Origin of the sequence: Streptomyces roseifaciens (assembly GCF_001445655.1) — a bacterium.
In the GTDB taxonomy this organism is placed as follows: Bacteria; Actinomycetota; Actinomycetes; order Streptomycetales; family Streptomycetaceae; genus Streptomyces; species Streptomyces aureoversilis.
Window position 1 is genome coordinate 3,537,912 of the sequence record NZ_LNBE01000004.1, and the last position, 80,943, is coordinate 3,618,854.

At 70.0% G+C, this 80,943-nt stretch carries 86 protein-coding genes and 1 tRNA gene (1 of these 87 cut by a window edge); 18 read left to right on the top strand and 69 right to left on the bottom strand.

The window, feature by feature from the left end; genetic code table 11:
* The 3 genes from AS857_RS32905 to AS857_RS40160 all read left to right on the top strand — a co-directional run.
* On the top strand, positions 1-1,100 hold the 3' portion of the coding sequence (locus AS857_RS32905) for a class I SAM-dependent methyltransferase (RefSeq protein ID WP_058047221.1). The gene continues 28 nt to the left of window position 1, outside the view; 1,100 of the gene's 1,128 nt are visible here — the last part of the coding sequence; the start codon falls outside the window, past its left edge; its stop codon occupies positions 1,098-1,100.
* A gap of 95 nt (positions 1,101-1,195) precedes the next feature.
* Positions 1,196-1,522, top strand: a complete 327-nt coding sequence (locus AS857_RS32910; protein WP_058046789.1) for a hypothetical protein — start codon at positions 1,196-1,198, stop codon at positions 1,520-1,522.
* Between the two features lie 125 nt (positions 1,523-1,647).
* On the top strand, positions 1,648-2,094 hold the full coding sequence (locus tag AS857_RS40160; RefSeq protein ID WP_058046790.1) for a hypothetical protein: 447 nt from the start codon (positions 1,648-1,650) through the stop codon (positions 2,092-2,094).
* On the opposite strand, the gene AS857_RS32920 is transcribed toward AS857_RS40160, so the two are convergent.
* Both AS857_RS32920 and AS857_RS32925 read right to left on the bottom strand, forming a co-directional pair.
* Positions 2,082-2,669 (bottom strand): Uma2 family endonuclease, encoded by a 588-nt coding sequence (locus tag AS857_RS32920; RefSeq protein WP_058046791.1) that lies wholly within the window; start codon positions 2,667-2,669, stop codon positions 2,082-2,084. The two genes, AS857_RS40160 and AS857_RS32920, sit on opposite strands and share 13 nt — an antisense overlap.
* 56 nt (positions 2,670-2,725) lie before the next feature.
* Positions 2,726-3,643, bottom strand: a complete 918-nt coding sequence (locus tag AS857_RS32925) for a hypothetical protein (protein WP_058046792.1) — start codon at positions 3,641-3,643, stop codon at positions 2,726-2,728.
* 356 nt (positions 3,644-3,999) lie between these two features.
* Here AS857_RS32925 and AS857_RS39700 point away from each other — a divergent pair, with 356 nt between their 5' ends.
* Positions 4,000-4,218, top strand: coding sequence for a hypothetical protein (locus AS857_RS39700; protein WP_079110783.1), 219 nt, complete (start codon positions 4,000-4,002; stop codon positions 4,216-4,218).
* A complete protein-coding gene (locus AS857_RS40165) occupies positions 4,215-4,385 on the top strand; it encodes a hypothetical protein (protein WP_160330284.1) in 171 nt (56 codons plus the stop codon). The genes AS857_RS39700 and AS857_RS40165 overlap by 4 nt, the downstream gene beginning before the upstream one ends.
* Positions 4,386-4,421: 36 nt before the next feature.
* Here the strand turns inward: AS857_RS40165 and tsaD are convergent, their stop codons facing one another.
* From tsaD to tsaB, 3 genes are read right to left on the bottom strand one after another with little or no spacing between them, the layout of a single operon-like run.
* Positions 4,422-5,579, bottom strand: a complete 1,158-nt coding sequence (gene tsaD / locus AS857_RS32930; RefSeq protein WP_058046793.1) for a tRNA (adenosine(37)-N6)-threonylcarbamoyltransferase complex transferase subunit TsaD — start codon at positions 5,577-5,579, stop codon at positions 4,422-4,424.
* The gene (gene rimI / locus AS857_RS32935; RefSeq protein WP_058047222.1) at positions 5,563-6,045 is read right to left on the bottom strand and encodes a ribosomal protein S18-alanine N-acetyltransferase; all 483 of its coding nucleotides are present in this window, start codon (positions 6,043-6,045) and stop codon (positions 5,563-5,565) included. Before rimI ends, tsaD begins: the two co-directional genes overlap by 17 nt.
* A 23-nt stretch (positions 6,046-6,068) precedes the next feature.
* On the bottom strand, positions 6,069-6,737 hold the full coding sequence (tsaB, locus tag AS857_RS32940) for a tRNA (adenosine(37)-N6)-threonylcarbamoyltransferase complex dimerization subunit type 1 TsaB (RefSeq protein WP_058046794.1): 669 nt from the start codon (positions 6,735-6,737) through the stop codon (positions 6,069-6,071).
* A 166-nt stretch (positions 6,738-6,903) separates the two neighbouring features.
* Between tsaB and AS857_RS32945 the strand changes: the two genes are divergently transcribed.
* Entirely contained in the window at positions 6,904-7,515 is a 612-nt protein-coding gene (locus AS857_RS32945; protein WP_058046795.1) for a hypothetical protein, read from the top strand.
* Between the two features lie 5 nt (positions 7,516-7,520).
* Here AS857_RS32945 and AS857_RS40520 read toward each other — a convergent pair whose 3' ends face one another.
* From AS857_RS40520 to alr, 4 genes are all read right to left on the bottom strand, one after another.
* Entirely contained in the window at positions 7,521-7,691 is a 171-nt protein-coding gene (locus AS857_RS40520) for a hypothetical protein (RefSeq protein WP_173864831.1), read from the bottom strand.
* Positions 7,692-7,916: 225 nt separating this feature from the next.
* Positions 7,917-8,474, bottom strand: coding sequence for a tRNA (adenosine(37)-N6)-threonylcarbamoyltransferase complex ATPase subunit type 1 TsaE (gene tsaE, locus AS857_RS32950; RefSeq protein ID WP_058046796.1), 558 nt, complete (start codon positions 8,472-8,474; stop codon positions 7,917-7,919).
* A 39-nt stretch (positions 8,475-8,513) separates the two neighbouring features.
* A complete protein-coding gene (locus AS857_RS32955) occupies positions 8,514-9,713 on the bottom strand; it encodes an alpha/beta fold hydrolase (RefSeq protein WP_058047223.1) in 1,200 nt (399 codons plus the stop codon).
* A 335-nt stretch (positions 9,714-10,048) separates the two neighbouring features.
* On the bottom strand, positions 10,049-11,227 hold the full coding sequence (gene alr, locus AS857_RS32960; protein WP_058046797.1) for an alanine racemase: 1,179 nt from the start codon (positions 11,225-11,227) through the stop codon (positions 10,049-10,051).
* Positions 11,228-11,402: 175 nt separating this feature from the next.
* On the opposite strand from alr, the gene AS857_RS32965 reads away from it, so the two are divergent.
* From AS857_RS32965 to AS857_RS32975, 3 genes are all read left to right on the top strand, one after another.
* Positions 11,403-12,854 (top strand): bifunctional ADP-dependent NAD(P)H-hydrate dehydratase/NAD(P)H-hydrate epimerase, encoded by a 1,452-nt coding sequence (locus AS857_RS32965; RefSeq protein ID WP_058046798.1) that lies wholly within the window; start codon positions 11,403-11,405, stop codon positions 12,852-12,854.
* A 110-nt stretch (positions 12,855-12,964) separates the two neighbouring features.
* Positions 12,965-13,219: a hypothetical protein gene (locus AS857_RS32970; RefSeq protein ID WP_058046799.1), complete on the top strand. Its 255-nt coding sequence runs from the start codon at positions 12,965-12,967 to the stop codon at positions 13,217-13,219.
* Entirely contained in the window at positions 13,216-13,596 is a 381-nt protein-coding gene (locus tag AS857_RS32975) for a PIN domain-containing protein (RefSeq protein ID WP_173864832.1), read from the top strand. The genes AS857_RS32970 and AS857_RS32975 overlap by 4 nt, the downstream gene beginning before the upstream one ends.
* A 28-nt stretch (positions 13,597-13,624) precedes the next feature.
* Here the strand turns inward: AS857_RS32975 and AS857_RS32980 are convergent, their stop codons facing one another.
* Positions 13,625-16,936 carry a serine protease gene (locus AS857_RS32980; RefSeq protein ID WP_144440914.1) on the bottom strand — a complete coding sequence of 1,104 codons (3,312 nt, stop codon included), beginning with the start codon at positions 16,934-16,936 and terminating at the stop codon, positions 13,625-13,627.
* 255 nt (positions 16,937-17,191) lie between these two features.
* A complete protein-coding gene (locus AS857_RS32985) occupies positions 17,192-18,187 on the bottom strand; it encodes a MerR family transcriptional regulator (RefSeq protein ID WP_079110785.1) in 996 nt (331 codons plus the stop codon).
* Between the two features lie 147 nt (positions 18,188-18,334).
* Between AS857_RS32985 and AS857_RS32990 the strand changes: the two genes are divergently transcribed.
* Entirely contained in the window at positions 18,335-18,574 is a 240-nt protein-coding gene (locus tag AS857_RS32990) for a chaplin (protein WP_058046801.1), read from the top strand.
* 192 nt (positions 18,575-18,766) lie between these two features.
* On the opposite strand, the gene AS857_RS42160 is transcribed toward AS857_RS32990, so the two are convergent.
* The 4 genes from AS857_RS42160 to AS857_RS33010 form a co-directional block, all read right to left on the bottom strand.
* The gene (locus AS857_RS42160; protein WP_338058289.1) at positions 18,767-19,264 is read right to left on the bottom strand and encodes a hypothetical protein; all 498 of its coding nucleotides are present in this window, start codon (positions 19,262-19,264) and stop codon (positions 18,767-18,769) included.
* Between the two features lie 144 nt (positions 19,265-19,408).
* Positions 19,409-20,593, bottom strand: coding sequence for a helix-turn-helix domain-containing protein (locus AS857_RS33000; protein WP_058046802.1), 1,185 nt, complete (start codon positions 20,591-20,593; stop codon positions 19,409-19,411).
* A 94-nt stretch (positions 20,594-20,687) separates the two neighbouring features.
* The gene (locus AS857_RS33005) at positions 20,688-20,999 is read right to left on the bottom strand and encodes a hypothetical protein (RefSeq protein ID WP_058046803.1); all 312 of its coding nucleotides are present in this window, start codon (positions 20,997-20,999) and stop codon (positions 20,688-20,690) included.
* Positions 21,000-21,129: 130 nt separating this feature from the next.
* The gene (locus AS857_RS33010) at positions 21,130-22,554 is read right to left on the bottom strand and encodes an MFS transporter (RefSeq protein ID WP_058046804.1); all 1,425 of its coding nucleotides are present in this window, start codon (positions 22,552-22,554) and stop codon (positions 21,130-21,132) included.
* 89 nt (positions 22,555-22,643) lie between these two features.
* On the opposite strand from AS857_RS33010, the gene AS857_RS33015 reads away from it, so the two are divergent.
* On the top strand, positions 22,644-23,447 hold the full coding sequence (locus tag AS857_RS33015; protein ID WP_058046805.1) for a helix-turn-helix transcriptional regulator: 804 nt from the start codon (positions 22,644-22,646) through the stop codon (positions 23,445-23,447).
* Positions 23,448-23,472: 25 nt separating this feature from the next.
* Here the strand turns inward: AS857_RS33015 and AS857_RS33020 are convergent, their stop codons facing one another.
* The 3 genes from AS857_RS33020 to AS857_RS33030 all read right to left on the bottom strand — a co-directional run bounded on the left by AS857_RS33020 (position 23,473) and on the right by AS857_RS33030 (position 26,019).
* Positions 23,473-23,841, bottom strand: a complete 369-nt coding sequence (locus AS857_RS33020) for a holo-ACP synthase (RefSeq protein ID WP_058046806.1) — start codon at positions 23,839-23,841, stop codon at positions 23,473-23,475.
* Entirely contained in the window at positions 23,838-25,685 is a 1,848-nt protein-coding gene (glmS, locus tag AS857_RS33025; protein ID WP_058046807.1) for a glutamine--fructose-6-phosphate transaminase (isomerizing), read from the bottom strand. The genes AS857_RS33020 and glmS overlap by 4 nt, the downstream gene beginning before the upstream one ends.
* A 106-nt stretch (positions 25,686-25,791) precedes the next feature.
* Entirely contained in the window at positions 25,792-26,019 is a 228-nt protein-coding gene (locus AS857_RS33030; RefSeq protein WP_245700596.1) for a hypothetical protein, read from the bottom strand.
* Positions 26,020-26,246: 227 nt separating this feature from the next.
* On the opposite strand from AS857_RS33030, the gene coaA reads away from it, so the two are divergent.
* Positions 26,247-27,239 carry a type I pantothenate kinase gene (gene coaA, locus AS857_RS33035; protein ID WP_058046809.1) on the top strand — a complete coding sequence of 331 codons (993 nt, stop codon included), beginning with the start codon at positions 26,247-26,249 and terminating at the stop codon, positions 27,237-27,239.
* 91 nt (positions 27,240-27,330) lie between these two features.
* Here coaA and glmM read toward each other — a convergent pair whose 3' ends face one another.
* From glmM to AS857_RS33055, 4 genes are all read right to left on the bottom strand, one after another.
* Complete coding sequence (gene glmM, locus AS857_RS33040) at positions 27,331-28,689, bottom strand: phosphoglucosamine mutase (protein WP_058046810.1); 1,359 nt, start codon at positions 28,687-28,689, stop codon at positions 27,331-27,333.
* A gap of 195 nt (positions 28,690-28,884) precedes the next feature.
* Positions 28,885-29,394: a 30S ribosomal protein S9 gene (rpsI, locus tag AS857_RS33045; protein WP_058046811.1), complete on the bottom strand. Its 510-nt coding sequence runs from the start codon at positions 29,392-29,394 to the stop codon at positions 28,885-28,887.
* 46 nt (positions 29,395-29,440) lie between these two features.
* A complete protein-coding gene (gene rplM, locus AS857_RS33050; protein ID WP_030368385.1) occupies positions 29,441-29,887 on the bottom strand; it encodes a 50S ribosomal protein L13 in 447 nt (148 codons plus the stop codon).
* A 284-nt stretch (positions 29,888-30,171) separates the two neighbouring features.
* Positions 30,172-31,791: an ABC-F family ATP-binding cassette domain-containing protein gene (locus tag AS857_RS33055; RefSeq protein ID WP_058046812.1), complete on the bottom strand. Its 1,620-nt coding sequence runs from the start codon at positions 31,789-31,791 to the stop codon at positions 30,172-30,174.
* Positions 31,792-31,856: 65 nt separating this feature from the next.
* Here AS857_RS33055 and AS857_RS33060 point away from each other — a divergent pair, with 65 nt between their 5' ends.
* Positions 31,857-32,939, top strand: coding sequence for a hypothetical protein (locus AS857_RS33060; protein WP_245700598.1), 1,083 nt, complete (start codon positions 31,857-31,859; stop codon positions 32,937-32,939).
* 271 nt (positions 32,940-33,210) lie between these two features.
* Here the strand turns inward: AS857_RS33060 and AS857_RS33065 are convergent, their stop codons facing one another.
* A complete protein-coding gene (locus AS857_RS33065) occupies positions 33,211-34,041 on the bottom strand; it encodes a hypothetical protein (RefSeq protein ID WP_058046813.1) in 831 nt (276 codons plus the stop codon).
* 178 nt (positions 34,042-34,219) lie between these two features.
* Here AS857_RS33065 and AS857_RS33070 point away from each other — a divergent pair, with 178 nt between their 5' ends.
* A complete protein-coding gene (locus AS857_RS33070) occupies positions 34,220-36,415 on the top strand; it encodes a glycosyltransferase family 4 protein (RefSeq protein WP_058046814.1) in 2,196 nt (731 codons plus the stop codon).
* 148 nt (positions 36,416-36,563) lie between these two features.
* Positions 36,564-38,681 carry a glycosyltransferase family 4 protein gene (locus tag AS857_RS33075; RefSeq protein WP_058046815.1) on the top strand — a complete coding sequence of 706 codons (2,118 nt, stop codon included), beginning with the start codon at positions 36,564-36,566 and terminating at the stop codon, positions 38,679-38,681.
* A 52-nt stretch (positions 38,682-38,733) separates the two neighbouring features.
* On the opposite strand, the gene truA is transcribed toward AS857_RS33075, so the two are convergent.
* The 31 genes from truA to rpsJ form a co-directional block, all read right to left on the bottom strand.
* Entirely contained in the window at positions 38,734-39,588 is an 855-nt protein-coding gene (truA, locus tag AS857_RS33080; protein WP_058046816.1) for a tRNA pseudouridine(38-40) synthase TruA, read from the bottom strand.
* Between the two features lie 79 nt (positions 39,589-39,667).
* Positions 39,668-40,132, bottom strand: a complete 465-nt coding sequence (gene rplQ, locus AS857_RS33085) for a 50S ribosomal protein L17 (protein WP_030368392.1) — start codon at positions 40,130-40,132, stop codon at positions 39,668-39,670.
* 162 nt (positions 40,133-40,294) lie between these two features.
* Positions 40,295-41,317: a DNA-directed RNA polymerase subunit alpha gene (locus AS857_RS33090; protein ID WP_004946635.1), complete on the bottom strand. Its 1,023-nt coding sequence runs from the start codon at positions 41,315-41,317 to the stop codon at positions 40,295-40,297.
* A 132-nt stretch (positions 41,318-41,449) separates the two neighbouring features.
* Positions 41,450-41,854: a 30S ribosomal protein S11 gene (rpsK, locus tag AS857_RS33095; protein WP_003948617.1), complete on the bottom strand. Its 405-nt coding sequence runs from the start codon at positions 41,852-41,854 to the stop codon at positions 41,450-41,452.
* Positions 41,855-41,958: 104 nt separating this feature from the next.
* On the bottom strand, positions 41,959-42,339 hold the full coding sequence (gene rpsM / locus AS857_RS33100; protein WP_030368393.1) for a 30S ribosomal protein S13: 381 nt from the start codon (positions 42,337-42,339) through the stop codon (positions 41,959-41,961).
* A gap of 177 nt (positions 42,340-42,516) precedes the next feature.
* Positions 42,517-42,630, bottom strand: coding sequence for a 50S ribosomal protein L36 (gene rpmJ, locus AS857_RS33105; RefSeq protein WP_003956441.1), 114 nt, complete (start codon positions 42,628-42,630; stop codon positions 42,517-42,519).
* Positions 42,631-42,689: 59 nt separating this feature from the next.
* Positions 42,690-42,911, bottom strand: coding sequence for a translation initiation factor IF-1 (gene infA / locus AS857_RS33110; RefSeq protein WP_003956442.1), 222 nt, complete (start codon positions 42,909-42,911; stop codon positions 42,690-42,692).
* Between the two features lie 164 nt (positions 42,912-43,075).
* Complete coding sequence (gene map, locus AS857_RS33115; RefSeq protein ID WP_058046817.1) at positions 43,076-43,912, bottom strand: type I methionyl aminopeptidase; 837 nt, start codon at positions 43,910-43,912, stop codon at positions 43,076-43,078.
* A 93-nt stretch (positions 43,913-44,005) separates the two neighbouring features.
* Positions 44,006-44,662, bottom strand: coding sequence for an adenylate kinase (locus AS857_RS33120; protein WP_058046818.1), 657 nt, complete (start codon positions 44,660-44,662; stop codon positions 44,006-44,008).
* Positions 44,662-45,975, bottom strand: coding sequence for a preprotein translocase subunit SecY (gene secY, locus AS857_RS33125; protein ID WP_058046819.1), 1,314 nt, complete (start codon positions 45,973-45,975; stop codon positions 44,662-44,664). Before secY ends, AS857_RS33120 begins: the two co-directional genes overlap by 1 nt.
* A gap of 202 nt (positions 45,976-46,177) precedes the next feature.
* Entirely contained in the window at positions 46,178-46,633 is a 456-nt protein-coding gene (gene rplO, locus AS857_RS33130; protein ID WP_030368397.1) for a 50S ribosomal protein L15, read from the bottom strand.
* A 1-nt stretch (position 46,634) separates the two neighbouring features.
* Positions 46,635-46,817: a 50S ribosomal protein L30 gene (gene rpmD, locus AS857_RS33135; protein WP_058046820.1), complete on the bottom strand. Its 183-nt coding sequence runs from the start codon at positions 46,815-46,817 to the stop codon at positions 46,635-46,637.
* Entirely contained in the window at positions 46,817-47,419 is a 603-nt protein-coding gene (gene rpsE / locus AS857_RS33140) for a 30S ribosomal protein S5 (RefSeq protein ID WP_030368399.1), read from the bottom strand. The genes rpmD and rpsE overlap by 1 nt, the downstream gene beginning before the upstream one ends.
* Positions 47,420-47,465: 46 nt before the next feature.
* Positions 47,466-47,849 carry a 50S ribosomal protein L18 gene (rplR, locus tag AS857_RS33145; RefSeq protein ID WP_058046821.1) on the bottom strand — a complete coding sequence of 128 codons (384 nt, stop codon included), beginning with the start codon at positions 47,847-47,849 and terminating at the stop codon, positions 47,466-47,468.
* A gap of 3 nt (positions 47,850-47,852) precedes the next feature.
* Positions 47,853-48,392: a 50S ribosomal protein L6 gene (gene rplF, locus AS857_RS33150; protein ID WP_030368401.1), complete on the bottom strand. Its 540-nt coding sequence runs from the start codon at positions 48,390-48,392 to the stop codon at positions 47,853-47,855.
* A gap of 22 nt (positions 48,393-48,414) precedes the next feature.
* Positions 48,415-48,813, bottom strand: a complete 399-nt coding sequence (gene rpsH, locus AS857_RS33155; protein WP_058046822.1) for a 30S ribosomal protein S8 — start codon at positions 48,811-48,813, stop codon at positions 48,415-48,417.
* A gap of 209 nt (positions 48,814-49,022) precedes the next feature.
* On the bottom strand, positions 49,023-49,208 hold the full coding sequence (locus AS857_RS33160) for a type Z 30S ribosomal protein S14 (protein ID WP_030368403.1): 186 nt from the start codon (positions 49,206-49,208) through the stop codon (positions 49,023-49,025).
* Positions 49,209-49,213: 5 nt separating this feature from the next.
* The gene (gene rplE, locus AS857_RS33165) at positions 49,214-49,774 is read right to left on the bottom strand and encodes a 50S ribosomal protein L5 (protein ID WP_030368404.1); all 561 of its coding nucleotides are present in this window, start codon (positions 49,772-49,774) and stop codon (positions 49,214-49,216) included.
* Complete coding sequence (gene rplX, locus AS857_RS33170) at positions 49,774-50,097, bottom strand: 50S ribosomal protein L24 (protein WP_058046823.1); 324 nt, start codon at positions 50,095-50,097, stop codon at positions 49,774-49,776. Before rplX ends, rplE begins: the two co-directional genes overlap by 1 nt.
* Positions 50,098-50,100: 3 nt before the next feature.
* Positions 50,101-50,469 (bottom strand): 50S ribosomal protein L14, encoded by a 369-nt coding sequence (gene rplN, locus AS857_RS33175; RefSeq protein ID WP_030368406.1) that lies wholly within the window; start codon positions 50,467-50,469, stop codon positions 50,101-50,103.
* 103 nt (positions 50,470-50,572) lie between these two features.
* Positions 50,573-50,854 (bottom strand): 30S ribosomal protein S17, encoded by a 282-nt coding sequence (gene rpsQ, locus AS857_RS33180; RefSeq protein WP_058046824.1) that lies wholly within the window; start codon positions 50,852-50,854, stop codon positions 50,573-50,575.
* Positions 50,854-51,078, bottom strand: a complete 225-nt coding sequence (gene rpmC, locus AS857_RS33185) for a 50S ribosomal protein L29 (RefSeq protein ID WP_030368408.1) — start codon at positions 51,076-51,078, stop codon at positions 50,854-50,856. The genes rpsQ and rpmC overlap by 1 nt, the downstream gene beginning before the upstream one ends.
* Positions 51,078-51,497, bottom strand: coding sequence for a 50S ribosomal protein L16 (gene rplP, locus AS857_RS33190; protein WP_030368409.1), 420 nt, complete (start codon positions 51,495-51,497; stop codon positions 51,078-51,080). Before rplP ends, rpmC begins: the two co-directional genes overlap by 1 nt.
* A gap of 5 nt (positions 51,498-51,502) precedes the next feature.
* Entirely contained in the window at positions 51,503-52,330 is an 828-nt protein-coding gene (gene rpsC / locus AS857_RS33195; protein ID WP_058046825.1) for a 30S ribosomal protein S3, read from the bottom strand.
* On the bottom strand, positions 52,330-52,677 hold the full coding sequence (gene rplV, locus AS857_RS33200) for a 50S ribosomal protein L22 (protein WP_031012097.1): 348 nt from the start codon (positions 52,675-52,677) through the stop codon (positions 52,330-52,332). The genes rpsC and rplV overlap by 1 nt, the downstream gene beginning before the upstream one ends.
* 41 nt (positions 52,678-52,718) lie before the next feature.
* Positions 52,719-53,000 (bottom strand): 30S ribosomal protein S19, encoded by a 282-nt coding sequence (rpsS, locus tag AS857_RS33205; RefSeq protein WP_004950443.1) that lies wholly within the window; start codon positions 52,998-53,000, stop codon positions 52,719-52,721.
* Between the two features lie 12 nt (positions 53,001-53,012).
* Positions 53,013-53,849 carry a 50S ribosomal protein L2 gene (gene rplB, locus AS857_RS33210; RefSeq protein ID WP_058046826.1) on the bottom strand — a complete coding sequence of 279 codons (837 nt, stop codon included), beginning with the start codon at positions 53,847-53,849 and terminating at the stop codon, positions 53,013-53,015.
* A gap of 41 nt (positions 53,850-53,890) precedes the next feature.
* A complete protein-coding gene (gene rplW, locus AS857_RS33215) occupies positions 53,891-54,214 on the bottom strand; it encodes a 50S ribosomal protein L23 (protein ID WP_058046827.1) in 324 nt (107 codons plus the stop codon).
* Entirely contained in the window at positions 54,214-54,864 is a 651-nt protein-coding gene (gene rplD, locus AS857_RS33220) for a 50S ribosomal protein L4 (RefSeq protein ID WP_058046828.1), read from the bottom strand. The genes rplW and rplD overlap by 1 nt, the downstream gene beginning before the upstream one ends.
* Positions 54,865-54,871: 7 nt before the next feature.
* Positions 54,872-55,516 carry a 50S ribosomal protein L3 gene (gene rplC, locus AS857_RS33225; protein ID WP_030368416.1) on the bottom strand — a complete coding sequence of 215 codons (645 nt, stop codon included), beginning with the start codon at positions 55,514-55,516 and terminating at the stop codon, positions 54,872-54,874.
* A gap of 13 nt (positions 55,517-55,529) precedes the next feature.
* On the bottom strand, positions 55,530-55,838 hold the full coding sequence (gene rpsJ / locus AS857_RS33230) for a 30S ribosomal protein S10 (RefSeq protein WP_003948644.1): 309 nt from the start codon (positions 55,836-55,838) through the stop codon (positions 55,530-55,532).
* Positions 55,839-56,458: 620 nt separating this feature from the next.
* Here rpsJ and AS857_RS33235 point away from each other — a divergent pair.
* On the top strand, positions 56,459-58,573 hold the full coding sequence (locus AS857_RS33235) for a PIG-L family deacetylase (RefSeq protein WP_245700600.1): 2,115 nt from the start codon (positions 56,459-56,461) through the stop codon (positions 58,571-58,573).
* 114 nt (positions 58,574-58,687) lie between these two features.
* Here AS857_RS33235 and tuf read toward each other — a convergent pair whose 3' ends face one another.
* The 14 genes from tuf to AS857_RS33305 all read right to left on the bottom strand — a co-directional run bounded on the left by tuf (position 58,688) and on the right by AS857_RS33305 (position 76,757).
* Positions 58,688-59,881: an elongation factor Tu gene (tuf, locus tag AS857_RS33240; protein WP_058046830.1), complete on the bottom strand. Its 1,194-nt coding sequence runs from the start codon at positions 59,879-59,881 to the stop codon at positions 58,688-58,690.
* A 165-nt stretch (positions 59,882-60,046) separates the two neighbouring features.
* The gene (gene fusA, locus AS857_RS33245; RefSeq protein ID WP_058046831.1) at positions 60,047-62,170 is read right to left on the bottom strand and encodes an elongation factor G; all 2,124 of its coding nucleotides are present in this window, start codon (positions 62,168-62,170) and stop codon (positions 60,047-60,049) included.
* 39 nt (positions 62,171-62,209) lie between these two features.
* Positions 62,210-62,680, bottom strand: coding sequence for a 30S ribosomal protein S7 (gene rpsG, locus AS857_RS33250; protein WP_004950419.1), 471 nt, complete (start codon positions 62,678-62,680; stop codon positions 62,210-62,212).
* Positions 62,681-62,682: 2 nt separating this feature from the next.
* The gene (gene rpsL / locus AS857_RS33255) at positions 62,683-63,054 is read right to left on the bottom strand and encodes a 30S ribosomal protein S12 (RefSeq protein WP_003948652.1); all 372 of its coding nucleotides are present in this window, start codon (positions 63,052-63,054) and stop codon (positions 62,683-62,685) included.
* Positions 63,055-63,476: 422 nt separating this feature from the next.
* Positions 63,477-67,376: a DNA-directed RNA polymerase subunit beta' gene (locus tag AS857_RS33260; protein WP_058046832.1), complete on the bottom strand. Its 3,900-nt coding sequence runs from the start codon at positions 67,374-67,376 to the stop codon at positions 63,477-63,479.
* A gap of 97 nt (positions 67,377-67,473) precedes the next feature.
* Positions 67,474-70,956, bottom strand: a complete 3,483-nt coding sequence (gene rpoB, locus AS857_RS33265) for a DNA-directed RNA polymerase subunit beta (protein ID WP_058046833.1) — start codon at positions 70,954-70,956, stop codon at positions 67,474-67,476.
* A 543-nt stretch (positions 70,957-71,499) separates the two neighbouring features.
* Positions 71,500-71,886, bottom strand: a complete 387-nt coding sequence (gene rplL / locus AS857_RS33270; protein WP_058046834.1) for a 50S ribosomal protein L7/L12 — start codon at positions 71,884-71,886, stop codon at positions 71,500-71,502.
* A 107-nt stretch (positions 71,887-71,993) separates the two neighbouring features.
* Positions 71,994-72,524: a 50S ribosomal protein L10 gene (gene rplJ / locus AS857_RS33275; RefSeq protein WP_058046835.1), complete on the bottom strand. Its 531-nt coding sequence runs from the start codon at positions 72,522-72,524 to the stop codon at positions 71,994-71,996.
* Between the two features lie 293 nt (positions 72,525-72,817).
* Positions 72,818-73,765 carry an SCO4651 family lipoprotein gene (locus AS857_RS33280; protein WP_058046836.1) on the bottom strand — a complete coding sequence of 316 codons (948 nt, stop codon included), beginning with the start codon at positions 73,763-73,765 and terminating at the stop codon, positions 72,818-72,820.
* Between the two features lie 177 nt (positions 73,766-73,942).
* The gene (gene rplA, locus AS857_RS33285) at positions 73,943-74,659 is read right to left on the bottom strand and encodes a 50S ribosomal protein L1 (RefSeq protein ID WP_058046837.1); all 717 of its coding nucleotides are present in this window, start codon (positions 74,657-74,659) and stop codon (positions 73,943-73,945) included.
* Between the two features lie 80 nt (positions 74,660-74,739).
* Positions 74,740-75,174: a 50S ribosomal protein L11 gene (gene rplK / locus AS857_RS33290; RefSeq protein WP_058046838.1), complete on the bottom strand. Its 435-nt coding sequence runs from the start codon at positions 75,172-75,174 to the stop codon at positions 74,740-74,742.
* Positions 75,175-75,333: 159 nt separating this feature from the next.
* Positions 75,334-76,203, bottom strand: a complete 870-nt coding sequence (gene nusG, locus AS857_RS33295) for a transcription termination/antitermination protein NusG (protein WP_058046839.1) — start codon at positions 76,201-76,203, stop codon at positions 75,334-75,336.
* A gap of 81 nt (positions 76,204-76,284) precedes the next feature.
* On the bottom strand, positions 76,285-76,575 hold the full coding sequence (secE, locus tag AS857_RS33300) for a preprotein translocase subunit SecE (protein ID WP_058046840.1): 291 nt from the start codon (positions 76,573-76,575) through the stop codon (positions 76,285-76,287).
* A gap of 109 nt (positions 76,576-76,684) precedes the next feature.
* Positions 76,685-76,757: transfer RNA gene (locus AS857_RS33305), tRNA-Trp, on the bottom strand.
* A 308-nt stretch (positions 76,758-77,065) separates the two neighbouring features.
* Between AS857_RS33305 and AS857_RS33310 the strand changes: the two genes are divergently transcribed.
* Positions 77,066-78,313, top strand: a complete 1,248-nt coding sequence (locus AS857_RS33310; RefSeq protein ID WP_058046841.1) for a pyridoxal phosphate-dependent aminotransferase — start codon at positions 77,066-77,068, stop codon at positions 78,311-78,313.
* A gap of 139 nt (positions 78,314-78,452) precedes the next feature.
* Positions 78,453-79,487, top strand: a complete 1,035-nt coding sequence (locus AS857_RS33315; protein WP_058046842.1) for an adenosine deaminase — start codon at positions 78,453-78,455, stop codon at positions 79,485-79,487.
* A gap of 3 nt (positions 79,488-79,490) precedes the next feature.
* On the opposite strand, the gene AS857_RS33320 is transcribed toward AS857_RS33315, so the two are convergent.
* Entirely contained in the window at positions 79,491-80,546 is a 1,056-nt protein-coding gene (locus AS857_RS33320) for a UDP-N-acetylmuramate dehydrogenase (RefSeq protein WP_058046843.1), read from the bottom strand.
* Positions 80,547-80,943: the final 397 nt, after the last annotated feature.

An 80,943-nucleotide genomic window follows, 5' to 3' on the forward strand; every position in this document is an offset into this window, starting at 1 on the left:
CCGCCCGGGAACTGGCCACGGCGACCCGGCTGCGCCGCGACCACCCCGCGGAGCTCGTCTCGGCGGCGCTCGGCATGGCCCGGCTGCGGCAGCGGGCGGTGGCGAAGTTCGGGGCGGAGGACGCGTACCGGATGTTCTTCACGCCGAACGGCGTGGAGCAGTCGACGCGACGGTCCGTGGCCGAGTACCGGGCCGGACGGTTCGCCGCGCTCGGCGTCCGCTCCGTGGCCGACCTGTGCTGCGGCATCGGCGGCGACGCGATCGCGCTGGCACGGCTGGGCATCCGCGTCCTCGCCGTCGACCGCGACCCGCTGACCTGCGCGGTCGCCCGCGCGAACGCCGAAGCGCTGGGCCTGTCCGACCTCATCGAGGTGCGCTGCGCCGACGTCGCCGACGTGGACACCTCGGGCTACGACGCGGTGTTCGTCGACCCGGCGCGACGGGGCGGACGCGGCCGCATCTTCGATCCGGAGGCGTACTCGCCGCCGCTGTCGTGGGCGATCGAAGCCGCCCGGAAGGCCCCGCGCGCGGCCCTCAAGATCGCTCCCGGGGTGCCTCACGAGGCCATCCCGGACGACGCCGAGGCCGAGTGGATCTCGGACGGGGGCGACGTGAAGGAGGCCGTCCTGTGGTTCGGCACGGCGCCGGGCGCGCGGCGGGCGACGCTGCTGCCGGGCGGGCACTCGCTGGTGGGCGCCGGGCTGCCGGACCCGTCGGTACGACCGGTGGGGCGGTACGTGTACGAGCCGGACGGCGCCGTGATCCGCGCGCACCTGGTGGCGGACGTGGCGGCCGCGCTGGGCGACGGCGGGCTGATCGACGAGACGATCGCGTACGTGACGAGCGACGAGCTGCGGGCGACGGACTACGCGTCGGCGTACGAGATCACGGACGTCCTCCCGTTCAACCTGAAGAAGCTCAAAGCCGTGGTGCGGGAGCGGGGCATCGGCGTCGCCGTCATCAAGAAGCGGGGCTCGGCGGTGGAGCCGGAGGACCTCCGCAGGAAGCTGAAGCTCGCCGGACCGAACTCCTGCGTGATCGTGCTGACCCGGGCGGCGGGCGCGCCGGTGATGCTGCTGGGGCGGGAGGTCCGCGGGTAAGCGGGCTGCGGGTGAGCGGTCCGCGCGCAAGTGGTCCGCGGGTAACCCGGCATGGGCGACGAGGAAGGAGGGGATGTTCCTCCTACGCTCACCCCATGACCGAGAACCTGAACGAGAACGAGATCAAACTCAAGGCCATCGCGGCGCTCACGGCCCTGCGCGGCGGCGTGGGGACGGACTACGTGTCGTCCCTCCTCGGCGAGGTGATCCCGGACGAGTTCATGGTGCCGGTCGGCGCGGAGGCGCGCGAGGTGGGACTCGCCGTGCTGAACCAGCTCTCCGCGCCCATGAGCGCGCTGATCAGCGGATTGATGCTGGCCTTCGAGGCGGTCGCGGACGCCTACGACGAGACGACGCCCGAGGCGCCGACGGAGGAGATCCTGCAGACCCTGGCACTCGAACTCGCCCGCGACTCCGGCTGACGGCGGCATTCGTTCCGGTCAGTCGTATTTCCCGCCGAACGACCATTGCGACGACGGGTTCGGCGCTAGCGTGCGTCGCGTCCGGCACGGGCACGTGGGCTACGGGGGCGACGGGGGCGAGCGGGATGCTGAGCGAGGCACTGACGGCGGCGGCCGCGGCGGGCGGTACGGCAGTCGTACAGACGGCGGGGACCGACGCGTGGACCGGGCTCCGGGAACGGGTCGCCCGGTGGTTCGGGCGCGGCGACGGGACGCGCGAGCGCGGAGAACTGGAACGGCTCGACCGCACGGCCGGCGCGCTGGAGACCGCGGCCCGGTCCGGGCAGACGGAGCGGACGCGCGACCGCCAGGAAGCCGTCTGGCAGGACCGCTTCGAGACGCTGCTGGAGGGCCTCCCCGCGGAGCAGCGGGAGGCCGCGGCGGAGGAGTTGAAGGCCCTGGTGGAGAAGTACGGGGCGCCTTCGCAGGCGGCGGGGCAGGCGTCCGGGAACGTCTTCCGCGGGCCGACGGCGTTCGAGGCGGGTGACACGAGCGACGGCGTCACCCACCTCGCCCCGGATCAGTCGGCGTAGTCCTTCAGCTTCTCTGTATCCAGAGTGATGCCGACCGGGGCCGGGAGCTTGACGGTGTCGCCGTACGGGTAGACCGTGCACACCTGGTAGGTGCCGTCCTTCGGCTCGCTGTGGACGACGACCGTGTGCGCCTGGCGGTCGACGAGGAGGTAGACCGGGATGTCCGCCTCGGCGTAGCCGTCGCGCTTCTCGTTACGGTCTCGCCGGTCCGTGTCCGAATCGTGGGAGGTGACCTCTACGACCATCAAGGCGCCTGCCGGGTCGGCCCACTCGCCGGAGGCGGCGAAATGATCGATGGGAGCGAGGGTGGCGTCGGTGATGGCCCGACCCTTGCGGTAGCTCTCGGCCTTCAGCTGCTGTTCTGGGATGAGGTCCAGCTCAGGGCGCTGCTGCATGCACTGCCTGAGCATCCACATGATGATCGCCCCATGGGCACCATCCGGCACCGGCTTGACCTCTAGCTTTCCCTTGATGAGTTCGAGCTTCACGCCTTCCGGCGCATTGTGGGCAAGCTGTTCGAAGTCATCTTCGGGCAGCTGATGCCAATCCGGGGCAGCGGGCGTAGCAGGGCTCATGGCGTCGCCTCCTCCCCTCAATGGTGCCCCTATGGCGCGAGGCAGTTCCTGAACACTCACGTGCTGCTCCTTTCGAGGGTGCGGAGGTTTACGCGGATGGCGGCGGCCCGGCGGTGGATTTCCGTCGGGGGGATGGCCTGGGGGGTATCGGGGGCCGGTTGGCCGCGGCAAGGGCGGCAGAGGCCGCCCGGAAGGGCCTCCGGACGGCCCGGGGCGCGGCAGGTCGTGCACTCCAGGATGCGGAGGGCCCGGCCCGGCGGCGGGGGTGCCGGCCGCTCCGGTGGGAGCTTGTCCGTGAGGCGGCGGCGGGCCAGTGCCGCGCCGTGGTGGACCTCCGGCGGCAGGCCGGCGGTGAGTTCACGGGCGATGTCCGCCGGGGTCGACCCCCTGGCCAGCCATTCCTCCGCGAGGGGCTCCAGCGCGGTGCAGTCCGCCGCCGACAGAGTCATGCGCGGGTCCATGCGGCCCGCCATCGCGAGGGCCTCGTACGCCTGCGAGCGGGGCGGCTTGCCTGCCGGTTGCGGCGGCGGCTCCGGTCGGGGCCGGGGCTGCGACTGCGGCCCCGGAACGTTTCCCGCCTGGAAGTCCGCCCACCACGCGTCGCTCCTCGCCGTGCGGGAGAAGTACGTCCGCGTGACCCAGTGCGTGCTGCCGCCGTCACCCTTGATCCGTTCCGTCACCCTGCGCAGGTGACCCTCCAGCGACAGCCGGCGGAGTGCGGTGCGGCAGGCTGCCTGGCCGTAGTTCGGGAGGTGCGCCGCAAGCGTTTTCGCATCCATGGCCGCGCCTTCGGGCAGGCGGTCGATGAACGTGGCGATCGACGCCTCGCGGGGCGGGAGGTGTGCGAAGTCCTTGCCGGTGCGGCGGTGCTGGTCCGGGGCGGATCGCTTGCCGTAGCCCGCCTTGGCTTGGGGGTGGGCCCGATGGTGTACCTGTGCGGGGAGCGCGGCGGCGCTAGAGTTGGCATCAGCCATGGGATCGACTCGCATTCGATCTTGATGGTCAAGCCCCGGTTCGGTGTTGGCGCACCAGCCGGGGCTGATTTGTTGCTGCGAACGCTAGAGGCCTGTGACGGCCCGTCGCAACCCAGTCGCCCAAAGTGAACCCGTGTGGTATGTGCGGTGGTTGGCGGCGCGCCCAAGGGAAATGAGAGGGCGGGTGGGTGGGTTATCACCCCGCCCATTCCACAGAAAGAGCGCTCGGGACCCGGCCCCCGAAGCCCGGAGCGCATGCCCGTCGATTCACGGTCCGCGAAGATCGACGGTACCTGCGCGGCCCGTACCGCGAAGGTTGCTCCCGAGGCTGATGACCAGCCATAACCCTGGGTAGCGTGAGCAACGAAATTCCGCCGCCCGGGGCGTACGTCATCGACACACGGACCGATCGAGTCGGCCAAGTCATCAAATACGCGGGGGATTTGGTGCACCTGCACCCGCCCTGCAGCGGCGACGGGTGGGACTGCCCGGCCTCCGCGATCCAGGCGACCACCCTCCGCGCCTACCTCCGCGCCCGTGTCGCCGAGGTCAACAACCGGCGGAGGCTGGTGTGAGCGCCACCGCCGCGCCCGAGGAACCGTCCGGTCACACGCCGGACGACCTCCGCGCGGCGGTCGCCGCGGCCGAGTCCCCGGACGCGGCCCACGCGGCGATCGCGGAGCTCGGGCGGGTTGCGGGCTCCGGCTCCGCCGCGGACCCGCACCCGCTCAGCCGGGGTTGAGGGAGCGGAACCAGCGCCGGGGTGGTGGCGGCAGCTTCACGACTCGTACAGGTTCTTCTTGCTCAGTTCGTGGACGTGGTCGTGATCATGGGCGTGGGAGTGGGAGTGGGCATGCCCATGGCCGTCACCATGGTCGTGGGCCTCCCCCGGCACGTGCGTCTCCGTCACCGGCAGCGACGAGTCCGCCGACAGATCCCACGACGACGCCGCGCGCCCCCGCGCCACCATCTCCGCGCCCAGCGCCGCGACCATCGCCCCGTTGTCCGTGCACAGCTTCGGCCGCGGCACGCGCAGCGTGATGCCCGCGTCCTCGCAGCGGCGCTGCGCCATCGCGCGCAGCCGCGTGTTCGCCGCGACGCCGCCGCCGATCATCAGGTGGTCGACGCCCTCGTCCTTGCACGCGCGGACGGCCTTGCGCGTGAGGACGTCCACGACGGCCTCCTGGAACGACGCGGCGACGTCCGCGACCGGCACGTCCTCGCCCGCCGCCCGCTTGGCCTCTATCCAGCGGGCCACGGCCGTCTTCAGGCCGGAGAAGGAGAAGTCGTAGATCGGGTCGCGCGAGCCGGTCAGGCCGCGCGGGAAGCGGATCGCGTCGGGGTTGCCCTCGCGGGCGTAGCGGTCGATGACCGGGCCGCCGGGGAAGCCGAGGTTCAGCACCCGGGCGACCTTGTCGAAGGCCTCGCCGGCCGCGTCGTCGATCGTCGAGCCGAGGGGGCGGACGTCCGAGGTGATGTCGGGGGCCAGGAGGAGGGACGAGTGGCCGCCGCTGACCAGCAGCGCCATCGTCGGCTCGGGCAGCGGGCCGTGCTCCAGCTGGTCGACGCAGATGTGGGAGGCGAGGTGGTTGACGCCGTAGAGGGGCTTGCCGAGGGCGTAGGCGTACGCCTTGGCCGCCGAGACGCCGACGAGCAGGGCGCCCGCGAGCCCGGGGCCCGCGGTGACCGCGATGCCGTCGAGGTCCTTCGCGGAGACGCCGGCCTCCTTCAGCGCGCGCTGGATGGTCGGGACCATCGCCTCCAGGTGGGCGCGGCTCGCCACCTCCGGGACGACGCCGCCGAAGCGGGCGTGCTCGTCCACGCTGGAGGCGACGGCGTCGGCGAGCAGCGTGTGCCCGCGGACGATGCCGACGCCGGTCTCGTCGCACGAGGTCTCGATGCCGAGGACGAGGGGTTCGTCAGCCTTGCGAGCCATGGGTCATTCCTTGCACTGCGGAGAGGGGATCGGAGAGGCGCATCACGAGGGCGTCGATGTTGCCGGGCTGGTAGTAGCCGCGGCGCACGCCCACCGCCTCGAAGCCGAAGCGTTCGTACAGGCGCTGCGCCCGGGTGTTGTCGACGCGCACTTCGAGGAGCACCTCGCGGCACTCGAAGTCCGTCGCGGCGGTCAGGAGCTCGCCGAGGAGGCGGGAGCCGAGGCCCGTGCTCCAGTGGTCCTGGGAGACGGCGATGGTCTGGACGTCGCCGGTGCCGTCGATCGCGGCGAGGCCCGCGTAGCCGACGACGCGGCCCTCGTCGTTCTCGGCGACGACGTAGCGGCGGGTGGCGCCCGCGCCGCGCGCGTGCGCCAGCTCGGACCAGAACAGGCCCTTGGACCACGCGTCGTCCGGGAACAGCGCGCGCTCCAGCTCCAGCACCGGCCCGATGTCCCACCAGCGCATCTCGCGGACACGCACGTTCACGGTCACTTGGGGGTGACCACCTTGTAGTTGGCGGGCACCTGGGCGTCGGGGCGGCGCAGGTAGAGCGGCTGGTCCGGCAGGAACTCGCCGCCCGTGCGCAGGCGCTCCGCGGCGAGGGAGGCCAGGGCGCCCGCGGACTGGTGCTCGGGCATGTCGGCCCGCACGTCCGTGAAGGAGTCGGCGTAGAGCACGGCGCCCGCGCCGACGACGGTCAGCCCGGCCAGCTTCTCGGTGAGGTCCGCCGGGCGGTCCACGGCGGGCTCGGTGATACGGGTACGGGCGTCCGCGTACCGCGCCCAGTAGACCTCCTTGCGGCGGGCGTCCGTCGCCACGACGAACTCGCCCTCCAGGCCCGCCTGCCCGGCCGCGTACGCGAGGCCGTCGAGCGAGCACAGGCCGCGGACGGGCACGCCGAGCGCGGCGCCGAAGGTGGCGGCGGTGACGATGCCGACCCGCAGGCCGGTGTACGGGCCGGGGCCGACGCCGACCACGATGTCCGTCACGGCGTCGAGCTTGCGGCCCGCTTCGCCGAGCACCCGGTCGACGGCGGGAAGCAGCAGCTCACCGTGCCGGCGCGCGTCGACCTGACGCGATTCGGCGATGACTTTGTCGCCGTCATGGAGGGCGACGGTGACGGCGGGCGTGGCGGTATCAAGAGCGAGCAGCAGCACACTGACAGACTACGGCTCACCGTGGGGCGGGCGGTGCGCACCTGGGCCGCGCGTGGGCCGGGCCGACGGCGCGGCGGGGGCGCGGGCGGGTGCTACGGTCAGCCGCAACGCCGTATCTATATGTACGTAGGACCAGGACCGGCGGTCCTGAGAAGGGTGCGCAGCCGTGGCACGCAGCAGCTCGGGGATCTTCGTGGCCACGCTCACCGCGGCGGCCCTCGCGGGGGTCGGCTTCCTCGCCGTCCAGGCCGAGGCCGCTCCCGACAAGCCGCAGTCCTCGCACGCCGCGGGCGCGGGCGCCTCCGGCAAGGGCGAGGACAAGGGCAAGGACGGCGCGCCGGCGGACTCCGGCACCGGTTCCGGCAAGGACGAGGGCGCGAAGGCCGCCGTTCCGGACGTGCCCGCGGGCTCCGGCACCGGCAAGCGGGTCGTCTACGCGCTCGGGCAGAAGCGGGTGTGGCTGGTCGGCGCGGACGGCAAGGCGACGCACAGCTTCGAGGTGGCGCCGAGCGCGGTGAACCCGGCTCCGGGGCCCTACGCGGTTACCTCGCGGGACGCCACGGGCACGGGGTCCGACGGCAAGGCCATCGAGCACGTGGTGCGGTTCCACCGCAATCCGGCGGGGGTCGTCTTCGGCTTCAGCGCGGCGGTGGACGGCTCGCTGCCGGATCCGGCGGCGGCCGGGAAGAAGACGGGTGCGGTGCGGGAGATGCCTGCCGACGGGCGGGCCATGTGGGACTTCGCGCTGAACGGCACGAAGGTGGTCGTGGTCGCGTAAGGGGCTTACGCGGCGTCCTGCTCGTCGTCACCGGGCGCCTCCGGCGCCCCGGGCGCCCGCGGCGGTTTCGACACCGCGTCCGCCGCCGCGCAGGAAGCCAGCAGGTCGCGCATCGACGTCGACGGAGGCCGCTCTTCCGAGCGGGTCCCGGACTGCGGCTGCTCTGGGGCCGGCATGGTGCCTCCTGGGGGGCATCTGGGCAAGGTTAGGTAGACCTAACCGTGTCTCTGCCTACCATGTGACCACGCCCGCAGCCGCCGACGCAACATCTTGCCGACGGCTTGTCGGAACGTATAGCGGCGTACGACAGCGCGTGTTTCCCGGCCGGGGCCGGCCTGGGTCGGCGGGCTGCAACCAGGGCCGGCCGGGCTCGGTGGGCTCCAGCAGGACTTCAGCCGGGCTCAGCCCAGCGGCGACAGATCCACGTCCGCCCAGCGCGCCCCCACGCCCGTCACCCGGACGGTCCGCACGTCGTCCGTGTCCTCCGCCGCGTGGGCCACGTCCGCCGCGTCCGCGGCGCTCGCGCCCACGGCGCGGTGGATGACCACGTGCAGCCGGTCCTCCGAGAGCTCCTCGACCTTGCCGTCGCCCCACTCCACGACGATCACGGACTCGGGGAGGGAGACGTCGAGGTCCAGGTCCTCCATCTCGTCCAGGCCGCCGGACAGCCGGTAGGCGTCGACGTGGACGAGCGCCGGGCCGCCGCCGAGGTGGGGGTGGACGCGCGCGATGACGAACGTCGGGGAGGTGACCGCGCCGCGGACGCCGAGGCCCTCGCCGAGCCCGCGGGTCAGCGTCGTCTTGCCCGCGCCGAGCTCGCCGGTGAGCAGCACCAGGTCGCCGGGGCGCAGCAGGCCGGCCAGCCGGCGGCCCACCTCCCGCATGGCGTCGGCGGTCTTGACCGTGAGCTCTGTGCTGGTCGCGGTGGTGGCGGCGGTGATGTCAGGCTGGGCGCTCATACCCGCCGATGGTACGGGGCCGGGCGGTCCCGGCGCGTTTCAGGCGCGGCCGCGCGCCCCCGCCGCCGCGCGCTCCCCGCGCCCCAGGGCTCCGCCGCCGGCCGCCGCGGCGAGCAGCTCGGCCAGCTGGGCGGTGATCACCTCGGGCCGCTCCAGCATCACGAGGTGACCGGTGTCCTCCAGGAGGAGGAGCCGGGCGCCCGGCAGGGCCTCCGCGATGGCCTCGCTGTGCTCGCACGGCGTGAGGAGGTCCTTGTCGCCCGCCGCGACGACCACCGGCAGGCCGTCGAAGGCGCGCAGCGCCTCCCGCTTCTCGTGCTCGGCGAAGACCGGGTAGAACGCGGCGACGACGTCGACCGGCGTGGCCTCGATCAGCCGTTCCGCGAACCGCACGACCGCCGGGTCCACGTCCTTGGATCCGAACGAGTACCACCGGAGGATGCCCGCGAACAGGTCGGACGTGGCCCGGCGACCCTTCTCGACCAGCTCGGGCCGGGCGGCCATCAGCTTGAACGCGCCCGGCAGGACGAGCCGCCGGACCACGGCCATCCCGGCGGCCGGCAGCCCGTACGTGTTCTCGGCGAGCCCGCCCGGGGACGTGCCGAGGAAGGCCGCGCCGACGACGCGCCCGTCGATCAGGCCGGGGTACTGCGCGGCCAGCCCCATCGTCGTCATGCCGCCCATCGAATGCCCCACGAGCACCAGCGACCCCTCGGGGGCCGCGGCGTCGATGACGGCCTTGAGGTCGCGGCCGAAGAGGTCGATGGAGACGGCGGCCGTACGGCTGCGCTCGGAGCGGCCGTGGCTGCGCTGGTCCCAGAAGACCGCGCGGATTCCGGCGGCCCGCAGGGCGGCGCGCTGGAAGTGCCAGGAGTCCTGGCTGAGACAGTAGCCGTGGCTGAAGACGACCGTGAGGGGCGGAGCGGTGGGCGTACGGCGGCCGCCGAACAGCCGCCGGGAGGCGGAGGCGTCCGCTTCCTCGCGCGCCTCGTCCACCTCGTCGACCTCGTAGTACAGCTGCGTGCCGTCCTCCGCGACCGCCGAGCCCGGCGTCCCGCGCAGGGTCCCGTAAGGGCCCGCCGAGTCCAGGGCCAGCCGGGCGTCGCGGCGCATGCCGCGCCCGACCGTCAGCCGCTCGACCGCCACGCCGACCGCGGCTCCCGCGGCCAGGACGCCCAGGGCCGCTCCCGCGACGCCGGCGCCGCGCCGCCATCCGGTGCCCGCTCCCGGCGGCGTCATGCCACCGGCCGCCGCGACGGCCCCGACGGCTTCGAAGGCCCCGACGGCCGCGGCGGCCGTGCCGGCCGCCGTGCCCGCGCCCGTGCTGTCCCTGTTCATCGCGCGCCCCCCGTGTCCCCGCTTTTCGGCATGTCCACGTCCGCGTACTCATCGTGCCCGTGCTCGTGCCCGTGCGGGCCGGGCCCAATCCTGGGGCCTGCCCGCCCGGTCTTTCCACCGGGCCTGTTCGCCGGGTCCTTCCACCGGGCCTGCTCGCCCGGCCTTCCACCGGGCCCGTCCACCGGGTCCATGCGCCCGGACCGTGCGCCCGGACCATGCACCCGGACCGTGCGGTGCTATTCGGTGTACCCGTCCACGTTCTCACCGACATAGACGCGGGGCACGCGGTTGGAGATGCGCGTGACCACCTCGTAAGCGATCGTTCCCGTGGCCCGTGCCCAGTCCTCGGCGGTCGGCTCGCCCCGGTCGCCCGGCCCGAACAGCACCGCTTCCTCGCCCACCTGCGCCGTATCGCCGCCCAGGTCCACCACGAACTGGTCCATGGCCACCCGGCCGGCCACCGTCCGCCACTTGCCGCCCACCAGCACCGGACCGGTGCCGGAGCCCGCGCGCGGGATGCCGTCCGCGTAGCCCACGGGGACGAGCGCGAGGGTCGTGGGGCCCGGGGTGACGTAGTGGTGCCCGTACGAGACGCCGTGGCCGCCCGGCACCCGCTTCACCGACGCCAGGTACGCCGACAGCGTCATCACCGGCTTCAGGCCCAGCTCCTGCGGCGTGCCGACCTCGGGGCTCGGCGAGACCCCGTACATCGCGATGCCCGTCCGCACGAGGTCGAAATGGGTCTCGGGGAGCGTGAGGGTCGCCGGGGAGTTGGCTATGTGCCGCACCTCGGGCTCGACGCCCTGCCGCTCCGCGTACGCCACCGCGTCGCGGAAGACCCTCAGCTGGGCCTGGATGGAGGGGTGGCCCGGCTCGTCGGCGCACGCGAAGTGCGACCAGACGCCGGTCACCTTCAGCAGGCCGGCCTCCTCCGCCTCGCGCGCCGCGGCGATCAGTTCCGGCCAGTCGTCGGGCTGGCAGCCGTTGCGCCCCAGACCGGTGTCGATCTTCAGCTGGACGCGCGCGGGACGCCCCGCGGCCCGTACGGCCTCCGCGACCTCCGCGAGCGCCCACAGCCCGCTGACCGTCACGTCGACGTCCGCCTCCACGGCCTCGCGCCACGGCCCGCCCGGCGTCCACAGCCAGCACATCAGCCGGCCCCGGTCGCCCGCCGCACGCAGCGCCAGCGCCTCGTCCGGCGTGGCCGTGCCCACCCACTCGGCACCGGCCTCGCGGGCCGCCCGGGCACACTGCACCGCGCCGTGGCCGTAGGCGTTCGCCTTGACCACGGCCATCAGCTGCGCCCCGGCCGCGCGGGCCTTGAGCGTGCGTACGTTGGCCCGCAGAGCGGCCAGGTCGACCAGGGCACGGGCGCGCATCGGGGTCTCGCGGACGCGGATCGGAGTCTCGTTCATCCCCGTCAGTCTCTCAGGACGTCCGCGCAGGCGATGAGGGGTGGGGCCTCAGGCTGTCATTTCGGGGGGTCTTTTCCGGAACGTCGGGCCGCATCAGGTCGCACCAGGCCCCATCAGGTCGCACCAGGTCTCCCTATCGGGAGCGTGCAGGGCGCGCGATGGTGAGACTGAGGGCATGAGGACTGCCTACAGCGTCGAGACCGTACGGGCCGCCGAGCGCGCGCTCATGGCACAGCTCCCCCACGGCGCCCTGATGCAGCGCGCCGCCGCGGGGCTCGCCGCCTCCTGCGCCGGGCTGCTCAGGCGGGTGTACGGGGCGCGGATCGCCCTGCTCGTCGGCAGCGGCGACAACGGCGGCGACGCCCTCTACGCCGGGGCCCGGCTCGCCCGGCGCGGCGCCGGAGTGACCGCCGTGCTGGTCGCGCCCGAACGGGCGCACGCCGCCGGACTCGCCGCCCTGCAGGCCGCCGGGGGCCGCGTCGCCTCCGCCGAGGCCGCGGACCGGGCCCTGCGAGGCGCGGACCTCGTCCTCGACGGGATCGTCGGCATCGGCGGCAAGGGCGGCCTGCGCCCCGACGCCGCCCAGCTCGTCCGGGCCGCCGCCGACGGCGGCGCGATCCTCGTCGCCGTCGACCTGCCGAGCGGCGTCGACGCCGACACCGGGGAGGTACGCGGCACCGCCGTACGCGCCGACGCGACGATCACCTTCGGCGCGTACAAGCCCGGCCTCCTCGTCGACCCCGCCCGCGAGCACGCCGGCGCCCTCCGCCTCGTCGACATCGGGCTGCAGCTGCCCGCCCGGCCCGACGTCGAGTCCCTGCAGCACGCCGACGTCGCCGCGCTGCTGCCGCAGCCCGCCGCGGAGAGCGACAAGTACCGGCGCGGCGTCGTCGGCGTCGTCGCCGGCTCGGCCCGCTACCCCGGCGCGGCCGTCCTCGCCGTCGCAGGCGCCCTCCACGGCGGCGCGGGCGCCGTGCGCTACGCCGGGCCGGCCGCGGACGCCGTGATCGCCCGCTTCCCCGAGACCCTCGTCTCCGCCGGCCCCCCGTCGAAGGCGGGCCGCGTCCAGGCCTGGGTCGTCGGCCCCGGCCTCGGCGACGGCGCGGAGGCCCGGCAGGCGCTGGAGGACGTCCTCGCCTCGGACGTACCGGTCCTCGTGGACGCGGACGGGCTGCGGCTGATGACGGCCGACGCGGTACGGGAGCGCGCTGCGGAGACCCTGCTGACCCCGCACGCCGGGGAGGCGGCGGCCTTGCTGGGCGTCTCGCGCGACCGCGTCGAATCCGGCCGCCTGGCGGCCGTCCGCGCCCTCTCCGAACACTACGGCGCCACCGCCCTCCTGAAGGGCTCCACGACGCTGATCGCCTCCACGGGCGGCCCCGGCCACGGCCGCCGCACGGTCCGAGTCAACCCGACGGGGACACCGTGGCTGGCCACGGCAGGGAGCGGCGACGTCCTGTCGGGACTCACGGGGTCACTGCTGGCGGCCGGCCTGCCGGGCTGGGACGCGGCCGCGGTCGGGGCGTACCTCCACGGGCTGGCGGCCCGGGAACGGGGGGCTGCGCCGCTGACCGCTATGGGGGTGGCGGAGGAGTTGCGGGGGGCTTGGAGGGGGGTGGCGGGATGACGTCAGGCACGGCACCGGGGAACCACTCGTTCGAGAGAAATCCAGGAGAATGAAGTATGGGTACGGGTACGTACCCATACTCTTCCTGCGTGCTGAACAGAGGATTACCCATGGCTGACGCGAACATCCGCATTCCCGCCGATGCCCGTGACCGTCTCGCCGAGGTCGCCGCAGCAGAAGGCATGTCCCTGCGCGCCTACCTCTCCCGCCTGGCCGACGAGCTCCTCACCCCCGCCGAGCGCGCCGAGCAAGCCGAGCGAGCCCGCCGGATGCTGCGCGAGTGGAACGGCTACGACCCCAGCCAGGACGAAGAGGAACGGCTCGACGCCGAGTTGGACCGGCGGCTCTCCGAGGCGGCGCGGTGAGCGACCACCTCCACATCGTTCTCGACCACACGGCCATGGTGGCCGCCGGCCGCGGCAACGTCGTCGCCTCCCGGCTCATCCACCGCGCGCACATGGAAGCGGGGTGGCACTTGTACGCACCGACCTGCGCACTGGTCGAGGCCGACCGGGCCCGCCCCGGCACGGCCGAGCATCTCGCCGCACTCCCCGGCGTCACCGTCCTCGACCTGGACCTGCCGGCAGCACTGGCCATCGCAAGCAGCGGCAGCTGGGCCGACGCACACGCCCGGTACGCGGCCGAGCCGAACCCCGAGCGACCCGACGGGGCGTTCGTCGCCACGGCGGAACCCGGACGCTGGGCGGGGGAACTCGTGCGGGTACTCGACATCAGCCCTTGAACTCTCTGCAGTTCCTCCGCCGACGGCGCTAGTAGCTGATCCAAACTTCGGAGCCCTCAGGCAGCGCGTCCTTGTTGATGACCGGGCCCGAGTGCTGGACGTGCACTTCGACCGGGCCCGGATTGCCCAGTAGCGACAGGTCGAGAGTGGCGTCCTGGGTGCCCAGGTCCGGGTCGATGAGATAGATCCTCTTGAGCCGGGGGTAAACACGATGCACCTGGGCCAGTCCGGTGAGGCCGAAAGCCTTGTTCAGCTGGAGTTCTTCCACCTGTGGCACCGGTTCGGCTTCCGCCAGGGCTCTCAGGTCCTCTCCGAAGGCCGTCAGGAACCGGAGCCTCGGCAGTGATTCCAGGGCGACCCGTTGCCTGTAACCGTCGGTGGCATGGACCGCAAGCTGCTCCAGCCCGGGATGACCCTCCAGGCTCGACAGCAGCAAGGAGGCAGAGGCTCCCGCCCCGAGGTGCAGGTAGCGAAGTCCCGGAGGCAGTGACAACTCCGGGGAGCGTGACGCGGCCGCCGTCTGATTCCACTCCAGAGTCAGGTCGTACAGCATCGGCATGCGCTCCAGCGCATCGAGACCATCGGGTCGCTCCCTCAGCCACAGTCTGAGCTGCCGTAGCGCCCTCCCGTCCAGCTCATCCAAATGGACAACGCGTTCGGACTCGACGACGCGCAGAACACGTAGCGAACAGCAATCGCGCAACGTCCGCAGGTCGACCTCGTCCTGGTCCCGGAAAGTCACATCGGCGAGAACCGGCGTGGCCAGATCCATCAGGTCACCGGCAAGCCGACCGCGGACCGCTACGCGAGGCCGTCCGCCGAGCTGCTTCAGCACGGTGAGGTGTTCCCGCGATTTCACTACGAATTCGAGCTCGTCATGGGCATCGCCTTCGTATGCCAACCGGCTGATGACTGCAGCCCCGTAGGACTCGGCCGCGAACCGGTCCCATGCCCACGCAAGCTGCGCCCGTACTCTCAGGGACGGATGGCCCGCGTACAGCGAGAGCAGCGGCACCGCCTTCTCGTCGGCCACCGCCGTCGCCGCGACCACCACCGCATAGGCGACGTCATCCGTCAGCCCCTCGGGACCCGGCAGGAGATCCAGCACTACCCGCCCCGCCGCGGCGAGCTCCTTGGCAGCCGCCAAGTCCCCCGGCGGTACGAGCTCCGCCGCCGCCTTCTCCACGCGGGCGCGGACCTCCCAGTCGACCTCCGTCGCGTGTTCGAGGCACGCCGCGGCGAGGAGGTGGAGGCGGGCGCGGTGGCCCGGTTCCTTGTCGCCGCGTTCCAGCAGCAGGCGCAGAAGCTCCGCGCGGGCGCGCGGCGGGGCGTGGCCGACGGCCATGCGGAGGACGTCCTCCCACTGGTCGTCGTGGGCGTGGTGGACCAGGACGTCGAAGTCCCAGTCGTCCACGGCGGCCTGGGCGCCGAGGTAGTCCTGGAAGGTGCGGTGGATGAAGTCGAGGGTCTCGTTCGTGGGGCGGCGCAGGAGGCCGCTGCGCAGGACGAGGTGGCGCAGTATGTCCTCGGCGCTGCCGCGGGCGGCCACGGCCGGCATGGCGGGCAGGGCCCGGTCGAGGATCTCGACGGCCTTGTGCCACTCGATGACCGTACGGCCGTTGCGGATCAGCCAGTAGGCGATCTTCTGCAGCAGGGCGACCTGCTGACCGTGCTCCAGCTCCGGGCCGTCCTCGCCGACGACCACGCCCCGCTCGCGGTCGCGCCGGACGAGCAGCAGCTCCAGGGCGGCGCGGTAGAGCTCCATGCGGCCGTGCGGGAGATAGCCCTTGCGGGAGCGGTTGAGGGCGCAGATCAGGGCGCACATCAGGGGGTTGGTGGCGAGCATGCCGAGGTCGCGCTTGGTGACGACGGCGGTGGTGAGGGAGTCGCGGAACGCGCGCAGGGGCTCGTGGTGGTGCGCGCCCGCGGCGTCGTGCCAGCGGCCGATGAACGAGACGACGTCGCCGCGGCTCATGGGGAGCAGTTCCAGCTCGGTGAAGCCGGCGTCGGCGAGCCAGCCTTCCCTGACGGCGGAGGGGCGGGTGGTGATGACGTAGCGGGCGTCGGGGTAGGCGGCGAGGAGGTCCTTCACCCAGGCCAGGGTGCGGCGGCGGTCGGCCTCGGGGACCTCGTCCACGCCGTCGATCAGCAGCAGCGCGGTGCCTTCGGTGAGCCTGCGGGTCACCCAGCCCTGGGCGGCGGGCAGCCCGGCGAGCGGGCCTGCGGCCGAGGCCAGGAACTCCTCGGGCTGCGGGAGTTCGCCGCGGCGGATGAGCGTACGGAGGGGGAGGGTGAGCGGCATGCAGCCGCTGAGGTGGCCGAGGCCGGGCGGCAGGTCGCCGCGGGCGGTGATGGTGGCGAGCCACTGCAGCAGCGTCGTCTTGCCGGAGCCGGCGGCGCCGCGCAGGAGCACGCGGCGGCGGCCTGCGAGGGCTTCCTCGGCGCGCTTGGGGGAGGGCGTGGAGTTCTCGGGGAGCCACTCCCCCATCGCTCCGGCCTCGGCGCCGCCCGCGCCGCGTGCCGCGCCGCCGGTCAGTTCCAGGCTCAGGTAGGCGGCGTCCAGGGGCCAGGTCTCGCCCTCGCCGTCGGAGAGGGTCAGGCCGATGATCGTCAGTTCGCCGGACTTCTCGACGATGTAGTCGCGCAGGCGCCGTTCGAAGGCCTCGATCTCCAGCTGCCGCGGCGAGGCGAGGGAGCGGGACTCGGGCTTGTGGCCCACGAGCAGGCATTCGCTGAGGAACGCGAAGTCCTGCCAGAGCGTGGCGGACGGGGTGACCGTGAGCCGCCCGTGCCGCCAGCCGCTCGGGTCGGCGCAGACCACGCCGGCGAGCAGGCCGTCCACGAAGACGGCGGCGCCGGACATCCCGGCCCACGGCGAACCGCCGTCGGCGGGCGGCTGCGGGGGCCCGTACTCGCTGTCGAGGACGTGCCGGCCGCTGAGCAGGTTGCTGCCCGGCTTGAGGGAGCCGACGATCTGCTCGGTGTCGAGCTCGCCGGCTTCGTCGCGCTGGACGTGCGGGAAGCCGATGGCCTGGGCGCCGGGCCAGACCCTCAGGTCGTAGGCGCGGCCCCAGACGAGGGGTTCGAAGGATTCGGCGACGTCCTCGGAGACGAGGTCCCGCTCGCCGACGAGCAGGGCGACGTCGCAGCGGCGGTTGTCGTCGCGCGCCCAGACCACTCTGCAGCGGACCTGCCCGACGCCGCCGGGGACGATCACCCGCGGGTTCGCGCAGTCACCGACCACGTGTGCGGCCGTCAGCACCAGGTTCGGGGCGAGGAGGTATCCGCTGCCCTGATTCCGTCCGAATACCGCTGCGATACGTTCCTTCGCCGGGTGCACCACTGTCCCCTCCGCGCGCGTTTTCCGCCAACCGACGATACGTCAGGAGGGCTGGCGTGACAGGAGGTTCCCCGCAAGTGCGGACGACATCTCCGGGGCGCCAGTGCCGCGTCCGTTTCCCGTCGGTCCCGCGGCCCGGGGCCCGCGGACGCCAACCCGGCGGACCCCGCGAAGAACCCGGACGGGGCAGGCACCCGGCCCGGTGCGCCGACGAGGGCGCACCGGGCCGGACCCTGCGAACGGACAGGGTGGGCCCTACCCCCGCACCCCGGCCCGCAGCGCGGCCGTGAACCACTCCGTGGCCGGCTCCATGTCCGGCAGCGCCCAGCCGTTGATCACGGCGACGAGCCGCCAGTACTTGCCGTAGCGCGGGTCGTTGCCGGTCTCCAGCCTCTCCAGCAGCCAGGCCCGGAACTCCGGCCCGTCCTCGCGGCGCGACACCTCCGCGAGGGCGGCGGCGAGCTCGTCGACGTACGGCCGGGCCGCGGGGCTGTCCGGGGCGACCCCGGCCTTCCGCGCCTCGGCCGTACGCTCCTTGATCACCTGCGCGGCGTGCTTCGTCCGCTCGCCGTCGGGGCGCCCGGACTCCCGCCAGGCCCGCGTCTGGTCCTCGGCCGCGCGGCGGATCCCGGCCCGGAAGTCCTCGTCCCGGACGAGCTCCGCGAGCTCCACCCAGGCGTCGAGCTGCTCCTGCGAGGGGTCCTCCGGCAGCCGGGGCATGCCGTTGCGCATCGAGGCGAGGAAGTCCGGGTCGACGTCCAGGCCCTCGAAGGCGCTGTCGATGAATTCGTCGATCAGGCGGCGTCGTTCCTGCTCGGACAGGGTTGCGAGCTTGTGCATGAGTTCCAGCTCCTCGGGTGTCGACCCGCGCCCGGCCACCGCCCGCAGCACGGCCTGACGCAACCGCAAGGTGCGGATCTGCACGTCCAGGGCCTCGGCGTGGACGGCCGCGACCTCGGGGACGGTGATCTCCCTCTCCAGCACCTGCCGGATGACGGGGAGCCCCACGCCGAGGTCGCGCAGCGTCCGCACGAGGCCGAGGCGCGCGAGCGCGTCGGGATCGTAGAGGCGGTAGCCCGCGGGTGTGCGGTCGGTCGGCGGCACCACGCCCGTGTCGGACCAGAACCGGATGGTCCTGACCGTCAGCCCGGTCAGCCGGGCCAGTTCCCCGATGGAGTGCAGGGAGTGCGGGGATTCCGGGGATTCCGGGGGTTCCCGGGAATCCCGGGAGTACGAGGTGTCGTCGTCCATGTCCCTCACCTTGGAGTCTCCGGTCGCTGGAGAGTCAACAACGGATTCGCGGGCGGTCGATTACGGCACACCCGGCAAATGAGACAAAAAGGGAGAAGTGTGCGGGAGACTTGCCCGCACATCGACCCCCCATCCCCGGGAGTTCCCATGACACCCACCACCAAGGCCGCCGGCGCGGCAGCCGCCGCCACGCTCCTCGCCGCCGCGGGCGCCGGCGCGGCCACCGCCGACAGCGTCGCGGTCGGCACCGCGCACAAGTCCCCCGGCGTGATCTCGGGCAACGTGATCCAGATCCCCATCCACGTGCCCATCAACCTGTGCTCCCTCACCCTCGACGTCGTCGGCCTGCTCAACCCGGCCTCCGGCAACGTCTGCATCAGCGACTAGCTCCGCAAAAAGCCCCGCCCGCGCGCCTCCGGAGGAGGAACACACGGACGGGGCTGTGGTGACGCCCCTCAGACGAGCGTGATCCCGGCCTGGGCCTTGATGGTGTCCACGGCCTCGCGGATGAGCAGCCGAAGGGGCACGACGGTCCACCGGCCGCCCTTGCGCATGATCACGGCCTTGCCGTGCCGCGGTTCACCCGCCGTTCCCCCACCGGCTCGCCCGGTTCGCCTCCGCGACCTTCGCGCTCAGCTGCTCGGCCTCCGTGGCGGGGCGCAGCAGGGCCGGTTCCGCCTCCCAGGCTTCGCCACCGGCGGGCGGGCGCAGGCGCAGACGGGCGCCTTCCGCGGCGACGACCTGGGCCAGTCTTCCGCCGCGCGTGTCCACGACGAACGCCCCGACTGCGGGCGTTGCGCGCTCCGCGCGGGTTGAGCACGTGCACGTGAGCAGGGAATGCCTGGGCCTGAGGTCGATGCCGTGGGCCGTCGCCCATACGTAGACGCCGCACGCGGCGGGCTTCTCTTGCGCGGCCGGGGGTACGGCCGGGACGGCGGGCGCGCCGGGCGCCGCCGGGGCGGCCGGTACGGCCGGTACGCCCGGGGCGGCCTGAGCCGACGCGGCGGGTTCCTGCCCGGCGGCCGGTTTACGGCCGATCCTCAGCCGGGCGGCGAGGCGGCGGATAGTGTGGCGCATGTCGACGCTCCTGTGTGGCGTGGGCCGTGCCCCCGGGCCGTTCGCGCGGTCGCGGGGGTCCTTCCGACCACCACAGAGTGACGACACAACAGAGCCGGAACTACCAGGAGTTGCTGATAGCTCCGGCCATCACCTCGCCGTGCGTCACCTGCCCAGCCAGGCCCCGTAGTTGCTGAACGTCTCGGGCATCCGCCGCTTCGCCGACTCCAGCCCCGCGAACGTCTCCCGCACCGTCGGGTGGTAGCGCGTCTGCTGCGGCGCCACCTTCCGGGCCAGCTGCAGGTTCCTGAAGGCGGCGTCCGTGCGGCCGGTCCAGAGCTCGGCCCGGGCGACCTCGGTGTAGTGGTGTGCCCGGCGGGACGGCGGCCAGGCATCGGGGATCGCCGTCTCCTCGGCTGCGCGCACGGCCTCCGGGTACCGGTCCAGTTCGGCGAGGACGCTCACGTGGTGCGCCCCGACGTTGGTCGGCCCGAAGGACAGCCAGTGCACCTTCCCCGCCTCCCCGGTGCGCTCCGCGATCCGCCGCGCCTCGTCCAGATGCCCCGTGGCGGCGTCCCCGTCCTTGTCGCGGCCCGCGAGCACGGCGGCGCCCAGGTGCAGCTGGCCCGTGACGACGTCGCGCACCCGCCCCGCCTCGGCCTGCGCCAAGGTGGACATGCCGAGCCGTACGAGCCGCTTGCCCGTGCGGTAGTCGCTGGCGCGGAGGTAGGCCAGGGCCCGCAGGTACTGGCGCATCCCGCCGAGAACCGGGTCCGAGGCGCGCTGCGCGGCCCACTCCAGCCGGTCCAGCGCGACCGTGCAGAGGTCGAGGAAGCCGAGCTTCGTGGTCACGTCGTACGCCGTCCGGTACGTGCTGGCCAGGACGCGCCAGCTGCGGTCGCCGGGGGAGGCGTGCGCCGCCGTGGTGGCCTCGTGGATCAGCCCCGGCAGGGCGGCGGCGACCTGCTTGATGTTCGTCGCGCGGACCATGGCGCACAGCTCGTCGGCATGTGCCTCCAGCTCTGCCGGGGGGCGGGGCGTGACGTCCGGGTCGGGCCCGAGGTCGTAGACGTCCAGCGCCTCCCGGATCGGCTGGATCAGCCCGTCCAGCTGGTCCGCCCGCAGTTCGTCGAGGTAGGGCTGGCCGGTCAGTTCGGTGACGGGCAGGGACAGCGCCCGGGCCAGCGCCCCGATGACCGACGGGCTCGCGGGCAGGGCGCCCTGCTCGACCTTGGTCAGGGCGCTGTAGGAGACGTGGGCCAGGTCCGACAACTCGCGCTGGGTCAGGCGCCGGACCTTGCGCGCGCGGGCGATGCGCGCGCCGGTGTGCTCGTCATTGCGCGGGGGCATACGTGGCTCCGTTTCTGACGTGACACGGAAACCGTACCTCTGCCCACCGACAGCGGGACCGCGAACGGCCCCCGTCCCGGGGGCCGTTCGTGCGCTAGAGGTCCGCGTCGACGGAAACCCTCGTCCCCTCGGCGTCGCTGCCGATTTCGGATGACACGGGCCCGAGGAAGCCCCCGGCGTTCTGCGTATTCGCCAGAAGGTTCAGCTGGACCGGGCCGGGGCTGATGTTCCGGATGAGGAGCGACTTATGAAGGTCGAGGAGCGCCTGGTTCGACGTGCCGGCCACCCCTTGGGAGGAGGACGCCGTGACGGCATCAACGGCAATGAACGTTCCCCCTGCCAGGACGGCAACCGCTGCGATCGCCGCAGCCGCCCACTTGGGCAGTACGACATTCGGAAGGTGCATAGGAATCCCCCTGTTCGACGGGAAAGCCATGTGACCAGTTGATACCCATGCAGATCAGCCACGCCCGCAGCGATGCGCGTACGCGCCACGGCGCACCACCGCACGCCGTACAGCAGGAGTCTCTCCCTTCCTACCGCCGCTCCGGCAGCCCCGACCCCCGTAGCAGCCAGAAGATCAGCCCGCACAGCGCCACGTCGAAGCCCAGCGCAGCGGCCAGCGCGTGGCCGTAGGGCACGGCACCCTCCGCGCCGCCGAGCGTGCCGTAGTAGAGGACGCCCACCACCGCCACTCCCACCGCGCCGCCGACCTGCTGGCCGGTGGAGAGGATGCCCGAGGCCATGCCCGTCTCCTCCGGGGCGATGCGGGAGAGGACGAAGCCCACCAGCGGGGTGACGAACAAGCCGTAGCCCGCGCCGATCAGGAGCAGGCACGGGGCCAGCAGCCACCCGGACAGGTGCGCGCCCGCGCTCCACGTCACCGCGATGGTCACCGCGAAGCCCACCGCGGCGACGGCCACGCCCGACGGCAGCGTCGAGCGTCCGGACCGGCCCGCGGCCATGCTGCCCGCGAAGAAGGCGGCTGCGAAGGGGAGGTAGACGAGCGCCGCACCCAGCGGGCTCATCCCGAGGCCGTCCTGCACCGTCAGCGAGAGCACCAGGAAGAAGGAGTTGATGCCGGAGTAGGCCAGCAGCACAAGGGCCATCCCCAACGCGAACGCCCGCTCGCGCAGCAGGCCCAGCCGTATCAGCGGCGCCCCGCCCGCCGCCTCCGTACGCCGCTCGACCTGCGCGAACGCGGTGAATGCCAGCGCCGAGCCCGCCAGGCTCAGCCACGTCCACCACGGCCAGCCCGCCTCGCGGCCCTCCACCAGCGGTACGACGAGGAGAAAGAGCGCGGCCGTCAGGACGGCCGCGCCCCGCAGGTCCAGCCGCGCACCGCTCGGCCCGCCCGCCCCGCGAACCGACGCCCCGCGCGACTCCGGTACGTACGCCGCCGCCAGCGCGAGCGTCACCGCGCCCACCGGGACGTTGACCCAGAACACCGGGCGCCACGAGCTGCCGAAGAGGTCGGCGGAGACCAGGAAGCCGCCCAGCAGCTGGCCGCTGACGCCCGCCATGCCGATGACCGCCCCCAGCACCCCGAACGCCCGCGCCCGCCCCTCCGCGGGCACCAGCACCTGGATCATCGAGAAGACCTGCGGGAACATCATCGCCGCGCCCAGACCCTGGACCAGGCGCGCACCGATCAGCCCGCCCGCCCCGGGCGCGGCGGCGCACGCCACCGACGCCAGCGTGAACACCCCCGCCCCCGCCAGGAACATCCGCTTGCGGCCGAGGAGGTCGCCCAGCCGGGCGCTGGTGATCAGCGCCGTCGCGTACGTGAGCTGGTAGCCGGCCAGGATCAGCTGGACGTCGGCGTCCGTCGCCCCCAGATCGTCCTGGATGGCCGGTGCCGCCACGAGCACGATGAACGTGTCCAGCACCGCCATGAACACGCCGACGAGGAGAACGGACAGGGGCCGCCAGGGAGTTCGCAGGACAGTCGTGTCAGTCATGCGTATGAGGCTCGCCCTCGCCCCGGCCCCGCTACAGATGCAAATTATGCTGGTGGCGCCGCTACCCCCCAGCCCCGCGCCGAGGAGTCATGGACCGCCGCCGCGCCCTCGCCGACTTCCTCCGCTCGCGCCGCGAGCGCCTCACCCCGCACGACGCCGGCATCCTCCCCGGCCCCCGCCGCCGCACCCCGGGCCTGCGCCGCGAGGAGGTCGCCCAGCTCTCCGGCGTCAGCGTCACCTGGTACACCTGGCTGGAGCAGGCGCGCGACATCACCGTCAGCCGTCAGGTGCTGCACAGCCTCGCCCGGGTGCTGCTCCTCTCCCCCGCCGAGACCCGGCATCTCTTCGCCCTCGCGGAGGGGACGCCGGCGGAAGCACCCGCCGCCCTCACCCCCGCCCTCCAGCGGCTCGTCGACGCCCTCGATCCCCACCCCGCCTATCTCCTCGCCCCCAACTGGGACCTCGTCGCCTGGAACCGCGCCGAAGCCGGCCTCCTCGGCGACCCCGCCGGCTGGGATCCCGCCGACCGCAACCTCCTCCGGTTCGTCTTCCTCGCACCCCGCGCCCGCGACCTGCTCGACGACTGGCCCGGCCAGGCCCGCGCGCTGCTGGAGCAGTACCGCGCGGGCGCCGACCGGCACGCCGGCGACCCGGAGTTCGGCGCGCTCACCCGCGAGCTGGCGGAGCGCAGCGAGGAGTTCCGCACCTGGTGGGACACGCACGACGTCGCCGACTTCCGGCCCGCCCGGCGCGCGTTCAACCACCCGCGCCTGGGCCGCCTCTCCTTCGACTACGTCAAGCTCGCCGCCGCCGACGCACCGGGCCTCAGCCTGGTCGCGTGCCTGCCGGCGGACGACGAGACCGCCGGCAAGCTTCCGCACCTCGGCGGATGACGCCTGCTCATCCGCTGCTTCTCCGCTACTTCTCCGCGATCACCACGGCGGAGGCGACCCCCGCGTCATGGCTCAGCGACACGTGCCACGACGTCACCCCGAGCTCCTCGGCCCGCGCCGCGACCGTGCCCCTGACCACCAGCCGCGGCTGGCCGCTGCTCTCCGTCGTCACCTCGGCGTCCGTCCACAGCAGGTTCCCGGGTGCGCCCAGCGCCTTGGCCACGGCCTCCTTCGCGGCGAAGCGGACCGCGAGGGAGGCGATGCCGCGCCGCTCCCCGCTCGGCAGGTGCAGCTCCCCGTCCGCGAAGAGCCGCGCCGCCAGGCCGGGCGTACGCCTCAGGGCGGCGTCGAAGCGGTCGATCGCGGCGACGTCGATGCCGACTCCGACGATCATTCGACGGTCACCGACTTCGCCAGGTTGCGCGGCTGGTCGACCTCGTTGCCGCGGGCCGTGGCGAGCTCGCACGCGAAGACCTGCAGGGGCACCGTGGCCACCAGCGGCTGCAGCAGCACCGGCGTCTCCGGGATCTCGATGAGGTGGTCGGCGTACGGCCGCACCGCCTCGTCGCCCCGCTCGGCGATCACGATCGTCCGTGCGCCCCGCGCCCGGATCTCCTGGATGTTCGACACGATCTTGTCGTGGAGGACGGACCGGCCGCGCGGCGACGGCACGACGACGACCACCGGCAGGTCGCGCTCGATCAGCGCGATCGGCCCGTGCTTGAGCTCGCCCGCCGCGAAGCCCTCCGCGTGCATGTACGCGAGCTCCTTGAGCTTCAGCGCGCCCTCCAGGGCCACGGGGTAGCCCACGTGGCGGCCCAGGAACAGCACCGTGTTCTTGTCGGCCAGGGAGCGGGCCAGCTCGCGGACCGGCTCCATGGTCTCCAGGACCTCCTCCACCTGACCCGCGATCTGCGAGAGCTCCCGGATCACGGAGACGATCTCGTCGCCCCACTTGGTGCCGCGCACCTGGCCCAGGTACAGCGCGACCAGGTAGCAGGCCACCAGCTGGGTCAGGAACGCCTTCGTCGACGCGACGGCCACCTCCGGGCCCGCGTGCGTGTACAGGACCGCGTCCGACTCGCGCGGGATCGTCGAGCCGTTGGTGTTGCAGATGGCGAGGACCTTCGCGCCCTGCTCCCGCGCGTGCCGCAGGGCCATCAGGGTGTCCATGGTCTCGCCGGACTGGCTGATGGCGATCACCAGCGTCCGCTGGTCCAGGATCGGGTCCCGGTAGCGGAACTCGCTGGCCAGCTCCGTCTCGCAGGGGATGCGGGTCCAGTGCTCGATCGCGTACTTGGCGATCATCCCCGCGTGGTACGCCGTGCCGCACGCCACGATGACGATCTTGTCGGCCTCGCGCAGCACGGACGCCGGGATCCGCACCTCGTCCAGCGACAGCGTCCCCGCGGCGTCGATGCGGCCCAGGAGGGTGTCCGCGACGGCCTTCGGCTGCTCGGCGATCTCCTTGAGCATGAAGTAGTCGTAGCCGCCCTTCTCGGCGGCCGAGGCGTCCCAGTCGACGTGGTACGGACGGACGTCCGCGGGCGCCCCGTCGAAGCCGGTGACGGTCACGCCCTCGCGGCGCAGCTCCACGACCTGGTCCTGGCCGAGCTCGACGGCCTCGCGGGTGTGGGCGATGAAGGCGGCGACGTCGGAGGCGAGGAAGGACTCGCCGTCGCCGAGGCCGACCACGAGCGGGGAGTTGCGGCGCGCGCCGACCACCACGTCCGGCTCGTCCGCGTGCACCGCGACCAGCGTGAACGCGCCCTCCAGCCGGCGGCAGACCTGGCGCATCGACTCGGCCAGGTCGCCGCAGGAGGAGAAGGACTCGGACAGCAGGTGCGCGACGACCTCGGTGTCGGTGTCCGACGCGAGGGCGTGGCCGCGCCCGGCCAGCTCGGCCCGCAGCTCGGCGAAGTTCTCGATGATGCCGTTGTGGACGACGGCGACGCGGCCCGGGTTGTCCAGGTGGGGGTGGGCGTTGACGTCGTTGGGCGCGCCGTGCGTGGCCCAGCGCGTGTGGCCGATGCCGGTCGGGCCGGACGGCAGGGGCCGGTCGGACAGCTCCTTCTCCAGGTTGGCGAGCTTGCCCGCCTTCTTCGCGGCGGCGAGACCGCCGTCGGCCGGCACCGCGACCCCGGCCGAGTCATAGCCGCGGTACTCCAGCCGCCGCAGCCCCGCCAATACGACATCGAGGGCGGACTGCCCTCCCACATAGCCAACGATTCCGCACATGCGGAGCAGGTTACGGCGCGGGCGGCCCCGCTCGTGGCGGCAACGGCACAACCGCCGGCGCGGGCGGCGGGCCGGCGGGGCGTCCGGCGGGCACTCGGCGGGGCCTTCAGCAGCCCCGTTCGATCCTGTCGATGGCGTCCTGCACCATCTCCAGGTACTCGACCTCCTCGCAGCGCGGCTTGCTGCCGAGCTCGTAGCGGTCCAGGCAGTCGTCGAGGTCCTGGGTGAGGTCCTCGTCGGGCAGGTCGTCGGCCAGCTCGGCGCAGACGCGGGCGGCGAAGTCCTCCCGGCCGGCCTCGGCGGATCTCCGGCGCAGGTTTCTGAGGGCGAACACAGACAACACGGCATCCCTACGTGATGCGGCCGCGTGGTGGGGGGGCGTGCGCGTGCGGCCCGCGAGCGGAACGTATTGCCTGACCGGTCAGTAGGTACAGAGGTCTGTGAAAGTTCACCCACCGTTGCGCCCCGTTACCCGCCGTACGAGTCACCCAAATCCCACGAGAACACCCGCTCCCGCCACCCGGAAGTGAGCTCCGGGCGCGACCCGCGCACAATGGGCCCGTGCCGACGACCACAGACCAGCCGCCGCAGCGCCGCCGCGCGGACTCGTCCCCGTACGTGGACCTGACCCGCGCCGAGTGGAGCGCCCTGCGGGAGAACACCCCGCTGCCGCTGACAGCCGACGAGGTCGAGCGGCTGCGCGGCCTCGGGGACGTCATCGACCTGGACGAGGTGCGGGAGGTCTACCTGCCGCTGTCCCGGCTGCTGCACCTGTACGTGGAGGCCACCAGCCAGTTGCGGGGCACGCTGAACACCTTCCTGGGCGACGTGGGCCACGGGCACGGCTCCCAGCCCGGCACGCCCTTCGTCATAGGCGTCGCGGGCAGCGTGGCGGTCGGCAAGTCGACCACCGCGCGCCTCCTGCAGGCGCTGCTGGCCCGCTGGCCCGAGCACCCGCGCGTGGAGCTGGTCACCACGGACGGCTTCCTGCTGCCCAACGCCGAGCTGCAGAGCCGCGGCCTGATGTCGCGGAAAGGTTTCCCCGAGTCCTACGACCGGCGCGCCCTGACCCGCTTCGTCGCCGATGTGAAGGCGGGCAAGGACGAGGTCTCGGCCCCCGTCTACTCCCACCTGATCTACGACATCGTGCCCGGCGAGAAGCTGACCGTGCACCGCCCCGACATCCTGATCATCGAGGGCCTCAACGTCCTCCAGCCGGCCCTGCCCGGCAAGGACGGCCGCACCCGCGTCGGACTCGCCGACTTCTTCGACTTCAGCGTGTACGTGGACGCGCGCGCGGAGGACATCGAGCGCTGGTACTACGAGCGCTTCAAGAAGCTGCGCGCGACGGCCTTCACCGACCCCGACTCCTACTTCCGGCGCTACACCCAGGTCTCCGAGGAGGAGGCCCTGGACTACGCGCGCCGCAACTGGCGCACCATCAACAAGCCCAACCTGCTGGAGAACGTGGCCCCCACGCGCGGCCGGTCGAACCTGATCCTGCGCAAGGGCCCGGACCACAAGGTGCAGCGGCTGTCGCTGCGCAAGCTCTGACGCCGGCCCCCGCGCAACGCACGCCGCCCCGCCCGGAAGCGGTTCCGGGCGGGGCGGCGGAGGCGTACGGCAGCGGGGCCGCGAAGGGCTGCTAGCCCAGGGCCGACTTGACCGCGTCGGCGAGGCGCTGGGCCACGGTGCGCGCCTGCTCGATGTCGGCGGCCTCCACCATCACGCGCACGAGCGGCTCCGTGCCGGACGAGCGCAGCAGCACGCGGCCGGTGGAGCCCAGCTGCGCCTCGGCGTCGGCGACGGCCGCGGCGAGCTCCTCGGAGGAGTTCACACGGGTCTTGTCGACGTCGCGGACGTTGATGAGGATCTGCGGCAGGCGCTCCATAACGGCGGCCAGGTCCGCGAGGGAGCGGCCCGTGGCGGCGACGCGGGCGGCCAGCATCAGGCCGGTCAGGGTGCCGTCGCCGGTCGTGGCGTGGTCGAGGACGATGACGTGCCCGGACTGCTCGCCGCCGAGGGCGAAGCCGTGCGCCTTCATCTCCTCCAGGACGTAGCGGTCGCCGACGGCCGTCTGGACCAGCTCGACGCCCTCGCGCTCCATGGCCAGCTTGAAGCCCAGGTTGGACATGACGGTCGCGACGACGGTGTTCTTGCGCAGCGAGCCGGCCTCGCGCATGGCGAGGGCCAGGACGGCGAGGATCTGGTCGCCGTCGACCTCGTTGCCCTTGTGGTCCACGGCCAGGCAGCGGTCGGCGTCGCCGTCGTGCGCCACGCCCAGGTCGGCGCCGTGCTCGACGACGGCGGCACGCAGCTTGTCCAGGTGCGTGGAGCCGCACTCGTGGTTGATGTTGAGGCCGTCGGGCTCGGTGCCGATCGTGATGACCTCGGCACCGGCGCGGGCGAACGCCTCCGGGGAGACGCGGGCCGCGGCGCCGTGGGCGCCGTCGATGACGACCTTCAGCCCGTCCATGCGGTTGGGGAGGACGCCGATCAGGTGCGCGACGTAGTTGTCGAAGCCCTGGTCGTATTCGCGGACGCGGCCGACGCCGGCACCGGTGGGACGGTCCCAGGGCTCGCCGGAGGCGTGCGCCCGGTAGGTCTGCTCGATGCGGTCCTCGAGCTCGTCGGCGAGCTTGTGGCCGCCGCGGGCGAAGAACTTGATGCCGTTGTCGGGCATGGCGTTGTGGCTCGCGGAGAGCATCACGCCGAGGTCGGCGCCGAGGGCGCCCGTCAGGTAGGCGACGGCGGGCGTGGGCAGCACGCCCACCCGCAGCACGTCGACGCCGGCGCTGGCCAGGCCGGCCACGACGGCGGCCTCCAGGAACTCCCCGGACGCGCGCGGGTCACGGCCCACGACGGCCACCGGGCGGTGGCCCTCGAACGTCCCCGCCTCGGCGAGCACGTGCGCCGCAGCGACCGACAGGCCGAGTGCGAGCTCGGCCGTCAGATCGGCGTTGGCGACGCCGCGCACACCGTCCGTACCGAAGAGTCGTCCCACTGGTGTCCTCCGAAAAACGCGCGGATACGGGGCTTGCCTGTGAACGGGCCCCGCAATCAAAAGTGTCGGGTCCAGAACCGGAACGTTGACTTCAGGTATACGCCGATACGTCCCGGGAGACCGATAGCCGAAACGCCCCGGCGGGCACGGAGCGTGCCGCCGGGGCGTTCGAGCAGAAGCAGCGAAGCCGCGTGATTAGCGCTTGCTGTACTGCGGGGCCTTGCGGGCCTTCTTGAGACCGGCCTTCTTGCGCTCGACCGCACGGTCGTCGCGGCTCAGGAAGCCGGCCTTCTTCAGCGGGCCGCGGTTGTTGTCCACGTCCGCCTCGTTCAGCGCGCGGGCCACGCCGAGGCGCAGGGCGCCGGCCTGGCCGGAAACGCCGCCACCCGAGATGCGGGCGATGACGTCGTAGCGGTCGTCGAGCTCGAGCACCTTGAAGGGCTCGTTGACTTCCTGCTGGTGCACCTTGTTGGGGAAGTAGTCCTCAAGGGTGCGGCCGTTGATCTTCCACTTGCCGGAGCCCGGAACGATCCGGACGCGGGCAATGGCGTTCTTGCGACGGCCCAGGCCGGCAGCCGGCTGCGGGTCGCCGAAGCGGGACGCGAGGGACTCGGAGGTGTACTCCGACTCAACGACCTCGGTCTCGGTGGTGTACTCCTCGACGCCCTCGGTCTCAAGGGGGGTCTCGGCGGTGGTCTCAGCCACGATTCTCCTCAGATGCTTTCTGTCTGGTTCGGCGGTGTGGCCGGGACTAGCCCTGCTTGACCTGGGTGATCTCAAACGGGACCGGCTGCTGGGCGGCGTGCGGGTGCTCGCTGCCCGAGTACACCTTCAGCTTCGAGAGCATCTGACGGCCCAGGGAGTTCTTGGGAACCATGCCCTTGATGGCCTTCTCGACGGCCTTCTCCGGGTTCTTGTCGAGCAGCTCGTCGTAACGAACCGAACGCAGACCGCCCGGGAAGCCCGAGTGGCGGTAGGCCATCTTCTGGGTCTTCTTGTTGCCGGACAGGTGAACCTTGTCGGCGTTGATGATGATGACGAAGTCACCCATGTCCATGTGCGGCGCATACACGGGCTTGTGCTTGCCGCGCAGGAGGTTGGCGGCCTGAGAGGCCAGACGGCCCAGGACGACGTCCTGCGCGTCGATGATGTGCCACTGGCGCTGGACATCGCCGGGCTTGGGGCTGAACGTACGCACGGTCGTAGCCTTCGCTTCTTCGAGTGGGGTATCCCCCAGCTCGTTAAGAGCTAGGGGAAGGGTCCTGACACGGCCCGCCGGAGGCGGCTGCCTGCGAGGGACGCACTCCGGGGACGCAACCCGGGTGCATGCCGCTGGCGGCCACTCTGGTGGGCAAGCGTAAGGGCCCCTCGCGTGAGAACGACCAAGCCAATACGCATAACGAACTCGTAGAGTACCGGGCGCCCACCGGCGGGGTCAAAACACATGGTCTCACCGGCGCCGGGGCGCGGCCACCCGGCCCACTACCGGGCGCGCTCCACGCGCCCCTCGTCCCACACCGGCTCCGGGACCTCCCGGACCCGGCCGTCCGCGCCGAAGACCACGAAACGGTCGAACGAACGAGCGAACCAGCGGTCGTGTGTGACACACAACACCGTCCCCTCGTACGCCTCCAGACCCTCCTGAAGGGCCTCCGCGCTCTCCAGGTCCAGGTTGTCCGTGGGCTCGTCCAGGAGCAGCGCCGTCGTACCCGCCAGCTCCAGCAGCAAGATCTGGAAGCGGGCCTGCTGGCCGCCCGAGAGCTTCTCGAAGGGCTGGTCGCCCTGCTTCTCCAGCTCGTACCGCCGCAGGGCGGACATCGCCCCGCCGCGGTCCTTGGCGTGCTCCGTCCACAGGATGTCGACGAGCGTGCGCCCCATCAGCTCCGGGTGGGCGTGGGTCTGCGCGAAGTGCCCCGGCACGACGCGGGCGCCCAGCTTCCACTCGCCCGTGTGCGCCACGTCCTCCCCGGCCAGGAGCCGCAGGAAGTGGGACTTCCCGGAGCCGTTCGAGCCCAGCACCGCGACCCGCTCGCCGTAGAAGACCTCCAGCCCGAACGGCTTCATCAGGCCGGTCAGCTCCAGGTTCGCGCAGGTCAGGGCGCGCACGCCGGTACGGCCGCCGCGCAGCCGCATCCGGATGTCCTGCTCGCGGGGCGGCTCCGGCGGCGGGCCCGCCTCCTCGAACTTCCGCAGCCGGGTCTGCGCCGCGGCGTACCGCGAGGCCATCTCGTGGCTGACGGCGGCCGCCTGCCGCAGCGTGATCACCAGCTTCTTCAGCTGGGCGTGCTTCTCGTCCCAGCGCCGCCGCAGCTCCTCGAAGCGGGCGAAGCGCTCCTTGCGGGCCTCGTGGTACGTGGCGAAGCCGCCGCCGTGCACCCAGACGTCGCTGCCCGCCGGGCCCGGCTCGACGCTGATGATCTTCTCGGCGGAGCGGGCCAGCAGCTCGCGGTCGTGGGAGACGAAGAGAACCGTCTTCTTCGTCTCGCGCAGCTTCTCCTCCAGCCAGCGCTTGCCGGGGACGTCCAGGTAGTTGTCCGGCTCGTCGAGCAGCAGGACCTCGTCCGTGCCGCGCAGCAGGGACTCCAGGACGAGCCGCTTCTGCTCACCGCCGGAGAGCGTGCGCACCTGGCGCCACTGCGCCTTCTCGAACGGGACGCCGAGCGCGGCCATGGTGCACATGTCCCACACGGTCTCGGCCTCGTAGCCACGGGCCTCGGCCCAGTCGGACAGGGCCTGCGCGTAGGCCATCTGCGCGGCCTCGTCGTCCCGCTCCATGATCGCGACCTCGGCGGCGTCCACCGCCTCCGCCGCCTCGCGGATGCGCGGCTGGGCGACGGAGACCAGCAGGTCACGGACCGTACGGTCGTCCCGCACCGAGCCCACGAACTGCGGCATCACGCCGAGGCCGCCGCTGACCGAGACCGTGCCGCCGTGCGGCTGCAGCTCGCCGGCGATCAGGCGCAGCAGCGTGGTCTTGCCGGCGCCGTTGGCACCGACGAGGGCGACCGCGGCGCCTTCGCCGACGCGGAAGGAGACATCGCCGAGGAGCACCCTCCCGTCCGGGAGGTAGTACTCCAGATGTGCCGCTTCCACATGTCCCATGGGCGGGATTCTCCCTGCTCGCCGAGGGGGCGACCAACCCGTTTTCGCGGTTTACGATGCACGCCATGAGTTTTGGGCAGGCAGGGCCGTACGGGCCCCCGGGGGATCCGCAGCAGCCGCACCAGCAGCCGGGTCCGCCCCCGGGGCCGCCGCCGATGCCGCCGGCCGGGCAGTTCGGGCCGCCGCCGGACCTGTCGCCGCAGCCCCAGCAGCCCCAGCAGCCCGCGGCGCCGCAGCCCCTGCCTCAGCAGGCGCAGCCGCAGACTCAGCCGGTGCCCCAGCAGCCCGTGCCGCCCGCACCGCCCGCACCGTGGGCCTCCGCCCCCGGCCAGGCCTCGCAGACCCCCGACTGGGACGCCCTCGCCGACACCACCGCGGCCCGCGGCCGGCGCCGCAAGTGGCTGCTGATCGGTGGCGGCGCGCTGGCCACGGTCGCCGTCGCCGGCACCGTGGCGGCCCTCGTCGTCGGTTCGCACAAGGGCGGCAAGTCCGCCTCCGGCCTGCCGTCGCCGCAGAAGCTGCCGAGCTCCTCCGGCTCGCCCGAGCCGTCGTTCTCGCAGGTCGCGCCGCCGCCTCCGCCCAATCCCCGCGACTTCATAGCCAGCGCGGAAAAGGACAAGGCGCCGCTCAGCACGAAGACGCTCTTCCCGCACAGCAAGCCCTCCCTCGACAAGCGCAAGTACGACCGCGTCGACACGGCCACGACCGAGGACTGCGCCTCGGCGACGCAGGGCGGCCTCGGCTCCGTCCTCGCCGACAACGGCTGCCGGAAGGTGATGCGGGCGACGTACAAGCGGGACGGGGTGGCGGTGACGGTCGGCGTGGCCGTCTTCGACACGAAGGCCGCGGCCGACAAGGCCAAGGAGCAGTCCACCGGGAACATCGCCTCCCTGCCGGGCGACGGCCCCGCCTTCTGCCGGGCCACGGCCTGCCGCCTGACCGCCAATGCGGAGGGGCGCTACGCGTACTTCACCGTGGCCGGCTACCTGAACGGCAAGGCCGTCCCCGACGACGACAAGGACGCCCTGCAGGCGGGCCGCGACGTGGCGGGCTACACGTTCCGCCGCATCATGGCCCGCGCAAACTCCCAGGCAGCAGCATCAGTGGCCTCGGCCACCCCGTCCCCGGGCAACAAGAAGGAGGCGTAGGCGGGGCGCCGGACCGGCAGCGCCGGCAAGCCCTGCCCCACGCAGCGCCGCCCGGGCCGGCAGGCCCCGGTGGCGCCGACGGGCGCTGCACTGCTCTCTGCCGCAGGCAGAAACCCCCGCCGCAACGGCGCCCAGCCCCCACCGGACAGCCCGGCGGTGCCGAACCCACCCGAGGCCGTACGGCACCGCCGGACACCACCATCGTGGCCGCGCACCGCCGCGGCGGATTCAAGGGCGCGAGCACACCCTCAACCGCCCGGGCCGGCACACGTCACCCGCCGTCGCCACCGTCCCCCGCCTCCCCGCCCTCCCCCACCGCCATCGGCGAGGAGGGCGGCGGCACGGTCGGGGCCTTTTGTTCCGCGCGTTCGAGTTTGGCGATCTGGGCGTCGACGAGTTCGGGCGGGATCTCGACGTCCTCGGGGTCGGACAGGCTGGTGGCGAAGAACATCGCGAGCGTGGCGCCCGAGCGCACGACCGTGATCAGGCTCGGCGCCCGCTCCGCCGCGTTCTCCAGCCGGTAGGCCACCGCCTCGTCCCCCAGCCGGGGCGCCGTGAGCGTCCGGACCGCCCGGAACTCCTGGGGTTCGCCCTCCCCGGTGCGCATGCGGAAGCCGCCCGCGCAGCCGGCCGCGGCGGACCGCAGCCCGTCGAGGGTGGAGAGGGCGCCGTCGCCGCGGTAGGTGGAGACGCGGATCATTCCCATGAGGCCCTCGAAGTCGAGGTCCTCGCCGGCCTTGGCGAAGGTGTTGACGACGGACGCGGCCGGCGCGGGCCGGGGCCGGGAGCCGAGGGCCTCGACGAGGGGCCGGCAGGAGGCGTCGTCGGCGACGGGCCGCCCGCCGCCGGCCGCCCAGCTGCTCGCGCGCTCGATCTGGAAGCCGGGGACCTCGCGCGGCCCCAGCTCGACATGTCTGAGCTGGGAGGAGCTCAGTATCCGTACGGCACCGCGCGTGTCCTTGGCCTCGCCGCGTCCGCCGCCGCGGCCGCCTCCTCCGCCGGAGCCGCCGTTGCCGTCGAGTCCGCCGTCGCCGCCACTGCCGCCGCATCCCGCCGTCAGCCCGAGGGCCACGACCGCGGAGACCGCCACCATCGCCTTCACAGGGCACAGCCTCCCAGCGCCTGCGGGGTCCGTCCCCGCGCCACGCCCGGCCACCCGGTTACCCTCTGGACTGCCGTTCGACGCTCCGCTTGACGGAAGCATCGCGACTGCCCCTACAGTTCGCTCGCCCGAACAAACGGGCGGACTCCACACGCGGACGGAGAGGGGGCCCACGCTCATGAAGATCGCCTTCCTGATCCACAACGCCTACGGCATCGGCGGCACGATCCGCGCCACCGGCAACCTCGCGAGCGCCCTCGCCGCCCGCCACGACGTCGAGATCGTCTCCGTCTACCGCGGCGCGGACGCCCCGAAGCTCCCCGCCGACCGCCGCGTACGGCTCACCTCGCTGATCGACATCCGCAAGGACGCCCCCGGCTCGGAGGCGGACAACGAGCTGCAGCAGCAGCCCAGCGCCCTCCTCCCGGCGCGCGAGCGCGACGTCAAGGCCTTCACCCGCCTCGCCGACCTGCGCGTCGCCCAGTATCTGGAGGCCACGGACGCCGACGTCGTCGTCGCCACCCGCCCCGGCCTCCTCGTCCACCTCACCCGCCTCGCCACCGACCGCACCTTCCTGCGCATCGGCCAGGAACACCTCATCCACGGCGGCCACCACCCGGAGGTCCGCGCCGCCCAGGACGCCGCGATCCCGCTGCTGGACGCCCACACCACCGTCTCCGAGGCGGACGCCGCGACCCACCGCGAGATGCTGCCGGAGGCCGGCACGCACATCGCGGCACTGCCCAACGGCGTCTCGGCCGCCGACGTCGAGCCCTCCGACGGCGCCGCCAAGCTCGTCGTGGCCGCCGGCCGCCTCATCCCCGTCAAGCGCTACGACCTCCTGGTCGACGCCTTCGCCAAGGTCGTCGCCGAGCGCCCCGACTGGCGCCTGCGCATCTACGGCCGCGGCCCCGAGCGCGCGGCACTGCGCGCCCGCATCGACGAGCTCGGCCTCGCCGAGAACATCGCGCTCATGGGCCCGCACTCGCCCATCGAGACCGAGTGGGCCAAGGGCTCCATCGCCGCCGTCACCTCCGACTTCGAGTCCTTCGGCATGACGATCGTGGAAGCCATGCACTGCGGCGTCCCCGTCGTCGCCACCGACTGCCCGCAGGGCCCCCGCGAGATCATCGAGGACGGCGTGGACGGCCTCCTCGTCCCGCCCGGCGACGCCGACGCCGTGGCCGAGGGCCTCCTCAGGCTCATCGACGACGAGGAGCTGCGCCGCTCCATGGGCCGGGCCGCCCGCGTCTCGGCCCTGCGCTACGCCCCCGCCCGGATCGCCGAACGCTTCGAGGAGATCGTCCGCGCGGTCCGCCCGGAGCTGCTGCCGCCGGAGACCGCGGCGGCACCTGCCACGGCACCCGCACCCGCCGCGGCCCCCGCATCCGCCCCCGCCACCCTGCGCCGCACCGCAGCCCGCCTCGTACGGCCCCTGCGCCGCAAGGCCGCCGAGGCCCTCCGGCCCGCCCGCCCCGCGACCGCCGCGGAGCAGCCCGCCCCGCCGCCCGCACCCCTGAAACCGCTGCGCCCGCGCGCCTCCGCCCGCGCCACGCCCGACGGCGGCCTCGCCGTCCGGCTGCCCCGCGCGGGCGTCACGGGCGAGCGGCTGACGCTCACGGCACGCCTGCGCGGCACCGACGGCACCGGCGAGGGCGAGCGGATCGAGATCCCCCTCACCCGCCCCGCCACCGGCAAGGGCCCGCTCACCGCCGTCCTCGACCGGCCCGGCACCACCCTCGCCGAGGGCCGCTGGGACTTCTTCGCCGAGCGCGCCGACGACCGCAAGCGCGCCCGCGTAGCCGCCGACCTCGTCGAACAGGCCCGGCTGCTGACCCTGCCCCTGCGGCAGGAGGAGGACGGCCACGTCACCGCCTGGGTCCCCTACGTCACCGCCGCCGGCTCGCTGACCCTGCGCACCTGGCGCCGCCGCGCCCACGCCGAGCTCGACGGGATCGCCGTCGGCGAGGACTCCCTCACCGTGACCGCCACCGTGCTCGGCACCATCACGCCCCTCGGCCCGGCATCGCGCCTCGCCCTCGTATCGCCCGAGGACGCCGCACACGACGTGGAGATCCCGCTCACCGCCCTCCCCGGGCGGCGACTGAGCTGCACCGTCCCCTACGGGCTGCTGTTCGCCCGCCGCGGCACCGCCCACGACGTCTGGCGCCTGGAACTGCGCCCCGCCCCCGCGGAACCGCCCGTCCCGCTCGGCCGTCTCACGGGCGACGGCGTGGACCGCAAACGCACCGACGTGCACCCGGCACGCGACCTGGAACACCCGGTGCGGGGTACCGTCGCCGTGCGCCCCGTCTTCGACCCGGAGAACGATCTCACCCTTGACGTAAGCGACGTGACTCAAGCCACAATGTAGCCTCGACAGGCAACCGAAATCCCTCCCAACGGTCTTAACCGACGGATCGGACCGGACCACCGAAGCATCCGGCCGACAGGGGAGACCCGCACACCCAGGCCTGGGGGAAGGACGGACGCGCCGCCCGTAGCGCCGCGCACACACCGCCATGAAGATCTCTTTCCTTTTGCAGAACGCCTACGGCATCGGCGGCACGATCCGCTCCACCTTCAACGTCGCCAGCGCGCTCGCCGCCCGGCACGACGTGGAGATCGTGTCCATCCACAGGACCGGTGGCACACCCAAGCTCCCCCTGCACCGCAAGGTGAAGCTGGTCCACCTGATCGACACCCGCGCCGAGACCGGCGCCGACCGGGACAACCCGCTCCTTGAGCAGGACAGCGCCCACATCCCGCCCGTCGAGGCCAAGGGCGCCCACTTCAGCGCCCTGACCGACAAGCGCGTCGCCGAGCACCTCGCCCGCACCGACGCCGACGTCGTCGTCGCCACCCGCCCCGGCCTGGTCATGTACCTGGCCGAATTCGGGCAGGAGCGCTACCTGCGGATCGGCCAGGAGCACCGGATCTACGGCACGCACGAGCCGAACATCCGCGCCGCCCAGGACCGCGCCATCCCGCACCTCGACGCCCACACCGCCGTCTCCGACGCCGACGCCGCGACCCACCGCGAGCAGTTCCCCGGCATCAGGACCAAGCTCGTCGCGCTGCCCAACGGCGTCCCCGCCTCCGAGGTCGAGCCCTCCGACGGCAGCGCCAAGCTCGTCGTCGCCGCCGGCCGCCTCATCCCCGTCAAGCGCTACGACCTCCTCGTCAAGGCCTGGGTCACCGTCGCCGCCGCCCGCCCCGACTGGAAGCTGCGCATCTACGGCCGCGGCCCCCAGCAGGCCAAGCTGCGCGAGCAGATCGACCAGCTCGGCCTCACCGAGCACATCACCCTCATGGGCCCCCACTCCCCCATCGAGACCGAGTGGGCCAAGGGCTCCATCGCCGCCGTCACCTCCCGCGAGGAGTCCTTCGGCATGACGATCGTGGAGGCCATGAACTGTGGCGTCCCCGTCGTCGCCACCGACTGCCCGCACGGCCCCGGCGAGATCATCAAGGACGGCCACGACGGCCTCCTCGTCACCAACCTCGACAGCGACGCCATCGCCAAGGGCCTCCTCAAGCTCATCGAGGACGACGAGCTGCGGCAGGCCATGGGCAAGGCCGCCCGCGTCTCCGCCGAGCGCTACCACCCCGACGCCATCGCCCGCCGCTACGAGGAGCTCATCGAGAGCCTCGGCGGGGTCCGCGACGGCTCCGCCCCGGCAGCGGCCCCCGCGGGCTCCGGCACCGCCGAGCGCAAGCCCGCGCCCGTCCCGCTGACGAAGATGCTGCGCCGCACCGCCGGCAAGATCCTCCGCCCGCTGCGCCGCGGCGTCGCCAAGCCCGCCACCCCGCCGGTGAAGGCCGCGATCAAGGAGATCGTCCGCAAGCCGCTGCGCTGCACCGCCTCCTGCCGCGTCGACGCCGACGGCAACATCCTCGTCTCCGTCGACCGCAAGGGCCTCTCCGGCGAGAAGCTCTCCCTCACGGTCACCCGCCGCAAGGAGGGCAAGCCCGTCAGCGTGCCCCTGAAGGCACCGGCCGGCCCGAAGGACCCGTACACCGCCGTCCTCGACCGCAAGCAGCTGCGCCTGGGCGAGGGCCGCTGGGACCTCCACGTCGTCCGCGGCGACGACGGCGCCCGCCGCCGCGTCGTCTCCCACCTCGCCGAGGGCCGCGGCCTGGTCGAGCTGGAGCCGCTGCCCGGCGGCCCCTTCACCTGGTGGGTGCCCTACCCGACGGTCGACGGCTTCCTCGCCCTGCGCGCCTGGAACCGCCCCGTCCACGCGGAGGCCCGCCTCGTCCGCCAGGACGAAACCGCCCTCACGGTCGAAGGCACCCTGCACGGCGCCGAGTTCGCCGACGGCACCGAGCCCGTCCTCGTCGCCACGCCCCGCGCGGACACGGCCGACAAGGTCACCGCGCAGGTCACCGCCGTCGACGGCACGGCCTTCCGGGTGACCGTCCCCTACGCCGAACTGCGGCACGCCCGCGGCACCGGCGAGGAGAACACCGTCTGGGACCTGGCCCTGCGCCTGACCCCGGACGGCGAGCCGGTCAAGGTGGCCCGCCTCGTCGGCGACATCGTCGACCGCAACAAGACGGACCTGTACCCGAAGGTCGACGGCATCAAGCCGTACTTCACGGTCAACAGCGACCTGGCGGTCAGCTGCCCCGCTTAAAACCGAAAACGCAGGTGGGGCCCGGCTTTCGCCGGGCCCCACCTGCGTTTCGTCAGCAGCAACCCGCGCCGGGCAGCGTCCTCTTGTTCCGCGCCGCAAGATTCCGCGCGGCCAGCTCGGAGTCGGCCGGATACCCGACCTCCTCCAAGGTCAGCCCGTGCGGACGCACCACGTGCACGGCCGAATCGCGCACCCCCGCCGCAAGAACCTTGCCCGGCCAGTCCACCGGCCGGTGCCCGTCACCCACGAACAGCAGCGCACCCACCAGCGACCGCACCATGTTGTGGCAGAACGCATCCGCCCGCACGGTCGCCGTGATGACGCCGGAGGCGTCCCGCTCCCAACTCAGCTGCTGCAGCGTGCGAATGGTCGTCGCACCCTCGCGCCGCTTGCAGTAGGCGGCGAAGTCGTGCTCGCCGATCAGTGCCTTCGAGGCCGCGTTCATCGCATCGACGTCCAACGGCCAGTCGTGCCACAGCACATGACCGCGCAGCAGCGGATCGACACCGCCGTGATGGTCCGTCACCCGGTAGGCGTAGCGCCGCCAGATCGCGGAGAAACGCGCGTTGAACCCGGCCGGCGCCTCGGCGACCTTCCACACCCGTACGTCGTGCGACAGCCGCCCCGCCAGCCGGCGCAGCAGCTTCTCCTCGTGCTCGGCCCACACCTCGGCCGGCAGGTCGACGTGCGCGACCTGGCCCCGGGCGTGCACTCCCGAGTCCGTACGGCCCGCGACCGTCAGCTCGTACGTCTCCTTGGACCGCGTCACGGTCCGGATCGCGCTCTCGATCTCACCCTGGACCGTGCGCTGGCCCTCGCGCTGCTTCGCCCAGCCGGAGAAGTCCTTGCCGTCGTACGACAGGTCCAGCCGCACCCGGACGAAACCGGGCGCCACCTCGTCACTCACCGAGTGTTCCTCTCAGAAATGCGGGACGGGCCCGCCCCCGGAAAAGGGGCGGGCCCGTCACTGACACGCATCAGCGTCGTCAGGCGTCCTTCGACTCCTCGGCCGGAGCCTCGGCAGCAGCCTCGGACTCCTTGACCGCACGCTTGGTGGCGGCCTCGGCCTCGGCGACGGTCGCCTTCTTGGCGATCTCGCCCTCGACCAGCTCGATCACGGCCATCGGGGCGTTGTCGCCACGACGGTTGCCGATCTTGGTGATGCGGGTGTAGCCACCCGGACGCTCGGCGAAGCGCGGCGCGATCTCGGTGAAGAGCACGTGCACGATGCCCTTGTCCGTGATCGTCTGCAGCACCTGGCGACGGTTGTGGATGTCGCCCTTCTTCGCCTTGGTGATCAGGCGCTCGGCGACCGGACGCAGGCGGCGGGCCTTGGCCTCGGTCGTCGTGATGCGGCCGTGCTCGAAGAGCGACTTGGCGAGGTTCGCCAGCATCAGCTTCTCGTGCGCGGCACCGCCGCCCAGACGGGCACCCTTGGTGGGACGCGGCATGGTGTTTCTCCTTTAGTCTGCCCCGGCCGTATCAGGTACCGGAGTCAGTATCCGAGCGGGCGGTCGCCCGTCGGAGATCCGGGCAAGCCCCGAAGGGGCAAGCCCGGAGGGGGCGCGGGGAACTGCGCGACAAGCCACAGCGCTCCCGCACCCGGAGTCCGATCAGTACTGCTCGGTCTCCACAAAACCCGCGTCCGCGTCGTCGTCGGCGCCAAAGGCATCCGCGGCGGCGGTCGGGTCGAATCCGGGCGGGCTGTCCTTGAGGGCCAGGCCCATGCCGGCCAGCTTCGCCTTGACCTCGTCGATCGACTTCGCACCGAAGTTGCGGATGTCGAGCAGGTCGGCCTCGGAGCGGGCGACGAGCTCACCCACGGAGTGGATGCCCTCGCGCTTGAGGCAGTTGTACGAGCGGACCGTGAGCTCGAGCTCCTCGATCGGCAGCGCCAGGTCGGCGGCCAGGGCGGCGTCCGTCGGGGACGGGCCCATGTCGATGCCCTCGGCGTCGATGTTGAGCTCGCGGGCCAGACCGAACAGCTCGACCAGGGTCTTGCCGGCGGACGCCATGGCGTCGCGCGGGCGCATGGCCTGCTTGGTCTCGACGTCGACGATCAGCTTGTCGAAGTCGGTGCGCTGCTCGACTCGGGTCGCCTCGACCTTGTAGGTGACCTTGAGGACCGGCGAGTAGATGGAGTCGACCGGGATGCGGCCGATCTCCTGGCCGACCTGCTTGTTCTGGACGGCGGAGACGTAGCCGCGACCGCGCTCGACGGTCAGCTCCATCTCCAGCTTGCCCTTGGCGTTCAGGGTCGCCAGGACCAGGTCGGGGTTGTGCACCTCGACGCCGGCCGGCGGGGCGATGTCGGCGGCGGTGACCAGACCCGGGCCCTGCTTGCGCAGGTACATCACGACCGGCTCGTCGTGCTCCGAGGAGACGACCAGCTGCTTGATGTTCAGGATGAGGTCGGTGACGTCCTCCTTGACGCCCGGCACGGTGGTGAACTCGTGCAGGACACCGTCGATGCGGATGGACGTGACCGCCGCACCCGGGATCGAGGAGAGGAGCGTACGGCGCAGCGAGTTGCCGAGGGTGTAGCCGAAGCCCGGCTCCAGCGGCTCGATCACGAACCGGGAGCGGAACTCGTCGACGACCTCTTCGGTCAGCGAGGGGCGCTGAGCGATCAGCATGCGATGAATCCTTCAGTCATGGACACCCACTATTTGATGTCCCGAGGTATTACAAGGGTACGGGCGGCACGGCCCCCGCGGGGGAAGCCGTACCGCCCAGACCCTCAAGGCAGCAGCCGAAGCCGCGCCGCGTCAGACGCGACGACGCTTCGGGGGGCGGCAGCCGTTGTGCGGGGTCGGGGTGACGTCCTGGATGGAGCCGACCTCGAGACCGGTCGCCTGGAGCGAACGGATGGCGGTCTCACGACCGGAACCCGGGCCCTTGACGAAGACGTCGACCTTGCGCATGCCGTGCTCCTGCGCACGACGCGCGGCGGACTCGGCGGCCATCTGCGCGGCGAACGGGGTCGACTTGCGCGAGCCCTTGAAGCCGACGTGGCCGGCGGAGGCCCAGGAGATCACGTTGCCGGTCGGGTCCGTGATGGACACGATCGTGTTGTTGAACGTGCTCTTGATGTGCGCGTGGCCGTGAGCGACGTTCTTCTTTTCCTTGCGGCGCACCTTCTTGGCAGCGCCCTGACGACCCTTGGGGGGCATGTCTTACTCCTGATGGAGGGAGGTGGTCGGTCCTACAGCGAAGACCGCTGGAATGCGGCCGACCCGGGGGTTGCCCCCCGGAGCACCGCAGCGTCCGCTGTGGACTACTTCTTGCCCGGCTTCTTCTTGCCGGCGATGGCGCGACGCGGGCCCTTGCGGGTACGAGCGTTCGTGCTGGTGCGCTGACCGTGGACCGGCAGGCCGCGACGGTGACGCAGACCCTGGTAGCAGCCGATCTCGACCTTGCGGCGGATGTCGGCCTGGATCTCGCGACGGAGGTCACCCTCGGTCTTGAGGTTGGCGTCCACGTACTCGCGGATCTTGACCAGGTCCTCTTCGGGAAGGTCACGAACGCGGGTGTTCGGGTTCACACCGGTGGCGGCGAGGGTCGCCTGCGACTGGGTGCGGCCGATACCGAAGACGTAGGTGAGTGCAACCTCCACGCGCTTGTCGCGCGGGATGTCAACACCGGAAACGCGTGCCATTCAATGGCTCCAGATGTTCTCGGGGGTCTGACACAGAACCGATCCCGGCCGCCGTACTAGGTACGTTCCGGGTCCCCGGCCCCCGCCGGAGGTATCGCCAGTGAGCACTGGACGGGTTCTGCGTATGTACGTTTTTGCTCGCGTCGCGCGAAGAAACTGCGAAGTGCAGGTTCTGCGTCAGCCCTGGCGCTGCTTGTGGCGCAGGTTGTCGCAGATGACCATGACCCGGCCGTGGCGGCGGATCACCTTGCACTTGTCGCAGATCTTCTTGACGCTCGGCTTGACCTTCATGGGTGTGAGGTTCTCCGGGTCAGTGCCGTCGCCCCGTACGAGCGGGACGCCGACAAGATCTACTTGTAGCGGTAGACGATCCGGCCACGCGTCAGGTCGTAGGGAGAGAGCTCCACGACGACCCGGTCATCCGGAAGGATGCGGATGTAGTGCATCCGCATCTTGCCGCTGATGTGCGCGAGGACCTTGTGACCGTTCTGGAGCTCCACCTTGAACATTGCGTTCGGCAGAGACTCGATCACGGTGCCCTCGATCTCGATGGCACCTTGCTTCTTGGCCACGCTTCGCCTTTCGAATCGGCTACCTTGATCAACTCTCGTATGTGCGTGCCATCGGTACGAAGGCATGCGGATACACGAGAGCCGACGCGTCAGTCTACGTCAGGGCAACCCGAAAGACTAATCCAGGGGTGACTGCCCAGCCGCAGTGATCCTTATGCGGCGCTTCAGGCGAGCGGGTCCGGGGCCGCGACGACCCCGTATTCCGCCAGCTTCGCCTTGCCACCGTCGACCGCCGTCAGAACCAGCGGACCTTCCTCCGTCAGAGCGACGGAGTGCTCCCAGTGGGAGGACCAGGACATGTCGTCCGTGAGGACCGTCCAGTCGTCCTCCAGGACGTGCGTACGGGCCGTGCCGAGGCTCACCATGGGCTCGATGGCGATGCAGAAGCCGGGGACGAGCTTGGGGCCCTTGCCGCGCTTGCGCGAGACGTAGTTCAGCAGGTGCGGGTCCATGTGCATCTCGGAGCCGATGCCGTGGCCGCCGTAGTCCTCGATGATCCCGTACTTGCCGCTCGCCGGGCGGGGCTGGCGGCGGATGTAGCCCTCGATGGCCCTGGAGATGTCCACCAGGCGGTTGCCGTTCTTCACGGCCGCGATGCCGGCCCACATGGACTCCTCGGTCACCCGGGAGAGCTCGATGAGCTCCGGAGCGTGACCGGTGCCCACGAAGGCCGTGAAGGCCGCGTCACCGTGCCAGCCGTCGATGATGGCGCCGGCGTCGATGGAGATGATGTCGCCGTCCTTGAGGACGGTCTTCGTGTCCGGGATGCCGTGGACGACGACCTCGTTCACCGAGGTGCAGATGGTGGCGGGGAAACCGCCGTACCCGAGGAAGTTCGACTTCGCGCCGTGCTCGGCGATCACCTTGCTGGCGACGTCGTCCAGGTCCTTGGTCGTGGCACCGGGCACGGCCGCCTCCCGGGTGGCCGCGTGCACGGCGGCGACGACCAGGCCGGCCTCGCGCATCTTCGCGATCTGCTCGGCGGTCTTGATCTCGACCATGGGATGCCTTCCTGGGTCTTACGGTCCAAATGCTCAAACAAACACTACGGCCGCGGTGCCCCGAAGGGCACCGCGGCCGTAGTACGTGCCATGTCAGGCGGCTTCGCGCTCCAGCGCGGCCATCGCCCGCTCCGTCACCTCGGCGACCTTGCCGAGGGCCGGGATCGTCACCACGAGGCCCTGGGCCTTGTAGTAGTCGATGATCGGCTCGGTCTCCGTGTGGTAGACCTCCAGCCGCTTGCGGACGGTCTCCTCGCGGTCGTCCTCGCGCTGGTACAGCTCACCGCCGCACGCGTCGCACACACCCTCGGTCTTCGGGGGGTTGTAGATCACGTGGAAGATGTGGCTGCTGTCCTTGCGGCACATCCGGCGACCGGCGATCCGCTTGACGACCTCGTCCTCCGGGACCTCCAGGTCCAGGACGGCGTCGAGCTTGAGGTCGTCGTCCTTGAGGATGGCGTCCAGCGCCTCGGCCTGGGCCAGGTTGCGCGGGAAGCCGTCGAGCAGGAAGCCGCCGGCGGCGTCCTCCTTGCCCATGCGGTCCTTGGCCATGCCGATGGTGACCTCGTCCGGCACGAGCTGGCCGGCCCGCATGTACTCCTGGGCCTTCTGGCCCAGGGGCGTGCCCTGGCTGATGTTCGCCCGGAAAAGGTCGCCCGTCGAGATGTGCGGGATCGCGAGGTTCTTGGCGAGGTACGCGGCCTGCGTACCCTTGCCGGCGCCGGGCGGCCCGACGAGGACGATTCGCATCAGCGGAGGAACCCTTCGTAGTTGCGCTGCTGAAGCTGGCTCTCGATCTGCTTCACAGTCTCCAGACCGACACCCACGATGATCAGGATGCTGGTTCCCCCGAACGGGAAGTTCTGGTTCGCGTTGAGTGTGACCAGTGCCACCGTGGGCACCAGGGCGATCAGGCCCAGGTAGAGAGACCCCGGCCACGTGATGCGGTTCAGCACGTAGCTCAGGTACTCCGCGGTGGGACGACCCGCCCGGATGCCCGGGATGAACCCACCATACTTCTTCATGTTGTCGGCAACTTCTTCGGGGTTGAAGGAGATGGCGACGTAGAAGAAGGCGAAGAAAACGATCAGCAGGAAGTAGGTGGCCATGTAGATCGGGTGGTCACCCTTGACCAGATTGGCGTTGATCCAGTTCGCCCAGCCCGCCTTGGAGCCGGTGAACTGCACGAGCAGCGCCGGAATGTAGAGCAGCGACGAGGCGAAGATGACGGGGATCACGCCCGCCTGGTTCACCTTGAGCGGGATGTAGGTGGACGTACCGCCGTAGGAACGGCGGCCGATCATGCGCTTGGCGTACTGCACGGGGATCCGGCGCTGGGCCTGCTCGACGAAGACGACGAGCGCGACCATCGCGAGGCCGCACAGGATGACCAGGGAGAACTCCAGCCAACCGCCCATCAGGCTGCCCTGGAGCTTGATCGCCCAGAGGGAGCTCGGGAAACCGGCGGCGATGGAGGTGAACATCAGGATCGACATGCCGTTGCCGATGCCGCGGTCGGTGATGAGCTCACCGAGCCACATGATCAGCGCGGTACCGGCGGTCATGGTGATGACCATGACGACGGTGGTGAAGATCGACTGGTTGGGAACGATCTGGTTCCCGACGGTGCAGCCCCCGAACAAGGCACCGCTGCGGGCCGTGGCGACCAGGCCGGTGCCCTGAAGGATCGCAAGAGCCACGGTCAGATAGCGCGTGTACTGCGTGATCTTTGCCTGTCCCGACTGCCCCTCCTTCTTGAGGGCTTCCAGCCGTGGAATGACGACGGTCAGGAGCTGCAGGATGATGCTCGCCGTGATGTACGGCATGATCCCGAGCGCAAAGATCGTGATCTGCAGCAGCGCGCCACCACTGAACATGTTCACGAGGCCGAAGAGGCCCTGACCACTCTTGGTCTGGTCCATGCACATCTGGACATTGCGGTAGTCGACTCCCGGCACCGGCACATGCGCACCGAGTCGGAAGAGCACCATGATGCCCAGCGTGAACAGCAGCTTCTTGCGCAGGTCGGGCGTCTTGAACGCCCGGGCGAACGCGGTGAGCACGGTGCCTCCTGCGCCTCTCACGTTGCCACGCGAGAGGTGACGGTCTTGAGGATCGACGAATACTTATCAGTCAAAATCCGCGCGGACACAGGCCGCGCGGAGGTTAACAGTGCACGCCACCTTACCGGCGACCGTGCCCCCCTTGGAACGACCAACCGGGGATGCCCCTTTTGGGACATCCCCGGTTGTCAGTTCAACGAGCTCAGACGAGCTCGGTGACGGTGCCGCCGGCAGCGGCAATCTTCTCCTTGGCGGAGCCGGAGACGGCGTCAACCGTCACCTGCAGCGCCACGGAGATCTCGCCCTGGCCCAGGACCTTGACGAGCTGGTTCTTGCGAACCGCACCCTTGGCGACCAGGTCGGCCACCGTGACCTCGCCACCCTGCGGGTAGAGCGCGGCCAGCTTGTCCAGGTTCACGACCTGGAACTCGGTGCGGAACGGGTTCTTGAAGCCCTTGAGCTTCGGCAGGCGCATGTGGAGGGGCATCTGCCCACCCTCGAAGCGCTGCGGAACCTGGTAACGGGCCTTGGTGCCCTTGGTACCACGACCTGCGGTCTTACCCTTGGACGCCTCACCACGACCCACACGGGTCTTGGCGGTCTTGGCGCCCGGGGCAGGACGGAGGTTGTGGACCTTCAGCGGGTTCTGCTCCGCCATGTCAGTCGACCTCCTCAACCGTCACGAGGTGGCGGACGGTCTGCACCATGCCGCGGATCTCGGGACGGTCCTCCTTGACAACCACGTCGTTGATCTTCTTGAGACCAAGCGAACGCAGGGTGTCGCGGTGGTTCTGCTTGCTACCGATGTAGGACTTGACCTGCGTGACCTTGAGGCGAGCCATTACGCACCCGCCCCTGCACGCGCCCGCAGCAGAGCGGCGGGAGCCACGTCCTCCAGCGGCAGGCCACGACGGGCGGCGATCTCCTCGGGACGGGAGAGTCCCTGGAGGGCCGTCACCGTGGCGTGCACGATGTTGATCGGGTTCGAAGAACCGAGCGACTTCGACAGGATGTCGTGAACGCCGGCGCACTCGAGCACGGCACGCACCGGGCCACCGGCGATAACACCGGTACCGGGGGAAGCCGGCTTGAGCAGGACGACGCCCGCGGCCTTCTCGCCCTGGATCGGGTGCGGGATGGTGCCCTGGATACGGGGGACCTTGAAGAAGTTCTTCTTGGCCTCTTCCACGCCCTTGGCGATGGCAGCCGGAACTTCCTTGGCCTTGCCGTAACCGACACCCACGGTGCCGTCACCGTCACCCACCACGACGAGCGCGGTGAAGCTGAAGCGACGACCACCCTTGACAACCTTGGCGACGCGGTTGATCGCGACTACGCGCTCAACGTACGCGGTCTTCTCGGCGGCAGCGCCACCGTCGCGACCCTTCCGGTCCCGCCGCTCGCCGCCACCGGCACCGCTTCCGCGGCGCTGGGGTCCAGCCATTGGATTTACCTCTCTCTGTTACGTCCGCTAGCTCCGGAACCGGGGCTTAGAACTTCAGCCCGGCTTCGCGGGCGGCGTCCGCCAGAGCGGCAATGCGCCCGGCGTACTGGTTGCCACCGCGGTCGAACACGACGGCCTCGACGCCGGCGGCCTTGGCACGCTCGGCGACCAGGGCGCCCACCTTCGTGGCCTGGGCGCTCTTGTCGCCCTCGCCACCGCGGATCGACGCGTCCAGGTGGGACGCCGACGCCAGGGTGTGACCCTTGATGTCGTCGATGACCTGGGCGGTGATGCCACGGTTCGAGCGCGTCACGACCAGACGCGGACGCTCGGCCGTACCCGACATGTTCTTGCGGATGCGGATGTGGCGGCGCTGCTTGGCGGCGCGCTTGTAAGCATCGCCCTTGGCGATCTTCACACCGTATGCCATGGCTTACTTACCAGCCTTTCCGACCTTGCGGCGGATGACCTCACCCGCGTACTTCACGCCCTTGGCCTTGTAGGGGTCGGGCTTGCGAAGCTTGCGGATGTTGGCGGCAACCTCGCCGACCTTCTGCTTGTCGATGCCCTCGACGCTGAGCTTGGTGGGGGACTCGACCTTGAAGGTGATGCCCTCGGGGGCCTCGATCAGAATCGGGTGGCTGTAGCCCAGGGAGAACTCCAGGTTGGAGCCCTTCGCCTGGACGCGGTAACCGACACCGCTGATCTCAAGAGCCTTGCTGTAGCCCGCGGTCACGCCGGTGATCATGTTCGCCACCAGCGTGCGGGACAGGCCGTGCAGGGCCTTGTTCTGACGCTCGTCGTTCGGACGAGAGACGACAAGGGTGCCGTCCTCGGCCTTAGCGATCTCGATGGGCGCGGCAACGGCGTGCGTGAGGGAGCCCTTGGGACCCTTCACGTGCACCGTGCGGCCATCGATGGTGACGTCCACACCAGCGGGAACCTGGATGGGCAGCCGTCCAATACGCGACATTGGCTATTCCTCCGTTCCCTGGTTACCAGACGTAGGCGAGGACTTCCCCACCCACGCCCTTCTTGCTGGCCTGCTGGCCGGTCAGGAGACCGTGGGACGTGGAGATGATCGCCACGCCCAGGCCGCCGAGGACCTTCGGCAGGTTGGTGGACTTTGCGTAGACACGCAGGCCCGGCTTCGAGATGCGCTTGATCCCGGCGATCGAGCGCTCGCGGTTCGGACCGAACTTCAGGTCGATGACGAGGCTCTTGCCGACCTCGGCGTCCTCGACCTTCCAGCCGGCGATGTAGCCCTCCTGCTGCAGGATCTCGGCGATGTGCGCCTTGATCTTGCTGTGGGGCATGGCCACGGAGTCGTGGTAAGCCGAGTTCGCGTTCCGCAGACGGGTCAGCATGTCTGCGATCGGATCGGTCATGGTCATGTTTGGCCTTCGGCCTCTCTCGCCGTGGTTTCCTATCTGCGCCATCCCTCTCCCCGAACAGGGTCGGGGCGGGTGCGGCGCGGGGACCTACGGCGTAGTAAGACGGTCATGGGCGGCGGGCACCCAACCCTTCAACTCTACGCGAGTGAAGGATCGGGCCCCACCGTCCTTGATGCTTACCGAGAGCCCTGGTCAACCCAAGTGGGTTGTTACCAGGAGCTCTTGGTCACGCCCGGCAGCTCGCCACGGTGAGCCATCTCACGAAGGCACACGCGGCAGAGGCCGAACTTGCGGTACACGGAGTGCGGGCGGCCGCAGCGCTGGCAGCGGGTGTACGCGCGCACACCGAACTTGGGCTTGCGAGCAGCCTTGGCAATAAGAGACTTCTTCGCCATCTCGCTTACGCCTCCTTGAACGGGAAGCCGAGGTGACGAAGGAGGGCGCGGCCCTCGTCGTCGTTGGTCGCCGTGGTCACCACGGTGATGTCCATACCCCGGACGCGGTCGATCTTGTCCTGGTCGATCTCGTGGAACATGACCTGCTCCGTGAGACCGAAGGTGTAGTTGCCCCGACCATCGAACTGCTTCGGGGACAGACCACGGAAGTCGCGGATGCGCGGGAGCGCGAGCGACAGGGTGCGGTCCAGGAACTCCCACATGCGGTCACCACGGAGGGTGACGTGGGCGCCGATCGGCTGGCCCTCACGCAGCTTGAACTGCGCGATGGACTTGCGAGCCTTGGTGACGGCGGGCTTCTGGCCCGTGATCGTGGTGAGGTCGCGGATGGCGCCCTCGATCAGCTTGGAGTCGCGGGCGGCGTCGCCCACACCCATGTTGACCACGATCTTGGTGAGGCCGGGAACCTGCATGACGTTCTCGTACGAGAACTCCTCACGCAGCTTGCCGACGATCTCTTCGCGGTAGCGCAGCTTGAGACGCGGCGCGTTGGTGGTGGCAGTCATCAGATGTCCTCACCGGTGCGCTTGGCAACGCGGATCTTGTTGCCGTTGTCGTCGAAGCGGTAACCGACGCGGGTGACGACCTTCTTGCCGTCCTTCTCCACGATGAGCTGAACGTTGCTCACGTGGATCGGGGCCTCGGTCGTGACAATGCCACCGGTCTTGGAACCACGGGCGGTCTGGCCGGCCTTGGTGTGCTTCTTGACCCGGTTGACACCCTCGACGAGAACACGGTCCTCAGCGGGGAAGGCCTGGATGACCTTGCCCTGCTTGCCCTTGTCCTTACCGGTGATGACCTGGACCAGGTCGCCCTTCTTGATCTTCATCGGTTACAGCACCTCCGGCGCGAGCGAGACGATCTTCATGAACTTCTTCTCGCGCAGCTCTCGGCCCACGGGGCCGAAGATACGGGTGCCGCGGGGGTCACCGTCGTTCTTGAGAACGACAGCGGCGTTCTCGTCGAAACGGATGTACGAGCCATCCGGACGGCGGCGCTCCTTGACGGTGCGAACGATGACGGCCTTGATGACGTCACCCTTCTTCACGTTGCCACCGGGGATCGCGTCCTTGACGGTGGCAACGATGACGTCACCGATGCCCGCGTAGCGGCGACCCGAACCACCGAGAACACGGATGCAAAGGATCTCCTTGGCACCAGTGTTGTCGGCGACCCGAAGTCGCGACTCCTGCTGGATCACGTCTATCTCCTGATCGTCTGCCGGTTCCCGGCGGGGGGCCTCACCGAGGTGAGGACCCCACGCCGAGCCTGGCGGAACTTATCCGAGGGAAACCCCTCAGAAATTACTTGGCCTTCTCGAGGATCTCGACGACGCGCCAGCGCTTGCTCGCCGACAGCGGACGCGTCTCCATCAGGAGGACGCGGTCGCCGACGCCGGCAGCGTTCTGCTCGTCGTGCGCCTTGAGCTTGTTCGTACGGCGGATGACCTTGCCGTACAGCGCGTGCTTGACGCGGTCCTCGACGGCGACGACGACGGTCTTGTCCATCTTGTCGCTGACGACGAGACCCTCACGGGTCTTGCGGAAACCGCGGTCGTTCGTCTCAGTCACATTCTTCTCGCTCATCAGGCGCTCTCCACCGTCTCGATGCCCAGCTCACGCTCGCGCATCAGGGTGTAGATCCGGGCGATGTCCTTACGGACGGACTTGAGCCGACCGTGGTTCTCAAGCTGCCCGGTCGCCGCCTGGAAGCGGAGGTTGAACAGCTCTTCCTTGGCCTCACGGAGCTTCGCGACGAGGTCCTCGTCGTTCAGCTCACGCAGCTCGGTCGCCTTGATACCAGCGGCCATCACGACTCACCTGCCTCGCGCCGAACAATGCGGCACTTCATCGGAAGCTTGTGGGCGGCGCGGGTGAGCGCCTCCTTAGCGACCTTTTCGTTCGGGAAGGACAGCTCGAACATCACCCGACCGGGCTTGACGTTCGCGATCCACCACTCCGGAGAACCCTTACCGGAACCCATGCGGGTTTCGGCCGGCTTCTTGGTCAGCGGACGGTCCGGGTAGATGTTGATCCACACCTTGCCGCCACGCTTGATGTGACGCGTCATGGCGATACGAGCGGACTCGATCTGACGGTTCGTCACGTAGGCCGGGGTCAGGGCCTGGATGCCGTACTCACCGAAGGCGAGCTCGGTGCCACCCTTGGCCATGCCGTTCCGCTTGGGGTGGTGCTGCTTGCGGTGCTTGACCCTGCGAGGGATCAGCATGTCGGTCAGGCCTCCGTTCCGGTGGACTCAGCCGGAGCAGCGGCAGCGGCCTCGGCCTTGGGGGCCTCGGCAGCGGCGTTCTGCTGCGGCTTGCGGCCGCGGCCGCCACGCTCGCCGCCACGGCCACCACGGGCCGGGCGCTCGCCGGCGCCACGGGACGGGCGGTTGCCCGCACGCGCCGCGGCGTTCTCGGCGCGGACCTCGGCGATGTTCTTGACGTCGCCCTTGTAGATCCAGACCTTCACGCCGATGCGGCCGAAGGTGGTCTTGGCCTCGAAGAAGCCGTAGTCGACGTTCGCACGGAGCGTGTGCAGGGGCACACGGCCCTCGCGGTAGAACTCCGAGCGGGACATCTCGGCGCCGCCGAGACGGCCACCGCACTGGATCTTGATGCCCTTGGCGCCGGCCTTCATCGTCGACTGCATGCTCTTACGCATGGCGCGACGGAAGGAGACGCGGGAGGACAGCTGCTCGGCGACGGCCTGGGCCACCAGCTGAGCGTCGACCTCGGGGTTCTTGACCTCGAGGATGTTCAGCTGGACCTGCTTGCCGGTCAGCTTCTCCAGCTCGCCACGGATGCGGTCGGCCTCGGCGCCACGGCGACCGATGACGATGCCCGGGCGGGCGGTGTGGATGTCAACGCGGACGCGGTCGCGGGTGCGCTCGATCTCAACCTTCGAGATACCGGCGCGCTCCATGCCCTTCGTCATCATGCGACGAATGGCAACGTCTTCCTTGACGTAGTCCTTGTACAGCTTGTCGGCGTACCAGCGGGACTTGAAGTCCGTGGTGATGCCGAGCCGGAACCCGTGCGGGTTAACCTTCTGGCCCATTACCGGGTTCCTTCCTTGCTGCTGACGACCACGGTGATGTGGCTGGTCCGCTTGCGGATCCGGTAGGCACGGCCCTGGGCGCGCGGACGGAACCGCTTCAGGGTCGGGCCCTCGTCCACGAACGCCTCGCTGATGTACAGCGACGAAGCGTCCGTGTGGTCGTAGTTGTGCGCGGCGTTGGCAATGGCGCTGTCCAGCACCTTGCCCACCGGCACGCTCGCGGCCTGCGGGGCGAAACGCAGGACCGCCTGAGCCTCCGTGGCGTCCATGCCACGGATGAGGTCCACCACGCGGCGGGCCTTCATGGGCGTGACGCGGATGTACCGCGCCTGGGCCCTGGCTTCCATGGTTGTCCCTTCGGTGTCAGTCATAGTCGTTCGCACCCCGCTTAGCGGCGCTTCGACTTGCGGTCGTCCTTGACGTGGCCGCGGAAGGTGCGGGTCGGCGAGAACTCGCCGAGCTTGTGGCCGACCATCGACTCGGTGACGAACACCGGGACGTGCGTCTTGCCGTTGTGCACCGCGAGCGTGTGGCCGAGCATGGCCGGCACGATCATGGAGCGACGGGACCAGGTCTTGATGACGTTCTTGGTACCAGCCTCGTTCTGAGCGTCCACCTTCTTGATGAGGTGTCCGTCGACGAAGGGTCCCTTCTTGAGACTACGCGGCATCTAAACCCGCTCCTAGCGCTTCTTGTTCGTCTTGCGGCGGCGGACGATGTACTTGTTGCTCGCCTTCTTGGGAGAACGAGTACGACCCTCCTTCTGACCCCACGGGGAGACCGGGTGGCGACCACCGGAGGTCTTGCCCTCACCACCACCGTGCGGGTGGTCAACCGGGTTCATCGCGACACCGCGGACGGTCGGGCGGACGCCCTTCCAGCGCATGCGGCCGGCCTTGCCCCAGTTGATGTTCGACTGCTCGGCGTTGCCGACCTCGCCGACCGTGGCGCGGCAGCGGACGTCGACCAGGCGGACCTCGCCCGACGGCATACGCAGGTGGGCGTACTGGCCCTCCTTCGCCAGCAGCTGCACGGAGGAACCGGCAGAGCGGGCGAACTTGGCGCCACCACCGGGACGGAGCTCGATCGCGTGGATCGTGGTACCGACCGGGATGTTGCGGAGCGGGAGGTTGTTGCCCGGCTTGATGTCGGCGCCGGGGCCGTTCTCAATCCGGTCGCCCTGGCTCAGCTTGGCCGGGGCGATGATGTAGCGCTTCTCGCCGTCTGCGTAGTGCAGCAGCGCGATGCGAGCGGTGCGGTTCGGGTCGTACTCGATGTGAGCGACCTTGGCCGGCACGCCGTCCTTGTCGTGACGACGGAAGTCGATCACGCGGTAGGCGCGCTTGTGGCCACCACCCTGGTGGCGAACGGTCACACGACCGGCGTTGTTACGGCCGCCCTTGCTGTGCAGGGGGCGGACCAGCGACTTCTCCGGCGTGGACCGCGTGATCTCGACAAAGTCGGCGACGCTGGAGCCACGACGGCCCGGGGTCGTCGGCTTGTACTTGCGGATACCCATTTCTCAGTCCTCGTCCGATTCCGGACGACTCGGACTCCTGGTTAGGAGACCGGGCCGCCGAAGATGTCGATACGGTCGCCCTCGGCGAGGGTCACGATGGCGCGCTTGGTGTTGGCGCGCTTGCCGAAACCGGTCTTGGTGCGCTTGCGCTTACCCTGACGGTTGATCGTGTTGACCCCGGTGACCTTGACCGAGAAGACCGCCTCGACGGCCTGCTTGATCTGGGTCTTGTTGGCGCGCGGGTCGACGATGAACGTGTACTTGTTCTCGTCCAGCAGCGCGTAGCTCTTCTCGGAGACAACCGGCTTGACCAGGAGGTCGCGCGGGTCCGAGAACGTCTTGCTGGTGACGACGGCCTCAGTCATCAGGCCTCGCTCCCTTCGGTCTCAACGGCCTTGGGGCCAGACACGAAGGACTCGAAGGCGGCCTGGGTGAAGACCACGTCGTCGGAGACGAGCACGTCGTACGTGTTCAGCTGGCCCGGCTCCAGGATGTGAACCTGGGGCAGGTTGCGGGCGGACAGCCACGCGGCCTCGTTGGAGCGCTCGACGACCAGGAGCAGGTTCTTCCGCTCGCTGATCTTGCCGAACAGGCTCTTGGCGGCCTTGGTGGACGCCGCACCCTCGACCACGTCGGAGACGACGTGGATGCGGGAGTGACGCGCGCGGTCCGAGAGGGCACCACGCAGGGCGGCGGCCTTCATCTTCTTCGGGGTGCGCTGCGAGTAGTCACGCGGCACGGGACCGTGCACGACGCCACCACCGGCGAACTGCGGCGCGCGGGTCGAACCCTGACGGGCGCGACCGGTGCCCTTCTGGCGGTACGGCTTCTTGCCACCGCCGCGGACCTCGCCACGGGTCTTGGTCTTGTGCGTGCCCTGACGGGCAGCGGCCAGCTGCGCGACGACGACCTGGTGGATCAGCGGAACGCTGACCTTCGCGTCGAAGATCTCCGCGGGGAGCTCGACGGTCCCGGCCTTGTCGCCTGCCGGCGAAAGGATGTCAATGGTGCTCATCGTTACCTCAGGCCCCCTTGGCCGCGGTACGGACCAGGACGAGGCCGCCGTTCGGACCAGGAACCGCACCCTTGATCAGGAGCAGGCCCTTCTCCGCGTCAACGGCGTGGACGGTCAGGTTCTGGGTGGTGACCCGCTCGTTGCCCATGCGGCCCGCCATGCGGAGGCCCTTGAACACACGGCCCGGGGTGGCGCAGCCACCGATGGAACCGGGGGAGCGGTGCTTGCGCTGGGTGCCGTGCCCGGCGCCGAGGCCACGGAAGTTGTGACGCTTCATGACACCGGCGAAGCCCTTGCCCTTGCTCTTGCCGGTGACGTCAACCTTGACGCCCGACTCGAACACGGCAGCGGTGATCTCCTGGCCGAGCGTGTACTCGCTGGCGTCAGCGGTACGCAGCTCCACCAGGTGGCGGCGCGGGGTGACGTCGGCCTTGGCGAAGTGACCCTTGAGGGGCTTGTTCACCTTGCGCGGGTCGATCTCGCCGAAGGCGATCTGGACCGACTCGTAGCCGTCGCTGTCGTTGGTGCGGACCTGGGTGACGACGCAGGGCCCGGCCTTGACGACGGTCACCGGGACAACCCGGTTGTTCTCGTCCCAGACCTGGGTCATGCCGAGCTTCTCGCCCAGGACGCCCTTAATGTTCTTAGCCATCTCGCGCGTCACCTCAGAGCTTGATCTCGATGTCGACGCCCGCCGGCAGGTCGAGACGCATGAGCGAGTCAACCGTCTTCGGCGTGGGGTCGAGGATGTCGATGAGGCGCTTGTGCGTGCGCATCTCGAAGTGCTCGCGCGAGTCCTTGTACTTGTGCGGCGACTTGATGACGCAGTACACGTTCTTCTCAGTGGGCAGCGGCACCGGGCCCGCGACCGACGCACCAGTGCGCGTCACCGTCTCGACGATCTTCTTCGCCGAGGAGTCGATGACCTCGTGGTCGTAGGCCTTGAGCCGGATGCGGATCTTCTGTCCCGCCATGGCTACTCAGTAGTCCTGTCTCTCGTAACGCTCTGGGACTCGGCCGGCTGCGCCCGGAATCGCTTCCGAACGCGGTCTCTCCCCACTCCACCTCCGACCCACGCGGTCGGGCGTGTCGCGCCCCTTCCAGCAGATTTCCCTAAGGAAATTCCCTGGTGAAGGGGGTTGTGGGGGAAAGACACCCACCGAGCGCCTGGCTGGGGCCCCGCTGACACTTCCCGGAAGATTCCCGTACTTCCGCCTCTGACAAGAGGCGACGAGTACTGCGGGACTCGCTTCCAGTCCTCCCGGCGGGAGGCGCGCAGCATCGGCACTCAACCGAGCAACCTGAACAGTGTGCCATACGTGCCCGAAGAGGCGCCAATCGCGGCCGAAGACGGTACCCCGACCGGCTCAGTTGTCAAACCACCTCGCCGACATACGGGACACTATGGCTCTTACACCTCGACCGCCGCTCGGGCCCCCCAGGTCACCTGCCACAAGTCTGCCGGACGCCGAGAAATCCGCACTTTGCCGGGGTTTGCCGCGGCCCCGGGCAACCGCCGCGCTCCCCCCGTCGTCCCCTAACACGCCGGGGCAGCAGGGGACCGCGCGCTGCACAACGGGACGGAGTCATGTAGTTGAACATCTCACAGCACATGGTGATATCCCGCCGGACCGCGCTCGCCGGCCTGGCCGCCGCCACGGCGGCCGTCGCGGCGGGGTGCAGCGGAGGGGACGGCAAGAAGCCCAAGGCCTCCCCCAGCCCCATAAGAGCTGTGGACCCCAGCGCCACCCAGTCCTTCACCAACACCGGGAACTCCCTGCTGCTGCAGGTCATGGCGCACCCCGACGACGACCTGTACTTCATGAGCCCCGACGCCGAGCACATCGTGCGGGCCGGGGTCCCCGTCGTCTCGGTCTACGTCACGGCCGGTGAGGCCGTGGGGCAGAACTGGATCGAGGGCATGCCCAAGACCAGGCCCGACAAGGCGGCCTACTCCTCCGCGCGCCACCAGGGCCTGCGCCAGGCGTACGCCGAGATGATCGGCCTGGACCGGTTCACGGCCTGGCGGAAGTCCGTCCTGGACCTGGGCGGCGGCGTGCAGGCCGAGACGAACGAGCTCACCAACGGCAGGCGCAAGGCCCAGCTGATCTTCCTCAACATCGCCATGCTCTCGGCCGGCGAGATGCGGCTGCCCCTGCTGTGGGAGCGGCCCGAGGGCCAGATGCAGTCCCTCGTCGCCACCGGCTCGCCGTGCACGTCCTCCAGCACCTACCGGCACGGCACGCTGGTGGACGCCCTCGCCGCGATCATGGACCGGTTCCGGCCCACCGTGGTCCACACCATGGACCCGGACCCCGACTACCAGGTCCACGACGCCACCCACCCCAAGGACAACGACTACGGGGCCTGCTCCGACCACCGCGACCACACCCCGACCGCGCTCTTCACCTGGAAGGCGCTCTCCCAGTGGGTGGCCGACACCACCAAGCGCGAGGGCCACCCGCCCCGCTTCGTGACCACGTCCTTCCGCGGGTACTACAACCAGCGCTGGCCGCACAACCTCCCGCCCGAGGTCATAGAGCAGAAGCACCGCCTGGTCGAGGCGTACGGCGGCGACCCCGCGTGGGAGTGCGGCAACCCCGCCGGCTGCGGCGACTACGGCCAGGGCGGCGACCGCCCGATGAAGAACCGCAAGGGCTGGATCCGCTCCACCCACTACCGCTACCAGGGCCCCACCACCGCACTGGGCACCGACAAGGCCGGCCGCCTGGAGGCCTTCGGCGTGCTGGGCACCCAGGCCGTGCGCTGGCAGGAGACCTCCCCCGGCAGCGGCCGCTGGAGCGAGCCGCAGAACCTCGGCGGCGGGCCCCTGGCGCCCACCCTCACGGCCGTGCAGGACTCCGAGGGACGCCGGCTGCTGTTCGCCCTGCGGTTCTCCGCCCTCACCGGGCAGGGCCGCCCCGACACCCGCGAGATCGTGGTCCTGGAGCAGCGCTCCCCCGGCGGCCCCTTCAAGGCCTGGACCGGCCTGGGCAACCCCGAGCAGCGCCCCGACCGCGGCCGCCGCGTGGGCGTGCCGGCCGCCGTCGCCGCCCCGGACGGGCGCGTGCACCTCTTCGTCCGCAACGCGGGCAAGGGCGTCTCCGGCCGGGTGCGCGAGGCCGACGGCACCTGGGGGAAGTGGCAGAGCCTGCACGGGCAGGAGATCCAGGACGGCCTCACCGCCGTGCTGGACGGGGAGCAGCGCGTCCACGTCTTCGGCACGGGCCGCGACACCGTTCACCACTGGACGCAGGACGAGCCGGGCAAGCCGGTCCGCTACGCGCCCCTGAAGGGCCTGCCGCAGCCGGGCGGGCTACCTGGTGCGGCGCTCGGCCCCGAGGGCGCCCTGGCCCTCGTCTACCGCTCCCCCGCGGCCGTCGAGCCGGTGGTCCACACCTTCACGCCGGGCTCCGAGGAGATCCGCACCGCCGAGCTGCCGGACTTCGCCGGCTACGGGCCGCTCTCCGCGCACACCCTGCCCGTCCGGGGCGGGCAGGACGCGGTGATGGTGCTCGGGCGGGCGGTGAACGGCGAGATACAGCTCATCGACGGCTCGGGCGACTCCGAGCCCGTGCGCTCCGACGCGAGGCTCGTGCCCGTGGGCACCTCCGCGATGACCACGGACGCCGGCCACCGGCTGTGCGTCGCCGGGATGAGCCCGGACGCGCGGCCGTGGATCTGGCGCCCGGAGCTCCCGCACACCTGATGCGGCCGTACGGCGTTCACCCGTACAGCTGATTCCGTCCGTACGGGCGCATGCGAGAAGGCCCCGCACATCCGAGGATGTGCGGGGCCTTCTCAGACCTTCAAGCAAGCAGACTTACTTGTTGATCTTGGTGACCTGGCCGGCGCCGACGGTGCGGCCGCCCTCACGGATGGTGAAGCGCAGGCCCTCCTCCATCGCGACGGGCTGGATCAGGGAGACGGACATCTCGGCGTTGTCGCCGGGCATGACCATCTCGGTGCCCTCGGCGAGGGTCACAACACCGGTCACGTCAGTCGTACGGAAGTAGAACTGCGGACGGTAGTTGTTGAAGAACGGGGTGTGACGGCCACCCTCGTCCTTCGACAGGATGTAGGCCGTGGCCTCGAACTCGGTGTGCGGGGTGACCGAACCCGGCTTGATGATGCACTGGCCGCGCTCGACGTCCTCGCGCTTGATGCCACGGAGGAGCAGACCGACGTTCTCACCGGCCTGGCCCTCGTCGAGCAGCTTGCGGAACATCTCGATGCCGGTGACCGTGGTGGTGGTCTTCTCGGTCTTGATGCCGATGATGTCGACGGTCTCGTTGACCTTCAGGACACCACGCTCGATACGACCGGTGACGACGGTGCCACGACCGGTGATCGTGAAGACGTCCTCGATCGGCATCAGGAACGGCTTGTCGACGTCACGCTCGGGCTGCGGGATGTTCTCGTCGACAGCCTTCATCAGGCCGAGGAGCTTCTCGCCCCACTCCTTGTCGCCCTCGAGCGCCTTGAGCGCCGAGACCTGGACGACCGGAGCGTTGTCGCCGTCGAACTCGTACTCGTTGAGGAGCTCACGGACCTCGAGCTCGACGAGCTCCAGGATCTCCTCGTCGTCCACCATGTCGGCCTTGTTCAGGGCGACAACGATGTACGGAACGCCGGACTGGCGGGCCAGGAGCACGTGCTCCTTGGTCTGCGGCATCGGACCGTCGGTCGCGGCGACCACGAGGATCGCGCCGTCCATCTGGGCGGCACCGGTGATCATGTTCTTGATGTAGTCCGCGTGACCCGGGCAGTCAACGTGGGCGTAGTGACGCGACTCGGTCTGGTACTCGACGTGCGCGATCGAGATGGTGATACCGCGCTGACGCTCCTCCGGGGCCTTGTCGATCTCGTCGAAAGGCGTGAAGGGGTTCAGGTCCGGGTACGCGTCGTGCAGCACCTTGGTGATCGCCGCGGTAAGAGTGGTCTTACCGTGGTCGACGTGACCGATGGTGCCGATGTTGACGTGCGGCTTAGTCCGCTCGAACTTCGCCTTCGCCACTGGGGTCCTCCTGGGGAGTGGTTCTGTACGCCTGGATTGGGTCGGCGCCAGGGATCTTTGCTGGGGTGCCGTCCGCCGGGGCACACCGCCACGGTTTGCGGTGGTATGCCCCGACAGTCGGTGTCAAGCCTAAAGCGTGAGCTTCGTCTGTGGAGACGGAGCTGATTACTCGCCCTTGGCCTTCGCGATGATCTCCTCGGCGACGTTCCGCGGAACCTCGGCGTAGGAGTCGAACTGCATCGAGTAGCTTGCGCGACCCGAAGTCTTGCTGCGGAGGTCTCCGACGTAGCCGAACATCTCCGACAGCGGAACCAGGCCCTTGACGAGCTTGGCGCCGTGACGGTCCTCCATGGCCTGGATCTGGCCACGGCGGGAGTTGATGTCACCGATGACATCACCCATGTAGTCCTCGGGGGTGGTGACCTCGACGGACATCATCGGCTCGAGCAGAGCCGGAGACGCCTTGCGAGCACCCTCCTTGAACGCCATGGAACCGGCGATCTTGAACGCCAGCTCGGAGGAGTCGACGTCGTGGTAGGCACCGTCGAGCAGCGTCACCTTGACGCCGGTCAGCGGGTAGCCGGCCAGAACACCGAACTCCATGGCCTCCTGGCAACCCGCGTCCACGGACGGGATGTACTCCCGCGGGATGCGGCCACCGGTGACCTTGTTCTCGAACTCGTAACCGTCGCCCTCGAGGGGCTCGATCGCCATCTGCACCTTGGCGAACTGGCCGGAACCACCAGTCTGCTTCTTGTGCGTGTAGTCGATGCGCTCGACGGCCTTGCGGATCGTCTCGCGGTACGCGACCTGCGGCTTGCCGACGTTGGCCTCGACCTTGAACTCACGCTTCATACGGTCGACCAGCACGTCGAGGTGCAGCTCGCCCATACCCGCGATGATGGTCTGGCCCGTCTCCTCGTCCGTGTGGACCTGGAAGGACGGGTCCTCCTCGGCGAGACGCTGGATCGCGACGCCGAGCTTCTCCTGGTCGCCCTTGGACTTGGGCTCAATGGCGACCTGGATGACCGGGGCCGGGAAGTCCATCGACTCGAGGATCACCGGGTTCGCGGAGTCGCAGAGGGTCTCACCGGTGGTGGTCTGCTTCAGACCCATGACGGCGACGATGTCACCGGCACCCACCGACTCGATCTCCTCACGCTTGTTCGCGTGCATCCGGTAGATCTTGCCGATGCGCTCCTTCTTGCCCTTGACGGAGTTCTGCACCTGGGTGCCCGCCGTCATGCGGCCCGAGTAAACCCGGACGAAGGTGAGCTTGCCGAGGTGCGGGTCGCTCATGATCTTGAAGGCAAGGCCGGCGAACGGCTCGTCGTCGGACGGCTTGCGCTTCACGACCTCGTCGGCGTTGTTGACCGCGTGGCCCTCAACGGCCTCGATGTCCAGCGGCGACGGCAGGTAGCGGACCACGGCGTCGAGCAGGGGCTGAACGCCCTTGTTCTTGAACGCGGTACCACAGAACACCGGGGTGACGGTGACGGAGTCGCCGCCGCCCTTCGACGCGAGGGTGATGCGGCGGATGGCCGCCATCAGCTGCTCCTCGGTGGGCTCCTGGCCCTCGAGGAAGAGCTCCATCATCTCTTCGTCGTTCTCGGCAACGCCCTCGAGGAGCTTGCCGCGCCATTCCTCGGCAGCCTCGATGTGGGTGTCCGGGATGTCGACGACGTCGTACATCTCGCCCTTGGCGGCCTCGGCGGACCAGACCAGCGCCTTCATCTGGACGAGGTCGACCACGCCCTTGAAGTCGGCCTCGGTGCCGATCGGCAGCTGCATGACCAGCGGAACCGCACCCAGGCGGTCGACGATCATGTCGACGCAGCGGTGGAACTCGGCACCCGTACGGTCCAGCTTGTTGACGAAGCAGATGCGCGGCACGCCGTAGCGGTCCGCCTGACGCCAAACGGTCTCGGACTGGGGCTCGACACCGGCAACGCCGTCGAACACCGTCACGGCACCGTCGAGCACGCGCAGCGAACGCTCCACCTCGACGGTGAAGTCGACGTGGCCCGGCGTGTCGATGATGTTGATCGTGTGATCGACGTCGTTCAGCGGCCAGTGGCAGGTGGTGGCAGCAGAGGTGATCGTGATGCCACGCTCCTGCTCCTGCTCCATCCAGTCCATCGTGGCAGCGCCGTCGTGGACCTCACCGATCTTGTACGAAACACCGGTGTAGAACAGGATCCGCTCGGTGGTGGTCGTCTTGCCCGCGTCGATGTGGGCCATGATCCCGATGTTGCGGACCTTGGCCAGGTCAAGCGAAGTGGTGGCCATATGGCTCAGTCTTCTCTCGGTTCTCGATGGGGGTAGCGACTACCAGCGGTAGTGCGCGAAGGCCTTGTTGGACTCGGCCATCTTGTGCGTGTCCTCACGCTTCTTGACCGAAGCGCCGAGGCCGTTCGAGGCGTCCAGCAGCTCGTTCATGAGGCGCTCGGTCATGGTCTTCTCGCGACGGGCGCGGGAGTAACCGACCAGCCAGCGCAGCGCCAGGGTGGAGGCGCGGCCCGGACGGACCTCGACCGGCACCTGGTAGGTGGCGCCACCGACGCGGCGGGACTTGACCTCGAGAGCCGGCTTGACGTTCTCGAGAGCGCGCTTGAGGGTGATGACCGGGTCGTTACCGGTCTTCTCGCGCAGACCCTCCATGGCGCCGTACACGATGCGCTCGGCGGTGGAGCGCTTGCCGTGCAGGAGGATCTTGTTGATCAGCGACGTCACCAGAGGGGAGCCGTAAACCGGGTCGATGATGACCGGGCGCTTCGGGGCGGGGCCCTTACGAGGCATTCTTACTTCTCCTTCTTGGCGCCGTAGCGGCTGCGAGCCTGCTTACGGTTCTTGACGCCCTGCGTGTCGAGGGAACCGCGGATGATCTTGTAGCGAACACCCGGCAGGTCCTTCACACGGCCACCGCGCACGAGCACGATGGAGTGCTCCTGCAGGTTGTGACCCTCACCCGGAATGTAAGCGGTGACCTCGATGCCGGAGGTCAGGCGCACACGCGCGACCTTACGGAGCGCCGAGTTCGGCTTCTTCGGGGTGGTCGTGAAAACACGCGTGCAGACGCCGCGGCGCTGGGGCGAACCCTCGAGTGCGGGCGTCTTGTTCTTCTCGACCTTGTCCTGCCGGCCCTTTCGGACCAGCTGCTGGATCGTAGGCACCGTTTCTCCGGTTTCTGTGATCTCGATAAAACTAACCTGGCAACCCGCCGACCCACGCGGTCGGGCGTGTCGAAGGCTGCAGACCCCTACCGATGCTGGAAAGGGCGCAGAATTCGGTGTCTTCGACCGCTTCGGACCGAGAAGATCCGAGAGGTCCGGTCTCCCGCACGGACTGTGGGCACGCACGAGAGCCCAGGGACACCCCAGGCACAAGGTCAGAGCCTACCTAGCGCATGGGCTGCGGTCAAAACAAATGCACACGCGGAGGACACCCCGATGTGCTGCATATGTCACGTTTTGCCGGAGCCGCAGGCGCTTGATGTCGCGCGTATGGGTGAAATCACGCGGCCGGCCCTCCCCCGGTACGCCGCAGGGCGGCCACCCCGGTGGGGTGACCGCCCTGTGGACGTACCGCTTGCGACTTACTGGTTGTACGGACCGTAGTCGTAGTCCTCCAGCGGGACCGCCTGGCCGGAGCCGGTGCCGAAGGGCGAGTAGTCGATGTCGTCGTAACCGACGGCCGAGTACATCGCGGCCTTGGCCTCCTCGGTGGGCTCCACCCGGATGTTGCGGTAGCGGGACAGGCCCGTACCGGCCGGGATGAGCTTACCGATGATGACGTTCTCCTTGAGGCCGATCAGGGAGTCCGACTTGGCGTTGATCGCCGCGTCGGTGAGCACCCGGGTCGTCTCCTGGAAGGACGCCGCCGACAGCCACGACTCGGTGGCGAGCGAGGCCTTGGTGATACCCATCAGCTGCGGACGGCCGGAGGCGGGGTGACCGCCCTCGGTGACCACACGACGGTTCTCGCCCTCGAAGCGCGAGCGCTCCACGAGCTCGCCCGGCAGCAGCTCCGCGTCGCCGGACTCGATGATCGTCACGCGGCGCAGCATCTGCCGGATGATGATCTCGATGTGCTTGTCGTGGATCGACACGCCCTGCGAGTTGTAGACCTTCTGGACCTCGCCGACCAGGTGGACCTGGACGGCGCGCTGACCCAGGATGCGCAGCACGTCGTGCGGGTTGGTGGCACCCACGGTGAGCTTCTGGCCCACCTCGACGTGCTCGCCCTCGCTGACCAGCAGACGGGCGCGCTTGGAGATCGGGAACGCCGTCTCCTCGCTGCCGTCGTCCGGAGTGACGACGATCTTCTTGGTCTTCTCGGTCTCCTCGATGCGGATGCGGCCGGCCGCCTCCGAGATCGGGGCGACACCCTTGGGCGTACGAGCCTCGAAGAGCTCGACGACACGGGGCAGACCCTGGGTGATGTCGTCACCGGCCACACCACCGGTGTGGAAGGTACGCATCGTCAGCTGGGTACCGGGCTCACCGATGGACTGGGCGGCGATGATGCCGACCGCCTCACCGATGTCGACCAGCTTGCCGGTGGCCAGCGAGCGGCCGTAGCAGAAGGCACAGGTGCCGACCGCGGACTCACAGGTCAGGACCGAGCGGGTCTTGACCGTCTCCACGCCGTGCGCGACGAGCTGCTCGATGAGCACGTCACCGAGGTCGACGTTGGCCGGCGCGATGACCTTGCCGTCGATGACGACGTCCTCGGCCAGCATGCGGGCGTAGACGCTCGTCTCGACGTCGTCGGTCTTGCGCAGGACACCGTCGGCGCCCTTGGTCGCGATCGCCAGCTTGAGGCCGCGCTCGGTGCCGCAGTCCTCCTCGCGGATGATCACGTCCTGCGAGACGTCCACCAGACGACGGGTCAGGTAACCCGAGTCGGCGGTACGCAGGGCGGTGTCCGCGAGACCCTTACGGGCACCGTGGGTGGAGATGAAGTACTCCAGCACGGTGAGACCCTCACGGAACGACGCCTTGATGGGTCGCGGGATGGTCTCGTTCTTCGCGTTCGACACCAGACCACGCATACCGGCGATCTGTCGCATCTGCATCATGTTTCCTCGGGCACCCGAGTCAACCATCATGAAGATGGGGTTCGTCTTGGGGAAGTTCGCGTTCATCGCCTCGGCAACCTCGTTGGTCGCCTTGGTCCAGATCGCGATGAGCTCCTGCGTGCGCTCGTCCTTGGTGATCAGACCGCGCTCGTACTGCTTCTGGACCTTCTCGTCCTGCGCCTCGTAGCCGCGGACGATCTCCTTCTTGGCCTCGGGGACCACGACGTCGGAGATGGCCACGGTGACGCCGGAACGGGTCGCCCAGTGGAAGCCGGCCGCCTTCAGGTTGTCGAGCGTCGCCGCCACGATGACCTTGGGGTAGCGCTCGGCCAGGTCGTTGACGATCTCGGAGAGCTGCTTCTTGCCCACCGAGTAGTCGACGAACGGGTAGTCCTCGGGCAGCAGCTCGTTGAAGAGCGCGCGGCCCAGGGTGGTGCGCAGGCGGAAGGTGTCGCCCTGCTGCCACTCCGGCTCGCCCTCCTCGGCGACCGGGGGAACCCAGCCGCGCGGGGGAACGGTGCCGATCGGGAAGCGGATGTCGACCTTCGCCTGGAGCGAGAGCTCACGGGCGTCGAACGCCATGATCGCCTCGGCGACCGAGCCGAAGGACCGGCCCTCGCCGATGACCTTGCGCTCTTCCTCGTCGGTGGTGAGGAAGAACAGACCGAGCACCATGTCCTGGGTCGGCATGGTGACCGGACGGCCGTCGGCCGGCTTGAGGATGTTGTTCGAGGACAGCATCAGGATGCGGGCCTCGGCCTGCGCCTCCGCGGAGAGCGGCAGGTGGACGGCCATCTGGTCACCGTCGAAGTCCGCGTTGAACGCGGTGCAGACGAGCGGGTGGATCTGGATGGCCTTGCCCTCGACCAGCTGCGGCTCGAAGGCCTGGATGCCGAGGCGGTGCAGGGTGGGCGCACGGTTCAGCAGCACCGGGTGCTCGGCGATGACCTCTTCGAGGACGTCGTACACCACGGTGCGGCCGCGCTCGACCATGCGCTTGGCCGACTTGATGTTCTGCGCGTGGTTCAGGTCGACCAGGCGCTTCATCACGAACGGCTTGAAGAGCTCCAGCGCCATGGCCTTGGGCAGACCGCACTGGTGCAGCTTCAGCTGCGGACCGACGACGATGACGGAACGGGCCGAGTAGTCGACTCGCTTGCCGAGCAGGTTCTGACGGAATCGACCCTGCTTGCCCTTCAGCATGTCGCTGAGGGACTTCAGCGGGCGGTTACCGGGACCGGTGACCGGGCGACCGCGGCGGCCGTTGTCGAACAGCGCGTCGACGGCCTCCTGCAGCATCCGCTTCTCGTTGTTCACGATGATCTCGGGGGCACCGAGGTCAAGGAGACGCTTGAGGCGGTTGTTGCGGTTGATCACACGGCGGTACAGGTCGTTCAGGTCGGAGGTCGCGAAGCGGCCACCGTCCAGCTGCACCATCGGACGCAGGTCCGGCGGGATCACGGGGATGCAGTCCAGCACCATGCCGCTGGGGCTGTTGCGGGTCTGCAGGAAGGCGGAGACGACCTTGAGGCGCTTGAGCGCACGGGTCTTCTTCTGGCCCTTGCCGGTCCGGATGATCTCGCGGAGGCGCTCGGCCTCCTCGTCGAGGTCGAAGGACTCCAGGCGCTTCTGCAGCGCGGCGGCGCCCATCGCACCCATGAAGTAGGTGCCGAAGCGGTCGCGCAGCTCGCGGTAGAGCAGCTCGTCGCCCTCGAGGTCCTGGACCTTGAGGTTCTTGAAGCGGTTCCAGACCTCGTCGAGACGGTCGATCTCGCGCTGCGCACGGTCGCGCAGCTGCTTCATCTCACGCTCGGCGCCCTCGCGCACCTTGCGGCGCACGTCGGCCTTGGCACCCTCGGCCTCGAGCTCGGCCAGGTCGGCCTCGAGCTTCTTGGCACGGGCCTCGAGGTCGGCGTCACGGCGCTGCTCGATCTGCTGGCGCTCGACGGAGACGTGGGCCTCCAGCGAGGGCAGGTCGCGCGTGCGGCGCTCCTCGTCCACCCACGTGATCATGTAGGCGGCGAAGTAGATGACCTTCTCGAGGTCCTTCGGGGCGAGGTCGAGCAGGTAGCCCAGCCGCGACGGAACGCCCTTGAAGTACCAGATGTGGGTGACGGGAGCGGCCAGCTCGATGTGGCCCATCCGCTCACGGCGCACCTTGGCGCGAGTGACCTCGACGCCACAGCGCTCACAGATGATGCCCTTGAAGCGGACACGCTTGTACTTGCCGCAGTAGCACTCCCAGTCCCGGGTCGGACCGAAGATCTTCTCGCAGAAGAGTCCGTCCTTTTCGGGCTTCAGGGTGCGGTAGTTGATGGTCTCCGGCTTCTTGACCTCGCCGTGGGACCAGGTTCGGATGTCGTCCGCGGTCGCCAGGCCGATCCGCAGCTCGTCGAAGAAGTTGACGTCGAGCACTGTTCGTCAATCCCTCTTTCAGGGTCGTGTCTTCATCAGTGGTCTGAGGGGGTCCGGGGACGACCGGGGCCTCACAGGGAGGCCCCGGTCAGACCCGTCAGACCTCTTCGACGCTGCTCGGCTCGCGCCGGGACAGGTCGATACCGAGCTCTTCCGCAGCGCGGAAGACGTCCTCGTCCGTGTCGCGCATCTCGATGGACATGCCGTCCGAGGACAGCACCTCCACGTTGAGGCAGAGGGACTGCATTTCCTTGATGAGCACCTTGAAGGACTCGGGAATGCCGGGCTCGGGGATGTTCTCGCCCTTGACGATGGCCTCGTAGACCTTCACGCGGCCGGTCACGTCGTCGGACTTGATGGTCAGCAGCTCCTGGAGGGCGTATGCGGCGCCGTAAGCCTCGAGCGCCCACACCTCCATCTCACCGAAGCGCTGGCCACCGAACTGAGCCTTACCACCCAGCGGCTGCTGGGTGATCATGGAGTACGGGCCGGTCGAACGGGCGTGCAGCTTGTCGTCGACCAGGTGGTGCAGCTTGAGGATGTACATGTACCCGACGGAGATCGGGTCCGGGAACGGCTCGCCGGAGCGGCCGTCGAACATCCGGGCCTTGCCGGACGGGAGCACCATGCGCTCGCCGTCGCGGTTCGGGATCGTGGACTCGAAGAGACCGGCGATCTCGTCCTCGCGGGCGCCGTCGAAGACCGGGGTCGCGACGTTGGTGCCCGGCGCGACGTCGTCGGCGCCGATGGCCTGCAGGCGCTTCATCCAGTCCTCGTCGCCCTCGACCTTCCAGCCGCGGCTGGCGAGCCAGCCGAGGTGGATCTCGAGGACCTGTCCCGGGTTCATTCGGGACGGGACACCGAGCGGGTTGAGGATGATGTCGACCGGGGTGCCGTCCTCGAGGAACGGCATGTCCTCGACCGGGAGGATCTTGGAGATGACACCCTTGTTGCCGTGACGGCCGGCGAGCTTGTCACCGTCGGTGATCTTGCGCTTCTGGGCGACGTAGACGCGGACCAGCTGGTTCACGCCCGGGGGAAGCTCGTCCCCCTCCTCGCGGTCGAAGACGCGGACGCCGATGACCTTGCCGATCTCGCCGTGCGGGACCTTCAGCGAGGTGTCACGGACCTCACGGGCCTTCTCACCGAAGATCGCGCGGAGCAGGCGCTCCTCCGGGGTCAGCTCGGTCTCACCCTTCGGGGTGACCTTGCCGACCAGGATGTCGCCGGCGACGACCTCGGCACCGATGCGGATGATGCCGCGCTCGTCGAGGTCGGCGAGGACCTCCTCGGAGACGTTCGGGATGTCCCGGGTGATCTCCTCCGGGCCGAGCTTGGTGTCACGGGCGTCGACCTCGTGCTCCTCGATGTGGATCGAGGAGAGGACGTCGTCCTGGACGAGGCGCTGCGACAGGATGATCGCGTCCTCGTAGTTGTGACCCTCCCACGGCATGAACGCCACGAGCAGGTTCTTGCCGAGGGCCATCTCGCCCTCGTCCGTGGACGGGCCGTCGGCGAGGACCTGGCCGGCGATGACGCGGGCGCCCTCGTCGACGACGACCTTCTGGTTGAAGGACGTGCCCTGGTTGGAGCGCGAGAACTTCGCGACCCGGTAGGTGTTGTACGTGCCGTCGTCGTTGGCCACCGTGACGTAGTCGGCGGAGACCTCCTGGACGACACCGTCCTTCTCGGCCTTGATGACGTCACCGGCGTCGACCGCGCAGCGGTACTCCATGCCGGTGCCGACCAGCGGCGCCTCGGCCTTGATCAGCGGAACGGCCTGGCGCATCATGTTCGATCCCATGAGCGCGCGGTTGGCGTCGTCGTGCTCGAGGAACGGGATCATGGCGGTCGCGACCGACACCATCTGGCGCGGGGAGACGTCCATGTAGTCGACGTCGTCGCCGGCGATGTAGTCGATCTCGCCGCCACGGCGGCGGACCAGCACGCGGGCCTCGGCGAAGCGCATGTCCTCGGTGAGGGCGGCGTTCGCCTGGGCGATGACGAAGCGGTCTTCCTCGTCGGCAGTCAGGTAGTCGACCTCGTCCGTGACGACACCCTCGACGACCTTGCGGTACGGGGTCTCGACGAAGCCGAACGCGTTGACGCGGCCGTAGGAGGCGAGCGAGCCGATCAGACCGATGTTCGGGCCTTCGGGCGTCTCGATCGGGCACATGCGGCCGTAGTGCGACGGGTGAACGTCACGGACCTCGAAGCCGGCCCGCTCACGGGAGAGACCACCCGGGCCCAGCGCCGACAGACGGCGCTTGTGGGTCAGACCCGACAGCGGGTTGGTCTGGTCCATGAACTGCGACAGCTGGCTGGTGCCGAAGAACTCCTTGATGGAGGCGACGACCGGCCGGATGTTGATCAGGGTCTGCGGCGTGATCGCCTCGACGTCCTGGGTGGTCATCCGCTCGCGGACGACGCGCTCCATACGAGCCAGACCCGTGCGGACCTGGTTCTGGATGAGCTCGCCGACGTTGCGCAGACGACGGTTGCCGAAGTGGTCGATGTCGTCGGTCTCGACGACGATCGAGGTGCCGTTCTCGCCGACCGTCTCCTGCTCACCGGCGTGCAGCTTGACCAGGTACTTGATCGTCGCGATGACGTCGTCCGTGGTCAGCACACCGGCGTCGAGGGGGGCCTCCGCGCCGAGCTTCTTGTTCACCTTGTAGCGGCCGACCTTCGCGAGGTCGTAGCGCTTGGGGTTGAAGTAGAGGTTCTCGAGCAGCGTCTGCGCGGCCTCACGCGTCGGGGGCTCGCCCGGGCGCAGCTTGCGGTAGATGTCGAGCAGCGCGTCGTCCTGGCCCTGGGTGTGGTCCTTCTCCAGGGTGGCGCGCATGGACTCGTACTCGCCGAACTCCTCGAGGATCTGCTCGGTGGTCCAGCCGAGAGCCTTCAGGAGGACGGTGACGGACTGCTTGCGCTTGCGGTCGATGCGGACACCGACCATGTCGCGCTTGTCGACCTCCATCTCCAGCCAGGCACCCCGGGACGGGATGATCTTGGCCGTGAAGATGTCCTTGTCGGACGTCTTGTCGATGGAGGAGTCGAAGTAGACGCCGGGCGAGCGGACCAGCTGCGAGACGACGACACGCTCGGTGCCGTTGATGCAGAAGGTGCCCTTGTTGGTCATGAGCGGGAAGTCGCCCATGAAGACCGTCTGAGACTTGATCTCACCGGTCTCGTTGTTCGTGAACTCGGCGGTGACGAAGAGCGGGGCCGCGTACGTGAAGTCGCGCTCCTTGCACTCGTCGATCGAGTTCTTCGGGGGCTCGAAACGGTGGTCGCGGAAGGTCAGCGACATCGACCCGGAGAAGTCCTCGATCGGGGAGATCTCCTCGAAGATCTCCTCCAGACCGGACTTGGTGGGGACGTCCTGACCAGACTCCAGCGCAGCCTCGACGCGAGCCTTCCAGGCGGCATTGCCGAGCAGCCAGTCGAAGCTCTCGGTCTGCAGCGCAAGGAGGTTCGGAACCTCGAGGGGCTCCTTGATCTTCGCAAAAGAGATGCGCAGCGGGGCGGTGCTGGCGCCGTTGTTCGTATTGGCAGTCGAGGCGTTGCGCGAGGCGGCCAAGAGGGGGTCCTTCCGAGGGCTCGGACTCACTACGCGCGTACCGGCCCCACTCCGTGCATCGATAAGAAATCCCAGGTCAGCGGGTTTCCATCAGCAGTGCTCGACAGTGGGCATGCCCCTGGTGACGGGCAGGGAGCAGCTAACAGGCAGCGCAAAGGGTCAGTGTAGCCACTTGGCCCACTGATGTCCAGAGCGGATATGCGGAGACCGGTGCGATACCAATCTCTCCCTCCGGGATCCTGTTGTCCCTCGCTGTGCGGCGGACGCCTGCAGGCATCGCCTGACGCAAGACTTCCCAGTTCGCCTTCGATCCATGCCTCGGACGGTGGACCGATGTGGCGACGCGTCCTGAGAATTGCGCGCCCCGTCGCGTTCGTCAAGGCCCACGACCCCTCCGGGAGGGCAACGAAGATCACCATACTCGCCCCCGGGACGTGCTCCGCGCAGCCGTCCGGGGAAACGCCGAAGGGCGACCACCCGCATGGGTGATCGCCCTTCGACTACCGGCTACCGCCGGCGGAAAGAGTCAGACGACTCGTGAGGTCACTTGACCTCGACGGAGGCGCCGGCGCCCTTGAGGGCCTCGGCGGCCTTCTCCGCGGCGTCCTTGGCGACCTTCTCGAGGACCGGCTTCGGGGTGCCGTCGACGAGGTCCTTGGCCTCCTTCAGGCCCAGGGAGGTCAGCTCACGGACGACCTTGATGACCTGGATCTTCTTGTCACCGGCGGCGGTGAGGATGACGTCGAACTCGTCCTTCTCCTCGACCTCGGCGGCAGCGGCGCCACCAGCGGCACCGGCGACCATGACCGGCGCGGCAGCGGCGGCGGTGACGTCGAACTTCTCCTCGAACGCGGACACGAAGGCCGCGAGCTCGATGAGGGTCATCTCCTCGAACTGCGCGAGCAGCTCGTCCTGGGTCAGCTTCGCCATGATGGCGGTCCTTCCACTAAATCGGCAGGTGCCGTGATGTACATGTCGGCGGGCGTACGGCCCGCTGCGACCGGTGCCGGGTGGCACCGATCAATGCGCGAGCCGAATTACTCGGCACCGCCCTGCTCGGCGAGCTTGGCGCGCAGCGCGTCCGCAGTGCGGACGAGCTTCGTCGGCAGCGCCTGGAAGAGCGAGGCAGCCTGGGACTGCTTGCCCTTCATGGCACCGGCCAGCTTGCTGAGCAGAACCTCGCGGGACTCGAGGTCCGCAAGCTTCTTGATCTCATCAGCGGAGAGCGCCTTACCGTCAAGGACACCGCCCTTGATGATGAGGTTCGGGTTCTCCTTGGCGAAGTCACGGAGACCCTTCGCCGACTCCACCGGGTCACCGGTGACGAAGGCAACGGCCGTCGGGCCAGCGAAGAGCTGGTCCTCCAGCGTGATCCCGGCCTCACGGGCCGCGATCTGGGTCAGCGTGTTCTTCACCACGGCGTACTGGGCGTTCTCACCGAGCGAACGACGCAGCGTCTTGAGCTGCGCCACGGTGAGACCGCGGTACTCGGTCAGCACAGCGGCGTTCGAGCTACGGAACTTGTCCGTCAGCTCGGCAACCGCAGCAGCCTTGGCGGACGTCGCCATGAGCCTCGGCCTCCTTCCGGGTGATTCGGGACCGCTACGCGAAGGGACCTGGGCAAAACGAAACGCCCCGGCACAGGTGCTCGGGGCGTAACTCGACCGCTTCGACCCGAAGTCGTCGCGGGAGTGCTTCCTCAAATCACCTGCGCAGGTCGCCCGCAGCTAGCGGATCCTTCGGCCACCACACCCCTTTGCAGAGGCACAGCAACGACCAGCGGTCTTTGGCTTCTGCAAGAAGGTACGTGAAGGGGGTGCCCGGAGGCAAATCGGCCCCCGGGCGGTGGTTTCCCCGCAGGTCAGGAGGACAGCGACGGGGTGTCGCCGGTCTCCTTCATCTTCTTGAGCTTCTCCAGCAGGTCGACGGTCTGGTCCGCCGGAGGCGCCTGGACGTCGGCCTTGGCACCGAAGTCGGAGAGGTTCTGGGTGATCTCCATCCGGCCCTTGGTGGTGTCCATGTTCATGACCAGCTTCACGGGGAGGTCGTCGGAGTTCACCCAGACGTCCATGTCGTACTGCGTGACGCCGGCCTGCTTGATGGAGTCCAGCAGCTGCTGCCGGTCCTTCTCGTCGAGGCCCTCGAGGCTCTTGTTGGACTTCACGGCCTCGTCCGCGCTGAGCGTGCCCTTGTAGTGCCGGGCCTGCTTGCCCTCGACCGTCTCCTCGCCGACCAGCTTGACGTTGGGCGACTCCTTGAGCAGCGCCATCTGCTTGGCCGGGTCCTGGCTCTGGCTCTGCCCGCCGCCCATGAGCTGCTGGAGGGCCTTCGAGTCGCCGCCGGACTCCTTGGCCATCTCCGCGAGGTCGATCTTGAGCCAGCGCTTGCCGTCGTTCTTGGCGGCGGCCTCCGGGCCCACGTCCGTGTACGTGACGCTGCCGATCGTGATGGACCGGGCCTCGGCGGGGGCGCCGTCCTTGCCGGGCAGCCCGGCGCCGGTCATGCGCTGGTCCACGACGCTGGGATCCCAGCCCATGACGCCGGAGGACTCCAGGGTCACGGGCTGATCGCCGAGCCCCGGCATCTTCATGGTCATTTTGAACCTGGCCGACTTCACCGACTGCGTCTTCTTGAAGGCCGCGTTGACGGCCTCGGCCGCCACGCCCGCCGCCGCCGGCTTCTCCGCCTTGCCGGAGGCCCCTGAGGCGCCCTTGTCGCCCTTCTCGTCGCCGCCGCAGGCCGTGACACCGGCCAGCAGGGCCACGGTCGTCACGGACAGGCCCAGGCGCTTCCAGGTGGACTCGTGCATGTCCTTGCCCCCCTCTACTCAAAAGCGATCAATGTGAACGTTAGTTCACCTCACCGGCGGATACCCCGGTCAACCGCATCGAAGACGCTAAAAACGCGAGCAGGCCCCGCATCTCACACAGGAGATGCGGGGCCTGCTCGTTCGCTTACGCGCAGAGGCGTCGTGATCCGGTCAGGATCAGACGGTCTCGTCCTCGACGAGGAGGTTGCGGGTGCGGTTCGGGTCCAGCGGGATGCCGGCGCCCATGGTGGTGGTCAGGGTCGCCTTCTTGATGTAGCGGCCCTTCGCGGCGGACGGCTTGAGGCGGGTGATCTCCTCGAGCGCCGCGGCGTAGTTCTCCACCAGCTTGGTCTCGTCGAAGGAGACCTTGCCGATGATGAAGTGCAGGTTCGAGTGCTTGTCGACGCGGAACTCGATCTTGCCGCCCTTGATGTCCGTGACAGCCTTCGCCACGTCCGGGGTGACCGTGCCGGTCTTCGGGTTCGGCATCAGACCACGCGGACCGAGCACGCGGCCGAGGCGGCCGACCTTGCCCATGAGGTCCGGGGTGGCGACGACGGCGTCGAAGTCCAGACGGCCCTTCGCGACCTCGTCGATGAGCTCGTCGGCGCCGACGATGTCGGCGCCCGCGGCACGCGCGGCCTCGGCACGGTCGCCGGTCGCGAAGACCAGGACCCGGGCGGTCTTACCGGTGCCGTGCGGAAGGTTCACGGTGCCGCGGACCATCTGGTCGGCCTTGCGCGGGTCGACGCCCAGACGCATGGCAACCTCGACGGTCGCGTCGAACTTGGTGGCGGAGGTGTCCTTCGCCAGGCGGACGGCCTCGAGCGGGGCGTACAGACGCTCCCGGTCGATCTTCGCGTCCACGTTGCGAAGAGTCTTGCTGCGCTTCACTGAAACTCCTCAGTGGTGATTGGAGTCGTGGTGCGGGCCAGCGCTGGCCCTTCCACGGGGTGCTGCCAGGGGGGTGGAGGTCAGCCCTCGACCGTGATGCCCATGGAACGGGCGGTGCCGGCGATGATCTTCGACGCGGCGTCCAGGTCGTTGGCGTTCAGGTCGGGCATCTTGGTCGTGGCGATCTCACGGACCTGCGCCTCGGTGATCTTGGCGACCTTGGTCTTGTGCGGCTCGCCCGAGCCCTTGTCCACGCCCGCGGCCTTGAGGATCAGCTTCGCGGCCGGCGGAGTCTTGGTCACGAAGGTGAAGGAACGGTCCTCGTAGACCGTGATCTCCACCGGCACGACCATGCCACGCTGCGACTCGGTCGCGGCGTTGTAGGCCTTGCAGAACTCCATGATGTTGACGCCGTGCTGGCCCAGCGCGGGGCCGACCGGCGGAGCCGGGTTCGCGGCACCGGCGCTGATCTGGAGCTTGATAAGCCCCGTGACCTTCTTCTTCTTGGGAGGCATTGCTCTCTCCGGGTCCTAGTGAGAGTTTTTTGCCCGCGCACAGTGCGCGCAGGCATACCGCACCACGATAACGGGTAACATGCTGCGGCCAAAAACCGAGCAGGTCAGACCGGCTTTATCAGCTGGTCTGACCTGTTCGGAAGCGTTTGATCAGAAGTGTCAGTTCTTCTGGATCTGGTCGAAGCTCAGCTCGACCGGGGTCTCGCGACCGAAGATCTCGACGAGGCCCTTGACCTTCTTCGAGTCGGCGTTGATCTCGTTGATCGTGGCCTGCAGGGTCGCGAACGGACCGTCGGTGACGGTGACCGAGTCGCCCACCTCGAAGTCCAGCACCTGGACCTCGACCTTGCGCTGCGGCGCCGGCTTGCCCTCGGCCTCGGCGGCCTCGCGGGCGGCCTTCTCCTCGGCCTCCGGGGCGAGCATCTTGACGATCTCGTCCAGCGTCAGCGGGTAGGGGTCGTAGGCGTTGCCGACGAAGCCGGTGACACCCGGGGTGTTGCGGACGACGCCCCAGGACTCGTTCGTCAGGTCCATGCGCACCAGGACGTAGCCCGGGAGCTTGTTCTGGCGGACGGTGCGGCGGTCGCCGTTCTTGATCTGGACGACCTCTTCCTGCGGCACCTCGGCCTGGAAGATGTAGTCCTCGACGTTCAGCGAAACGGCGCGCTGCTCGAGGTTGGTCTTCACGCGGTTCTCGTAACCGGCGTAGGTGTGGATGACGTACCACTCGCCGGGCAGGCCGCGGAGCTCTTCGCGCAGGGCCGTGATGGGGTCGACGGCGGGCTCTTCCTCGGCGGCCTCTTCGGCCTCTTCCTCGGCGGCCTCGTCGGACTCGACGTGGAGAGCGGCCTCCTCGGCCGGCTCGCCCGCAGCGGCTTCCTCGGCGTCGAGCTCGTCGGCGGCGTCGGCGCCCTCGACGATCTCCTGCGCGGTGTCGTCGCCCTCGACCTCGGCCGAGGCGGCGGCATCCACGTCGGCCTCTGCCGCCTCGACGGGCTCGACGGCGTCGTTCAGGTTCGGGTCAGACACGTGGCTGCTTCTTCCTGGCTACAAGGGGTGGAACGTGCGAAAGGGGCGGCCCGCCTCACGGCAGCCGCCCTACCCGCGGATTCAGCCGAAGACGTACTTGACGGCGTTGGTGAACCCATAGTCAATCACGGTGACCAGGCCAATGACGATGACGACAAAGACGATCACCACAGTGGTGTACGTCGACAGCTGGCCCCGGGAGGGCCAGACGACCTTGCGGAGCTCGGCGACGATCTGGCGGTAGAACAGCGCGAGGCGGCCGAAGGGGCCCTTCTTCCCGCGCTTCCCGCCACGGCGGCCCTTCTTGGCGGCCACCTCGTCCTCGGGACGACCGCTCTCAGGCGTCGCGGTGGAGCCAAGGGCTTCCGTCACTACGTCCTCACCTGAATCCGGGTCGTGAGCCGTGCCGCGCCCGGTTGAGCCGCACGGCGGTGCATTTCATAACGTACGCACTCACGCACCCTGGTGACGATGCGTGTAGCAGGGCCGAAGGGACTTGAACCCCCAACCGCTGGTTTTGGAGACCAGTGCTCTACCAATTGAGCTACGACCCTTTGTGGTTCCCCAACGTACCGCATCCGACCGTGCGCATGGTGTGTGCGGAGCCGGATCGCGGCCGGTGAGGGCCAACGACGGATGAGTGTACGTGGTTCGGGGGCGTGCGTCGAACAGCTTGTGCCGCGACGGGTCGCGGAGCCCTTCCGGAATGGATTCCTCCGGGGCTGGTGGACCGTGCGCGAAGCCATCCGAGAAGGGCTCGTGGACCGTACGCGAAGCCCTCCGAGAAGGCTCGTGGACCGTATGCGAACCCATATGGGAAACGGGTGCGCCCGCTTCGTCCCCCGTCTGCAACGATGCCCCCATGACCGCTGCGACTCCTTCCGAGCCCCCCGTCCAGTCCCCCACCGAGCGCCGGGTGTCGACCCGCATCGGATCGATCTCCGAGTCCGCGACGCTCGCCGTCGACGCCAAGGCCAAGGCCCTCAAGGCCGCCGGTCGCCCGGTGATCGGCTTCGGCGCCGGCGAGCCCGACTTCCCGACCCCCGGCTACATCGTCGAGGCGGCGGTGGAGGCCTGCCGCGACCCGAAGAACCACCGGTACACGCCCGCCGGCGGCCTGCCCGAGCTGAAGGCCGCCATCGCCGCCAAGACGCTGCGCGACTCCGGCTACCGGGTCGAGGCCTCGCAGGTGCTGGTCACCAACGGCGGCAAGCAGGCCATCTACGAGGCCTTCGCCGCGATCCTCGACCCGGGCGACGAGGTCATCGTCCCGGCGCCGTACTGGACCACCTACCCCGAGTCCATCCGGCTGGCCGGCGGCGTCCCGGTCGACGTCGTGGCCGACGAGACCACCGGCTACCGCGTCTCGGTGGAGCAGCTGGAGGCCGCCCGCACCGAGCGCACGAAGGTGCTGCTCTTCGTCTCCCCGTCGAACCCGACCGGTGCCGTCTACTCGCGCGAGCAGGTGGAGGCCGTCGGCCGCTGGGCCGCGGAGCACGGGCTGTGGGTGCTGACGGACGAGATCTACGAGCACCTCGTCTACGGCGACGCCGAGTTCTCGTCGCTGCCGGTCGTGGTGCCGGAGCTCCGTGACAAGTGCATCGTCGTCAACGGCGTCGCCAAGACCTACGCCATGACCGGATGGCGGGTCGGGTGGGTCATCGCCCCCCAGGACGTGATCAAGGCCGCGACGAACCTGCAGTCGCACGCCACGTCGAATGTGTCCAACGTCGCACAGCGGGCCGCGATCGCCGCGGTCGCGGGCGACCTGTCCGCCGTCGACGAGATGAAGGTCGCCTTCGACCGGCGCCGCCGCACGATCGTGCGCATGCTCAACGAGATCGACGGCGTCCTCTGCCCCGAGCCGGAGGGTGCCTTCTACGCGTACCCGTCGGTCAAGGAGCTCCTGGGCAAGGAGATCCGCGGCAAGCGGCCCGCCACGTCCGTGGAGCTCGCCGCGCTGATCCTGGAGGAGGTCGAGGTCGCGGTGGTGCCGGGCGAGGCCTTCGGCACGCCGGGGTACCTGCGGCTGTCCTACGCGCTGGGCGACGAGGACCTCGTCGAGGGCGTCTCGCGGATCCAGAAGCTGCTGGCGGAGGCCAGGGCGTAGTCCTTGCCTCCGCCTTCCGTGCGTACGGGCTCCCGGCTTGTGCCGGGGGCCCGTATTCGTTTTCGGGGCAGCGCCCGTTAAGGGGCCCGTCGGGGCAAACTCCCTTCCGGTTGGCCTGTGCATGCGGCAGGATCTGCGAATGGAGAGCGTTCGTGACGTCCGTTTGCTGCCGAAGGCCCATCTGCACCTGCACTTCACCGGGTCGATGCGGTCCGAAACCCTGCTGGAACTCGCCGACAAGTACGGGGTGCACCTCCCGGAAGCGCTGAGCAGCGGCGAGCCCCCGAAGTTGCGGGCCACGGACGAGCGGGGCTGGTTCCGGTTCCAGCGGCTGTACGACATCGCGCGGTCGTGCCTCCGGACGCCGGAGGACATTCAGCGGCTCGTGCGGGAGGCCGCGGAGGAAGACGTCCGGGACGGGTCCGGGTGGCTGGAGATCCAGGTCGATCCGACGTCCTACGCGCCACGGCTGGGCGGGCTCATCCCCGCCCTGGAGATCATCCTCGATGCGGTCGAGACGGCGTCGAAGGAGACCGGGCTGGGGATGCGGGTCCTCGTCGCCGCCAATCGCATGAAGCACCCGCTGGACGCGCGGACGCTCGCGCGGCTCGCCGTGCGGTACGCCGACCGGGGCGTGGTGGGGTTCGGGCTCTCCAACGACGAGCGGCGCGGTCTCGCGCGCGACTTCGACCGCGCCTTCGAGATCGCCCGCGAGGGCGGGCTGCTGGCCGCGCCGCACGGCGGCGAGCTCTCGGGCCCGAGCAGCGTGCGGGACTGCATGGACGACCTGCGCGCCTCCCGCGTGGGGCACGGCGTCCGGGCCGCCGAGGACCCCCGCCTGATGCGGAAGCTCGCCGAGCGCGGAGTGACCTGCGAGGTGTGCCCGTCGTCGAACGTCGCCCTCGGCGTCTACGAGAAGCCGGGCGACGTGCCGCTGCGCACCCTGTGGGACGCCGGCGTGCCGATAGCTCTCGGCGCGGACGACCCCCTGCTCTTCGGCTCGCGGCTCGCCGCGCAGTACGAGCTGGTGCGGGAGCATCACGGCTTCACGGACGCCGAGCTGGCGGAGCTGGCGCGGCAGTCGGTACGGGGGTCGGCTGCGCCTGAGCCCGTGCGGGCGGGGTTGCTGCGGGGGATCGACGACTGGCTGGCCGGCCAGGTCGTTACGCGGTAGCTGCTACAGCGCCACGCCGACCGTGACCGGCTCGTTCACCAGGGTCACTCCGAACGCCTCGTGGACGCCGGCCCGGACCTCGCGGGCGAGGGCGAGGAGATCCTCCGTGGTCGCCTCGCCCCGGTTCGTCAGCGCAAGCGTGTGCTTCGTGCTGATGCGGGCCCGCCCGGCCCCGTACCCCTTCGTGAAGCCCGCCTTGTCGATCAGCCAGGCCGCCGAGGTCTTCATGAAGCCCTCCCCCGCCGGGTACGCCGGAGGCGCCACGTCCGGGCCGAGCCGGTCCGCGACGCGGGTCAGGAACGCCGCGTGCTCCGCCTCGGTGAGGATCGGGTTGCAGAAGAACGACCCGGCCGACCACGTGTCGTGGTCCTCGGGGTCGAGCACCATGCCCTTGCCCGCGCGCAGCTTGAGGACCGTCTCGCGGGCCCGCTCCGCGGGCACGCGGTCGCCCGCCTCTACGCCGAGGGCGCGGGCCGTCTCCGGGTAGCGGATGGGGGCGGACATGCCGTCCGCGTCCTCCAGCCCGAAGCGGACGCGGAGGACGACGTAGCGGGCGGGGTCCTGCTTGAAGCGGCTGTGGCGGTAGGAGAAGGCGCACTCGGCGTTGGCGAGGGTCACCGTCTCGCCGGTGCGGCGGTCGTAGGCGACGACCTCGGTGATCGTCTGGGCGACGTCCTGGCCGTAGGCGCCGACGTTCTGGATGGGGGTGGCGCCGGCGGAGCCGGGGATGCCGGCGAGGCACTCGATGCCGGCGAGGCCGGCTTCGACGGTGCGGGCGACGGCGTCGGACCAGTTCTCACCGGCGGCCAGTTCGAGGCTGGTGCCGGTCAGGGCGAAGCCGGTGGTCGCGATGCGCAGGGCGGTGCCCTCGAAGCCCTTGTCGGAGATGACGAGGTTGCTGCCGCCGCCGATGATCAGCAGCGGGGTGGCGGTCTCGTCGGCCTCGCGGACGGCGGCGATCACCTCGGCGTCGGTGGTGGCCGTGATCAGGCGGGTGGCCGGGCCGCCGAGCCTGAAGGTGGTCAGGGGGGCGAGGGGGGCGTCGTGTCGTTCCTGCACCAGACCAGGGTACGGGTGGGTCGGGCGCGGTGGTCCGGGGCCGGGGGCCGGGGGCTCCGGGGGTGTTTCGGAATCGGATATTTACGGGCGGAACCGTCTGCCGCACCGGGCACCCGGCACGCCGCCCACAAATATCCGGCAGCATTCCGAAACACCCCCTGCGCCCCCGTCCCCCTCCGTGGACGGTCCCCCTCTCGTGGGCGGGTCCCCTCCCGCGGCCGGTTCTCCTCCGGGGGCGGTCCACCGCCCGTAGACGGTGCCCTCTCGTGGGCGGTTCTCCTCCGTGGGCAGGCCCCCACCGCCCGTAGACGGTCCCCCTCCCGTAGGTGGTCCCCCTCCGCACGTCGCTGCTTGTCTGGTGCAGCACCTCTGCAATTCCTTAGCGGGCGGGTGGGTG

What these genes read in the sequence shown, in the direction of transcription:
- AS857_RS32910 (WP_058046789.1), top strand. Translation starts at nt 1,196, where the DNA reads ATGACCGAGAACCTGAACGAGAACGAGATCAAACTCAAGGCCATCGCG.
- AS857_RS40160 (WP_058046790.1), top strand. Translation starts at nt 1,648, where the DNA reads ATGCTGAGCGAGGCACTGACGGCGGCGGCCGCGGCGGGCGGTACGGCA.
- AS857_RS32920 (WP_058046791.1), bottom strand. Translation starts at nt 2,669, where the DNA reads ATGAGCCCTGCTACGCCCGCTGCCCCGGATTGGCATCAGCTGCCCGAA.
- AS857_RS32925 (WP_058046792.1), bottom strand. Translation starts at nt 3,643, where the DNA reads ATGGCTGATGCCAACTCTAGCGCCGCCGCGCTCCCCGCACAGGTACAC.
- tsaD (WP_058046793.1), bottom strand. Translation starts at nt 5,579, where the DNA reads ATGGCTCGCAAGGCTGACGAACCCCTCGTCCTCGGCATCGAGACCTCG.
- rimI (WP_058047222.1), bottom strand. Translation starts at nt 6,045, where the DNA reads ATGCGCTGGTGGGACATCGGGCCGGTGCTGGAGCTGGAGCGCGCGCTG.
- AS857_RS40520 (WP_173864831.1), bottom strand. Translation starts at nt 7,691, where the DNA reads ATGCCGGCCCCAGAGCAGCCGCAGTCCGGGACCCGCTCGGAAGAGCGG.
- tsaE (WP_058046796.1), bottom strand. Translation starts at nt 8,474, where the DNA reads ATGAGCGCCCAGCCTGACATCACCGCCGCCACCACCGCGACCAGCACA.
- AS857_RS32955 (WP_058047223.1), bottom strand. Translation starts at nt 9,713, where the DNA reads ATGACGCCGCCGGGAGCGGGCACCGGATGGCGGCGCGGCGCCGGCGTC.
- alr (WP_058046797.1), bottom strand. Translation starts at nt 11,227, where the DNA reads ATGAACGAGACTCCGATCCGCGTCCGCGAGACCCCGATGCGCGCCCGT.
- AS857_RS32965 (WP_058046798.1), top strand. Translation starts at nt 11,403, where the DNA reads ATGAGGACTGCCTACAGCGTCGAGACCGTACGGGCCGCCGAGCGCGCG.
- AS857_RS32970 (WP_058046799.1), top strand. Translation starts at nt 12,965, where the DNA reads ATGGCTGACGCGAACATCCGCATTCCCGCCGATGCCCGTGACCGTCTC.
- AS857_RS32985 (WP_079110785.1), bottom strand. Translation starts at nt 18,187, where the DNA reads ATGGACGACGACACCTCGTACTCCCGGGATTCCCGGGAACCCCCGGAA.
- AS857_RS32990 (WP_058046801.1), top strand. Translation starts at nt 18,335, where the DNA reads ATGACACCCACCACCAAGGCCGCCGGCGCGGCAGCCGCCGCCACGCTC.
- AS857_RS42160 (WP_338058289.1), bottom strand. Translation starts at nt 19,264, where the DNA reads ATGCGCCACACTATCCGCCGCCTCGCCGCCCGGCTGAGGATCGGCCGT.
- AS857_RS33000 (WP_058046802.1), bottom strand. Translation starts at nt 20,593, where the DNA reads ATGCCCCCGCGCAATGACGAGCACACCGGCGCGCGCATCGCCCGCGCG.
- AS857_RS33005 (WP_058046803.1), bottom strand. Translation starts at nt 20,999, where the DNA reads ATGCACCTTCCGAATGTCGTACTGCCCAAGTGGGCGGCTGCGGCGATC.
- AS857_RS33010 (WP_058046804.1), bottom strand. Translation starts at nt 22,554, where the DNA reads ATGACTGACACGACTGTCCTGCGAACTCCCTGGCGGCCCCTGTCCGTT.
- AS857_RS33015 (WP_058046805.1), top strand. Translation starts at nt 22,644, where the DNA reads ATGGACCGCCGCCGCGCCCTCGCCGACTTCCTCCGCTCGCGCCGCGAG.
- AS857_RS33020 (WP_058046806.1), bottom strand. Translation starts at nt 23,841, where the DNA reads ATGATCGTCGGAGTCGGCATCGACGTCGCCGCGATCGACCGCTTCGAC.
- glmS (WP_058046807.1), bottom strand. Translation starts at nt 25,685, where the DNA reads ATGTGCGGAATCGTTGGCTATGTGGGAGGGCAGTCCGCCCTCGATGTC.
- AS857_RS33055 (WP_058046812.1), bottom strand. Translation starts at nt 31,791, where the DNA reads ATGGGACATGTGGAAGCGGCACATCTGGAGTACTACCTCCCGGACGGG.
- AS857_RS33060 (WP_245700598.1), top strand. Translation starts at nt 31,857, where the DNA reads ATGAGTTTTGGGCAGGCAGGGCCGTACGGGCCCCCGGGGGATCCGCAG.
- AS857_RS33070 (WP_058046814.1), top strand. Translation starts at nt 34,220, where the DNA reads ATGAAGATCGCCTTCCTGATCCACAACGCCTACGGCATCGGCGGCACG.
- AS857_RS33075 (WP_058046815.1), top strand. Translation starts at nt 36,564, where the DNA reads ATGAAGATCTCTTTCCTTTTGCAGAACGCCTACGGCATCGGCGGCACG.
- rplQ (WP_030368392.1), bottom strand. Translation starts at nt 40,132, where the DNA reads ATGCCGCGTCCCACCAAGGGTGCCCGTCTGGGCGGCGGTGCCGCGCAC.
- AS857_RS33090 (WP_004946635.1), bottom strand. Translation starts at nt 41,317, where the DNA reads ATGCTGATCGCTCAGCGCCCCTCGCTGACCGAAGAGGTCGTCGACGAG.
- rpsK (WP_003948617.1), bottom strand. Translation starts at nt 41,854, where the DNA reads ATGCCCCCCAAGGGTCGTCAGGGCGCTGCCAAGAAGGTGCGCCGCAAG.
- rpsM (WP_030368393.1), bottom strand. Translation starts at nt 42,339, where the DNA reads ATGGCACGCGTTTCCGGTGTTGACATCCCGCGCGACAAGCGCGTGGAG.
- rpmJ (WP_003956441.1), bottom strand. Translation starts at nt 42,630, where the DNA reads ATGAAGGTCAAGCCGAGCGTCAAGAAGATCTGCGACAAGTGCAAGGTG.
- map (WP_058046817.1), bottom strand. Translation starts at nt 43,912, where the DNA reads ATGGTCGAGATCAAGACCGCCGAGCAGATCGCGAAGATGCGCGAGGCC.
- AS857_RS33120 (WP_058046818.1), bottom strand. Translation starts at nt 44,662, where the DNA reads ATGCGAATCGTCCTCGTCGGGCCGCCCGGCGCCGGCAAGGGTACGCAG.
- rplO (WP_030368397.1), bottom strand. Translation starts at nt 46,633, where the DNA reads ATGGCGGAGCAGAACCCGCTGAAGGTCCACAACCTCCGTCCTGCCCCG.
- rpmD (WP_058046820.1), bottom strand. Translation starts at nt 46,817, where the DNA reads ATGGCTCGCCTCAAGGTCACGCAGGTCAAGTCCTACATCGGTAGCAAG.
- rpsE (WP_030368399.1), bottom strand. Translation starts at nt 47,419, where the DNA reads ATGGCTGGACCCCAGCGCCGCGGAAGCGGTGCCGGTGGCGGCGAGCGG.
- rplR (WP_058046821.1), bottom strand. Translation starts at nt 47,849, where the DNA reads ATGGCATACGGTGTGAAGATCGCCAAGGGCGATGCTTACAAGCGCGCC.
- rplF (WP_030368401.1), bottom strand. Translation starts at nt 48,392, where the DNA reads ATGTCGCGTATTGGACGGCTGCCCATCCAGGTTCCCGCTGGTGTGGAC.
- rpsH (WP_058046822.1), bottom strand. Translation starts at nt 48,813, where the DNA reads ATGACCATGACCGATCCGATCGCAGACATGCTGACCCGTCTGCGGAAC.
- AS857_RS33160 (WP_030368403.1), bottom strand. Translation starts at nt 49,208, where the DNA reads ATGGCGAAGAAGTCTCTTATTGCCAAGGCTGCTCGCAAGCCCAAGTTC.
- rplE (WP_030368404.1), bottom strand. Translation starts at nt 49,774, where the DNA reads ATGACTGCCACCACCAACGCGCCGCGTCTCAAGCTGCGCTACCGCGAA.
- rplX (WP_058046823.1), bottom strand. Translation starts at nt 50,097, where the DNA reads ATGAAGATCAAGAAGGGCGACCTGGTCCAGGTCATCACCGGTAAGGAC.
- rpsQ (WP_058046824.1), bottom strand. Translation starts at nt 50,854, where the DNA reads ATGAGCGAGAAGAATGTGACTGAGACGAACGACCGCGGTTTCCGCAAG.
- rpmC (WP_030368408.1), bottom strand. Translation starts at nt 51,078, where the DNA reads ATGGCCGCTGGTATCAAGGCGACCGAGCTGCGTGAGCTGAACGACGAG.
- rplP (WP_030368409.1), bottom strand. Translation starts at nt 51,497, where the DNA reads ATGCTGATCCCTCGCAGGGTCAAGCACCGCAAGCAGCACCACCCCAAG.
- rpsC (WP_058046825.1), bottom strand. Translation starts at nt 52,330, where the DNA reads ATGGGCCAGAAGGTTAACCCGCACGGGTTCCGGCTCGGCATCACCACG.
- rplV (WP_031012097.1), bottom strand. Translation starts at nt 52,677, where the DNA reads ATGGAAGCCAGGGCCCAGGCGCGGTACATCCGCGTCACGCCCATGAAG.
- rpsS (WP_004950443.1), bottom strand. Translation starts at nt 53,000, where the DNA reads ATGCCGCGTAGTCTCAAGAAGGGACCCTTCGTCGACGGACACCTCATC.
- rplB (WP_058046826.1), bottom strand. Translation starts at nt 53,849, where the DNA reads ATGGGTATCCGCAAGTACAAGCCGACGACCCCGGGCCGTCGTGGCTCC.
- rplW (WP_058046827.1), bottom strand. Translation starts at nt 54,214, where the DNA reads ATGACTGAGGCCGTCGTCACCAGCAAGACGTTCTCGGACCCGCGCGAC.
- rplD (WP_058046828.1), bottom strand. Translation starts at nt 54,864, where the DNA reads ATGAGCACCATTGACATCCTTTCGCCGGCAGGCGACAAGGCCGGGACC.
- rplC (WP_030368416.1), bottom strand. Translation starts at nt 55,516, where the DNA reads ATGGCTAAGAACATTAAGGGCGTCCTGGGCGAGAAGCTCGGCATGACC.
- rpsJ (WP_003948644.1), bottom strand. Translation starts at nt 55,838, where the DNA reads ATGGCGGGACAGAAGATCCGCATCCGGCTCAAGGCCTACGACCACGAG.
- fusA (WP_058046831.1), bottom strand. Translation starts at nt 62,170, where the DNA reads ATGGCCACCACTTCGCTTGACCTGGCCAAGGTCCGCAACATCGGGATC.
- rpsG (WP_004950419.1), bottom strand. Translation starts at nt 62,680, where the DNA reads ATGCCTCGTAAGGGCCCCGCCCCGAAGCGCCCGGTCATCATCGACCCG.
- rplL (WP_058046834.1), bottom strand. Translation starts at nt 71,886, where the DNA reads ATGGCGAAGCTGACCCAGGACGAGCTGCTCGCGCAGTTCGAGGAGATG.
- rplJ (WP_058046835.1), bottom strand. Translation starts at nt 72,524, where the DNA reads ATGGCGACGTCCGCCAAGGCTGCTGCGGTTGCCGAGCTGACGGACAAG.
- AS857_RS33280 (WP_058046836.1), bottom strand. Translation starts at nt 73,765, where the DNA reads ATGCACGAGTCCACCTGGAAGCGCCTGGGCCTGTCCGTGACGACCGTG.
- rplK (WP_058046838.1), bottom strand. Translation starts at nt 75,174, where the DNA reads ATGCCTCCCAAGAAGAAGAAGGTCACGGGGCTTATCAAGCTCCAGATC.
- AS857_RS33310 (WP_058046841.1), top strand. Translation starts at nt 77,066, where the DNA reads ATGACCGCTGCGACTCCTTCCGAGCCCCCCGTCCAGTCCCCCACCGAG.
- AS857_RS33315 (WP_058046842.1), top strand. Translation starts at nt 78,453, where the DNA reads ATGGAGAGCGTTCGTGACGTCCGTTTGCTGCCGAAGGCCCATCTGCAC.